The organism is Streptomyces sp. NPDC102406 (assembly GCF_044765725.1).
Classification (GTDB): domain Bacteria; phylum Actinomycetota; class Actinomycetes; order Streptomycetales; family Streptomycetaceae; genus Streptomyces.
In genome coordinates this window covers 115,344-226,085 of sequence record NZ_JBIWKP010000003.1, presented here as the reverse complement: position 1 = coordinate 226,085, position 110,742 = coordinate 115,344, and the positions used below count along the sequence as shown (strand labels likewise).

Below are 110,742 nucleotides of genomic sequence, written 5' to 3'. Positions count from 1 at the left end.
CCAGACCCCGGCCCCGGCCCCGGCCCCGGCCCCGAAAACACCGGACCACCCGCGCCCGCACCCACACCCGCACCCACCACGCCGCCCGCCTCACCGTTTCCGTCCGTCACGGCTTCAGGTCTACCACCGACGCCCCCTGCGCCGGCGCCGCCCGTCCGGCCGGGCCCGACTCGGCCACCGAGGCGAGGAGGCGGATGTGGCCGCGGGCGCACATCCGCGCGGCGAGGGCGACGAGTTCGGTGCTCTGGGCCGAGTCGAGCCCGCGGTCGAGGCCGTCCGCGAGGATGGTGAGGCTCTGGCACGCCTCGGGCACCTCCGCCGCCGGGTCGACCTCCAGGACGCGGGGCCCGGTGAGCAGGACCAGGGCGAGGGCCAGGTACCTCAACTCGCCGTCCGCCAGCCGGTCGAGGGGGGTGCTCGTGCCGTCGCCGCGATCGATGACGGCGCGTACGGCACCGTGCGATGTCTGCTCGGCGAGCACGTCCGCCACCGGTCCCGCGAGGCCCGCGCGGGCCGCCGCGACGAGGAGGGAGTGCCGGGTGCCGCACTCGGCGCGGGTGCGGCGCAGCACCGTCGCGAGGTTGTCGCAGCCGCCGGAGAGCCGGTCGGCGTGGACCCTGCCCGGCGCGCGCATCCGGGCCGGGGCCGGGTCGCAGGCGAACACCGAGCGCAGCCCGACCACGGTCTGCTCGGCGGCCGCCAGGACTCTGCGCTGGCCTTCGGTGCGACCGGCGACGCGCAGCGGGAGCAGCGCCGTGCCGAGGAGGTCGTCGGGGAGCGGGCCCCGGGTCACGGGTACCGACCCGGCGGTGTGCCAGGCGGCCTGGACGTCGCGGCGGCCGGGGTCGCGCAGCGCGGTCTCCAGGTAGGTGATGCCGGGTCCGGTCAGTCGTTCGCCGACGATGCGGAGTTCGGGTTCGGCCTGGACGGCGAGGTCGAGGCGGACGGGTCCCGCCGGTCCCTCCACCGTGCAGCCGATGCGGAAGCCGCGGCGGTGCTGGGCGTCCGGTCTGGAGCGCTCGGGGACGTAGCGCGGCGGGTCGGGGAAGACGTCCGCGAGGGCCGCTCCACCGCCGAGTCCGGCGAGCGCCTCCAGTGCGCGCAGCGCGCTGGACTTCCCGCTGCCGCTGGGGCCGGTCAGTACGGTGAAGGGGCCGAGGGGCACGGTGGTTCCGCGGTGGCGGCCGAAGGCGGAGAGCCGCAGTTCGGTCACGCGCGGGCGGTCCGGGGACACGCCGGTGGGCGGCGGGGGCGCGCCCCGGTGGAGCACGGTCATGCGGTGAACGTAGGCGGAGGGGTCCGCGCAGAACCGTTCATCCCCCCGGACCTTCCTACGATCGGGGGGAGTATGCCGTGCGGGCTTGCCGCCAGGCGCGCGTGGCGTCCCGTGCCGGTGTCCGCGTCAGGAGAGGGCTCCGGCCCCCGCGACCAGCCCCTGGACCTCGGTCCCGGGCGGTGCCAGGAGGAAGACGTTGCGGTCGACGCGGTGCATGCCGCAGCCGAGGCCGAGGACGACGCCGCTGCTGAAGTCGAGCACGCGCTTGGCCACTTCGCTCTCGGCGCCCGACAGGTCGAGCAGGACCGGGATGCCGGACATGACGGTCTCGGCGACCTCGCGCGCGTCGCCGAAGACATTGACCCGCAGGACGACGAAGCGGCGGCGCGGCTCCGTCTCGGGTTCGGGGATCGCCCGGTGGCCGACCGCCGAGGGCCATTCGTTGCGGCTGCGCAGCGGTACGACCTGGGCGAGCCCTTCCCACTGTTCGTCGGTGACGTCGTGGCCGTTCACTGCCCCCACCCCGTCCGGGCTCGCACTGTTGTCTGCACCGCTCAATTCTTACGCCATGTCACCCGTTCAGCCCAACACCGACACGGACCGGAGTCTCATGCCGTGAGGGCGACCGTCTCCACCGCGGGCGTCCGGACGGCGCGGCGGGCGGTGGCCAGTCCGGTGACCAGGGTGGCCGCCGCGGCCGTGGCCACCACCGCGATCCAGATGCCCGGGCCCTGGTCGGGCAGAAGGGAGTCGGTGCGTACGGCGGTGAAGGGGATGATGCCCGCGAGCGCCGCGAGTGTGCCGAAGAACACGCCGGTGACGGTCAGGAGGACGCCTTCCACGGTGACGGTCGTCAGCACTTGCGCGGGGGTCGCCCCGGCCAGCCGCTGCTGGCCGAACTCACGTACGCGGTAGGCCGTGGCGGCGTACAGGGAGTTGATCAGCATGACGCAGGCGAACACGACGATGATGCCGACCACGGTGAGGTTGAGCGTCTCCAGGTTCTTGTCCTCCACTGACCTGGTCAACCCCGATGCCTTGATCGCGTCGTTCTCGACGGCCTGCATGTACAGCGTCGCGGTGGCCATGCCGGTGAACAGGATCAACGGCATGAGGATGCCGGAGAGTTCGGGAGCGCGGCGGCGCAGCGTGCGAGCCGCCAGGTAGCCGCTCGCACCGGCCAGGGCGGTGAGGAGGGGTTCGGCGCGGCCCAGGACGGCGCGCAGCAGGGTCGTGGAGACGAGGGCGAAGCCGACGGAGAGCAGGATGGCGCCGTAGGCGGGGGCCGCCATCAGGGCCGCGTCGGTGGCTTTCATGGCGAAGGTGCCGCTCACGGCGAGCGCGCCGGTGAGCAGAGCCGCCCAGGACGCGAATGTCCGTGCCCGGCCCGCTTTCCGGCGCGGGCCCGCGGCGGCCTTCGCGGCGCGGCGCACCGCGAGGTAGGCGGCGCCGGCCGCCGCGAGGAGCGTGACGCCGACGCCGGACAGCAGGGCGATCGGGCCGAAGGAGTGGTCGACGGAGTCGGCGACCTGGCCGCCGTCCTTGAACACGTCGAGCAGGACGTGTCCCCCGAGCACGGCGGGGCCGATCGCGAGGAGGGCGCCCACGAGCGCGACGGCCATGGACTCACCGACGATCATGCGGGTGATCTGGGCGGGCGTGGCGCCCGTGGTGCGCAGGAGGCGGGTCTCCTCCGTGCGTTGACGCACGTTGACCGTCAAGGTCGAGGCGATCGCGAAGAAGACGAGGAGGGTGCCGTAGCCGCCGACCACGCTCGCCGCGGTGGTGAGCGTGTCCCTGCTGGCCTTGTCGACGCCGTGCGCGCCCGCCGTGTCGTGCAGGGAGTTGAACGTCATGACGACGGTCGCGCCGAGGAAGGCGGACAGGAGCGTCGCGAGGAAGCGGCCGGGGCGCTGTCGTACGGAGCGTGCCGCGAGTCCGAGCATCGTGCACATGGGTCAGGCTCCTGTCGTCGTCGGGGCGGAGTCCTCGTCGACGTCGTCGCCGAGGTGGGCGAGGCGTTCGGCGATCCGGTCGGCCGTCGGGGACGTCAACTGTCCGGCGAGCCGGCCGTCCGCGAGGAACCGCACGGTGTCGGCGTACGAGGCGGCCACCGGGTCGTGCGTCACCATCACCACGGTCCTGCCGTGCAGCCGCACCGTCTCCTGGAGCAGCCGCAGCACGTCGCGGGCGCCGCGGGTGTCGAGGGCGCCGGTGGGCTCGTCCGCGAAGATCACGGCGGGTTCGGTGACCAGGGCGCGGGCGATCGCGACGCGCTGGCGCTGGCCCCCGGAGAGCTGGTCGGGGGTGTGTCCGAGGCGGTCGCCGAGGCCGACGCCGGTGAGGATCCGCTCGGCCTTCGCCCGGTCCACGCGCCGCCCGGCGAGCCGCAGCGGCAGGACCGTGTTCTGGGCGACGGTGAGCGTGGGCAGCAGGTTGTACTGCTGGAAGACGAAGCCGATGCGGGTGCGGCGGAACCTGGTGAGCGCGGCCTCCCCGCGGGCCGGGCCCGGGCCGCCGGACATCTCCTCGCCCGCGACGACGACCAGGCCGTTGTCGGGGCGGTCGAGCCCGGCGGCGCAGTGCAGCAGCGTCGACTTGCCGGAGCCCGACGGCCCCATCACGGCCGTGAAGCTGCCGGTGGGCAGGGTGAGGGTGACGTCGTCGAGGGCCCGGACGAGTGTGCCGCCCGCCGGGCCCGCTCCCGGTGCGCCGTACGTCTTGGTGACCCTGACCAGGCGCAGCGCCTCGTCGCGCCCGTACGCGGAGCTCTGTGTCCGTCCGTGCCGATGGTGGTGTCGCATGTCGCCGATCCCCTCGTCCGGCGCCCGGTGCGCCTCTCCTACGACGCTAGGGACGACGGCCGCGCGGGACATTGGGCGTACGGCCCGGACCGGGGGTGTCGCCACGTACACCCTCCGCGTACGCGAAAGGCGCTACGCAGGGCCGCCGGAGCGGGCCAGCCAGCGGCCCGCGTGCCGCGTGACCTCGATGGGGCGGCCGAAGCAGGCCGTCATGCGCTCGGCCGTCAGGACCTCCTCGACCGGGCCGCGGGCGAGGACGCGGCCCTCGCGCAGGAGCAGCGCGTGGCTGATCGCCGGGGACAGCTCCTCCAAGTGGTGGGTGACGGTGACCGTGGCCAACTCCGGTCGATTCGCGGCCAGTTGGCGCATGGTGTCGATGAGGTCCTCGCGCGAGGGCAGGTCGAGCGCGTTGAACGGCTCGTCGAGCAGCAGCAGCGCCGGGTCGGCCATGAGGGCGCGGGCGATGAGGACGCGGGCGCGCTGGCCGCCCGAGCAGACGCCGTACGGGCGGTCGGCGAGCTCCTTGATCTGGAGTTCGGCGAGCAACTGGTGCGCGCGGTCGCGCACCTCGCTGTCGTAGGACTTCCAGAGCGGCTGGACCGTTCCGGTGTGGCCGGTCAGGACGACGGTGTGGCCGGGGAGGTCCTGCGGGACGCGCTGGGACGTGGAGACGTGGCCGATGTGGGCGCGCAGTTCGCGTACGTCGACGCGGCCGAGCCGGTGTCCGAGGACCTCGACGGTGCCGGTGGTGGGGAACGCGGTGGCGCCGACGAGGCGCAGGATGCTGGTCTTGCCCGCGCCGTTGGGTCCGAGCAGCGCCCAGTGCTCGCCGGGGCGGACGGTCCAGTCGATGCCGTCGAGGATGACCTGGCCCGTGGTGAGGCGGCGCATGCTCGCGCCGTCGAGGGCGGCGACGACGCGCGCGTCCCGTGCGCCGCCGACCTGCTCGTCCGTCCTGTCCATGGGGCCTCCCGCCGCGTCGCGTACCGGACGGAGAGTAGCTGTAGGCGGCATGTAACCGTGGTCGCGTCCGAGTCGTGGACGTGGCGTCCGGGGACCGGGCCGTGCCCGGCGAACGTAGGCTGACCGTCATGGACTTGAGTCGACAGCCCGTCGCCGACGCCCCGTTACCGGCCGCGGTGCCCGCGGCGCACCGCTGGAACGCGGTCGTATGGGTGCTGTGCGGTCTGGTGCCGCCCGCCATCGCGGTCTCGGACGCGGCGGACGGGACGAAGTACACGACGTACGTCCTGCTGGCGGCCCTCACGGTCGCCTACGCGGCCGTCGCGATGTTCCCGGAGAATCCGGTCCTGCGGCCGTCCGGTTATCTGACGGTGCTGACCGTCGGGGTCGGCGCCGTCGCGTACGTGATGGGCAGCGGCGCCGCCTTGTTCATCGTGTCGCTGCCGCACTTCTGGATCTACGCGTCCGGACCCGCCGCCGCCCTCTCCTTCAGCGGTGCCGCCGCCCTGCTGACCGCCCTGGGCGGAGTGCTCGGCCGCTCGGCGGGGTCCGAACTCCTCACCGGTAATGAGGGGTTCGTCGTCGCCGGGTACCTGGTGGGCGCGGGGGTCGGTCTCCTCGTGCACCGGATGAGCGAGCAGAGCGAGGCGCGCGCCCGGCGGCTGTCCGATCAACTCAACCACACGCAGGCCGCGTTGGCGGAGGCGCACCGGCGGCAGGGCGCGGCCGACGAGCGGGAGCGGCTGGCCCGCGAGATCCACGACACGCTCGCGCAGGGTTTCGCCTCCATCATCGTGCTGGCGGAGGCCGCCCGCGCGGGCCTCGCCTCCGAACCGGTGCGCGCCGCCCAGCAGTTGACGTCCATCGAGCGGACGGCGCGGGAGAACCTGGCGGAGGCGCGCGCCCTGGTCGGGGCGACGCCGCCGCCGGGCGGCGCGGTCCAGGGCGCGGTGTCGGCGATGCTGCGGCGCACCCTCGACCGGTTCACGCAGGACACCGGGATCGCGGTGGACGCGGAGCTCGCGGACGCCGACTGCGACCAGCAGACCCGGATCGCGCTGCTCCGCTGCACCCAGGAGAGCCTGGCCAACGTCCGTAAGCACGCGGAGGCCTCGACGGTGCACGTGGTGCTCGCCGACGGCCCGTACGGCATCGAGCTGGAGATCACCGACGACGGTCGGGGCTTCGATGTCGGCGCGGCCCGCGGCTTCGGCCTCGACGGGATGCGCAAGCGGCTCGCCGAGCTCGGTGGCGAGCTGACCGTGACCAGTTCGCTCGGCGACGGCACCCGCGTCCTCGCCTCCCTGCCCGCTTTCGCCCCCGGCCACGAGGAGTTCGTATGACCGTCCAGGACACGCCCCGACTGCGGGTCGTCGTGGTCGACGACCACACGGTGATGCGGGCCGGTGTCGTCGCGCTGCTCGCGCCGGAGCCCGGGATAGAGGTCGTCGGGGAGGCGGACGACGGCCGGGCGGGCGTGGCGCTCGTCGAGGAACTGACCCCCGACGTGGCCCTGTTGGACCTGCGGATGCCGGTCCTCGACGGTGTCGCGGCGACGCAGCGGATCGTCGCGGGCCCCAGCGGTACCCGGGTGCTGATCCTGACGACGTACGACACGGACACCGAGATCGAGCGGGCGGTGGAGGCCGGCGCGATCGGTTATCTCCTCAAGGACACCTCGCGCGAGCAGCTCGTCGACGCGATCCGGTCGGCGGCGCGCGGTGAGACGGTGCTGGCTCCGCGGGTCGCGCAGAAGCTCGTCGCGAAGATGCGGCGCCCGGTGCAGGCGGCACTCACCGCGCGCGAGGTGGACGTGCTGGAGGCGGTGGCCGACGGTCTGTCCAACGCCGACATCGGCAAGCGCCTGGTGATCGGTGAGGCGACCGTGAAGACGCATCTGCTGCGGGTCTTCGCGAAGCTCGACGTCAGCGACCGGACGCGGGCCGTCGTGGTGGCGATGGAGCGCGGACTGCTGGAGCGTTCCGGCCAGGACTGACGCCCGGCCAGAACGCTCCTCTCCCGACTACTTGCCCGCTGTCAACTCGCGCAGGGCGATGTTGAGTTCGAGGACGTTGACACCGGGCTCCCCCATGAAGCCGAGGACGCGGCCGTCCGTGTGGTCGGCGACGAGTTCGCGCACCCGGGCGACGGAGAGGTGGTTGCGCTCCGCGACGCGGTGGACCTGGAGGGCGGCGTAGGCCGGGGAGATGTGCGGGTCGAGGCCGGAGCCGGAGGAGGTGACGGCGTCGGCGGGCACGGCCGAGGGCTGCACCCGGTACGTCGCCGTGGAGTTGGCGGCGACGACGGAGGCCTTGGCCTCCTTCACCTGCCTGACCAGCTCCGGGTCGGCCCCGGAGAGGTTGGTGGCCCCGGACAGGATCAGCTTGTACCGCGTGTTGACGCTGTTGTTGCCCAGGCCGTTGGACGGGCGCGGCTGGAACCAGGTCAGGTCGGGCCTGCCGTCCTTGGTGAGGTACCTCTGCCCGATGAGGGACGAGCCGACGACCCGGCCCCCGGACGTGACCTCGGAGCCGTTCGCCTTGTCGTGGAAGAGGCCCTGGGCGACGCCGGTGACGGCGAGCGGGTAGAGCACGCCGCACAGGACGGTGAGGAGGGCCAGGGCGCGCAGGCCCGCCCAGAGCAGCCGGCCGGTGTTCGCTACGGAGTTGTTCATGAGGGTCAGCCGATCCCGGGGACGAGGGAGAGGAGTACGTCGATGACCTTGATGCCGACGAAGGGCGCGACGAGGCCGCCGAGACCGTAGATCCCGAGGTTGCGGCGGAGCATCCGGTCGGCGCTCACCGGCCGGTACCGGACGCCCTTGAGGGCGAGCGGGACGAGGGCGACGATGATCAGTGCGTTGAAGACGACCGCGGACAGGATCGCGGAGTCGGGGCTGGACAGGCGCATGATGTTGAGCTTGTCCAGGCCCGGGTAGACCGCCGCGAACAGCGCCGGGATGATCGCGAAGTACTTGGCGACGTCGTTGGCGATAGAGAACGTCGTCAACGCGCCGCGGGTGATGAGGAGTTGTTTGCCGATCTCGACGATCTCGATGAGCTTGGTCGGGTCCGAGTCGAGGTCGACCATGTTGCCGGCCTCCTTCGCGGCCGACGTGCCGGTGTTCATCGCGACGCCGACGTCCGCCTGGGCCAGGGCCGGCGCGTCGTTGGTGCCGTCGCCGGTCATCGCGACGAGCTTGCCGCCCGCCTGCTCCCGCCTGATGAGGGCCATCTTGTCCTCGGGCGTGGCCTCGGCGAGGAAGTCGTCGACGCCCGCCTCGTCCGCGATCGCCTTCGCCGTCAGCGGGTTGTCACCAGTGATCATGACGGTCCTGATGCCCATGCGGCGCAGCTCGTCGAACCGCTCCCGCATGCCGTCCTTGACGACGTCCTTGAGGTGGACGACGCCGAGCACGCGGGCGCCCTCGGCGTCCTCGACGGCCACGAGCAGCGGCGTACCGCCCGCCTCGGAGATCCGGTCCGTGAGCGGGCCGGCGTCCTCGGCGACCCGGCCGCCCCGCTCCTCGACCCAGGCGGCGACCGAACCGGCCGCGCCCTTGCGGACGCGGCGCCCGTCGATGTCGACGCCCGACATGCGGGTCTGGGCGGTGAACTCGATCCAGTGGGCACCGGCCGGCTCACCCTCGGGCAGCTCCCCGAGCCCGTACGCCTCCTTGGCGAGGAGCACCACCGAGCGGCCCTCGGGGGTCTCGTCGGCCAGCGAGGAGAGCCGTGCGGCGTCGGCGAGGTCGGCCTCGGGGACGCCCGCGACCGGGACGAACGCGGCGGCGCGGCGGTTGCCGTGGGTGATGGTGCCGGTCTTGTCGAGGAGCAGGGTGGAGACGTCACCCGCGGCTTCGACGGCGCGCCCGGACAGGGCGAGGACATTGCGCTGCACCAGCCGGTCCATGCCCGCGATGCCGATGGCCGACAGGAGCGCGCCGATGGTGGTGGGGATGAGGCAGACCAGGAGCGCGACCAGGACGACCATGTCGAGGTCCTTGCCCGCGTAGTGCGCGAACGGCGGCAGCGTGGCGACGGCCAGCAGGAAGACGACGGTCAGCGACGCGAGCAGGATGTTGAGCGCGATCTCGTTCGGTGTCTTCTGCCGGGCCGCGCCCTCGACCAGGTTGATCATGCGGTCGATGAACGTCTCGCCGGGCTTCGTCGTGATCTTGATGACGACGCGGTCGGAGAGCACCTTCGTCCCGCCGGTGACGGCCGAGCGGTCGCCGCCCGACTCGCGGATCACCGGCGCGGACTCACCGGTGATGGCGGACTCGTCGACGGAGGCCACGCCCTCGACGACGTCACCGTCGCCGGGGACGATGTCGCCCGCCTCGCAGACCACGAGATCGCCGATGCGCAGCTCCGTACCGGGGACCGGCTCCTCGCAGCCGTCCACGAGCCTGCGGGCCACGGTGTCGGTCTTGGCCTTGCGCAACGTGTCGGCCTGGGCCTTGCCGCGGCCCTCGGCGACGGCCTCGGCGAGATTGGCGAAGATCACGGTGAGCCAGAGCCAGGCGCTGATGGTCCAGCCGAACCAGTTGGACGGGTCGGTGAAGGAGAACACCGTCGTCAGGACCGAGCCGATCAGCACCACGAACATGACGGGGGACTTCACCATCACCCGCGGATCGAGCTTGCGGCAGGCGTCGGGGAGCGACCTGATCAGTTGCCGGGGGTCGAAGAGGCCCGCGCCGACCTTGCCGTCCCCGGACTCCCCGGCCGGCCGGCCGGTCGGAGCGGAGTGGTGCGGCGCCCGGGTGGGTGTGGCTGTGGACATGGTGTCCTCGGTGGTGTCGGTCGTTACGTTCATGAGGCGAGTCCCTCGGCGAGCGGTCCGAGCGCGAGCGCCGGGAAGTAGGTCAGTCCGGCGATGATCAGGACCGTGCCGACCAGGAGGCCGGTGAACAGCGGTTTCTCGGTGCGCAGGGTGCCCGCGGTGGCCGGGATCGGCCGCTGTTCGGCCAGCGAACCGGCGAGCGCGAGCACGAACACCATCGGCAGGAAGCGGCCGAGCAGCATGGCGAGGCCGATCGTGGTGTTGAACCAGTTCGTGTCGGCGCTCAGCCCGGCGAAGGCGGAACCGTTGTTGTTGGCGCCGGACGTGAACGCGTAGAGGATCTCGGAGAATCCGTGCGCGCCCCCGCCCAGCATGGAGTTCTTCGGGGTCGGCAGGGCCATGGAGACGGCCGTGAGGACGAGGACGAGGGCGGGGGTGATCAGGAGGTAGCAGGCGGCGAGCTTGATCTCGCGGGTGCCGATCTTCTTGCCCAGGTACTCGGGCGTGCGGCCCACCATCAGGCCGGCGATGAAGACCGCGATCACCGCCATGATCAGCATGCCGTAGAGGCCGGATCCGGTGCCGCCGGGCGCGATCTCGCCGAGCTGCATGCCGAGCATGGTGATGCCGCCGCCGAGGCCGGTGAAGGAGGAGTGGAAGGAGTTGACCGCGCCGGTCGAGGTGAGCGTCGTGGCGACCGCGAAGATCGAGGAACCGCCGACGCCGAAACGGTTCTCCTTGCCTTCCATGGCGCCGCCCGCGAGGTCGAACGCGGGGCCGTGCGGGGCGAACTCGGTCCACATCATCAGTGCGGTGAAGCCGACCCAGATCGCCGCCATCGTGGCGAGGATCGCGTAGCCCTGCCGCAGTGAGCCGACCATGCGGCCGAAGGTGCGGGTCAGCGAGAACGGGATGACCAGGATCAGGAAGACCTCGAAGAGGTTGCTGAGACCGTTCGGGTTCTCGAAGGGGTGGGCGGAGTTGGCGTTGAAGTAGCCGCCGCCGTTGGTGCCCAGTTCCTTGATGGCTTCCTGGGAGGCGACGGCGCCGCCGTTCCACTGCTGCGAGCCGCCCGTGAACTGGCCCACCGCGTGGATGCCGGAGAAGTTCTGGATGGCCCCGCAGGCGACGAGGACGAGCGCGCCGAGCACCGCGATCGGCAGCAGGACGCGGACGACGCCGCGCACGAGGTCGGCCCAGAAGTTGCCCAGTTCACCGGTGCGGGAGCGGGCGAAACCCCGGACGAGGGCGACGGCCACGGCCATCCCCACGGCCGCGGAGACGAAGTTCTGCACCGCGAGGCCGCCGGTCTGCACGACGTGGCCCATGGCCTGCTCGCCGTAGTACGACTGCCAGTTGGTGTTGGCGACGAACGACGCGGCCGTGTTGAAAGCCTGGTCCGGGTCGATCGACCGGAAGCCGAGCGAGCCGGGCAGCACCCCCTGGAGCCGTTGCAGCAGGTAGAGGAAGAGGACGGAGACGGCCGAGAAGGCGAGGACGCCCCGCAGGTACGCGGTCCAGCGCATCTGCGTGTTCGGGTCGGCGCCGATGCCCTTGTAGATCCACTTCTCCACCCGGAGGTGCTTCCCGGAGGAGTAGACCCGGGCCATGTGGTCGCCGAGGGGACGGTGGGCGAGCGCCAGCGCCGCGCCCAGGGCGAGGAACTGGAGCGCTGCGGCAAGTACGGGGCTCATCTCCGGCTCAGAACCTCTCCGGGTACAGGAGGGCGAGGACCAGATAGCCCAGCAGGGCGACGGCCACGACGAGGCCGACGACGTTTTCGGCGGTCACAGCTTGGTCACCCCCTTGGCGGCGAGGGCCACCAGGGCGAAAACCGCGATCGTGGTGACGACGAAGGCCACATCGGCCATCGTGAGCTCCCGGGTGAGGTGCGAGGAGGGACAGGGACGGAGATCCACGCGCCCGAATCGCCGAAACGTTCGGACGACTATCGGACGACTAGAGGAAACCCCCGGTCACGACCGCTTTCGCACCGCGTTGACGCCTCCCTTACGGAAGCGCCCACGCCCTTGACGCGTCTCTTACGTCGCTGCCCACGCCCGCGGCAGCGGCGACCTGTCCCCGACGGCCCGGGCGGCGTCGAGGACCAGGTCCCCGCGAACCGTCCGCCGATGAGCCGCACCCCGAGCGGCAGCCCCTCGTGCAGCGCGACCGGCACGGTGACGGCCGGGAAGCCGAGCACGGGCACGGCGGTCATCGGCCACATCGCGGGGAACAGCTCCGCGGAGCGCTTCGCCCCCGCGAGGTCGGCGTCCTGCTCGAAGGGCGGCTCGGCGCAGACCGGGGTGAGCAGCAGCCGCCCGGCGCCGAGAAGTCGCTGGAGCCGGGTGATCAGGGTGGCGCGCCGCCCCCAGCCGTTGATGTACGTCTCCAGGTCCGGGCGCTCGCCCCAGACGGTGGCCGCCATCGCGAAGTGCCCGGCGAGGGCGGTGCGGATCGCGTCGTCGCCGATCCGCTGCTACAGCGTGGGCTGACGGGGCCGACGGGGCCGATGGGGCCGACGGGCTGACGGGCTGACGGGTCCGACGGGCTGACAGGCCCGATGGATCCGACGGGTCCGACGGGTCCGACGGGCTGACAGGCTGACGGGTCCGATGGATCCGACGGGGCCGATGGATCCGATGGATCCGACGGGCTGACGGGTCCGACCGGTCCGACGGGTCCGACGGGTCCGACGGGCTGACAGGCTGACGGGTCCGACGGCTCCGATGGATCCGACGGGCTGACGGGCTGACGGGCCCGATGGGTCCGACGGGTCCGACGGGTCCGACCGGGTGCGATGGGTCCGACGGGTCCGACGGGTCCGACCGGGTGCGATGGGTCCGACGGGTCCGACGGGTGCGATGGATCCGACGGGCCCGATGGATCCGACGGGCCCGATGGGCTGGGCTGACGGGTCCGACGGGCTGACGGGTCCGATGGATCCGACGGTTCCGATGGGCTGGGCTGACGGGCCCGATGGGCTGACGGGTCCGATGGATCCGACGGGCTGACGGACCCTACGCGCCCACGTACTCCGCCAGATGCTCGCCGGTGAGCGTCTTGCGGTGGGCGACCAGGTCGGCGGGGGTGCCCTCGAAGACGACCTCGCCGCCGTCATGGCCCGCGCCCGGCCCCATGTCGATGATCCAGTCGGCGTGGGCCATGACGGCCTGGTGGTGCTCGACCACGATGACCGACTTGCCCCCGTCGACGAGCCGGTCCAGGAGGCCGAGCAGTTGCTCGACGTCGGCGAGGTGCAGCCCCGCCGTCGGCTCGTCGAGGACGTACACGCCGCCCTTCTCGCCCATGTGCGTGGCCAGCTTGAGGCGCTGGCGCTCGCCGCCGGAGAGCGTGGTGAGCGGCTGGCCGAGGGTGAGGTAGCCGAGCCCGACGTCGTTCAGCCGCTCCAGGATCTTGTGCGCGGCGGGCGTGCGCGCCTCGCCCGCGCCGAAGAACTCCCCGGCCTCGGCCACCGACATGGCGAGCACCTCGCTGATGTCGCGCCCGCCGAAGGTGTAGTCGAGGACGGAGGCGTCGAACCGCTTCCCGTCGCACTCCTCGCAGGTCGTGGAGACACCGGCCATCATCGCCAGGTCGGTGTAGACGACGCCGGCGCCCTTGCAGGTGGGGCAGGCGCCCTCGGAGTTGGCGCTGAACAGTGCGGGCTTCACACCGTTGGCCTTCGCGAACGCCTTGCGAATCGGTTCCAGGAGCCCGGTGTACGTCGCCGGATTGCTGCGCCGCGAGCCGCGGATCGCGCCCTGGTCGACGGAGACGACGTCCTCGCCCGCCGGGATCGACCCGTGCACGAGCGAGCTCTTGCCGGACCCGGCGACCCCGGTCACGACGGTCAGCACCCCGAGCGGCACGTCGACGTCGACGCCCCGGAGGTTGTGCGTCCTGGCGTCGCGGATCCTCAGGACGCCGGTCGGCTCGCGCACGGTGTCCTTGAGGGCGGCCCGGTCGTCGAAGTGCCGCCCGGTGACGGTGTCGGCGGCCCGCAGCCCCTCGACCGTGCCCTCGAAACAGACGCTGCCGCCGCCCGCGCCGGCGCCCGGCCCGAGGTCGACGACATGGTCGGCAATCGCGATCATCTCCGGCTTGTGCTCCACGACGAGCACCGTGTTGCCCTTGTCCCGCAAGCGCAGCAGCAGCTCGTTCATCCGCTGGATGTCATGCGGGTGCAGCCCGGTGGTCGGCTCGTCGAAGACGTACGTCGTGTCGGTGAGCGACGAGCCGAGGTGGCGGATCATCTTGACGCGCTGCGCCTCTCCACCGGAGAGGGTGCCGGCCGGCCGGTCGAGCGAGAGATAGCCGAGGCCGATCTCCACGAACGACTCCAGGGTCTGGCGCAGGCTCTCCAGGAGCGGGGCCACCGACGGCTCGTCGAGCCCCCGCACCCAGGCGGCCAGGTCCCGGATCTCCATGGCGCAGGCGTCGGCGATGCTGATACCGCCGATCTTCGACGACCGCGCCCCCTCGTTGAGCCGCGTGCCCGCGCAGTCGGGGCAGACGGTGAAGGTGACGGCCCGCTCGACGAAAGCGCGGATGTGCGGTTGCAACGAGTCGACGTCCTTGGAGAGCATCGACTTCTGGATCTTCGGGATCAGCCCCTCGTACGTCAGGTTGATGCCGTCGACCTTGATCTTGGTCGGCTCCTTGTGCAGCAGGTCGTGGAGCTGCCTCTTGGTGAACCGGTTGATCGGCTTGTCCGGCGGGAAGAAACCGCAGCCGGTGAAGATGCGGCCGTACCAGCCGTCCATGCTGTAGCCGGGGATGGTCAGCGCGCCCTCGTTCAGCGACTTGCTGTCGTCGTAGAGCGCGGTCAGGTCGATGTCGGTGACCGAGCCGCGCCCCTCGCAGCGCGGACACATACCGCCGGTGATGCTGAAGCTGCGCCGCTCCTTCACGTCCTGCCCGCCGCGCTTGACGGTCACCGCGCCCGCCCCGCTGATCGAGGCGACGTTGAAGGAGAACGCCTTGGGCGAGCCGATGTGCGGCTCGCCGAGGCGGCTGAAGAGGATCCGCAGCATCGCGTTGGCGTCGGTCGCCGTACCGACCGTGGAGCGCGGATCGGTGCCCAGCCGCTGCTGGTCGACGGTGATCACGGTCGTCAGGCCGTCGAGCACGTCGACCTCGGGCCGCGCGAGCGTCGGCATGAAGCCCTGCACGAACGCGCTGTACGTCTCGTTGATCAGTCGCTGCGACTCCGCCGCGATGGTGTGGAAGACCAGGGAGCTCTTGCCCGACCCGGAGACGCCCGTGAAGACCGTGAGGCGCCGCTTGGGCAGCTCCACGTTCACGTCCTTGAGGTTGTTCTCCCGCGCCCCGTACACCCGGATCAGATCGTGGCTGTCGGCGACGTGCCGCCCCGCCGGGGGTGTACCGGTCTTCCTGGCCTTGGTCATCACGTCTCCATACGTCGGGCGCCCGGCTGCGGTCAGCAGTATCTCCGGTGGGCGACGCGGCGTCCGCTCCTTTCTCCGGCCCCTACTTCTGCGGGTCGTGCCCCCAGTTCATGAGGGAGTACCGCCACCGCGTGTCCGTGACGTCGCCCGCGGGGCGCTGCTTCAGGTGGCGGTGCACGTAGCCGACGACCTTGCGCATGTGGGCGAGGTCGTCGTCGGTGAGATCGGCCTTCTTCTTCTCCAGGAGGGCGACGATGCGGCGGCCGGACGCGTGGCCCACGCTCTCGCCGTCGCCGTCCGACTGGCCGACGCTCTTGGAGTCGTCGGTGGCCAGCCACTTCTTCAGGGCGGCGGGCGTCATGTTGACGGCTTCGCCGAAGGCGTCGACGGTGTCCCGCCGGCGTGTGTCGCCGGTCTCGCCCGTGTCGTTCTTCGCGCTCATGAGCCGCTGTTCCTCTTGCGCAGGGCCTCCGGCTTGTGGACGGCGGCACGGCCGGACTTGTCGCTCGTGACCTCGTACTGCGGCTCGTCCTTCGAGGCGTCGACGGTGCGTCCCGCCGCCTCGGTACGCTCCGTGATCTTCTTCTTCACTTTTCCCGGGACGGTCTTCCCGTGGCTGCTCCAGGAGACCTTGTCACCCTTGCTGAGCTTCTTTCCCTTGGTCATGAGGCGCGCGCTCCTTCGATCGGCCCCCCGGACGGACGACGCTCCTCACTTTCCCGCCATTCGGGGACGCCCGCATTCCGACAGATCCCCGGCGACGGCGGGCCCGATCCTCCTCGACCAGCCAAAACCCTGTGGGGTTCACGGAGTTGACTCTCAAAGCTTGAACACAAATTACACACATCCCCTCTTCATACCGGCTCCGATGGTCTAGATTGACCGTGCTTCACATGTGGACACGGGGCGACAAATGATGATCTATAAGTCGGGTGTCACGGACGGCGCGCACGCGCGTTCCTGACACCGGGCGTGGGGGTGATCGATTCAAGAAGCCCGAGAGGGTGCCTTGGGTGTGGGGAGCACCCGGGGTGTCGACGGGCTTCCGTGCACCTCGTGAGCCGGGCAGGGCACAAGACCACTGCCGCCCGGTCGAGGTGATCACGTAGCGCTGCCACAGCCGGGACAGTCATGCGCGGGGGGCGGGGGCCTCCCGGGGGAGGAACAGTGCGGCGCGGGGGGCGGGGGCCTCCCGAACGGGTGCAACAGTGCGGGGGGCGGGGGTGCCTCCCGGGGGGAGGAACTGTGTGGAGCGAACACGTCGAGCCCGCCGGTGACCTGGGGGGGTCCGTGCAACAGGGCGAATTAGTCAGACCGTTGCCATCGACGCGCGGGCGTCTGGGGAACGGACCGATACGTCAGCCCGCGACCGACTGGGAACAGCGGTACCGTCGCACGGTCATCACCAGCGACACCGTGGCCACGGCCCTGGTCGTGGCCGGGATAGGCAACTTCTTCGGGGCCAGGGACGCCGCCAACTGGCACGAGAAATGGGGCATCCTCGCCTTCGGCACCGAACTGCTGGTGCTCGGGGCGCTCGCGGTGAGCCGGGCCTGGGCACCGGCCGTGCTCGGCCAGGGCGCCGAGGAGTTCCGGCGGTTCGGACGCTCCCTGTTCGCGGCGACCGTCGTCCTCGCGCTCGGCGGCATAGCCCTGACCTCGCGCAACATCAAACTCTGGATCTTCGTCGCGATCCCCGCGATCGCGCTCGTCACGATGACCGCGCGGTACGTCCTGCGCCTCTCGCTGCACAAGCAGCGCAAGGAAGGACGGTGCCTGCGCCCGGTGCTCGCCGCCGGGAGCCCGGAGACCGTGCGCGACCTGATCACCCGCACCCGAAAATTCCCGCACCTCGGCTGGCGCGTGGAGGCGGTGTGCACACCGGACGGGCTCGGGGTCGAGGGTGACCACCTGGACGGGGTTCCGGTCGTCGGTCCACTGGCGGACGTCGCGGGCCATGTCCGCCGCGACGGCTACCGGGTCGTCGCGGTCACCCCCGACCCGCACTGGTCACCCGACCGGCTCCAGCGGCTGGCCTGGAACCTGGAGGGCAGCGACGCCGAGATGGTCGTCGCCCCCGTGCTGATGGAGGTGGCCGGGCCGCGGCTGCACGTCGACGCGGTGCTCGGGATACCGCTGCTGCGGGTCAGCATGCCGGCCTTCACCGGGGGCCGCCGGGTGGTCAAGGGGATCGTCGACCGGCTGGGCGCGGCGGCGCTGCTGCTGCTGTTCGCGCCGCTGATGGTGCTGGTCGCCGTCCTCGTGATGGTGGACAGCAGGGGTGGGGCGGTGTACCGCCAGCGCAGGGTCGGCAAGGACGGCCACGAGTTCACCATCGTCAAGTTCCGCACCATGGTCACCGGCGCCCACCGGGCCCGTGCCGAGCTGGCCGACCTCAACGAGGGCGCGGGGGTGCTGTTCAAGCTCCGCCGGGACCCGCGGGTGACCCGGGTGGGCTCGGTGCTGCGCCGCTACTCCATCGACGAGCTGCCGCAGCTCTTCAACGTACTCACCGGGTCGATGTCGCTCGTCGGCCCGCGGCCTCCGCTGCCGGAGGAGTCCGCCGCGTACGGCCCGGACATCCGGCGGCGGCTGCTCGTCAAGCCCGGCCTCACCGGCCTGTGGCAGATCAGCGGACGCAGCGACCTGCCGTGGGACGAGGCGGTCCGCCTCGATCTGCGGTACGTCGAGGACTGGTCGCTCGCCCTGGACACAGTGATCTTGTGGAAGACGCTGCGCGCGGTCCTCCACGGGCAGGGCGCGTACTGATGCGCGGGGGTCGCCGACCGGCGAGCGCGCGGACCGCAGGCCGTGAGGGCCTGCCTGGGGGGAGGGACGAGTCATGAGGGTCAGCGTCTTCGGCCTCGGCTACGTGGGCTGCGTGTCAGCCGCGTGCCTGGCCGGCATGGGGCACGAGGTCATCGGGGTGGACGTCAACCAGGTCAAGGTGGACCTGGTCAACGACGGCAAGGCCCCGGTGGTCGAGGAACGGATCGGTGAGCTCATCGCCGAGGTCGTGGAGAGCGGGGCGCTGCGGGCCACCGCCGACGTCCGCGAGGCGATCATGGGCAGCGACGTGTCGCTGATCTGCGTGGGTACGCCGTCGGAGCCCAACGGCAGTCTGTGCACCACGTACCTGGAGCGGGTCACCGAGGAGATCGGCGCGGCGCTGGCCGAGCGTGGCGGGCGCCAGACCGTCGTCTACCGCAGCACCATGCTCCCCGGTACCTGCCTGAACCTGCTGGTGCCGATCCTGGAGAAGCACGTCGGCACCGCCGGGGTCGACTTCGGGGTCGCGGTCAACCCGGAGTTCCTGCGCGAGGGCACGAGTGTGCGGGACTTCTTCGACCCGCCCAAGACCGTCATCGGCGAACTCGACGCGGCCAGCGGCGACGCGGTCCTCGCGCTCTACGACGGTCTGCCCGGCGAGGTGTTCCGGGTGCCGGTGCCGACGGCCGAGGCGATCAAGTACGCGGACAACGCCTTCCACGGCCTCAAGATCGGCTTCGCCAACGAGCTGGGCGCGGTGTGCCAGGCGCTCGGGGTGGACTCGCACCAGGTGATGGACGTGTTCCTCGCCGACCGCAAGCTGAACATCAGCCCCGCCTACCTGCGGCCCGGCTTCGCCTTCGGCGGCTCCTGCCTGCCCAAGGACCTGCGCAGCCTGGTCTACGCGGCGCGGCGGGCCGACGTGTCGGTGCCGATCCTGTCGCATGTGCTGCCCTCCAACTCCGCGCATCTCCAGCGCGCGGTGGAACTGGTCGAGCGCACCGGCAAGCGCCGGGCGGGCCTGCTCGGTCTCTCCTTCAAGCCCGGCACCGACGACCTGCGCGAGAGCCCGCTGGTGGAGCTGGCGGAGAGACTTTTCGGCAAGGGCTACGACCTGAAGATCCACGACGCCAACGTGAGCCTGTCCCGGCTGCTCGGCGCCAACCGCGAATACATCGAGACCCGGCTCCCGCACCTGGCGCAACTGCTCGCGGACTCCGTCGAGGAAGTGCTGGACCACGCCGACGTGCTGCTTGTCGGCACCCGGGACCCGGCCGTGCTGGCGGCGCTGCCCCATGGCGACGACGGCCCGGTCCTCATCGACCTCGTCCATCTTCCCGACGCCGACGAGCGCCGGACCGAATCGGGGTACGTAGGCCTTGCTTGGTGACACATCGTTCGACGACACGACCGACGGCGCCCGCCCGGGCGGGCGCGCGCTGATCCTGGTGGAGAACCTGTCGGTGCCCTTCGACCGGCGGGTGTGGCAGGAGTGCACGACCCTGCGCGACGCCGGGTGGGAGGTGCACGTCATCTGCCCCCAGGGGACGAAGCGGGACACGGAGGCGGAGGCGGAGATCGACGGGGTGCGGATCCACCGCTACCCGTTGCGCGCCGCCACCGGCGGTCCCGCGGGCTACCTGCGGGAGTACGGATCGGCGCTGTGGCACACGGCCCGCCTTGCCCGCGAGGTCGGACCGGTCCACGTGGTCCACGCCTGCAACCCGCCCGACCTGCTGTTCCTTCCTGCGCTGCGGCTGAAGCGGCTCGGCGCGCGGTTCGTCTTCGACCAGCACGACCTGGTGCCCGAGCTGTACCTCTCCCGCTTCGACCGGGGCGAGGACCTGCTCTACCGCGCCGTGTGCGCCCTGGAACGGCTGACCTACCGGGCCGCGGACATCGTGCTGGCCACGAACGAGAGCTACCGGGACGTCGCGGTGCACCGTGGCGGCCGGCGGCCCGAGGACGTCTTCGTGGTACGCAGCGCGCCGCAGACGGACCGGTTCCAACCGGTCCCGGCCGAACCGGAGTTGAAGCGCGGCAAGCCGCATCTGCTGTGCTACCTCGGCGTCATGGGGCCGCAGGACGGTGTCGACTACGCCCTGCGGGCGCTGGCGAAACTGCGCGACGAACTCGGACGGACCGACTGGCACGCGGTGTTCGTCGGCTCCGGGGACGCCTTCGACGCGATGGTGGAGCTGTCGCGGGAGCTCGGCCTCTGCGACCAGGTCGAGTTCACCGGGCGCATACCCGACGCCGACCTGGTGCGCTACCTGTCCACCGCGGACGTCTGCCTCTCCCCCGACCCGCGCAACCCGCTCAACGACGTGTCGACCATGAACAAGGTCCTGGAGTACATGGCGATGGGCCGGCCGATCGTCTCCTTCGACCTCCGTGAGGCGCGGGTCTCCGCCGGTGAGGCCGCCGTCTACGCGCCCGCCAACGACGAGGCCGCGTTCGCGAAGCTCGTCGCGCTGCTCCTCGACGACCCGGAGAAGCGGGCCCGGATGGGCCGGATCGGCCAGGAGAGGGTCACCGGGGAACTGTCCTGGCGGAACTCGCAGGCATCGCTCCTCGCCGCTTACGCCGCCGCCTGCCGTGGCCGCACCCCGGTGATGCCGGGCGGGCCGGTCCGGGTACGGAGGAGGCAGCGCCGTTGAGCGACGACCCGGTACGCCTGGTCACGATCGGGCGGATCCTCCGCAGGCGCTGGCGGCTCCTCGCCGCCCTCGCCGTGGTGGGCGCGCTCCTGGGCTACGGCACCTCCCTGCTCTTCCCGCCGAACTACACGACCTCCACGTCCGTCCTTCTGGCGGGGCAGTGGGAGGAGCGCGAACTGCTCACCCAGGCGGAGGTCGCGGCGAGTTCGGCAGTGGTCGACCGTGCGGCGAACACGCTCGACTGGCCCGGGGTCAGCAACAGCGAGCTGCGCGAACACGTGACAGCGAAGATCGCGGACGGGAACATCATCAAGATCTCCGGTACGGCCGACACCCCGGAGGCCGCGCAGCGGCTCTCCGACGAGGTGGCACGGCAGTTCGTCACCTTCGCCGCGCGGATCGCGGGCGACACCTCCGACGCCGACGCGGCGACCGGTCCCGAGGCGCTGCGCAAGAAGGTCGCCGAGACCAACCGCCGCATCACCGAGCTGGCCGACTCGGCCGACCCGGGGCAGACCGTCGAGGGTGTCCAGGCCCGCACCGAGCTGGAGAAGCTGCGCACCGCGCTGCAAGAGGCCATGCGGAAGCTGGACGAGGCCGACCCGACGACCAACAAGGCCGGCATGGTCGTCATGGGGCCCGCGGCCCGGCCGACCGGTGAGGCACCGCCGACCAGGACGCAGCTCGTCGTCGCGGGGGCGCTGCTGTTCTTCCTCGTCGGAGTGGTCGGCCACCTCGCCGCCGCCCGCACGAACCGGCGGCTGCGCACCGAGGCGGAGATCACCGCCGCGCTGGGCTCGGCGCTGCTCGGCACCGTCGACGTCCCCGGTGACGGGCGTGTGCACGCGCCGGACGGTGGCGCGCGGGCCGGGGTGCGCCGGTTGCTCGGCGTCGACACGCGCTGGGACGTCCCCGCTCCGCGGGTCTCCGGCGACGAGGCCGGCACGCTGCTCCGCTACCGGCGCGTCTGCGCCCGTCTCCGGGACCGGCTGCCGGCGCCCCGGCGGCTGCTGCTCGTCGTGCCGGAGGGGGACGAGACCGCGCGCCTGGCCGCGGGGCAGCTCGTCGCCGAGGCCGGGCACGACCCGCTGCTGCGGCTTGTGGACGTCTCGGTGGCGCAGCCGCTGGTCCCGGACCGCGACACCGAGTCCGGCGCCCTGGTCGTGCTCAGCCCGGGCAGTTGGACCGCTGAGGAGCTGGGCGGCATCGCGCGGGCCTGCGCGGACGGCAGACACGAGGTCGTGGGCGTCGTCGTCGCCGGCCCGGTGCGGACCCGCCCGGCGCGGGCCGCCGGCCGTCCTTCGCAGCACGCCGTGCCCGCGATGGCGGCCGGGGGCGACTCGCGGGGAGGTACCGGGTGACGACGACCAAGACCACGGAGCCGTCGGGCGCCACCCCGCTCCTCGACCTCCAGTCGCTGGTGGTGGCGGTGCGCAGGCGCCGCCGCCTCTGGTCCGCCATGGCGCTGCTCGGGCTGCTGGCCGGCGCGGCGATGGCCGTCCTGATGCCGGCGCCGCCGTCCGCGGTGGCCAAGGTGCTGGTGGCCCACAAGGAGGACCAGCCGAACGACACCGGGACGCTGATCCGTACCGACGTCGAGCTGCTGGGGACCACGCGCATCGCCGACAAGGCGCTGCGGGCCCTCAAGTCCTCCGAGAAGCCGGAGGACTTCATGAAGGACTACCGGGGCACGGGCCTGACCAACAACCTGCTCCAGATCGATGTCACGGGGACCAGCGACGCCGACGCGGTGGCCCGGGCCCAGGCCCTGGCCGACGCGTTCGTCGCCGACCACGTCAAGCGGATGCGCGAGAGCGCGAAGACCGAGGCCAAGGCCCTGCTCGAACAGCGCGACCGTATGCAGGACGAGCTCGCCGAGGTCAACAAGGCGATCGGGGGCCGCTCGCCCGAGGCCGACCCGCAGTCGTCGGCGAGCACCGAGTCGCTCTTCGCCCGCCGGGCCGAACTCACCTCGCGCATCGCCGACTTCAACCAGCGTGCCGAGGACGCGCGCGTGGGCACGCCCCAGGTCATCGCCGGTACGCAGATCGTGGACGCCCCCCGCGCGATGGCACGCTCCCTGCCCAAGGCCGCCGCCACCCACGCGGTGATCGGGCTGGTCCTCGGGCTCGTCCTCGGGCTCGCGCTCGCCTCGGTCGGCGCGGTGGTGGCGGACCGCCCCGTGCTGCGCCGGGAGATCGCGGCGAACCTGGGCGCGTCGGTCATCGCGGAACTGCCCCTGCGCGGGGGCCGCCCGTGGCGGCGCGGACGTACCCGAAGGGCGCGCGAGCGGCTCACCACGACGCTAGCCAGGACCGTGCGCGGCTCCGCGGAACCGGTGTCGCTGCTGGAGCTGGGCTGCGCGCGCCTCACGAGCGCCATCGCCCTGGACGTCGCGCGGGCGCTGTCGGCGGAGGGGCCCGCGGTCGTCGTCGACGGTCTGCCCGGCTCGCAGCTCGCCGAGCGGCGCCCGCAGCCGGGCGATCCTGCCGTCGTCAGTGGCGACCTGCCCGGTTCACCGCAGGAGCGCCGGATCGGTGTCGGCTCCATCGCGCCGGGCACCGCCTGGACCGACCTGCACCACCTGGGCAGTCAGACCGTGCTCGTCGTGCGCGCCGGGCACAGCGGTGCCGCCTGGCTGCACACCGTGGCGCGGCAGCTCGCGGAGCAGGGCGTCGCGGTGATCGGTGTGGTGCTGGTCGACCCCGATCCGCGGGACCGGACCGACGGCACGCTGTGGGACGGGCTGCACACCGCGCTGCGCGGCCCTTTTGACCGGCCGACCGCCCGGCAGAACCAGAAGTCGCCCGGTCGGCGGCGGACGGAGCGGGCGCCGATGTGGGCCGCACGGGTCCCGGACAGCAACCAGGAGGCTCGGTAAGACATGTGTGGCATCGCAGGCACCTATCGATGGCCGGACGGCAAGATCGTGACCGACCGGCTCACCGACACCCTCGCCCATCGCGGTCCGGACGGCGCGGGCCGCTACAGCCACCCGCTCGGCGACGGTGACGTGCAGCTCGGGCACCGTCGGCTGGCCATCATCGACCTGTCGGAGACCGGCGCCCAGCCGATGGTCTCCGACGGGCTCGCCCTCACGTACAACGGCGAGCTGTACAACGCGCCCGAACTGCGCGCCGAGCTGGAGTCCGCCGGGGTGCGCTTTCGCGGTACCTCGGACAGCGAGGTGCTGCTGGAGGCCTGGCGGCGCTGGGGCACGGACTGTCTGCCGCGGCTGCGCGGCATGTTCGCGTTCGGCGTCTTCGACGAGCGCACCGGTGAACTGGTGCTTGTCCGGGACCAGTTGGGCATCAAGCCGCTGTTCCTGGTCCGGCGCGGGGGCGGCCTGGTGTTCGCCTCCGAGCTCAAGGCGCTCGCCACCGCGACCGGCGGGACCCTGGAGGTGGACCACGCGGCGCTGGTGGCCTCGCTCCTCTACTACTGGGTGCCGGACTCACGCTGCGCCTACCGCGAGGCGGAGAAGCTGCCGCCGGGGAGCTGGCTGCGGTGCCGGCCCGACGGCGCGGTGGAGCGCGGCCGGTTCTGGCATCTGCGGGACGTGGCCGCCGAGGGGCAGGAGCGGGCCCGGGCGGGCGACGTGCCGGACATCGCCGCCGCCGTCGAGGAGTCGACCCGGCGCCATCTGCTCTCCGACGTGCCCGTGGCGACGTTCCTGTCCGGCGGGCTCGACTCCAGCTATCTGACCGCGCTGGCCGCCCGCGACCGGCCCGGGATCTCCGCCTACACGATCGGGTTCCGCGCCGAGGACGCCAAGTTCGAGGCGATGCCGGATGATCTGCGCTATGCCCGGCAGGTGGCCGCGCGGTTCGGGGTCGACCTGCACGAGATCGAGATCGCCCCGAACGTGCTCGACCTGCTGCCGCAGATGACGTACCACCTGGACGAGCCGATCGGTGACCCCGCCGCGATCAACACGTTCCTGATCTGTTCGGCCGCCCGGGAGGCCGGGGTCAAGGTGATGCTGTCGGGGATGGGCGCCGACGAGTTGTTCGCGGGGTACCGCAAGCATCTGGCCAATCTGCTCGCGCTGCGCTACCAGCGCGTGCCGGGGCCCCTGCGGCGCGGTGTGTCCGCGGTCGTGGACCGGCTGCCGGTGGCGTCGGCCCGCCGGGGGTACCGGTCGGTGCGGTTCGCGAAGCGGTTCCTCTCCTTCGCGGACCTGCCGGAGGAGACCGCGTTCCGGCGCAGCTACACCATGTACGACCAGGGCGAACTGCTCGCCCTGATCGACCCGGACCTGGCGGGGACCGTCGACGACGTGCTGACGGAGCACGCGGACATCTACCAGGACAACGAGCTGGACGACTTCGTCAACCGCATGTGCCTGGGCGACTCCCGGATGTTCCTGCCGGGCCTGAACCTCGCCTACACGGACCGCTCCAGCATGGCCGCGTCGACCGAGGTGCGGGTGCCGTACGTGGACGTGGAGGTGGTCAGGGCGGCGTTCGCCGTGCCCGGCGACCGCAAGATCGCGGGGCGGCAGGGCAAGGCCGTCCTCAAGGAGGCGGCCACCTCGATCCTGCCCCGGGAGATCGTGTACCGGCCCAAGGGCCTGTTCAGCGCCCCGCTGCGGGCGTGGATGAGCCGGGACCTGGCCCCGCTGGTGCGCGAGGTGATCAACGACGGGGTGCTGGTCAACTCCGGGTTCCTGCGCCGCGACGCGCTGGCGCGGATGGTCGCCGAGGACGCCGCGGGACAGCGGGACTTCTCCAAGCATCTGTGGCATGTGCTGACGCTCGAGTACTGGTATCGCGGCGCGACCTCCGGCTCCGGCCGGAGCCGGGCGGCTTGACGGCATGGAAACAAGAGGAGCTCGGGTGCGACAGGTTGTGCAGAACTACAAGAGCGGCGAGTTGGCGCTGCTCGACGTCCCGGTGCCGGGATGCAAGCCGGGCGGTGTGCTGGTCCGCACCGCCTACTCGCTGATCTCCACCGGGACCGAGCTCATGAAGGTGTCCGAGGCGGGCATGTCGATGCTCGGCAAGGCCCGCTCCCGCCCGGACCAGGTGGCCAAGGTCATGCAGAGCGTGGCCACCAACGGGGTGCCCGCGACGTACCGCAAGGTGATGGGCAAGCTGGACTCCTACACGCCGCTGGGCTACTCGCTGTGCGGGGTGGTCGAGCAGGTCGGCGCCGGGATCGACGATGTGGCGGTCGGCGACGTCGTGGCCTGCGCGGGCAACGAGCACGCGCTGCACGCCGAGCTGAACTGGGTGCCGAAGAACCTCTACGCCCCGGTGCCCGACGGGCTCGCGCCGCGCCACGCGGCGTTCGGCACCGTCGGTTCGATCGCCATGCAGGGCGTCCGCCGGGGCGAACCCCAGCTCGGCGAGGTGGCGCTGGTCATCGGGCTCGGTCTGATCGGGCAGTTGGTGGCGCAGCTCCTCACCGCCTCGGGGGTGCGGGTCGTCGGGGCCGACCCCGACCCGGCGCGCTGCGAGCTCGCCGAGCGGCTGGGCGCGGCGGCCTGCGGCGATCCCGGCTCGGCGGCCGTGGAGGCGGCCGTCGCCGAACTGACCGGCGGGCACGGCGCGGACCAGGTGTACCTGGCCGCCGGCGGCGGCAGCAACCAGCCCGTCGAGCTGGCCGCCCACCTGGCCAGGGACCGCGGCCGGGTCGTCGACATCGGCAAGTGCCGCCTGGACCTGCCGTGGAACGCGTACTACGAGAAGGAGCTCGACGTCCGCTTCTCGCGCAGTTACGGCCCCGGGCGCTACGACCCGGAGTACGAGCTGGAGGGCCGTGACTACCCGATCGGCTACGTGCGCTGGACCGAGCGCCGCAATCTGGCGTGCTTCCTCGATCTGGTCGCCCGTGGCCGCGTCGACGTGGAGCCGCTGATCTCCCACATCGCCGACTTCGACAACGCCGTGGAGACGTACCAGCGGCTCAAGGACGGCGAACTGAAGGCCGTGGCCGTGCTGTTCGGCTATCCCGGCACCGACCGGCCGGCCGAGGCGCCGACCCCCGAGGTGGCCGTGCCCGCGGTGCGGCGCGGCAGCGCGGCGACCGCCCCGGCCCGGGCCGCCAAGGCGCCGGTGCGGCTGGCGTTCGTCGGCGCGGGCAACTACGCGTCGTCAATGCTGCTGCCGCACCTGGCGCAGCGCGACGGTGTCGAGTTGTCGACCGTCGTCACCACGACGGCGCTGTCCGCGGCCAACGCGCAGCGCAAGTTCGGCTTCGCCGAGGCGACCACCGATCTCGACGCCGTGCTCGGTGACAAGTCCATCGACGCGGTGTTCGTGGTCACCCGGCACAGCTCGCACGCCGACCTGACCCGCAAGGCACTGCTCGCGGGCAAGACGGTGTTCGTGGAGAAGCCCTTGGCGCTCACCGAGGACGAGCTGTCCGGGGTGCTCGCGGCGGTCGAGGAGTCCGGCAACGACCGGCTGCAAGTCGGCTTCAACCGCCGGTTCGCGCCGCTGCTGCACGAGGCCAGGCAGCGGTTCGGCGCCCGGACCGGTCCGGCGAGCCTGCGCTACCTGGTCAACGCGGGCCCGCTGGCGCACGGCAGTTGGTACACGCAGCAGGGCACCGAGGGTTCGCGGTTCGCCGGTGAGGGCGGGCACTTCGTCGACACGGCGAGCTGGCTGCTCGCGGCCGACCCGGTCTCGGTGTACGCGGTCACCACCGCCGGGAACGACGACCTCCAGCTCGTGTTGCGCTACCCGGACGGCTCGACCGCCACCATCAGTTACGTCACCACGGGCGCGACCGGGTTCCCCAAGGAGACGCTGGACCTGGTCGCGGACGGCAAGGTGCTGCGCCTCGACGACTTCGTCCGTGCCTCGGTCTACGGCCGCAAGCGGTGGGTCAGTTCGCGCCTGCCCAAGGCCAGGGACAAGGGCCAGAACGCCGAACTGGCGGCGTTCGTCAGGGCGGTGCGCACCGGTGGGCCGATGCCGATCCCGCTGGAGTCGCTGGTCGCGACCACGGCGGCCACCCTCGCCGTGCGGACCTCGCTGGCCGGCGGGGCGCCGGTGACGTTGGCGAGGACGCGATGAGCATGGGTCCGGGCTGGTACCTGCGCCGCCTGTCCCGGATGGAGCCGCGTGAGGTCGGCGGCCGGGTGGGGGACGCGGTGCGCAGGCGGCGGTGGCGCGCGGCGCCGCCCGACTGCCCGGCCGTGACGGATGCCCGGTTCACCGCGGTGCTGCCCGCCGGGGCGGTCGCCGCGGTGGCGCCGGACGCCGCGAAGCGTCTTGTCGCCGAGGCGGACCGGCTGATGGCCGGGCACGCCGAGTTCTTCGGGGTGGCCCGCGACGACCTGGCCGACCCGGACTGGTGGTACGACCCGAGGACCGGGCGCCGGGCGCCCTCGGGGTACGCCTTCGACGTGCCGTACCGCAGCGAGGACGCGGTCGGGGACATCAAGCAGATCTGGGAGCCGTCCCGGCACCAGTACCTGACCGTGCTCGCCGCCGCCTACGCGGTCACCGGGGACGAGCGGTACGCGGAGCGGGTGGCCGCGCATCTGCGGTCGTGGTGGTCGGCCAACCCGCCGCTGCTCGGCGTGCACTGGATCAGCGGCATCGAGCTGGGCATCCGGCTGCTGTCCTGGGTGTGGGTCCGCCGGCTGCTCGACGGCTGGCCGGGCGCGGCCGACCTGTTCGAGAACGATCCGGTGGCGCGGAACCAGATCTGGCACCATCAGCGCTGGCTGGCCGCCTTCCCCAGCCGGGGCTCGTCGGCGAACAACCACGTCATCGCCGAGACCGCGGGCCAGTTCGCCGCGGCCTGCGCGTTCGACTGGTTCCCGTCCTCGGCGCGCTGGCGGACCGACGCGCTGCGCTCCCTCGACCGGCACCTGCGGAGCAACACCTTCCTGTCGGGGCTCAACCGCGAGCTGGCCACCGAGTACCACGGGCTCGTCCTCGAACTCGGCCTGGCCGCGCTCGCCGAGGCGGACACCGCCGGTGTGCCGGTCCCGGCGACCCTGCGCCTGGTGCTGCTGCGGATGACCGACGCGCTGGCGGCCGTGGTGGACGACCGGCTGCGTCCGCCCCGCCAGGGCGACGCGGACGACGGGCACGGCCTGGTCCTGGACGGCGCGGGCACCGAACGCTGGGCCTCGCTCCTGGCCACCGGACAGGCCGTGTTCGGCCGGCTCGACTGGTGGCCCGAGGCGTCCGGCACCGATGTGCGCACCCCGCTGCTCGCCTCGCTGATCCGCCCGAACGCGAAGGACGGGGCGCCGTCGGGCGTGGCCCGCCCGGCGAGCCGGCCGGGGCACTTCGCCGACGCGGGCATGACCGTCCTGCGCGGCCCCGGCGGGATCTGGTGCCGCTGCGACGGCGGTCCGCACGGCTTCCTGTCGATCGCCGCGCACGCCCACGCGGACGCGCTGTCCGTGGAGGTCCGCCACGACGGGGTCGAGGTGCTCGCCGACCCGGGCACGTACTGCTACCACGGGCAGCCCGAGTGGCGGCGCTACTTCCGCTCGACGCTCGGCCACAACACCCTGGAGCTGGACGGCGAGGACCAGTCGGTCTCCGGCGGCCCCTTCCTGTGGACCCGGCACGCCCGCAGCCGCGTCCTGGCCGCGGGCCCGTGCGACGCCTCCGAGGACGGGGCGGCCCGCTGGAGCGGCGAACACGACGGCTACCAGGGTTCGGTGCACCGCCGCCGGGTGGAACTGGCGGCGGCGAGCCAGGAGTTGCGGGTGGTCGACGAGGTGAGCGGCCCGCGCCGCGACGTGCGACTCGCCTTCCACCTGGGCCCGGCGGTCGCGGCGGACCTGGTGGGCGACCGCGCCCTGCTCACCTGGATCAATGACGGAGAGGGGCGCTCCGCGGTGCTCGACCTGCCCGGGCAGCTCACCTGGCGGGCCCATCGCGGCGAGAGCGAGCCGCCGCTCGGCTGGTACTCCCCCGGCTTCGGGCGCAAGGAGCCCACCACCACGCTGATCGGCACCGGGTCCGTCGACGACGCGGCGGCGTTCACGACCGTACTCACATTCCGGGGTTAGGGGCTACGCGTGGGGATCAAGTGGCGGCACCGGGCGTTGCCGGTGGCACCGGTGGCGCTGGCCCTGCTGGCGGTGGCCGGCTGTGAGAGCGCGCCGGGCGGGGCGCCGGGCCCGGCCGCCGCGTCCTCCGCGTCCGCGTCCGTGGTCACGTCCGAGCGGGCGCGGGTCTGCGCCAGGCCCGCCCCGGGGCCGACGAAGGCACCGGCGGGCGCGGTGACGGTCGACCCCGGGGTCGTCGGTGACCTGGCCGCGAAGACCAAGAGCCACCCGCCGGGCACCACGTTCTGGCTCCGGCCGGGCACGCACCGGCTCGACCCGGACCGCTACGCCCAGGTGATCCCCAAGAAGGGCGACCGCTACGTCGGTGCGCCCGGCGCGGTGCTCGACGGCCGCAAGAAGAACCAGTACGCGTTCGGCGGCGGCGCCCACGACGTCACCATCCGCCATCTGACCGTGCAGCGGTTCGTCGCGCCGCACGACGAGGGTGTGGTCAACCATGACTCGGCCGACGGCTGGGTCATCGAGCACGCGACGATCCAGCACAACTCCGCCGCCGGGCTGATGGCCGGCGCCCGCCAGCAGGTACGCGCCAGTTGCCTGCGCGACAACGGGCAGTACGGCATGAACGCGTACAAGGGCGGGGGCGCTCTGCGCGGTCTGGTCGTCGAGGGCAACGAGATCGTCGGCAACAACACCGGCGACTGGGAGCGGCGGCGGGAGGGCTGCGGCTGCACCGGGGGCATCAAGTTCTGGGCGGTCGACGGCGCCGACGTGCGCGGCAACTGGGTGCACGACAACCGTGGCACCGGGCTGTGGGCCGACACCAACAACAACGACTTCCGCATCGAGAAGAACGTCATCGAGGACAACGACGGCGCCGCCCTGATCTACGAGACCAGCTACAACGCGGTCATCAGGAAGAACACGATCCGGCGGAACAACTGGGTCGAGGGCCGCAAGGCGGCGGACAGCGGCGACGACTTCCCGTTCGCCACCGTCTACCTCTCCGAGTCCGGCGGCGAACCACGGGTTCAGGCCCGTACGAGCAAGATCGAGGTCTACGGCAACGTCCTGGAGGACAACTGGTCCGGGATCACCCTGTGGGAGAACGCCGACCGGTTCTGCAACAGCCCGGCCAACACGTCGTCCGGTGACTGCACGCTGCTGGTGCCGAAGACCGACCGCTGCGCGGAACCGGCGATCGCCGAAGCGCCCCTCTACGCGGACTGCCGCTGGAAGACCCAGCGCGTGGACATCCACGACAACCGCTTCCTGCTGGACAAGGCCGTCCTCAGGTGCACGGAGAAGTGCGACCGCATGGCGCTCCTCGCCAACTACGGCACCTACCCGGACTGGTCGCCGTACCAGGGCGAGAAGGTGGCCGAGGCGGTCACGCACGAGCAGCACAACCGCTGGCACGACAACACCTACGTCGGCCCCTGGAAGTTCGTCGCCAAGGACCCGAGCACGGTGCTCGACGCCGGGCAGTGGCAGGGGGCGCCCTACCAGCAGGACGCGGGCAGCACCTTCCGCACCCGGGGAGGTGGCTGAGATGGGCGGGGACCTGCGCCCCGGCACCGGGGAGCGCCTTGCCCCCACGCCTGCGCCGGTCGGCGTCGTCTGGGGGCTGTTGATCCTCAACACGCTCGGCTCGGCCGGGGCGAAGACGGTCATCCCGCTGCCCCGCTCCCTGATCCAACTGGTCACGATGGGCTCGCTGGTCGTCGCGTTCACCCTGGCGCTCGCGATCAATCTGCGACTGCGCATCCGGCCCAGCGCGTTCGTGCTGCTGCTCACGCTGCTGCTCGTGCCGAGCCTGATCTCCAGCCTCCAACTGGAGTCCGGCCTCGGCGCGCTGTTCCGCTGTACCCGGCTGGCTCTGTTCGTCGCCACGCTGTGGCTGCTGACCCGCTGGTGGGACGGTGGCCTGACCTTCGTCCGGCACCACATCCGGATGTACTTCGCGGTGCTCGGGTCGGTCGCTGCGGGGGCGCTCGTCGCCCCGGGCGCGGCCATGCCCGAGCTGTACGGCGGGCGTCTGGTGGGCGCGCTGTGGCCGCTCACCCCGCCGCAGATCGGGCAGTACGCGGCGGTGATCATCGGGCTCACCGTGCTGCTCCTGCTCGACCACAGGACCGACCGGGTGAGCGCGGCGGTGATCATCGTGCCGTCGCTGATCCTGCTCGCGCTGACCCACACCCGTACGGCCACGCTCGGCATGCTCGCCGGGCTGGCGCTCGCGATCGGCTCGCTGGTGCTGACCAGCGCCGCGGCCCGCCGGTTCTTCACCTGGGCGGTGCTGATCGCCGTGGTGGCCGGGGTCGGGTTCGCCTCCGCGCTGCGGGCGTGGTTCCTGCGCGGGCAGAGTCAGGAGTACCTCACCAGCCTCACCGGCCGGGCCAAGGTCTGGGACGCCCTGCTGGCGGCGCCCCGGTCGGCCGCGGAGCAACTGTTCGGGGTGGGCCTGGGCGACAAGTCCTTCGGCGGGCTGCCGATCGACAACAGTTGGCTGGCCGTCTACCACGAGCAGGGCTGGGTCGGCGTCACGCTGGTGGCCGCGATCATCGTCGTCCTGGGCGGCGTCGCGCTGCTGAGGCCGCCGTCGCTCGCGAGGGCCGGTGCGATCTTCCTGATCAGCTACTGCGCGATCGCCTCGTACACCGAGGCCGGTCTCGGCGACGCCTCGCCGTACCTGCTGCATCTGGGCGTGGCCGCCTCGCTCCTCGCGGCGCCCGCCCCGGCCGCCTCCCTGGCGGCCCCCGTAGTCCCCCGGCGACGTGTCCCCCGCTGGGCCCGCAGGTCGGAGGTGATGTGAGCATGCACGTCCTCGTGGTGCACAACCACTACTCGTCGGGGCAGCCGAGCGGCGAGAACAAGGTCGTCGACCAGGAGGTGGAGCTGCTGCGCGCGGCCGGCCACCGGGTCGGGGTGTTCGAGCGGCGCAGCGACGACATCGCCGGCCGGTCCCTCCTGGGGAAGGCGGCCGTGCCGCTCCTGGTGCCGTGGAACCCGGCGGTCCGCTCGGAGCTGGCCGCGCGGCTGCGCGCCGAGCGGCCGGACGTGGTGCACGTCCACAACGTCTTCCCGCTCCTGTCCCCCGCGGTCCTGGCCGCGTGCGCCGACGCCGGTGTCCCGGCCGTCGCCACGCTGCACAACTACACGCAGGTCTGCCCGCCCGGCACGCTGCAACGGGACGGCCGGCCGTGCACGGAGTGCGTCGGCTCGTCGCCGCTGCCCGCCGTCCGGCACGGTTGCTACCGCGGCTCCCGGCTGGCGACGGTGCCGCTCGCGGTGAGTCTGGCGGCCAACCGGCGGCGCTGGTGGTCGGGCGTGGAGCGGTTCCTGTGCATCTCCTCGGCGCAGCGCGACGTCCTGGTGTCGGCGGGCATGCCTGCCGAACGACTCGCGGTGAAGCACAACTTCGTGCCGGATCCGGAGGTCCGCCGGACGGGCGACGGGGAGCATCTGCTCTATCTCGGGCGGCTCGCGGAGGCCAAGGGCGTACGGCTGCTGATGGCCGCGTGGGACGAGATCGCGGCGGGCGGCGGTGTCGGTGTGCCGCTCGTCATCGCCGGTACGGGGCCGCTGGAGCGGGAGGTCACCGCGTGGGCGGCGGGCCGGGACGACGTGCGCTACGCCGGTCTGTACGACCCGGCGGAGTGCCGCAAGGCCGTCGCGCGGGCCGTCGCCGTGGTGGCTCCCTCGACGTGGCTGGAGGCGTTCGGCCTGGTGGTCGTGGAGGCGATGGCGGCCGGGGTGCCGACCGTCGCCGCAGGGCACGGCGCCTTCGTCGAACTCGTCGAGGACGGGGTCACCGGGCTGCTGCACGCGCCGGGCGACGCGGGTTCGCTCGCGTCCGGCATCCGCCGGATCGCGGCAGGACCGGCCCGCAACCGGGAGATGGGGCAGGCGGCCCGGCACCGTTACGAGCAGGCGTTCAGCCCGGCCGTCGGCCTGGAGCGCCTGCTGGAGGAGTACCGGACCGCCATCGCGGGCCGGTCGGGCGGCGGGGAGAACCCGCCGCCGACAGGGAGGGAAACCATGGGGGGAAACGCATGACACGATGCCGACTCTGCGGCTCGACGGCGCTGGCGAGCGTCGTCGACCTGGGGGCGACCCCGCCGTGCGAGAGTTTTCTCGCGGCGGAGCAACTGGACGAGCCGGAGCCCGCGTACCCGCTGCATCTGCGGGTCTGCACCGACTGCTGGCTCGCGCAGATCCCTCCGCTGATCACGCCGGAGGAGACGTTCAAGGAGTACGCGTACTTCTCGTCGTACTCGACGTCCTGGGTGGAGCACGCGCGCACCTTCGTCGCCGACGCCGCGGCGCGCGTGGGTCTCGGCCCCGACTCCTTCGTGGTCGAGGTCGCGAGCAACGACGGGTACCTGCTGAAGCACGTGGTGGAGCGGGGGGTCCGCTGCCTGGGTGTCGAGCCGTCGGTGAACGTCGGCGCGGTGGCGCGGGAGGCGGGGGTGCCGACGCTCTCGGAGTTCCTGAGCCCCGAGACGGGCGCGGCCGTCCGCGCCGAGCACGGCCCGGCCGACCTGGTCGTGGCCAACAACGTGTACGCGCACATCCCCGATGTCGTCGGGTTCACCCAGGGGCTGCGCGCCCTGGTCGCGGACGACGGCTGGGTCTCCGTCGAGGTGCAGCACCTGCTGACCCTGATCGAGGAGAACCAGTACGACACGATCTACCACGAGCACTTCCAGTACTACACGGTCGCGTCCGCGATCCGGGCGCTCGCGAGCGGTGGACTGGCGCTCGTGGACGTCGAGTTGCTGCCCACGCACGGCGGCTCGATCCGGCTGTGGGCGCGCCCCGCCGAGGTGGCCGGCGAGCCGACGCGGCAGGTGGCCGACGTGCTGGCCAGGGAGAAGGCCGCCGGGCTCCAGGAGCTGTCCGGGTACACGGAGTTCTCCGGCCGGGTCGCCAAGGTCCGCCGGGACCTGCTGCGCTTCCTCGTCGAGGCGGCGGAGCGCGGGGAGACGGTCGTCGGCTACGGCGCCCCCGGCAAGGGCAATACCCTGCTCAACCACTGCGGTGTCCGGCCCGACCTGCTCGCGTACACGGTCGACCGCAACCCCTACAAGCACGGCAGGTTCACGCCGGGGACCCGGATCCCGATTCTGGAGCCCGAGCGGATAGCCGCCGACAAGCCGGACTACGTCCTCGTCCTGCCGTGGAACCTGCGGGCCGAGCTGGTCGAACAGCTCGCCTTCGTCCACGAATGGGGCGGCCGGCTGGTCTTCCCCATCCCGGAACTGAGCATCGTCGAGGACGTCGCGAAAGAGGGCACAGCATGAAGGTCGTACTGTTCTGCGGCGGTTACGGGATGCGGATGCGCAACGGCGCGGCCGACGACGTGCCCAAGCCCATGGCGATGGTCGGCCCCAGGCCGCTGATCTGGCACGTCATGCGCTACTACGCGCACTTCGGGCACACGGAGTTCATCCTGTGCCTCGGTTACGGCGCCCACCACATCAAGAACTTCTTCCTCACCTACGAGGAGACGACGTCCAACGACTTCGTCCTGCGCGGCGGACGGCCCGAGCTGTTGTCCACGGACATCTCGGACTGGACGATCACGTTCGCGCAGACCGGCATCGAGTCACCGATCGGGGAGCGGCTGCGCCGGGTGCGCCACCACCTGGACGGCGACGAGATGTTCCTCGCCAACTACGCCGACGTGCTCACCGACGCCCCGCTGCCGGAGATGATCGAGAAGTTCGCCCGGCGCGACGCCGGCGCGTCGATGATGGTGGTGCCGCCGCAGTCCTCGTTCCACTGCGTGGAGCTGGGCGAGGACAACCTGGTGGGGGGCATCACCGCGGTGAGCGAACTGCCGCTGTGGGAGAACGGCGGGTACTTCGTGCTCCGCCAGGAGGTCTTCGACCACATACCGGAGAACGGGGACCTGGTCGCCGACGGTTGTGGCGGGCTGGCCAAGCAGGGGCGCCTCGTGGCGCATCAGCACCGCGGTTTCTGGAAGCCGACCGACACCGTCAAGGAGCGGGCCGCGCTCGACGACGCCTACTCGCGGGGCGAGCGCCCGTGGGCCGTGTGGGAGCGGGGCCGCGCCGGGGTGGGCGCGTGATCCGGCTCGGCGCCGGCCGGCGTCTGGACCGGATCGTGGCGCTGGGCGCGCACTGCGACGACATCGCCATCGGCGCCGGTGGCACACTGCTGACGCTGTGTCAGGCGCGGCCGGGGCTCCGCGTCGACGCGCTGGTGCTCTCCGGCGGCGGCAGCGAGCGGGAGCAGGAGGAACAGGCCGCGCTGACCGCCTTCTGCCCCGGCGCCGATCTGCGCCTGACCGTGCTCAAGCTGCCGGACGGGCGGATGCCCGTGCACTGGGACGAGGCCAAGGCGGCGGTGGAGGAGCTGCGCGGGCGGACCGAGCCGGACCTGGTCCTCGCCCCGCGCACCGACGACGCGCACCAGGACCACCGGGAACTCGCGCGCCTGGTGCCCACCGCGTTCCGCGACCATCTCGTGCTGGGCTACGAGATCGTCAAGTGGGACGGCGATCTCGGCCGTATGGCGGCGTACCAGCCGCTGGCGCCGGAGACCGCCGAACAGAAGGTGCGGCTGTTGCAGGAGCACTACCCCTCGCAGCGGCACCGGCCCTGGTACGACCGGGAGGCGTTCCTCGGGCTCGCCCGCATCCGCGGTATCGAATGCCACGCGCGGTACGCCGAGGCGTTCGCCGTCACCAAACTCACTCTCGACCTGGGGGAATGAACCTTGCGCGTACTGCTGACCGGACACCAGGGCTACCTCGGCACCGTGATGGCCCCGGTCCTCGCCGCCGCCGGGCACGAGGTCGTCGGTCTTGATTCGGGCCTGTTCGCCGACTGCGTGCTCGGCGACCCGCCCGCCGACCCCCCGGGACACCGGGTGGACCTGCGGGACGTCACGGCCGAACACGTGGCGGGGGTGGACGCCGTGATCCACCTGGCCGCGCTCTCCAACGACCCGCTGGGGTCGCTGGCACCCGAGCTCACCTACGACATCAACCACCACGCGTCGGTGCGCCTCGCCCGGCTGGCCCGCGAGGCCGGGGTGCGGCGCTTCCTGTACGCGTCGACCTGCTCGGTCTACGGTGCCGCCGGCGGCTCCGAGCTGGTCGGGGAGGACGCCCCGCTGCGCCCGGTGACGCCCTACGCGGAGTCCAAGGTGCGGGTCGAGGACGACCTGCACGCGCTGGCCGACGACGACTTCACCCCGGTGTTCATGCGCAACGCCACCGCCTTCGGCTACTCGCCGCGGCTGCGCGCCGACATCGTGCTGAACAACCTGGTGGGCCACGCGCTCCTCTCCGGCGAGGTGCTCGTCCTGTCCGACGGCACCCCCTGGCGCCCGCTGGTGCACGCCGCCGACATCGCGCGGGCCTTCACGGCCGCGCTGACCGCGCCCCGCGAGGCGGTGCACGACCGGGCGTTCAACATCGGCAGCGAGGTCAACAACGTCACCGTCGCCGAGATCGCCGAGCAGGTCGCCGAGGCGGTGTCCGGCTCGCAGGTGAGGATCACCGGGGAGGCCGGTGCCGACCCGCGCTCCTACCGGGTGGACTTCGCCCGGTTCCGCGCCGCGATCCCCGGCTTCGACTGCGAGTGGACGGTGAAGCGGGGCGCGCTCGAACTCGTCGACGCCTACCGGAAGTTCGGGCTCACCAAGGAGAGCTTCGAGCAGCGCTTCACCCGCCTCGCGGTGCTGCGCGCGGCGACCGACGCCGGCACCGTCGACGACACCCTGCGGTGGCGCCGATGACCACGGTGGGCGAGGAGATGCACGCGCTGGTGGAGCGGTTGTACCCGCTGTGCCGGAGCATCACGGGCGACGGGGTGCGGGCCACCCTGGACATCGTCGGCGAGTACCTTCCGCTCCAGGTGCACGAGGTGCCGACGGGCACGCAGGTGCTCGACTGGACCGTGCCGCAGGAGTGGAACATCCGGGACGCCTACGTCGCCGACGCCTCGGGCCGGCGGGTCGTCGACTTCGCCGCGTCCAGCCTGCACGTGCTCGGCTACAGCGTGCCGGTGTCGGCGACCATGCCGCTCGACGAGCTGCGCCCGCACCTGCACACCCTGCCGGACCATCCGTCCTGGGTGCCGTACCGCACCAGCTACTACACCCCGGAGTGGGGCTTCTGCCTGGCGCAGGAGACGCTGGACGCGCTGCCGGACGGGGAGTACGAGGTGCGGATCGACTCCACCCTCGCCGACGGCCACCTCACCTACGCCGAGCACGTCGTCCCCGGACAGGTGCCCGACGAGGTGATCGTCTCCTGCCACGTCTGCCACCCGTCGCTGGCCAACGACAACCTGGCCGGCATCGCGGTGGCGACGTACCTGGCCAAGGCGCTGGCCCAGCGGACGCCCTGGTACACCTACCGGTTCATCTTCGCGCCCGGCACTGTCGGGGCGATCACCTGGCTGGCCCGCAACATCGAGCGGATCGAGCGGGTGCGGCACGGCCTCGTGCTGGCCTGCGCCGGTGACCGGGGGCAGTTGACGTACAAGCAGAGCCGGCGCGGGGACGCGGAGATCGACCGGGTGCTGCGGCACGTCCTGGAGACCTCCGAACGCCCGCACCGGATCACCGAGTTCACCCCGTACGGCTACGACGAGCGCCAGTACTGCTCGCCCGGGTTCGACCTCGGGGTGGGCTCGCTCAGCCGGACCCCGTACGCCGCCTATCCCGAGTACCACACCTCGGCGGACAACCCGGACTTCGTCTCCCCCGAGGCGATGGCGGACACCCTCGGCGTCTGCCGCGAGGCGTTCGCCGTCCTCGACCGAAACCGCCGCTACCTCAACCTCAGCCCCTACGGCGAACCGCAGCTCGGCAGACGGGGGTTGTACGACTCGCTGGGTGGCCGCAGCGACGCCAAGCAGGCCCAGATGGCCATGCTCTGGGTGCTCAGCCTCTCCGACGGCGAGCACAGTCTGCTCGACGTCACCGAGCGGTCCGGGCTGCCGTTCGAGGCCGTCGCCGCCGCGGCCGACGCCCTGCAAGGCGCCGGGCTGATCAAGGCATGACGCCGGTGACCGCCGAGGGGGAGAAGACGCGACCGGCCGGGTCCTCCGCCAAGCGGGCCCTGGTCGGCCGGCTGTCGTGGGGCCTGGCCGACCAGGCGGCCTCCAGCGTGAGCAACTTCGTGGTGGGCGTCTACGTGGCCCGCTCCCTCGGGGTGAGCGCGTTCGGCGTGTTCAGCCTGGCCTGGGTGACCTACGGCGTGGTGCTCAACGTCTCCCGCGGCCTCGCCACCGATCCGCTCGTCGTGCGCTTCAGCGGCGTACCGGAGGCGTCCTGGCGCGGCGCGGTGGCCCGGTCGGCCGGGACCGCGCTCGGCATCGGGACGGCCATCGGCGCACTCTGCCTGGTGGCCGGGCTCGCCCTCGGCGGGCAGGTGGGGCCCGCGTTCGCCTGCCTCGGCGTCATGCTGCCGGGGCTGTTGTTGCAGGACGCCTGGCGGTTCTCGTTCTTCGCCGCGGGGATCGGGCGGAAGGCGTTCCTCAACGATGTCGTGTGGGGCGTCGCGCTCGTCCCGGCCATGGTCGTGGCGGCCCGCGCGGGCACCGTGGCCGCCTTCGTGCTGGCCTGGGGTGCCTCCGCCACGGTCGCGGCCGGGTACGGCTACCTCCAGTCCGGCATCCTGCCCCGGCCGGAGCGGGCCCGCGCCTGGCTTCGCGAGCAGCGCGATCTCGGCTACCGGTACCTGGTCGAGAACGTCGCCCTCAGCGGCGCGAGCCAGCTCAGGGCGTACGGCCTCGGCGCGATCGTCGGCGTCGGCGCGGTCGGCGCGGTCCGGGGCGCCGAGCTCCTGCTCGGCCCGTTCCTCGCCGTGCTGATGGGGCTCTCCCTCGTCACCGTCCCGGAGGCGGCGCGGGTGCTGCGGCAGGCCCCGCACCGCCTCGCCAAGTTCTGTCTCGTGCTCGGCGGCGGGCAGGCCACCGCCGCGCTCCTGTGGGGCGGGGCGCTGCTGCTCATGCCGGACCGTTTCGGCGCGTTCGTGCTCGGCGACGTCTGGCACTCGTCCTCCCAGCTCATCCTGCCGGTCACCCTCGGCGTCGCGGGGGCCGGCCTCGGCACCGGCGCCGCGGCCGGGCTGCGCGCGCTCGGCGCGGCCCGGCACAGCCTGCGCTCCCAGCTCTTCGCCTCCGCCTGCTACGTCGGCGGCGGGCTCGGCGGGGCGGCCGTCGCCGGCACGGTCGGCTCGGCCTGGGGCGTCGCCGCCGCGACCGTCGGCGGCTCGGCCGTGTGGTGGCTGAACCTGCGGTCCGCCCTGCGCGAGCGCCCACACCAGACACTCCCCGAAGTGAGGACCACATGACCGCCCACCCCAGGCTGAGCATCGGCCTGCCCGTCCACAACGGCGAGGAGTACCTGGCCGAGTCGTTCGACGCCCTGCTCGGCCAGACCTACGAGGACTTCGAGCTGGTCGTCTCCGACAACGCCTCGACCGACGGGACCGAGGAGATCTGCCGCGCCTACGCCGCGCGGGACCCGCGGATCCGGTACATCCGGCTGAGCCGGAACATCGGCGCCGCGCCGAACCACAACTACGTGTTCACCCAGTGCCACGGCGCACTCTTCAAGTGGGCCTCGCACGACGACCTGTACGCCCGGGACCTGCTCCGGCGCTGCGTGGAGGCGCTGGACGAGATGCCGCAGGTGGTCCTCGCCCACGCCGACCAGGCGGTCATCGACGAGGACGGAAAGGTGAAGGTCCCCTACGCGTACACGCTCGCCACCGACTCGCCGCGCGCCCCCGAACGCTTCCGCAGCATGCTGTTCGAGCCGGGCGGCGACGACTTCTACGGCGTCATCAGGGCCGACGTGCTGCGCCGTGTGAAGCCGCACGACAGCTACCACCACGCGGACCGCACGTTCGTCGCCGAGATCGCCCTGCACGGGCCCTTCCACCAGGTGCCGGAGCTGCTGTACTTCCGTCGCGACCACCCCACCCGCGCCGAGCGCGCCAACCCGTCCAAGCGCTCCCGCTGCGTCAATCTGGACCCGCGCCGGGCCGGCCCGCTGCACCCGACGCCCCGGCTGCTCGCCGAGTACGTGTGGGGGTTCGCCTCGGCGATCCAGCGGGCACCGCTGTCCGCGGCCGACCGGCGTGCCTGCCACCGCCATCTGGCCGCGTGGCTGACCAGCCGGGTGCGGCCGGGCGCGGGCGAGCGGGTCGAGGACCGGGCGCCGGTCGACCCGGCCGAGTTCGACGTCTCCGTCGACGCCCTTGTCGCGGGCCGCGAGGGGCGGGCATGAGGACCGCTCCCCGCGTCGGCGTGTTCGGCCTGCTCGGCTCCGGCAACCTCGGCAACGACGGGTCGCTGGAGGCGGTGCTCGACTACCTGCGCGCCGCACACCCGGACGCGGCCGTGGACGCGCTGTGCGGCGGCCCCGAGGCGGTCAGCGCCCGCTACGGGATCCCCGCGACGCGGCTGCACTGGTACCGCGGGGAGTACCGGACCGCGTCGCGGGCCGGCGCGATCGCCGGGAAGGGGCTCGGCAAGCTCCTCGACGTGTTCCGCACCGCCGCCTGGGTGCGTCGCCACGACGCGGTGATCGTGCCGGGCATGGGCGTCCTGGAGGCCACCCTGCCGCTGCGGCCGTGGGGCTTCCCGTACTCGCTGTTCCTGCTCTGCGCGAGCGGGCGGCTGCTGCGCACCCCGGTCGCGCTGGTCAGCGTCGGCGCCGCCGCGATCCGTGACCGGCCGACCCGGGCCCTGGTGCGCCGCTCGGCGCGGCTCGCCGCGTACCGCTCGTACCGGGACGCCGCGTCGCGCGACGCGATGCGGGCGATGGGCGTGGACACCGCGCGCGACGAGGTCTACCCGGACCTCGCGTTCGCCCTGCCGACGCCGCGGCCGGACGGGCCCGCGGGTCCGCCGGGCCGGGTCTGCGTCGGCGTCATGGACTTCCACGGCTCCAACGACGACCGCGCCCGGGCCGGGGAGATCTATCAGCGCTACCTCGACGGGACGATCCGGTTCGTCCGGACCCTGGTCCAGGAGGGCAGGCCGGTGCGGCTGCTCACCGGCGACGCGTGCGACGCGCCGGTGGTCGGGGCGATCCTCGACGCGGTGAACTCGCCGCTGGTCACCGCCGCCGAGGCCGCCTCACTGACCGACCTGATGAAGGAGATGGCCGCCGCCGACAGCGCGGTGGCGGTCAGGTACCACAACCTGGTCTGCGCGCTGAAGGCCGGCACCCCGGTGCTCGCCGTCAGCTATGCGGCCAAGAGCGACGCTCTCATGGCCCGGATGGGCCTCGGCGCGTACTGCCACCCGGCGCGCGAGATCGACGCCGACCGGCTCCTGGAGCAGTTCCGGACGCTGGAGAAGCGGTCGGCCGAGCTGCGGCAGACCCTCACCGAGGCGAACCGGGACGCCGCCCGGGACCTGGAGCGCCAGTTCACCGCCCTGTCGGCGGCGCTGTTCCCGACGAGCGCCACCACCCACGCCCACGCACCGCGGGAGAACCGATGAAAGCCACCGAAGTCCCGGAGATCGCCGGGGCGTACCTGTTCGAACCGACGCCCCACTCCGACGAGCGCGGCTTCTTCAGCCGCACCTTCGACGCCGACGTGATCCTCTCGGTGGGCCTCGACCCGTGCGCCTTCGTCCAGGACAGCGTCTCCCGCTCCGCGAAAGGGGTGGTGCGCGGGCTGCACCTGCGCTCCGGAGCGGGCGAGGCGAAGCTGGTGCGCTGCTCGTACGGGCGGATCTTCGACGTCGTCGTGGACCTGCGGCCGGACTCGCCGACCTACCTGGGCCGGGGCTACTTCGACCTGTCCGACCGGACGCAGGCGACCCTCTACATCCCGGCGGGCTGCGCGCACGGCTTCCAGGCGCTGACCGAGACCGCCGACACCTCTTACCGGATCGACCGCCCGCACGATCCGGCCGAGGACGTGACGATCGCCTTCGACGACCCGGAGCTGGCCGTCCCCTGGCCGCTGCCCGCCGTGTCGGTGTCCCAGCGGGACCGGGAGGCGCCGAGCCTCGCCGAGGTCCTGAAGCAGGAAGAGAGCTGACGCAGCGTGGACCCCGAAGAGTTCTTCCTGCCCCGGTCGCGGGCGGCCAACGAGCGGCTGCACGCCCTGATCCCCGGCGGCGCGCACACCTACGCCAAGGGCGACGACCAGTACCCCGAGAACCTGGCCCCGGTCATCAGCCACGGTCGCGGCGCCCATGTCTGGGACATCGACGACAACCGTTACGTCGAGTACGGCTCGGGGCTGCGCTCGGTCAGCCTCGGCCACGCCCACCCGCGCGTGGTCGAGGCGGTCCGGCGCGAGATCGACCGCGGCGGCAACTTCGTCCGGCCGTCCATCGTGGAGGTCGAGGCGGCCGAGCGTTTCCTGGCCACCGTGCCGACCGCCGAGATGGTGAAGTTCGCGAAGAACGGCTCGGACGTCACCACCGCGGCGGTCCGCCTCGCCCGCGCCGCCACCGGGCGTCCTCGGGTGGCGATCTGCGGCGACCATCCGTTCTTCTCCGTCGACGACTGGTTCATCGGGACCACGCCGATGTCCGCGGGCATCCCGGCGGCGATCACCGATCTCACCGTGTCCTTCCCCTACGGCGACCTGGCCGCCACGGAGGACCTGCTCACCCGGTACCCGGACGAGATCGCCTGTCTGATCCTCGAACCCGCGGGCCACGTCGAGCCGCCGCCCGGCTACCTCGCGGGCCTGCGCGAACTGGCCGACCGGCACGGCTGCGTCCTGGTCTTCGACGAGATGATCACCGGTCTGCGCTGGTCCGAGGCGGGCGCCCAGGGCCTGTACGGCGTCACCCCCGACCTCTCCACCTTCGGCAAGGCGCTGGGCAACGGGTTCGCCGTCTCCGCGCTGGCCGGGCGCCGCGACCTGATGGAGCGGGGCGGGCTGCGGCACTCCGGCGACCGGGTGTTCCTGCTGTCCACGACGCACGGCGCGGAGACCCACGCGCTGGCCGCCGCCATGGCGGTCCAGGCCACCTATGTCGAGGAAGGCATCACCGCCCGGCTGCACGCGCTGGGCGAGCGGCTCGCGGCCGGTGTCCGCGAGGTCGCGGCCGGGATGGGCGTCGGCGACCACGTCGTGGTCCGGGGCCGGGCCAGCAACCTGGTCTTCGCCACCCTCGACGAGAACCGGCAGCCGTCCCAGGGGTATCGCACCCTGTTCCTGCGCCGGCTCCTCGCGGGCGGGGTGCTCGCCCCGTCGTTCGTGGTGAGCAGCGCGCTCAGCGACGCCGACATCGACCTCACCCTGGAGGCGGTGGCCCAGGCGTGCGCGGTGTACCGCAAGGCGCTGGACGCCGGTGATCCCACGCCGTGGATGGCCGGGCGCCCGGTGAAGCCGGTGTTCCGCCGCCTCGTGTAGGGGTGACCCGGCGTCAGCGGGCTTGTGGCGTACGGGGATCCGGGCGGGTTCCGGTTCTGCGGTCGGTCAGCCGGTCGACCAGCCACGCGGTCGCCGGGACCACCGCCAGCGCGGTGCACCAGCCGCCGACGGCGTCGGTCGGGTAGTGCGCGCCCAGGGCGACCTCCGCCCAGCCCATGGCGGCGCCCGCGGCCAGCGCCGCGGCGAGCACGAGTGCTGTGCCGGCCGTCCTGCCGAGGCCGCTCCTGCCGATCGCGACCAGCGCGGCCATGAGGGCGATCGCGGTGAGGAAGGCGGTGTGCCCGCTCGGGTAGGACAGGTTGCCCTCGCCGTGGATGGTGCGCCCCACCAGGTGCTTGAGCAGGGTCGCCGCCCCCACGGTCAGGGCGACACCGGCCACGACGAACACCGCCGCGCGGGGGCGCCGCAGCAGCAGGCAGCCCGTCACGGCGGCCACGACCAGCACGGCGGCGCCGACGGGCTCCCCCAGGAAGTCCGTGGCCAGGGCGGGGGCCCGCCACGGCGGCCCGACGCTGTCCGCCGTCGGCAGGACGACCCAGCGGTCCACCCGGCCCGGCTCGCCGTGACCGGCGTACAGGGCACCGAGTGCGACGACCACCAGCGTGGCGAGCGCCGCGGTCAGCCCGAGCCAGAGGCGCAGCGCCGGGGGCAGCAGGGGTGGTTCCGGCCGGGCGGGCGGGTGTTCCTCGGGCCCGCCCGGCCGGGCCGTGTCCGCGGTGACGGGAGGTAAGTCGTGGTGGCCGGTCATGCGTCAGCGCCTCCTGTTGCCTCGCCCCGCTCCGGGCCCTCGGCACCGTGAGGCGGTCGATGACCGCGCTCTCAAGGATGCCCGTTGTCGTCCGGCGGCGTGGCGTGATCGCCGGATGGGCGGACGACAACGGGCCGTCGCTCAGCTCCCCGTGGTGGGGGTGTGTTCCCGGAGCATGCGCAGCACCGCCTGTTCGACGGGGCCGTGGGTGGCGGGTGCGCCGTCGGTGCCCTCGTCGCCGAGGTGGGTCAGCGCTTCGGTGACCGTCACGCCCTCCTCGTACAGCTCGATGACCCGGGGGTTGATGTAGGAGGCGCGGCAGACCGCGGGGGTGTTGCCGAGGTATCCGGAGACCTCGCGGGCGGCCCGGGCGATGGCCCGGCGCCGGGCGGTCTCGCTGTCCGCGACGGACCGGGAGACGGCCAGGGCCACGGCGGCCAGGACGGTGGCGTGCCAGGTGCGGAAGTCCTTGGCGGTGATCTCCAGACCGGCGAGTTCCTTGAGGTAGGCGTTCACGTCGTCGCCGGTCACCGGGTGCCAGGAGCGCTGTTCCCAGTAGGCGAGGAGCCGGTCGTCGCCGCCTCGGCGCCGCATCATCGCGGTGAGGCTGCGGCAGGCGGCGGGGTCCGCGATGGTCTGGGCGATCTCCTTGCCGTGCTTGCCGGTGTAGGTGAACGCGACCGTCCCCGAGCGGCAGCGGCACTGTTCGCGCAGCAGGGTGGTGAGGCCGTAGCTGTTGTTCAGTTCGGTGTAGCGGTCGCTGCCGATCCGGAAGAAGCCGAGGTCGAGCAGGCGTACGGCGGTGGACAGGGCGCGTTGCCGGGTCAGTCCGCGGTCGTTCAGATGGCCCTCGACGGCCTCCCGTACCGCGGGCAGGGCCTCGGCGACGTCGAGCACGTGCTCGTGCTTGGCCAGCTCCTGCTCCGCGCGGAACTGCGGGTGGTACAGGTACTGGCGGCGGCCCGCGGCGTCGGTGCCGACGGCCTGGAGGTGCCCGTTGGCGCGGGTGCAGATCCACACGTCTCGCCAGGCGGGCGGGATGACCAGCTCGCGGATGCGCTCCAGTTGGGCCGGGTCGCGCAGCGGCTGCCCCTGGGCGTCGAGGTAGCGGAAGCCGCGTCCGTGGCGCAGGCGGCGGAAGCCGGGGTCAGTGGGACGACTGTGGTGAAGACGCATCCGACCTCCCGAAACGGGCCCGCTGAAGTCTGTCGTACCGATACCCGCCCCGGTGTCCCGTACGCCCCACGCGCCTCTGCCCCACCGTGCTCACGGGCGGGGGTTGACGCGCCGCCACGGGGGCTTGGCGTCGGTGCCCCTGCGTCCGGCGACGGAGGCGCAGCGGGGGCACAGCCGCTGGACGCGGTCCGCGGAGCCGCCCGACTCGGGAATGGCGTCCGTCCAGGGCACGTGCGGGAAGCGGGTGAGCCGGGACCGGCTGAGGGAGAGTCCGCAGACGGTCTCGTTGCGACCGCGTTCCCATGCGTGTGCCTCACCGGCGGGCAGCCGCTGCCGGCCCTCCTCCTCGTCGGTCCACTGGCCGGAGGCGGCGACCGCGTAGGTCGTGCGTGGTGCCATGGCGTGCCTCACCGGTTCCGGGTGGGGTTCAGGTCACGGATCGCGTGGAACTCGTTTCCCGGTCCCGTCCGTTCCGTTCCGGAGATGTCCCCCATGATCGCTGTTACCTTCCTTTTAGGTAGCTTTAGACCGAAATCATACTTTTCTGTCCACGATGTTCACCGCAGTCCGCTGGAGGCACGATGACCACCGAGCAGCCCGACGGGCAGACGTACGACGAGCGAGGGGCCGTGCCTCTCGCGGGCTACGCCGCCGTGGCGACGACGTTCGCGGCGGCGGCCGGGGCCTTCGTGGCCGTGGCCCGCAAGCGCGGGGTGACCCTGCCCGACCGGGTGCCGCCGTGGGACGTGGCGCTGCTGGGTGTGGCGACGTACAAGACGGCACGGCTGCTCTCCAAGGACAAGATCACCAGCTTCCTCCGGGCCCCGTTCTCCCGCAGGGTGGAGGACACGACGGCGGGTGAGGCCATGGACGAGCCGCGCGGCAGCGGGCTGCGACTGGCGGTGGGCGACCTGGTGACGTGCCCGTTCTGCGTGTCGGCGTGGACGGCGTCGGGCCTGGCGGGCGCCTACGTCCTGGCTCCCCGGGCGGCGCGGATGGCCGGGGCCACCCTGACCGCGATGGCCCTGTCCGACTGGTTGCAGTACGCCTGGACCTGGACGCAGGAGCACGCCGAGAAGTAGGAGCCGCCCCGAACGCCCCGCGGGCCGCGGCCCGCGGGGCGTTGGGTCTCTCAGCGGGTGACGACGTGCCGCTCGTCGGGGACGCAGTGCGTCATCGTCAGGCCGCTGACGTCGCGCGGCGGGTTCTCCCCCAGGCGGGCGAGGCGCGCGCGGTCCTCGTCGGTCAGGTCCTGGCCGGCCAGCGGCTCCAGGTGCGCGACATCCTTCGGGCCGATGCCGAGCCCCTCACCGACCTTGAGCCCCAGCTCGTTCTCCACGAGCAGGAAGTGCCAGACCATCCGCTCCTGGACCGCCCGGTCGCACTGCGAGAGCAGATCGATGAAGTTCTTGACGAGGTCGTCGCGCTCCCAGTGTTCCAGGAGGCAGTAGCGCTGCCCGGCCTGGAGGTAGTCGTTGGTGCGCGGGATGCGCTTGCGGGTGAGCCTGCCGCTGATCTCGGGGCCCACCTCGTCCGGGGTGGGGTACTGCGCCTCGCGCAGGCCGCCGGTGATGGACGGCTCGTAGTTGACGAGGGGGTTCTCGCCGCCCCCGTCGACGTGATAGGTCATCTGGCCGTCGCGCTGGTTGGTGCGCACCCGCGCGTTCTTGGCCTGGTTGACGGGGAGCTGGAGGTAGTTGGGGCCGACCCGGTAGCGCTGGGTGTCGCTGTAGGAGAAGGTCCGCCCGACCAGCATCTTGTCGTCGGAGAAGTCGAGGCCGTCGACGAGGACGCCGGTACCGAAGGAGATCTGCTCGTTCTCGGCGAAGTAGTTCTCCGGCATCCGGTCGAGGACCATCCGGCCGACCGGCTTCGGCGGGAACTCCTGCTCCGGCCAGACCTTCGTGTCGTCGAGCGGGTCGAAGTCCAGCTCGGGGTGGTCGTGGTCCTCCATGACCTGGACGAGCAGCTCCCACTCCGGGTACTCGCCGCGCCCGACCGCCTCGTACAGATCCTTGGTGGCGTGGCCGAGCCCCTCGGCCTGCACGTTGGCCGCGTCCTCCTCGGTCATCGAGCGCACACCCTGCTTGGGCATCCAGTGGTACTTCACGAGGAGGCTCTGCCCCTCCTCGTTCACCCACTTGTACGTGTTGACGCCGAAGCCCTGCATGTGGCGGTAGTCGGCGGGGATGCCGCGCGGGCTGAACAGGTTGATCAGCATGTGCATGGACTCGGGGGTCTGCGACATGAAGTCGAAGATGCGCCGCGGCTGCTGCTCGAAGGTCACCGGGTCCGGCTTGAGCGCGTGGATGACGTCGGGGAACTTGATCGCGTCCCGGATGAAGAAGACGGCCAGGTTGTTGCCGACGAGGTCCCAGTTGCCGTCCTCGGTGTAGAACTTCACCGCGAAGCCGCGCGGGTCGCGGGCGGCCTCGGAGGAGTCACGGCCGCCGATGACGGTGGAGAAGCGTACGGCGACGTCGGTGCGCTTGCCGCGCTCCTGGAACAGCTTGGCGCGGGTGAAGCGGGCGATCGGCTCGTCGCCGAAGGTGCCGTACGCCTCGAAGTAGCCGTAGGCCGTCACACCCCGAGCGTGGACGACACGCTCCGGGACACGTTCGCGGTCGAAGTGGCTGATCTTCTCCAGGAACTGGTAGTTCTCCAACGTCGCGGGGCCGCGGGCACCGACGGTGCGCTGGTTCTGGTTGTCGTGGACCGGGTGGCCCTGCCGGTTGGTGAGCGTCTCCCGGTCGTCGTCCGGGGCGGGGCCCTTGCTTGCTACGTCCGTCACCTTCGTCGACTCCTTCGACCCGTGTGTGCGTAAGCCTTCTCTTGCCTTTTGTTCCGTTTTACTCCGTGGGGTCCTCTTTACTCCGTGGGGTCCTCGTCCCCGTCCCCGTCGTCGTCGCCCTCGGCCTGCGACGGCGTCGTGCGCGGCGGCTCGGCGTACTCGCGCCCCCGTGCCTCCTCACCGCTCGTGTCGCGGTCGCCCTCGGCCTGGGACGGCGTGTTCTCACTCATGGGTCCTGCCTCCGTCACGTACTGGTTCGTGCTGCTCGCTCCTCATGGCCGTCTCCCGGCCGTGCCCCTCGCCGCGCCCGGTCACAGCAGCAGGACGAGCGCGTAGACGAGGAAGAACGCCGCGACCAGCACCACGAGGGCGATGATCACGGTCAGTGGGCCCTTCGCCCAGCCCTTCGGCGGGTTGTGCGTCTCCTGCGGTCCCGCCCCCGGCATGCTGCTCTCGGCCGGGGGCGTCTCCCCGGGCGGCACGCCCCCGCCCGGTTCCAGTCCTGTCGAGCTGCGGGGGTCCGGATCCGGGTCCGGAGGGTTGGAAGGGGTCATGCGTCCCAAGTTCCCACGACACGCCAGGACTCACCTCTCGTCCGGGCGCGATGTGTGAGCGCAGGGCACGGTTGAGGTGGGCTGCCGGGGAGACCCGCGGGTATCGGGGGCCCGGACGGCCCGGACCCGGGCCGGAACCATCGACGCGCGAGGAGGCTCCATGACCGTCCCCACCCCTTCCACCAACCGAGTGGCCGTCGTCACCGGCGCGGACTCCGGCATCGGCCGCGCCACGGCCGTCCGGCTCGCCGAGGCAGGCCTCGACATCGGCATCACCTGGCACAGCGACCGCGAAGGCGCCGAGCGGACGGCGCGAGAGGTGCGCGGCCACGGCCGCCGCGCGGCCGTCGCCCGGATGGACCTGACCCGGCTGCCCGATGCCGCGTCCGTCGTCGACGACCTCGCCGGGGAACTCGGCAGGATCGACGTCCTCGTCAACAACGCCGGTACGGGGACCTCGACGCCCTTCCTCGACCTGAAGCACGAGGACGTCACCCGCGTGCTCGACGTCGACCTCGTCGGCCCGTTCCTGTGCGGCCAGCACGCCGCGCGCCGCATGATCGGGCAGGGCGGGGGCGGTCGCATCGTCAACGTGACCTCGGTGCACGAGCACCAGCCCCGGGTGGGCGCCGCCCCGTACTGCGCCGCCAAGGGCGGCCTCGGACTGCTGACCCAGGTGATGGCCCTGGAGCTGGCGGAGCACGGCATCACCGTCAACTCCGTCGCGCCGGGCGAGATCGCCACCCCCATGACCGGGCAGGAGGACACGGACGTCCACGACGAGCGCCGCCCGGGCATCCCGCTGGGGCGGCCCGGTGACGCCCGGGAGATCGCCGCCGTCATCGCGTTCCTCGCGAGCCCCGACGCCTCGTACGTCACCGGCGCCTCCTACGTCGCCGACGGCGGCATGCTGCGGATGGGCCCGCAGGCCGGATCCCACCTGGGCAGCGACGAGTGGCGGCGCCCCTGACGCTCCGGGCGCACCGGGCACACGCGCGAAGAGGTGGCGCGTCCGCGCCTGCGGTATAAGGGAAATTCACGTACGGACACCGGCCCGTGTCGAAGCCGGCGGACCGGGTACCGGAGCTGCCTGGAGCAAAGGATCGTCGAAGACGTCCGGCCCGCACGCCCGGTGCGGCGACCGGTGTCCGGAAACGGAGCGACAGGTGACGCGGAACGCAGAGAACGCCACGGAAGACCGACCCGAGCCGGTGACGAAGCTGCGTCCCGCCGCCGGTCCCGCCGGGACGCACCCGCGGCACGACATCCCGGCCGAGGCCCTTCCGCCCGACCTCAACCAGGCCATCCTGGAGGCGGCCAAGCAGGTCGGTTCCGTCCTCAAGCGCAACGGTCACGCCTTCGCCCTCGCGGGCAGCGTCGCCGTCTACGCGCACGGCGGCACCGGCAACCTCCAGCACGACGCCGACTTCTGCATCAAGCCGGAGGACGCCGAAGCGGTCGCCGCGACCCTCGCGGAGGCGGGCCTGACGGTGTACGCGCCGCCCGAGGACTGGCTGCTGAAGGCCAAGTGCCTCGGCCAGGACATCGACCTCATCTTCCAGCTCGCCCACCAGCCGGTCACCGACGACCTCCTCGCCCGGGCCACGCCGCTGCCGGTCGACTCGGTGCGCATGCCGGTCCTCGCACCGACCGACCTGATGCGCTCGCTGCTCGCCGCCTTCTCGGAGCACCACTGCGACTTCGGCGCCGTCCTGCCCATCGCCCGGCAGCTCCGCGAGAAGGTCGACTGGCAGGCGCTGCGCCGCGAGTGCGGGGACGGGCCGATGCCGGCGGCCTTCCTCTTCCTGCTGGAGCGCCTGGGAGTCATCGCACCGCAGGACCACGGAGCACCGCGAGGAGGAGACCGATGAACGACCCCGCCAACGTGGAGTACCGCATCGCCCACCTGAAGGAGCGGCTCGCCGCGGAGGAAGTCGGCGAACTGGGCATCCGCGTGGAGCCCCGAGGCTCGTCCGTGACGGTCGTCGGGACCGTGCCCTCGGCCCACTGCCGCGAGGAGCTGGTGCGCATCACGCACGAGGAACTGGACGGCGTGACCGTCCACTTCGACATCGTGGTGGCCGAATCGGCGGCCCCCGACCACCCGGAGGAAGTGGCATGATCCGCGTCGCAGCCGTGGGGGACATCCACATGGGCGCCGACAGTCAGGGCGTGCTGAGGCCCGCCTTCGAGACGCTGCCCGACTGTGCCGACCTGCTCCTCCTCGCCGGGGACCTCACCCGCCACGGCACTCCGCAGGAGGCACGGGTGGTCGCCGAGGAGGTGGCCGACCTGCCGGTGCCGGTCGTCGCCGTCCTCGGCAACCACGACCACCACGACGAGAAGCCCGACGAGGTCACCGCCATCCTGCGCGAGGCGGGCGTGCGGGTGCTCGAAGGACAGGGCACCGTCGTCGAGATCGACGGGGCGCGCGTGGGCATCGCGGGCACGAAGGGGTTCGGAGGCGGCTTCGTCGGCCGCAGCGGCAGCGAGTTCGGCGAACACCTCATGAAGGAGTTCATCCGCTACACCCGGCGCTGCGCCGAGGGCCTGGGCACCTCCCTGCGGGAACTGGCCGAGGACGGCTGCGACACCCGCGTGGCCCTGACGCACTTCGCACCGGTGCCGGACACCCTGGCGGGTGAGCCGCTGGAGATCTACCCGTTCCTCGGCAGCTATCTGCTGGCGGAGGCGATCGACACGGCCGGCGCGGACCTGGCGGTGCACGGCCACGCCCACGCGGGCACCGAACACGGCATGACCAGCGGCGGCGTACCGGTCCGGAACGTCGCGCAGCCCGTCATCCGCAAGGCGTTCAACGTCTACCACCTCCAGGCCCGCGAGCGCGCGGGTCAGCCGACGTAACGGCGGGCGGTGGAGTGGCGGCGCGCCTCCTCCAGGGCGACGATCCGGGCCTCGATGTCGGCCGGGACGGGCCGCCGCTGCCGCAGCACCCAGGGGAGCCCCGCGACGGCCTCGGCGACGGCCCGCGCCGACGCCCTGTCGCGGGGCACGGTGCGCAACAGGTGACCCGTGCGGCGCAGGGCGGAGCGCCAGGGGCGGCGCAGCCACGTGAACCACAGGGTGTTGCGCACGCCGAGGACGCGGCGCTCGGTGCTGTCGCGGGCCGCCGATGCCGCGTGATGGATCGTCAACTCCGGTACGTAGCAGAGCCAGTGACCCCGCGTCAGCAGGTCGGTGGCCAGCAGCTCCTCCTCGCCGCCGAGCCACAGCCCCGGATGGAAGCCGCCGACGGCCCGGAAGTCGGCGGCGCGGATCACCGTGGCGGCGGCGAGGAACGAGCCGAGCGCGGGCCCCGGCAGCCAGTCGGGCCCCGCGAGCGGTGAGTCGCGCAACTCCGCGACCACCGGGTCCTCCTCGCCCGACGGTTCGACGACGATCCGGGCCGTGACCGCCGCCAGGTCCGGGTGCGCGTCGAGCAGGTCCGCGGCGTGCCGCAGCGAGCCCGGGTCCCACCAGGTGTCGTCGTCGCAGAACGCCACGTAGGGCGTGCGGACCCGGCGGACGGCGAGATTGCGTCCGACGGCGCCCAGATTCCGCCCGGGGAGCAGGAGTTCGACCTCGGGGAAGAGCCGGGCGACCGCCTCCGGGGTGCCGTCGCGGGAGCCGTTGTCGGTCACGATCACCGGGGGCCGCTCAGGCAGTTCCCGCAGCGTGCGCAGGGTGCGCAGCAGCTCGGGGCGCCGGTCCCTGGTGATCACGACGACGGTCGTACGGGGGTCGGGTCCCTGCTGGTCGGTCATCGGTACTGGTCCTGTGGGTCGGGTGCGGGGTCGGACGCCGGGGTCGTCGGGGGCCGGTCGAGCAAGCGGGCCGCGTGCTCGACCCGGGCGGGCAGGGGCGCGCGGCTCCGCAGCGCGGCGGGGAGCCGGGTCAGCACGCCGCTCAGGGCGAGGGCGGCGTCCCGTTCGCCGCGCACGGCTGCGGCGGCGAGCCGCCCGGTGCCGCGCAGGGCCACGGTCAGGGGGCGGCGGAGCCATGCGGTGAGCACGGCGTTGCGCTGCTGCGTCGTGGTGCGGCCCGGCCGGGTGCCGGTGTCGGGGTGGTGGTGGGCCGTCACCGAGGGCTCGTAGGTGACGCCCCAGCCGCGGGCCGCGAGGTCGTAGGCGAGGAGGGTCTCCTCGGCGCCGAAGAACAGCACTCGGTGGTAGCCGCCCGCGTCGAGGAAGGCCCGGCGCCTGGCGACCGCCGCGCACGCGAGGAACCCGAGGACGGGGCGTCCCGGCAGGTCGGCGGCGGGCGGCAGCGGCGAGTCGCCGAGCACCCGGTTCAGGGGGTCCTCGGCCGCGTCGGGGCCGACCAGGGTCCGGGCGGCCAGCAGACCGAGGCGGGGATGCGCGTCGAAGAGGTCGGCGGCCGTGTCCAGGGCGCCCGGCGCCCACCAGGAGTCGTCGTCGCTGAAGGCCACGTACGGCGTCGTGGCGTGCCGCACGGCCAGGTTGCGGCCGAGGGCGCCGGTGTTGCGCCCGGCCGCGACCACGCGGGCGCCGCCGTGGTGGGCGCGGGCCGCCTCGACCGTGGCGTCGGTGGAACCGTTGTCCACGACGACGACGGGCGGGCGTTCGGGCAGCGCCGCCAGTTCGTCCAGCGTGCGCAGCAGGCTCGCGCACCGGTTGCGGGTGATCACCGCGACCGTGGTGCGCGGGGCGGCCCCGCTCACGCGCCCTCCTTGAGGAGTTTCTGCACCGCGCGCAGCACGTCCTGGGCCGTCACCTCGCCGAGGCAGGGATGGCCGGGGACCGGGCAGTGGTGGGCGCGGGTGTCCGCGCAGGGGCTGGCCTGGTCGCCGAGGAGGACGGCGGGCACGCCGTAGGGTCCCCGGCGCGCCGCCGCCACGACCGGCGCGTACGGGGAGACGACCGGGGTGCCCGTCGCGGCGGCGAGGTGGGCGGGGCCGGTGTTGCCCGCGACGACGACATCGGCGGCGCGCAGCACCCCGGCCAGCGTCCGCAGGTCGGTGCGCCCGCCGAGATCGACGGCCGTGTCACCGCTGACCTCGCGGCACAGGGCGCTCTCGCCGGGCCCGCCGGTGACGACGACGCGGTGGCCGGCGTCGGCGAGCAGGGCGACCGTCTCGGTGGCGCGGGCGGCTCCCCAGCAGCGGGCCGGCGCGCCCGCGCCCGGGTGCAGCACCACGTAGGGGCCGTTGCCGGTGAGGCCGGTGGTGTCGGGGGCGGACAGGACGCGCGGCCGGCCGTCGTCCCCGGTCCGCGGCCCGAACCCGAGGGCGGCGGCCAGGTCGAGCCCCGCCTCGACGTCGTGCCGGTCCGGCAGCCGCGGGTGGCTCACGTCGACGAGGGTGCCGGGGTGGTCGATGCCTTCGGCCGCGATGCGCGGCACGTGGGCCATGCGCAGCAGGAGCGCGACGGGCAGCGGGCCCGGCGGAGAGGTGGGCAGGACGAGCGCGACGTCGTACGCGGCGTCGCGCAGGCGACGCAGGAGGCCGTCGATGTCCGCGTCGTCCACCGTCGGCGGGCGGCTCCCCTCCCACGGCGCGTCCCATACGAGGATGTCGTCGACGCCGGGCAGCAGGGCGGCGGCGGCCTCGCCGCGCGGGCCGCACATCAGCGTCACGTGGTCGGCCCCCGCGGCGACCGCGCGGACCGCGGGACCGGCGAGGACCACCCCGGTCATGCCGTCCAGGCACACGACGAGCGCCTTCACGAAGCGTTCTCCCTCCGGTCGAGGAAAGAGGCGATGGTGCGCTTGAGCCCGTGCTCCCAGGAGACCTTGGGCGTCCAGCCGTACAGCTCGTGGGCGAAGCCGGTCTCGGGCCGGGGCCCGGGGTCCTCTGCACCTGTCCCGGTGAACTCCAGGCGTGCGTGGGAGCCGGTCAGTTCGATCACGTGGCGGGCTATCCGCTCGACGGTCGCCCCGGGGTCGCCGCCGATGTCGACGGGCCGTACGGAGCGGCTGGCGGCGACCCGGAGGATGCCGTCGACCGTGTCGTCGACGTAGCACAGCGAGGGGGTCGCGCTGCCGTCCCCGGGGACGGTCACCGGCCCCCCGTCCAGGGCCTGCCGGACGAGGGCGGGGATCAGCCCGGCGCCGTCGGTCGGGCCCATCCGCGGGCCGTAGGCGGGGAAGACGCGCACGATGCCCGCGTCGGCCTCCTCGGCGGCCGCGTGGGCGGCGGTCAGCATCTCGGGGAGACGGCCGGGCTCGACGGCTTCCGGGAGGTTTCCGGGGTCGGTGTGGAGCGGGTCCCCGTACAGGTGGCAGGCGGAGGCGAGCAGGAAGCGCGCGCCGTCCCGCTCGGCGACGGCCAGGGCGGTGCGGGTGCCCGCGGCGGCGGTGTCGAGTCCGTGCGGGGCGCGGTGCGGGGAGACGGCGGCACCCTGGCACGTGAGGTGCAGGACGAGGTCGTAGCGCCCGGGAAGGGTGTCGGCGCGACCGGGTCCCGCGAGGTCGCGCTCCAGGAACCGGAATCCGGGGCTGTCCACCAGGTGCGCGATGTCGCGGGGCGAGCCGGTCGACGGGTCGTCCACGCAGTCGACCTCGACGCCCGCGTCGAGCAGCCGCTCGCACAGATGCGAGCCGAGGAATCCGGTGCCGGCCGTCACCAGGGCCCGTCCCCACGGGGGCGGGGCGACCGGGGCCATGGAGAACATCGGCGTCGTCATGGACACAACCTTCCTGCCGCCGGTGAGAGTGGAGGTCGCACGCTCAGGGCCAGGACGGTTCCCGGCGCGGGACGACGACCAGCTCGGGCACGACGCTGCCCGCCGGGACCGACAGCGCGTACAGCACGGTGTCGGCGACGATGTCGGGGCTCTGCAACATGCTCACGTCGGCGTCCGGGAAGCGCTCCATGATGAACGGGGTCTCCATCCCGCCCGCGATGACGCCGGTCACCCCGATGCCGACGCAGTCGCGCTGCGCCTCCTGGAACAGCGTGTGGGTGAAGGCGCGCAGGCCCGACTTGCCCGCCGCGTACGGTCCCGCCTCGGTCCAGGTGCGGTTCGCCGCGGTGGACAGGATGTTCACGATGTGGCCGCCGCCGCGGGCGATCATGCGCCGGTAGGTCTCCAGGCACAGGTACATGGGCCCGAGCAGATTGGTCGTGATCACCCGGGTCACCTCGTCGGCGCTCAGGTGCTCGATCGGCTTGGAGACGTCCACGGCCGCGTTGTTGACCAGGATGTCGACCGGTCGCGCCGTCTCCTCCAGGTCTCGGAAGACCGCGGCGACCGCGGCGGGGTCGCGTACGTCCATTGCCACGAACCGGGCGTCGCCGCCCCCGGCGTTCAGCTCGTCGCACAGGTGCCGGGCCAGGTCCTCGCGGACGTCGGCGACGAGGACGGCCGCCCCCGCCCCGGACAGCCGCCTGGCGATCGAGGCACCGAGACCCCGCGCCGCGCCGGTGACCAGCGCCTGCTTGCCGTGGAGGTCGACCCGCGCTCCCTCGCCCATGCCTGTGTGCCCTTCCTCGCGCCGTCCGCCCGCGGTGCACCGTCCGCGACCGCTTCGCTTCCCACTGTGACGCGGAACGCCGCGCGCGGCATGTCGGGCCGGGCCCGCGCGGGACGTTCCGAGGCTGTGGCGCCGGTCACGGCGCGGCACGGCGGAGCCGCGCCCGAAGGGCCGGTGCGGGGGCGTGTGAGCAAGCACACCAGGAGCGGCGAAAGCCTTGTGCGGCAAGCGAGTTGGGGCAGGGCAGGGCCCGTTGCGCGGAAGCGCTCGCAGGGCCCGGTGAACGGGTCTGCCACCATGGTCGTCGCCGTACTCCGGAACGTCTGCCGCCACGCCATGGCGTGCCCTGCGAGACGCCTCCCGGCCGCGCGGCGCACCTGACAGATCCGGTGGAGCGACCGCGGCAGTGCGGCCCGTGTCCTGATTCTCCGCCGATTCCTCCACCTGAGTCCTCGCGGACTCGTCTCCCGAGTACTCCTGTGTCCTTCTCCCTGTTCTCGCGCGCCCCTTCCGCGCCGCCCCGCGTCTCCGCGCCCCGGTCACCCTGGCGCTCCCTGAAGTACCGCAGCATGCGCTGGTGGTCGGTGGCCAACTTCGTGTCCAACGCCGGTACGTGGATGCAACTGACCGTGCAGAACCTGCTGGTCCTGCAGATCACCGGGTCCGCCGCCGCGACCGGCCTGTCCATGTCCGTGCAGGCGGCGCCCGCGCTGCTCATGAGCCTGGCGGGCGGCGCCGCCGTGGACCGGCTGCCCCGCAAGCTCACCGCCGCGGTCAGCCAGTCCCTGCTGGGCGCGATCGCCTTCACGACGGCCGCCCTCGTGGCGACCGGGCGGCTCGACCTGACCGTCCTCATGGTGCTCGCCGCCGTCACCGGCGTCGTTGCCACGGTCGACGGGCCCGCGTGCGCCCTGCTCGGCAACGACCTCGTACCGCCGGAGGACGTGCCCTCGGCGATCGGCGTGGGCTCCCTCGTGCACAGCGCGGGCCGCCTCGCCGGTGCCGCGCTCGGCGGGATCACCGTCGGCTTCCTCGGCACGGCCGCCGCGTACGCCGCCAACGGGGTGTCCTTCCTCTTCGTCGCCTCGGTCATCCCCTTCCTGCGTCCCGCGTACGGGGCGGTGCGCGGGGCCGCCGCCGCGATGCGGCCCGCCCCCTCCGCGACGGAACCGGTCGGCCAGGACATGACCGTGCGCCAGGGCCTGGTCTTCTTCCTGCGGCGGCCCCGCCTCGTGGCGCTCGCGGGCGTCACCGGCATCAGCGCGATCTTCGGCCGCAACTACAGCCTGACCCTGGCCGTGCTCGTCACAGGCCCGCTCGCCGGGGGCGCCGGTTCGTTCGGCACGGTCTCCACCGTCCTCGCCGTCGGCGGCATCCTCGGCGCGGTGCTCGGCGCACGGCTGCGCCGGCCGTCGGTGCGGCTCGTGGGCACGCTCGCCGCCGCGGGCGGACTGCTCCAGGCGGTGGCGGGTCTCTCCCCGTCGTTCGCCGTCCTGCTCGTCCTGGTACTGCCGATGGCCGTCGTGGAGACCGTCTCGGACACCGCGGGCACGACCGTCCTCCAGACCGACCCGCCCGCGCATCTGCGGGGCCGCGTCCTCGGCGTCTGGGGAAGCGTCAGCACGGCCTGGGGCCTGGCGGGACCGCCCGCGCTCGGCCTCCTCATGGAGTGGGCCGGCGCCCGCGGCGCCCTGGTCTCCGGTGGCCTGATCGTCGCCGCCTCGATCGGGGCGGGCCACCTGCTGCGCAGGCGCCGGGTCACCGCGCCGGTCGTCCTGCGCACGGAGGGACACGACGCCGCGGCGCAGCCCGCGCTGGGCACGGCCGCCTGAGAGCCTTCACCCGCGCGTCGCCGCCGCGCCGCGCAGCGGCTCCCGCTCGGGCAGTTCGCGTACGGCGTCGATGACCTCCGTGGGCGTGACGCGCAGGAGGCGTTCGTCCGGCCGGTCGCCGTGGGCGTCGCCCGGGCGGGGCGGGTCGTCGGGGTCGGGGTGCCACAGGACGCGGTGGCGCGGGTCGGGCGGCGGGCCCCACAGGCGGGGCGCGACCGGGCCGAACAGGACGACCGATGGGGTGCCGAGCGCCGTCGCGAGATGGGCGAGCCCGGTGTCGCCGACGATCACGCACCGGGCCCCCGCCACGAGGGCCGCCAGCCGGTCGAAGGGCACGTCCGCCGCGCCGCCGACCACGGCGGACCCCGGCAGCCCCGCCCGCGCCGCCACGGCCCGCGCGATCTCCTCCTCCCCCGCCCCCGCCGTCACCACGACGTCGTGCCCGCGCGTCCGCAGCGCCCTGGCCACGGCCGCGAACCGCTCCGGCGGCCAACGGCGGGCGGCGGCGTCGGCGCCGGGGTGCACGACCACCGCGCCGGGCGCCGGGGAGGGCGTCGCGGGCGGCGGGACGTCCAGGGCCTCGGGGTCCGCATCGACGCCGTACCAGGACAGCAGACGGCACCACCGTTCCCGCTCGTGCTCGTCGTCCCGCCACACCGGCCCCTCGATGTCGGGCGTACCGGGATGGGCGTACGCGAACAGGCGCCCGGGGCGCAGCCGTTGCAGCAGCAGGTGGCTGGGCGGCCCGTTGCCGTGCAGGTCCACGGCGAGGTCGGGCGGCGGCCCCGTCCAGGACAGCTCGGCGGGGACCTCGCGGCCGGTGGCCGACGTGGGCAGCAGCCTGTCCACGAGGCCGGTCGCCGCGGCGGGCGCGGCCAGCCGACCGGGGGCCGCGAGCACGATCTCGTGACCGGGCCACCGGCGGCGCAGGGCACGCAGCGCCGGTACGACGGTCAGCAGGTCCCCGAGCCCCAGCGCCCGCAGCACCAGGACGCGGGGGCGGTCCTGCGGCCTGCCGTCGCCGCCGGTCGCGGCCTGCGGGTGGCGCCTCACGGCGCGGACGGCCGCGGGGGGAGGGCGGCGGCCGCGGCACGGCGGGCCAGCAGGGTGGTGGAGCGGCCGTCGAGGTACGGCAGGACGACCGCCTGCCCGCCCCACGCCCGCAGGGTCCGCGCCTCGGGCAGGTCCTGGACCGAGTAGTCGCCGCCCTTCACCCACACGTCCGGCCGCAGTCGGGCGAGCAGCTTCTGCGGTGTGTCCTCCTCGAACACGGCGACGGCGTCGACGCTGCCGAGCGCCTCCAGGACACGGACGCGGTCCGCCTCCTTGTTGAGGGGCCGCCCGGGGCCCTTGCGGCGGGCCAGTGACGCGTCGGAGTTGAGGCACACGATCAGGCAGTCGCCGATGCGCCGGGCGCTCTCCAGGAGCCCGACGTGGCCCGCGTGCAGGAGGTCGAAGCAGCCGCCGGTGGCGACCACCGTGCCGCCGCGCGCCCGCACCCGCTCGGCGAGGGCGAACGCGTCGGTGACGGGTGCCTCGTCGGCGCGGGGCGCGGGCGCCGTCCGCCACAGGTCCGGGTTGCCCGCGCCGCCCGCCGACACGAACGCGGCGGCCTCGGCGACGGCCCGCTGGAGCGCCTCCTCCGGGAGCGCGCCGTCCGCGAGGGCCGCGGCCGTCGTGGCGGCGAAGCAGTCCCCGGCGCCGCAGGGGTCGCCGGTGGCGCGGTAGGGCGACGGCACGAGCATCGGCGTACCGGCGCCCGGCCGGGTCAGCAGGACGCCGCGCTCGCCGAGGGTGACGGCGACACCGGCCGCCTGCCAGCGGTCGGCCAGTTCGGTGCCGCGCGCGGCGTAGGCGCCCAGCGTCTCGTCGCCCCCGGGGCACAGGGCGCGGCTCTCCGCCGCGTTGGGGGTGACGAGCCGCGCGCCGGGCACGGGCTCGTCGCCCTTGGGGTGCGGGTCCCAGACCAGCGGGGTGCGCGGGGTGACCGCGGCCAGGTGCGCGCGTACGGCGCTCGCCGTGCCGCGGCCGTAGTCGGCGACGAGCACGGCGTGGGCCTCGGCGAGGGCGTCGCGCACCGCGGCGTCGGGCTCGCCGGGGGTGCCGCCGCCGCGGTCGATGCGCACCAGCGGCCGGCCCGCCGCGAGGACGCGGGTCTTCACCGGCAGGGTGCCGTTCAACGGCAGCTCCACGAGCCGGACGCGGCCCTTCAGCGCCCGGCGCACGGCTTCGCTCGCGGTGTCGTCGCCGAGCGCGGTGACCAGAACGACCTCGCGTCCGCCGCGGGCCGCGAGGGCGGCGGCGAGGCCCGCGCCGCCGGGGTGGCGGCGGTCGTCGGTGACGTCGACGACAGGGGCGGGGGCGTCCGGGGAGAGGCGGGTGGCGACGCCCTCGATGTCCTCGTCGAGCAGGACGTCCCCGACGACGACGAGCGGCTTCGGGCCGGTCACGACAGGGTCCCGGGGACGGGGACCGCTCGGGGCGCGGTCCGGCCGACGGTCGCCGCGACGGGCCGCGGTTCGGCGACGGCCGCGTCGAAGGCCTCGCACAGCAGATGGACGGCGACGAGGTGCGCCTCCTGCACGGTGGCCGTGGTGTCGCCGTCGATGTACAGGGCCTCGTCGGCGGCCTCGCCGAGCGGGTTGGGGCCCGGTCCGGTGAGCGCCCAGACGCGCAGCCCGGCGGTCCGGCCCGCCACCGCCGCGGTGATCAGGTTGGCGCTGCGCCCGGAGGTGGACAGCAGGAGCAGCACGTCGCCCGGCCTGCCGTGCGCGGAGACCTGGCGCGCGAACACGTGATCGAAGCCGTAGTCGTTGCCGATCGCGGTCATGCTGGACGTCTCCGCGTGCAGGGAGATCGCCGAGTACGCCGGGCGCTCGTGGCGGTAGCGGCCCACCAGTTCGGCGGTCAGGTGCTGCGCCTGCGCGGCGCTGCCGCCGTTGCCCGCGGCGAGGAGACGGCTGCCCGCGGGCAGCGCGGCGGCGAGCCGGCCGCCCCACTCCGCGATCCGGCCCAGGTTCTCCCTGCGCAGCCGGCCGAGGGCCCGCTCCAGTGACCGGCAGTGCGTGTGGGCGGCGTCGAGTGCGGGGGATTCGTTCATGTCGATCGGGCATGCCGCGCCGCTGAGGACGTCGACGGGCCCGCACCTCCTTCGGGGGTCGATGAGGTCGGATGCTGGGGGCGGGCCGCCCCCGGGGGTCCCGGTGCGTGCCTCACACCGCTCCGACCCCGGTCGCGACGGGCAGGGCGTCGAGGACCGCGCAGTACGCCTCCTCGGTGGCGGCGGCGACGCGGTCCCAGCCGAAGCGCCGCAGGGTCCTGCGGCGGCCCGCCTCCCCGCTCGCCTCCCGCATCGCCGGGTCGGCGAGGAGTTCGGCGACGGCGCGGGCGAGCGCCTCGGGGTCGCGGGGCGGGACCAGCCGGCCGGTCGCGGGGTCGGCGACCGTGTCGAGCTGTCCGCCGACCGCGCTGGCGACGACCGGCCTGCCGCACGCCATGGCCTCCAGCGGCACGATGCCGAACGGCTCGTAGTCCGCGGGACACACCACCACGTCGGCCGCGCGCAGCAGCGGCGGCACCTCGGCGCTCGGCACGCCGCCCGTGAAGCGGACCCGGTCGGCGACGCCCGCCCGGCGGGCGAGTGCGCGCAGGCGGCGCACCTCCGGATCGTGTGCGAGCCGGTCGGCCGGGGGCCCGCCGACCACGACGAGTTCCGTCTCGGGGAGCTGGGCGAGCGCCGCGACGGACACCGCCGCGCCCTTGCGCGGCACGAGCCGGCCCAGTTGGAGCATCTGGTGGCGTTGGCCGCCGCGCTCGGCGACCGGTCCGCGCGGTGTGAACAGCTCGGTGTCGACGCCGCACGGCACGATGCCGACCTTGGCGGCGGGAATGCCCATCCGGCCCAGTTCGGCGACCTCGTCCCGGCAGGTGGCGATGACCCGGTCGCAGCCGAGCCCCACCTCCGTCTCCAGGGCGATCCGCCGGGGCGGGCTGGGGTCGGCGAGCTGCTGGTGGCGTCGCTTCACCGTGCCGAGCGCGTGGTACGTGTGCAGCAGCGGAAGCCCGAGCCTGCGGGCGGCCTGCAAGGAGGCGAGGCCCGACATCCAGAAGTGCGAGTGCACCACGTCGGGCGGCCTGCCGCGCCAGACGCGGGTCAGGTGGCGGCCGAACTCGTCCATGTACGGCAGCAGTTCGTCCTTGGGTATCTGCTCGGGCGGTCCCGCGGGCACGTGATGGACCCGTACGCCCTCGCGCAGCGCCGTCTCCTCGGGGAGGTCGCGGGCGTCGCGGCGGGTGTAGACGGTGACCCGGTGACCGCGGTCGGCGAGGGCACCGGCGAGGCTGGCGACGTGCACGTTCTGGCCGCCCGCGTCGACGCCGCCGAGCGCGGCGAGCGGACTCGCGTGCTCCGAGACGAGCGCGATGGACAGCGCTCCCGCGGTGGGCGCCGCGCCGAACGTGCCGGAGCCGAGGGGGCCGAGGGAGGGGGTCATGAGCACGCCTCCGTCATCACGCGCTCCCAGTCACCGAGGAAGCGCTTGAGTCCGTACCGGTCGAGAGCCGCCTGCCGGGCGCGGGCGCCGTCCTCGGCCGCCGCCTCCGGTTCCTCCAGGTAGCGGCGGGCGGCCTCGGCCAGCACCTCGGGGCGGGTCGACAGGGTGCCCGTGCCGGGCGGGATCGCCTCCACCGCCTCCGTGGTGGCGAGCGCCACGACCGGCATGCCCAGGTGCATGGCTTCGAGGAGGGAGAGGCCGAGCGAGGTCCAGCGCACCGGATGCAGGTAGAGGCGGCGCTCGGCGAGGGCCGCGTGCAGCTCGCTCTGCGGCAGGTCGGCGGTGCGGCACCGCTCCTCGGACAGGTTCAGGTGCGCGGCGAGCCCTTCGGTGCGCATGCCGAAGACGTCGAGGGGGGCTGCCTCGCTGAGGGCGGGCAGCAGGTCGGTTCCGGTGTGACGGCCGCGCCGCACCGGTTCGTTGACGACGACCGCGGCGCGGGCGATCCGCCCGGTGTACTGGTGCCCGGGGTCGACGATGCCGTGCTCGATCACCTCGGTACGGGTCGAGCCGCAGTCCCAGAAGAGCCGGTTGAAGTGGGTGACGTGCACCAGCGTCAGGTCGTCGCGGTCGGCGCAGGGGTGCCGGGTGTCGGGCACGTCGCCGTCGGGCGCGTTGTGCTCCAGGTACACGGCGGGCACGTCCCGTCCGGGGCGCCGGCCGCCGAGCCAGCGTTCGGCGAGCTCCAGCTCGTGCGGCCGCTGGAGGAGGACGAGGTCGACCTCGGCGTCCCGCAGCTCCTCGGGCGTGACCTCGCGGACCGACGCGGGCCAGGAGAACGTGCGGGCCCGTCCGAGGCCGTCCGGGTCGCGGCCCGGTGTGACGGGAACGAGGTAGGTGTGCGGACCTTGGACGAACGCGGTCGTCCAGGAGCCGTGTACGTGCCACAACAGGATGTTCATACGGTCGCTCCTCGTTCCGTTGTCCGGCTGGGGGTGCCGTCGGCGAGCACCGCCACGGCCTCCAGCACCTCGGTGTCACCGACCCCGTCGAGGCAGGGGTGGCCCGGCAGGGGGCAGTGCCGCGCGCGGCTGTCCGCGCACGGCGCGCGCTGGTCGCCGAGCAGGACGTGCCGGACGCCGTAGGGGCCCCAGCGCTCGGCGGGCACCACCGGCGCGAAGAGGCAGGCGACGGGGGTGCCGACGGCGGCGGCGAGGTGACCGGGCCCGGTGTTGCCGACCACCGCCACCCGCGCCCCGGCGAGGACGCCCGCGAGGTGGCGCAGATCGGTGGCGCCGCCGAGGTCGAGGGCGTGGCGCCCGGCGACCCTCGCGGTCAGCTCCCGCTCCCTGGGCCCGCCGGTGACCACGACCCGGTGGCCTTCGGCGGCGAGCGCCGCCGCGGCGCGGGCGGCCCGGTCGGGGCTCCAGGCGCGGGCGGGGACGGCGGCGCCCGGGTGCAGCACCACGTACGGTCCGGGGCCGGTGAGCGCGGTGGTGTCGGGGGGTGTGCGCACGCGCAGGGCGCCGTCGTCGCCTGCGGGCAGCGCGTATCCGGCGGCGTGGGCGAGGTCGAGGGCGGCCGTCGCCTCGTGGCGGTGGGGCCGTCGGTGGTGGCGCAGGTCGAGGAGGGCGCCGGGGTAGTCCTCGCTGTCGGCCGCGGTCCAGCCGACCCCGGCCAGCTTCAGGAGGAGGGCGGCGGGCAGCGGGCTCTGGTGGTAGGAGACGAGGACGAGCGCCCGGTCGAAGCGGCCCGCCGCGACCGCGTCGACGACCTGCCGGGTCGCCGCGCGCGAGACCGGCGCCGGTTCCAGCCCCACCCAGGGGGCGTCGTGGACCAGGACGTCGTCGACGCCGGGCAGCAGCCGCCCCGCGTCGGCGCCCTGCGGTCCGCACAGCAGGGCGGTGTACGAGGATCCGGCGGCGACGGCGCGCACGGCGGGCCCCGCGAGCAGCACGTCGCCCGCGCTGTCCAGCCGCACGACGAGCGTGCGCGGAAGGTGCCGGGTTCCGGTCGTTGCGGTCATCGCCGCTCCTCCCCCGCTGCCGGGGCCCCGGAGGAGGCCATGGCGGCGCCCCGGCCCGGCAGGGTCAGAGCGAGCCGGACCGCGGCGAGCAGGTCGGGGGCGACGGTGTCGGCGGCCTCGATCTCCTCGGCGCGGGTGACGGGGGTGGGGACCAGTACGCCGCGGGCTCCGGCGGCGCGGGCCGCCGCCACGTCGGCGCCGATGTCGCCGATGACGACGGCGCGCCCGGCCGGGACGCCGAGCCGCTCGCACGCGGCGAGCACCAGGCCCGGCTCCGGTTTGCGGCAGCCGCATCCCTCGTCCGGGCCGTGTGGGCAGACCGCCCAGACGTCGAACGGGCCGAGGAGCGCGTCGACGCGCCGCCGCACCGCGTCGACCTGCGCGCGGGTCAGCAGCCCGCGCGCGACCCCGGACTGGTTGCTGACGACGCCGACCGGGATGCCGGCCGCCCGGACGGCCTCGACGGCGCCGCGCGCGGTGGGCATGAGCCGCACCCGCTCCGGGTCGCCGTTGTAGGGGACGTCCTCGACGAGCGTCCCGTCCCGGTCGAAGAGGACGGCGGCGGGCAGCCCGGCGGCCACCCGGCGCATGCCGCCCGGGCCGTCCCCGTCGGACAGCCAGGGCCCTTCCGTGCTGGGACGTCGCGTCATCGGCGCACCCGTTCCTCGGGCACCGGCCGGGGTGTCGCCACCGGCTCGGGGCGGGGCCCCGGCTCGTTCGGGGCGGACGGTGTCACGTCGCGGTGCAGGAGGCGGCCTCGTAGCCAGTGCCAGGTGGCCGCGGGCGGGATGAGCACGCTGGTCAGGGCCATCGCCGTCACTTCGTCGCGGTTCCGGGGGCCCGGCAGGATCCTGGCGAGCGCGAACTCGGCGGTGCCCGCCAGCCATACGGCGGCGCAGGCCGTGGCGGCGGCGGGCCTGCGCGCCGCCGCGCACAGCAGGGCCGCCGTGGCCGCTCCCGTCAGGGCCAGATGGCGCGGCAGCCGCCCGCGCGGCGCGGCGGCCCGGCGCCACCAGTCGGGGCCGTGCAGCCGCGTCATGAGCACGTCGTCCGCGTTGCCCGCCTGGAGGCGGACCGAGATCCAGCGGCTCGCGGGGCGGACCGGATGCGTCGTGGCGCGGGTTCCCTCGGCCACCGTCCAGCCGGCGTCGATCACCCGCAGCGCGAGGTCCGCGTCCTCCCTGAAGGCGCGCCGGAACCGCTCGTCGAAGCCGCCGACCTCCTCCAGCACCGTCCGGCGGTACGCCATGTCGGCGGTGATCCACCGGGCGGTGGCGAGTCCCGCCGTGTTGCGCTCCCAGTCGGTGGGGCGCCGGTCGGCGGGGAGCGGCACGTCGATGCGGGCCGTGACCGCCCCTTCGCGGGAGGTCGCCGCCGCCAGGTCGAGCGCCAGATCGTCGCACCAGGTGGGCCCGGGCACCACGTCGTCGTCGAGGAAGACGATCCACGGGACGGGCCCGGCCGCCCGCCATCCCGTGTTGCGCGCGGCGGCGGGTCCGCGCCCACCGCCGCTCACCACGGTGGTCAGGGCGCGCAGCGGTTCGGGGACCGTGAGCGGGGCCGTGTCCCGCCCGCTCCCGCGGTCGTCGACGAGGACCATCCGGTCCGGTTTCGGTCCGGCCGCCTCGGCGAGGGCGCGCAGGGTGGCGTGCAGACTGGGCCGCCCGAGGGTGGGGATCACCACGGCGTACGTGCCCTCGCCACCGGCGCCGGAGTCGGTGTCCGGACCATGAGCGCGGCTGTGCTCGGTCATCAGGCGCCCTCCGTCCCGGCGCCTTGGAAGAGGTTCTGGCGCCGGATCGCGTACGGGCCGATGGCCAGCAGGTCGACCGGCGAGGAACCGAAGCACTCCAGGGCGTCGCGCGGGTCGTCGACCATGGGCCGGCCGGCCGTGTTCAGGCTGGTGTTGACGACCACCGGCAACCCGGTGAGCTGCTCGAACCGCTCCAGCATCCGGGCCACGAGCGGCTCGCGTTCCTGGTCCACGGTCTGGATGCGGGCCGTGCCGTCGACGTGCACGACGGCCGGGATGCGGTCCCGCCAGGACTCCGCCACGTCGTGCACGAAGAGCATGTACGGGCTGGGCATCGGCCCGTCGAAGATCTCGGGGGCACGGTCGGCGAGCACCATCGGCGCGACGGGCCTGAACTGTTCGCGGCCCTTGACGTCGTTGAGCCGCTCCAGGTTGCCCGCGTGGCCGGGGTGGGCCATGAGCGAGCGGTGTCCGAGGGCCCGGGGGCCGTACTCGGACCGGCCCTGGAACCAGGCGACGATCCGGTTGTCCGCGAGGGCCCGCGCCACCGTTTCGGCGATGTCCGGCGGCCGCTCGAAGGAGACGGCCGCGGTCTTCAGCCAGGCGCCGAGTTCCGCGTCCGACCAGTCGCGGCCCAGGTCGGCGCCGGTCATGGGCTCCGTCTTGATGCCCTCTCCCGCGGTCAGGAGCAGCGCGCCGCCGAGGGCCGTACCGGCGTCGCCCGCGGCGGGCTGCACCCACACCTTCGAGAAGGGGCCCTCGCGGGCGATGCGGGAGTTGGCCACGCAGTTCAGGGCGACGCCACCGGCGAGCGTGAGGACATTGTGGTGGGTCTTGCCGTGCAGCCACCGCGCCAGGTCGAGCAGGGTCTCCTCCAGGACGGCCTGGGCGCTGGCGGCCACGTCCGCGTGGTCCTGGGTCCACGGCTCGTCCGCGCCGCGGGGCGGGCACAGTTCGTGCCACGGCACCGCGCTGGCCCGGAACCCTCCGTCGCCCGTCGGGTACACGTGGCGGCGCAGCTCGGACAGCATGCGCGGGGTGCCGTGGGAGGCGAGCGCCATCACCTTGAACTCGTCGGAGGAGCGCAGGAACCCGAGGTGGTCGGTCAGCTCCTCGTAGACCAGGCCGAGGGAGTGCGGCAGGTCCTGCGCGTACAGCGGTTCCAGCTTGTCGCGGACGCGGCGCGCGGCGAGGTGGGAGGCGCGCTCGCCCCTGCCGTCGAGGACGAGCACGGAGGAGTCCTCCGCGTCGGGCGCGGCGAAGGCGCTGGAGGCGGCGTGCGCCATGTGGTGCGGTACGAAGCGGACGATGCCGGGGTCGAGTCCCGGCAGCGCCGCCTTGAGGAAGTTCGGGGCCTCGCGCGCGTACGTCTGGCGGAGGTGGTCCCAGGGGTCGTCCAGGCCCATGGACTCGGCGGGCCGCGCGAGCTCGGGATCGTAGGAGTACGCGACGGCGTCCAGGTCCTCGGGCCGCAGCCCGGCCCGGCTCAGGCACCAGGCGGCGGCCTTCTCGGGCAGTTCCCAGGCGGAGAACGGCAGGGGGCGCTTGCCGTGCTTGCGCCGGGAGAACCGCTCCTCCTCCGCGGCGGCGACGGTCCGGCCGTCGATGACGAGGGCGGCGGCGGGGTCGTGGAACAGTGCGTTGATTCCGAGGATGCGCATGAGGTATCCGGGGCTCCCTAGGCAGGACGGGGCACGTCGTGGGTTCGGGGTGGGGGCGGGCCTGGGGCTCTCGCCGCCGCCGGTCAGTGAGCTGCCGTGCGGTCTTCCGTACGGGTCCCGGCGCGGCTCTCCGTGGTGCGGAACCAGTCGATCGTGCGCCGCAGACCCTCCTCCGCGCCGACCTTCGGCTCCCAGCCGAGTTTGTCGCCGGCCAGGGTGATGTCGGGGCAGCGGACCGCCGGGTCGTCCGTGGGCCGGTCGATGAAGCGGATCTCCGAGGACGAACCGGTGAGGTCGATGACCAACCGCGCCAGTTCGAGCATGGTCAGCTCGGAGGGGTTGCCGATGTTGACGGGGCCGCGCATGCCGTGGGCGGCCGCCGCGAGGATGCCGCGCACGGTGTCGTCGACGTAGCACAGCGAGCGGGTCTGGCGGCCGTCGCCGGTGACGGTCAGCGGCTCCCCCGCCAGCGCCTGCCGGATGAAGGTGGGCACCGCCCGCCCGTCGTGGCCGCGCATCCGGGGACCGTAGGTGTTGAACAGCCGCACGATGCCGGTGTCGGTGCCCTCGGCCTCGGCGTGCGCCGTGGTGAAGGCCTCGCCGAAGCGTTTGGCCTCGTCGTAGACGCTGCGGGGTCCCACCGGGTTCACGTGCCCCCAGTACCGCTCGTCCTGGGGATTCTGCTGCGGGTCGCCGTAGACCTCGGACGTCGACGCGAGCAGGAAGCGGGCGCCGCTGCGATGCGCGAGCCGCAGCGCGTTGCGCGTGCCCAGGCTGCCGGTCTCCAGGGTGTGCAGGGGCAGGCGCAGATAGTCGGCGGGGGACGCCGGGGACGCGAAGTGCAGCACCAGGTCGGGGTCGCGGTCGACGGTGAGGCCCTCGGCCACGTTCGCCCGTATCAGCGTGAATCCGGGCCGGTCGAGCAGTGGCTCCACGTTCTCCGGGCGTCCCGTGCTGAAGTCGTCCACGCAGGTGACCGCTGTTCCCGCGGCCAGCAGGGCGGTACACAGGTGCGAGCCGACGAACCCGCCGCCGCCGGTGACGACGGCGTGCTCCCAGTTCCGTGACTGTTCCGTGGTCATGCAGATCTCCTCCGTACGCCGGCGTGTCGCTCGCTCAGCCTCTGTCACACGGACAGAAGCGGCTCGGTGGCGTACTGCGACCGGGTGACTCACCGAGCGTGACCCTTTTCGCGCGCGTCACTGCTTTTCCGCGCAACCGCACGGCGTACGGGAAGACGGACGGCCCGCTTCACCGCACCACTGGGGGTGCGACCGAAGCGGGCCGGTCAGTCCGTCTTTCTCTTCAGTATTTCGGAGGCCGAGACCTAAGCCGATTGCCTTCATTCGGCCGACGGCTCTCGCGGCTTGTCGCGTCAGTTGCCGAGGCCACCGCTGCCGAAGCTGCTCCCGTTGTCCTTGCGGTGGTCAGCGGGGTCCTGCGACGGGCTCGGATGCGTACTCGATTGGCCGTAGCCACCCTTGAGCTCGTGCGGCAGGAGACGGCCGCCGTCCTGCGGCACCTCGTCCGGCTCGCGATATTCCTGCACCTCGCCCACGGGCCCGCCCTCGGGCAGCTTCGGCTGCTCCTCGGGCCTCGGCCGGCGCGACTCACGGTTCTGGACGCGGCGCCCCAGAATAAAGGCGCCGATCAGGACCAGGACGACCACGATGCCCGCAATCCACATAAGCAAAGCCGTAGTCGACGACACAGCGAGTTCCCACTCCATCTTTTCCATAGCTGCGTTATACCCGCCCTGTCCGCAAATTAGCTCACGCTTACGCCTGCTTGTTCAGCAGCGAATGGCGCAGGGAATGGTGACAGAAAGGGGGAGAACCCCGAAGGCCGTTCGCGACCGCGGTGTCAGTCCTTGCCGCGGCCCGACAGGGCGTCCCGGATGCGGTCCACCATGCCGGCGCCGGGGGCCAGCAGCTTGTTGCCGGGCGGGGTGTCCGGGGCGGACGGGTGCGGGCGGGTCGGGGCCGTCTTCTTGGCCCGGCGCACCTTGTCGCCCAGCTTCATCAGTTCGTCCTCGGACGCCGCCGCCCGCAGCCGGGGGAAGAGGTTGTCCTCCTCGTCGCGGACATGCGAGCGGATCTCGGTCATCAGCTCGCCGATGAGCCGGTCGAACTCCGGGTCCCCGGCGCCGGCACCCTCCAGCGCCTTCATGGTCCGCTCGGCCGCGGCGTGGTCCTCGATCTCCTGGTCGGCGACCTTGTCACCGTCCGGCAGGAGATCGCGCACGGCCGGGTAGAGGTATGCCTCCTCGGCCACCGAGTGCCGCACCAGTTCGATCACGGCCTGGTCGGCGTACTTCTTGCGCTGTTCGTCACCCGAGGGCAGGGCGTCGATCTTCCCGAACAGCTCCTCGACCTCCCTGTGATCGGTCTCCAGTTCCGCGATGACATCTCCGCCGTGACCCACGGGGTGCTCCTCTCCTCTGCGCCGATCGCGCTGCCCCGACCGTGTATCCGTGGCTCCGCGCGCGCAAACCGGAACGGGCGTTCGGCGCAGCGGGAGGCCCGCGAACCCGCCGGAGGGATCCGGCCTACTGATCGCCGGTGAACTTCGGGTCCTTCGTCTGGTCGTAGATCTGCTTGCCCGACGCGTCGTAGGCGTGGACGTACGGGCTCGGGCCCATGTAGCGCGGCCCGGCGGGGGACTTCGGGGTCAGGGCCGCCCCGTAGACGAACGCGCCGTCCGCCATGCGAGCCGGGTACTCCTTCGGGTCGTCGCCGTAGCTGATGGTGATTTTGTCGACGCCGGACGCGTAGTGCCCGGCGCCCAGCGCGACATACCTGCCGTCGCCGGCGGGTTCGAGCATCGAGTCGAAGTACGCGATGACGTGACCGGTGCCCCACAGGCGGTCGTTGATGAAGGTGGGCGGGGAGTCCTGGCTGGTGCCCTTGTCGCCCTTCGACTGGCACTGCACGTACTGTCCCGCGGAGTCGACGGCGACGACCACGCCGTCATGGTCCGCCGAGGCGATGGGGGTACGGGCCGCGAGCACGGCGCGGTACTGCGAGGCGCCGGACCCCAGGCAGGAGGAGAGGATGGCGGGGACGGTCCCGGCGTCGATCGGGGTCGTCGTGGCGTCGTCGAGGGTGAAGTCGGTCTCGGGCGACGCCCCGCGGGCCGAGGAGGGCGCCGTACCGCTCCCTTGCGACGCGCTCGGACTCGGTGCCGCAGTGGAGTGCGCCGGGCCTGCGCCACGGTGCCCCGGCCCGGCGGCGCTCGGTCCGGCCTCCCCCGTGCCGCCGAGGACGACCACGGCCGCGACGCTCACCGCCGTCACCGAGGTGGCGACCCCGAGAGGCACGCCCCATCTGCGTCGCAGCGAAGCCTCGTTGTCCTGTGCGCCGATCTTCATCAGTAGTTCCTCTCGGGTCCGCCGCTGGTTCGGCAGATCACGATCGGAAGGAGCCGCCGGGATGCCCTGCGGGTCATTCATCGTGCGACCTCCTTCGCGTTGACGGGATGTCCGGAACTGAACGGCGCCGGAACGGCGGCCCCACCGAGATCGGCCCCGAGCCTTCGCCGGGCCCGGCTCAGCCGGGACTTCACGGTGCCGACCGCTATCTTCAGCACGGTCGCGGCCGACTGCTGATCGAGGCCCGACCAGACGCAGAGCTCGACCACCTCGCGCTCGTGCCGCGGCAGCCGGGCCAGCGCCCGGTGGATCTCCGACATACGACGCTCGTCGTCGACCAGACCTGCGACGCGGTCCGCGTGGTCGCCCACCGACTCGTCCTGCGACATGAGCCGGTGCAGCAGGGCCTCGGCCCGTCTCAGCCGCCGCCTGGTGTTCGACAACTGGCCGTTGGCGATGCCGAGCAGCCACGGCAGCGCCGAGTCGCGGTCCAGCACCGTCTCCGCGCGCCGTCGCCAGGCGTGCAGGAACACGGCCGAGGTCAGGTCCTCGGCCTCGGCCCAGTCGGCCGTCCGCCGGAACAGATGGTTGTAGACGGCCTTCCCGTGCCGGTCGAAGATCCGCCCGAACGCCTCACGGTCGCCGTCGACAGCCCTCTCCCACAGCTCCCGGTCGGATGCCCCGCCGCCCGGTACGGCAGAACCAACGTCGTTCAGTTCCATGCCCCGTCCGTGTCCGGCACCCGGCCGAAGGTTCCCGCGGCGCCCCGTCCGTTGCACGGGACGGGCGCTGCCCGGGTCACGCGGTCGGCCGACGGCGGTCCGACGACTCGGGGAGCGGTACTCGTGCGCGGGCCGCCCGCCGGTCCAGGGCGGCCTCGACATGGGGGCAGTTCGTGCGGACGACGTCGAGGAAGGCGCCCAACACCGGGGAGCGGTCCCGGTCGGCGAAGGACAGGACCAGGTCGGGCAGCGCCGTCCTCGGGGCCACCTCGCAGAAACTGATCCCCGGACGCGGCGCCTCCCGCATGCGCGAGGGCCCGAGGCCGACGCCGATCCCGCAGGCGGCCAGGCCCATGATCGTGTGCACGTCCCTGGCCACGGTGGCGTCCTCCAGCGCCGCGGCGTCCTCGCCCAGCAAGAGACGCAGCCCGGCGGCGACGGCCGGCTCGTCCTCCCCGGCCGCCACGATCAGCGGCTGCCGTCGCAACTGATCCACGCTGACCGACGCCTGGCCCGCGTAGGGGTGCCGGCCGCCGACCACGGCGATCAGATGGTCGTGCCCGACCGGCACGGACACCAGTTGCTCGGCCCCCGCGCCCCGCGGCGCCCCGAGGGTGACGGCCACGTCCAGCTCCCCGGCGACGAGAGCGGCGGCGCCGCGGCCGGACGCCATCTCGTGCAGCTCCAGCCGTACGTCGGGCCGCTCGCGGCCGAACTGGCCCAGGACGTCCGGGAGCGGGTCGATCAGCGCGGAGGCGACGAACCCGAGCCGCAGCCGACCCGTCTCACCCCGTACCGCCCGGCCGGCGTCGACCGTGGCCGCCGCCATCTCCTCCAGCGCCCGCCGCGCCCGGGCGAGGAACGCCTCACCCGCGGCGGTCGGGAAGACGCCCTGCCGGGTCCGGTCGAACAGCCGGGCCCCCGCCTCCCGCTCCAGATCGGCGATCTGCTTGGACAACGGCGGCTGCGCGATGCCCAGCGAACGGGCCGCCCGGCCGAAGTGTCCGCGCTCGGCGAGGGCGAGCGCGTACCGCAGATGCCGGGCTTCCATGCCGCTCCGTCCATACACGAGAAGTATGGCCGCCCAGCCTGCCATATCTTCACCTGGATCGATCGTCCGCGCCCGACTGGGATGGAGACATGACTCCCCCGCACGCCGCGCAAAGCACGGACACCCGCACGGACACCCATCTCCTGCTCCCTCTCCCTCTCCCCGACACCGTTTTCGTACTGGTCCACGGGGCGTGGCACGGCTCGTGGCAGTGGGCGGCGACGCAACGGGCGCTCGCCGGCCTCGGTGCGGCGAGCGTCGCCGTCGACCTGCCCGGGCACGGCTTCGGCGCTCCTCTGCCCAGCGGCTACCTGCTGCCCGGCCGCCCCGGTCTGCCGACCGAGAGATCACAGCTCGCCGACCTGACGATGGACGACTGCGCCGACGCCGTACTGGACACACTGCGCCGGGTCCGCCGCTACGGCCGCGTCGTACTCGTCGCGCACAGCGCCGGTGGCGGCCCCGCGTCCCTGGCCGCGGAACGCGCGCCCCACCTGGTCGACCGCCTCGTCTACGTCTCCGCGTTCGTCCCCGCCGCCCGCCCCCGCTTCTCCGACTACCTGAGCGCTCCGGAGAACTCCACCGCGCGAGGGCAGGACCTCCCCCTCGGGGACCCCGGGGCCTTGGGCGCCGTACGGATCAACCCGCTCTCGCCGGACCCCGCCTACGTCGAGGAGCTGTGGCAGACCCACTACCACGACACACCCGCCGACCGCTTCGACCGCTGGCGCTCCGCACTGAGCCCCGATCTGCCGCTGTCCGTCCCGACGACGCCGCTCACCCTGACCGCGGCGCGTTGGGGCCGTGTCCCCCGTACGTTCCTGCGCTGCGCGGACGACCGGGCCCTACCGATCGCCACCCAGAACCTGATGATCACGGAGGCCGACCGGGCTCAGCCGCACGAACCGTTCACCGTCCACACCCTGCCCGGCAGCCACACCCCGTTCGCCGCCCGCCCGGAGGAACTGGCCGAGGCGCTGGTCCGGTGAGCAGCCGACGCTTTCGCCGAGGTGCCCGGGCCGGGCCACTCAGCGCGACTCCTCGCCCTGAGCGACCTCGACCTGGTGGTGGAAGGTGAGCGAGCCGACTGTTCCAGCGGTGACGGAGAGGACCGCGCAGCAGGCGAGCAGGACGGCGATCCACCGCGTGCCGCGTCGCGGGCGCGAGACGGGGCCGAGGAGGGCGGCGACCCGTTGCGGGACGGGGCCGACGGTGGCCGCGGGGGCGAAGTCCGGGCGGGCTGAGGCCGCCGCGGGTTCCGCGTGTTCCGCGTGTTCGGCCAGGGCGGCGCGGGCGATGGCCCGGGCGGTCAGGCGCCGGTCACCGGTGGCCCGGGCGGCGGATGCGTCGGCGGGCCGTTCGACGGCGAGGCGGATGGCGGTGCGGGCGGCGTCCCTGGTTGTGGGCGCGTTCGTGGTCGAAAAGGGCGTCGCGTTCGGCGGCGTCGAGGCTGCGCGGCATCGCGGTGGTGACGACGATCCGGTGCCGCACCTGCTCCTGCCGGTACTGGCGTACGGGCTGCTGCAGAAGACGGCCGCGCACCGGGTGGTGCGCTCGCAGGTTCGGCCCGCATCCTGCGCGTCGCCCGGCAGGGCGGAAAGAAACGGTCGACCCGGCCATGAACATCCGGCGCTCTTCCGAAATGCCGCACTCCGGGGAACCAATGTCTGTGTTCGCGAAGTGAGAGTTTAACGATCCGAGTAGGAAGGGTTTTTAGCACAACGAGGAGATCGGAATCAGTTCACGCCCACCGGACGCCACGGCGTGCTACTGTCGTTTCAGTTGCAGTTGTGGTTCCCGAAAACTTCAAGTGCTCCTGGCCGCACACTGCGGTGGGGGCGCTTTTGTATGACCGGTCATTTCCGGGCGGGGTAATCATCGCGGCGACACGGCGTCCGCACCGTGCGGATGCCGATGTACTGCCCCAAAGGAGATTGACATGACTACTGGCACCGTGAAGTGGTTCAACGCGGAAAAGGGTTTCGGCTTCATCGAGCAGGAGGGTGGCGGCGCTGACGTGTTCGCCCACTACTCGAACATCGCCGCCCAGGGCTTCCGCGAGCTGCTCGAGGGCCAGAAGGTGAACTTCGACATCGCGCAGGGCCAGAAGGGCCCGACGGCCGAGAACATCGTTCCCGCCTGACGCTGACGCGCACTTTGTAGCTGGGGCCCGCATCCTTCGGGGTGCGGGCCCCAGCTACATGCATTTCCCGCAGTGATTCCACCTGCGGGCGACTCGGATAACATCCGCTCATTATGTGCAGTCGACGCTCGGGGTGATACACCCCCTTCGCGTCACTCATTTTCAGCGCCTGCGCCCGTACGGATCACCGTCGGCCAGATCCGCTTTCGCTTTTACTATCGGTCCATTTCTTGTGATTCTCTGCGCCGTTCATCGCCGGAAGAATTCCTTGATATGCGCCGCATCGAGGAAGGTTCCGCATGAACCGCACACGTACGAACGACCGATTCGCCCCCACCCGTAAGGGCGGCAGCCGCTTCGGAGCAACGCCCCCGCGCCGATCCGGTGGGTACAGCCGTCGGCCCGCCGCCGTGCAGGGTGAGTTCGCTCTCCCCAAGACGATCACCCCGGCGCTGCCCGCCGTCGAGGGCTTCGCCGATCTCGACATGCCCGAGCAACTGCTGGCCGAACTCGGCAGGCAGGGCGTGACGGCACCGTTCCCGATCCAGGGGGCGACGCTGCCGAACTCCCTTGCGGGCCGTGATGTCCTGGGCCGTGGGCGCACCGGTTCCGGCAAGACCCTCGCCTTCGGCCTCGCCCTGCTCGCCCGTACCGCCGGGCAGCGCGCGGAGCCCCGTCAGCCGCTGGGGCTGATCCTGGTCCCGACCCGCGAGCTCGCGCAGCAGGTGACGGACGCGCTCACCCCGTACGCCCGCTCCGTGCGGCTGCGGCTGGCCACGGTCGTGGGCGGGATGTCCATCGGCCGCCAGGTCGCCGCGCTGCGCGGCGGTGCCGAGGTCGTCGTGGCGACCCCGGGCCGGCTCAAGGACCTCATCGACCGGGGCGACTGCCGGTTGAACCAGGTGGGCATCACCGTCCTCGACGAGGCCGACCAGATGGCCGACATGGGCTTCATGCCCCAGGTCACCGCGCTCCTGGACCAGGTACGCCCCGAGGGGCAGCGGATGCTCTTCTCGGCGACCCTGGACCGCAACGTGGACCTGCTGGTGCGCCGCTACCTGAGCGACCCGGTCGTCCACTCCGTCGACCCCTCGGCCGGTGCCGTCACCACGATGGAACACCACGTGCTGCACGTCCACGGCGCAGACAAGCACACCGCCACGACCGAGATCGCCGCGCGCGACGGCCGCGTGATCATGTTCCTGGACACGAAACACGCCGTCGACCGGCTCACCCAGGACCTTCTCAACAGCGGGGTGCGGGCCGCCGCGCTGCACGGCGGGAAGTCGCAGCCGCAGCGCACGCGCACCCTCGCGCAGTTCAAGACGGGGCACGTCACCGTGCTCGTCGCCACGAACGTCGCCGCGCGCGGCATCCACGTCGACAACCTCGATCTCGTCGTCAACGTGGACCCGCCGACCGACCACAAGGACTACCTGCACCGGGGTGGCCGCACCGCGCGTGCCGGCGAGTCCGGCAGCGTCGTCACGCTGGTCACCCCGAACCAGCGCCGCAGCATGACCCGCCTCATGTCGGACGCCGGCATCAGCCCGCAGGTCACGCAGGTCCACTCCGGCGAGGAGGCGCTGAGCCGGATCACCGGCGCCCAGACCCCGTCCGGCATCCCCGTCGTCATCACCGCACCGGCGGCCGAGCGCCCCAAGCGCGGCGCCTCGCGCGGCCGTCGCCGCCCCGCTTCGGCGGCGCGACGTGCCTCCGGGCCGCAGCGGTTTGCTGTCGACGCGGCGGCCTAGAACGTGCGAAAGTCCCGCCTGCCCGGCGGCGTCTGACCGACTCACGGCTGTCCGTGACAACTCCGCGTACACGGATCGGATCCACCTGCGCGACCTCGGCGACGGCAGCCTCGCCCTCGCCCACTGAGCCGGTTCATCACGCTCTCCTCCTCTTCCTGTGAGGTCTCATGCGCTGCGTCATCGCCCGCTTCCCCTTCGACCTGACCAAGAGCGGGGTGCTGGAAACGATGAAGGACGTCAAGCCCGAGCCGGTCACCGGTGCGTCCGTGATCATCGGACGCCGCCACTACCCCGTCAAACAGGTCGGGCAGGTCATCACCCGCCAGGACCGCCGTGATTTCAGCGCGGGCGAAGTCCTGCGGGCCATGGCCCAGCTCGGCTTCACCTGCCGGACGCTTCCTGCGGCCGGGCCCGCGCCCGCGCTCAGCGTCAGCCCGCTCCAGCGAGCTTCCGTCATGCTGGGCGCCCCCGTGCCCGCCTGATCGACGGCACGGGCGCGAGCCGCACCGAAACAGCAAGGAGGCCCGACCGGCACACGCCGGTCGGGCCTTTCGGCGTACAGGTCGGTCCGCGGATGTCGGCCGCCTGGGAGACCAGGGCCGGGTTCTCGCAGATGCGCCATGCCGTATGTGGCAAAAGCATTGGCTGCCCGGGGGGTTGACGCCTCGTCAGGAATGTGGGCTCGTCGGCGTCGGCGTGCCGCGCAGCCCCAGGGTTAGCACGGTCGAGGAGACATCGTCCTTGAGCAGTCCGGTCGCGGCCCACACGTCGCGGCGTCAGGACGGCGGCGACCTCGTCGACGCGGGAGAGCTGAGCGATGGCTATGCCGGGGGCCTGGGGGGAGCAGGCCCAGGCACTCGGCGCGCGAGTCGTCGTCGACTCCGGCACATACCTCGTCGAGGGTGACCAGGCAAGGAGCGTGGGGGCCGCAGCTCGCGGCCGGGAAGTGGTCACGTACACGGGCACGGTCAACTACCGCCACACCACGGGCTATGCGGACAGCATCACCATGTCGCCCTACATCGAGGACGGACCCTTGTTCAGCAACATAGTGGTGGAGAACAGCCCGGATCGGCAGACGACATGGTGAGGCTCCGGCAGTTGGAGGCCGCGCTTCCTGCGATGACGCGGTGGCGGGCGCCCGAGGGGCGCACTGTGGACTGGACTGCCCTGGAGACGCGCCTGGGGACGGCACTGCCCTCAGACTTCCGTGCGCTGGCGGAGGGGTACCCGGCGCTCGTCATCGGCGACTTCCTCATCGTGTCCCTTCCGGCGCCCGGCGCCTAGGCGCCATGGGCGTCCGAACGCCTGGAGGACGAGATCCTCCAGGACTGGTACGAAATGGAGGACATGGCGGATTACGTCCCCTATCCCCGGCCCGGCGGTCTGATCTCCTGGGGGGAGTCCAATTGCGGTGATGTCTTCTACTGGAGGACGAGCCCAGCAGATCCGGACGCGTGGCCGGTGGTCGTCCGCACGGACAACGCGGACTGGATCGAGTTCCCCGTCGGCGTCGTCGAGTTCCTGGCCGGCGTGTACGAGCACACGATCGACGTACCGGGCATGCCAGGGAGCTTCCCCGGTGACAGTCCGCAGGTGCTGGGCCTGAGCGACAGCGTCGACCGACTCTGACAGTCGCCCCGGATGCGCGTGGACAGCGGGCGCCCCCAGGGTTCCTGGGGGCGCCCGTCATGTGTGAGCTTGCGCTGGTCGAGGTGGTTCTGGAAGGCAGCCGGCCAGCGCGGCGTTTGTGCCTCCGCGCTGGGCGGTAGTCCGCTGAGGCGTGTGCTTTCCACGGCGACGGCCGTCAGGACGTGCTGGATGGCGCCCTCGACTTCGGAGCGGGCCGCGAAGCCGCACGTCGGCCTGGCGGCGGGAGCGTGCGCCTTGCCTTCTTGGTGAACGGAGGAAGACAGCTCGAACGACCGCCCTACGCCACAACCCGCAGGTCAGGCGCCCTTGCCCACAGGCTCCAAGATCGCCACGCACTCCACATGATGCGTCATCGGAAACAGATCGAATGCCCGAAGCGTCCGCACCCGGTACCCGCCCTCCCGGAAGTACGCGATATCCCGCGCCAGCGCCGCCGGGTCGCAGGCCACGTACGCGATCTTGCGGGCGCCCAGCGTCGTGATGTGGGCGACCGTCTTCTTGCCCGCGCCCGCGCGCGGCGGGTCCAGGACGATGAGGTCGGCCTCGGTGATGCCGGTGCGGGGCAGGGTCACGTCGACCTTGCCCTGTTCGATGCGGACCCGGTCGAACGCGGCGAGGTTGTGCCGGGCGTCCTCGACCGCGCGCTTGCCGGACTCGATGCCGAGGACCGCGCCCTTCTCGCCGACGCGGTCCGCGAGGGCTCCGGCGAACAGGCCGACGCCGCAGTACAGGTCGAGCGCCGTGTCGCCCTTGCGCGGGAGCAGGCCCTGCATCACGGCGCGCATCAGGGTCTCCGCCGCCTGCGGGTGGACCTGCCAGAAGCCGCCGTTGCCGACCCTGTACGTACGGTCGTCGGCACGCTCGCGCACGAAGGCGCGGCCGTGCACGCGGTGCACGCCGCCGTCCTTCTCGCCGACCCGCATCACGGAGACCGGCTTGTCCAGCTCGACGAGGGGCAGTCGCGCGCCGGGCTTCGGTTCCAGGATGACCATGCGGTCCTGGGAGCCGGTCGCCGCGATCGCGTCGACGGACGCCATGCCGGTCCAGTCCCGCTGCTCGATGCCCAGTTCGGAGACGCCCTCGGCGGCGATCATGCAGTGCTCGATCGGCTCGACCTCGTGCGAGCGGTGGCGGCGCAGGCCCGCGTGGCCGTCCTCGGTGACCGCGTACTGGACGCGCGTACGCCAGGAGGGGACCTCGCCCGCGGGCACCTTGTCGCCCTCGGCGGGGACGACCGTGCCGTCCCAGCCGGCCTCCTCGGGCGTCAGGCCCGCGAGGCGCCGCAACTGCTCGGCGATGACCTCGCCCTTGAGGCGGCGCTGCGCGCCCGGCTTCGCGTGCTGCCAGTCGCAGCCGCCGCAGCGGCCGGGGCCGGAGTACGGGCAGGGCGCCTCGACGCGGTCCTTGGACGCGTCCAGCACCTTCACCGCGTCCGCCCGCAGGAAACGGTCGCCCTCCTCGCCGGCCGTCACCCGCGCCACGACCCGCTCGCCGGGCAGCGTGTGCCGTACGAAGAGGACCTGGCCCTCGGCCGTGCGCGCGATGCAGTGGCCGCCGTGCGCGACGGGGCCGATCTCGACCTCGTACTCCTCCCCCACCAGTGACTGCTTCGGTTCTGCCTGCATGGCGGGGGCTCCAGTACGTAAGGGGAAACACGACCGCATGCGAGCGGCCGGACAACAGCCCACCAGTCTACGTGGCTGTCGCCCGGCCGCTCACCACGGTCGAGGAGGCGAGGATCACCGCGACTACTTGGCGCTCGGCTCCTTCGGGCGCTTCTCCACCGGGCCCCGGCGGACGGCGCCCGGCGCGTTCCACTCGGAGCGCCTGCGGGCCCGCTTCTTGGCGACCTCGGAGGATTCGAGCTGGTAAGGGACGGACGTCACCATGATCCCCGGGGTGAACAGCAGCCGCCCCTTCAGCCTGAGCGCGCTCTGGTTGTGCAGCAGTTGCTCGTACCAGTGGCCGACCACGTATTCGGGGATGATCACGCTGACGGCGTCGCGCGGCGACTCGCGGCGCAGGCTCTTGACGTACTCGATGATCGGCCGGGTGATCTCGCGGTAGGGCGAGTCGAGGACCTTCAGGGGGACGTCGATGCCTCGCCGCTCCCACTCGTCGCGCAGCGCCTTCGTCTCGGCGGGGTCGACGTTGACGCTCAGCGCTTCGAGCGTGTCCGAGCGCATCAGCCGGGCGTAGGCGAGGGCCCGCAGGGTGGGGCGGTGGATCTTCGAGACGAGCACGATGGAGTGGACGCGGGAGGGGCGGACGCTGTCGTCGGAGGGCGTGTCCGGTGCGGCGATCTCCTCGGCGACCCGGTCGTAGTGCTTACGGATCGCGGTCATGGTCGCGTAGAAGATGCACATGCCGAGCAGCGCGACCCAGGCGCCGTGGGTGAACTTCGTGACGAGGACGACGACCAGGACGAGGCCGGTGAAGAAGGCGCCGAAGGCGTTGATCGCGCGGGAGCGGATCATGTGGCGGCGCTTGTCGGCGTTCTTCTCCGAGCGCAGGTGCCGGTTCCAGTGCCGGACCATGCCGGTCTGGCTGAGCGTGAAGGAGACGAAGACGCCGACGATGTAGAGCTGGATCAGGCGGGTCGAGTCGGCTCCGTAGATGACGACCAGGAGCATGGCCGCGCCGGCGAGCAGCACGATGCCGTTGGAGAACGCGAGGCGGTCGCCGCGGGTGTGGAGCTGGCGCGGCAGGTAGCGGTCCTGGGCGAGGATCGAGCCGAGCAGCGGGAAGCCGTTGTACGCGGTGTTGGCGGCGAGGAAGAGGACGAGGGCCGTGGCCGCCGCCAGGATGACGAACAGGAAGCTGCCCTTGCCGAAGACGGCCTCGGCCACCTGGGAGATCACCGGGTTCTGGACGTAGTCGGAGCCGACCGCGACGCCGTTGTGGATCAGATCGGTCGCCGGGTGCTCGGCCATCCGCACCTTGGTGACCATGGCGAGCGCGATGATGCCGCAGAACATGGTGACGGCGAGGGCGCCCATCAGGGCGAGCGTGGACGCCGCGTTCTTCGACTTGGGCTTGCGGAACGCCGGTACGCCGTTGGAGATCGCCTCGACGCCGGTGAGCGCCGCACAGCCGGAGGAGAAGGCGCGCAGGAGCAGGAAGACCAGCGCGAAGCCCGCGAGGCCCTGGTGCTCGGCCTTGATGTGGAAGTCGGAGGTGGGCGCCCGCATGGAGTCGTCGAGGACGATGCCGCGGAAGGCGCCCCAGGCGATCATGATGAAGACGCCGGCGACGAAGACGTACGTCGGGATGGCGAAGAGTTTCCCGGACTCCTTCACACCGCGCAGGTTCATCAGCGTCAGCAGGACGATGACGACGCAGGCGCAGAGCACCTTGTGTTCGACGACGAAGGGGACCGCGGAGCCGAGGTTCTCGATGCCGGAGGCGATGGAGACGGCGACGGTCAGGACGTAGTCGACGAGCAGGGCGCTGGCGACGGTGAGCCCGGCTTTCGGGCCGAGGTTGGTGTTGGCCACCTCGTAGTCGCCGCCGCCGCTCGGGTAGGCGTGCACGTTCTGCCGGTAGGAGGCGACGACCGTGAACATCAGCACGACGACCGCGACCGCGATCCATGGGCTGAAGTGGTAGGCCGACACGCCCGCGATGGAGAGGACCAGCAGGACCTCGCCCGGCGCGTACGCCACGGAGGACAGCGGGTCGGAGGCGAAAACGGGGAGTGCGATGCGCTTCGGCAGGAGCGTTTCTCCCAGCCGGTCACTGCGCAGTGCGCGCCCGATCAAGATCCGTTTGGGCACGTCGGTCAGTTTGGACACGCAGAGGATCGTAAGCGTTCGAAAGGGGGGCCGCCCACCCACCACCCCGAATCGGCGAACGGCCCGCCGGAAGTGGGGCGAGCGGTGATGATCCAGGAGCTGACGCGAAGGCGGACTTCGCCCGCATTGCCGATACGGTGGTCCCGAGCGCGAGCCGCCGCAACCGGCGTCGTGCCCGAGATCGAGCCGCCCCGGGTGGACCGAGCCGCGAGAGAGAGACATGAGCAGGACGTTTACGCAGGTCAATGGGTCTATGAGGAGTGCGGGGTAGTCCGTGCATATCGTGATCATGGGCTGTGGCCGAGTAGGGTCCCAACTCGCCCAGACCCTGGAACAGCAGGGCCACACGGTCGCCGTGGTCGACCAGGACCCGACGGCCTTCCGGCGCCTCGGCTCCGGCTTCGGCGGCCGGCGCGTCACGGGTGTCGGCTTCGACCAGGACACCCTGCGCGAGGCCGGTATCGAGGAGGCGGGCGCCTTCGCCGCCGTCTCCAGCGGTGACAACTCGAACATCATCGCCGCCCGGGTGGCCCGCGAAATGTTCGGCATCGAGAACGTGGCGGCGCGGATCTACGACCCCCGCCGCGCCGAGGTCTACCAGCGTCTGGGCATCCCGACGGTCGCCACCGTGCGCTGGACCGCCGACCAGATGCTGCGCCGGCTGTTGCCGTCCGGCGCTGAGCCTCTGTGGCGCGACCCCACCGGCGGTGTGCAGCTCGCCGAGGTGCACGCGTCGGAGTCCTGGGTGGGCCACAAGATCAGCCGTCTCCAGGAGGAGACGGGGGTGCGCGTGGCGTTTCTCACCCGGCTCGGCGAGGCGATCCTGCCGACGTCGCAGACGGTGCTCCAGGAGGGCGATCTCGTGCATGTGATGATGCGCACGGACGAGGTCGAGAAGGTCGAGGCGGCGTTCGCCGAAGGCCCCGAGGAAGGCGGTCACTGATGAGGGTCGCCATTGCCGGAGCCGGAGCGGTCGGCCGTTCGATCGCGGCCGAGCTCCTGGAGAACGGTCACGAGGTCCTCCTCGTCGACAAGGCGCCGACGGCCATCTCCGTCGAGCGCGTCCCGCAGGCGGAGTGGCTGCTCGCCGACGCCTGCGAGATCACGTCCCTGGACGAGGCGGCGCTCCAGCGCTGCAACGTGGTCATCGCGGCCACCGGTGACGACAAGGTCAACCTCGTCGTCTCCCTGCTCGCGAAGACCGAGTACGGGGTCCCGCGGGTCGTCGCCCGCGTCAACAACCCGAAGAACGAGTGGCTGTTCAACGAGTCGTGGGGCGTCGACGTCGCCGTCTCCACCCCGCGCCTCATGTCGGCCCTGGTCGAGGAGGCGGTGAGCGTCGGCGACCTGGTCCGTCTGCTCCGCTTCAGCCACGGTGACGCGAACCTGGTCGAGCTGACGCTGCCGCCCGAGTCGGCCCTCGCCGGTACGCGCGTGGGCGACGTGCAGTGGCCGCAGGACACGTCCCTGGTCACGATCATCCGCGGCACCCGTGTGCTGGCCCCCAGCCAGGAGGACTCCCTGGAGGCGGGCGACGAGCTGCTGTTCGTCGCGGCCCAGGCGCGCGAGGAGCAGTTGGAGGACCTGTTGTCGGTCCGCCGCGAGGACGCGTAGGGACACGTAGGGACACATACGGACACAGATCGACACGAAGAAGGGCCCCGTCGAGCTCGGCTCGGCGGGGCCCTTCTCGCTCTCGCCTCAGGGGCGCGGGGAACGGTCCTCGGCGGAGGCGGCCGCGGCCTTCTCGGCGGCCTCCGCGGCCTCCATCTCGGCGAACACGTCGATGGGCGCGGGCGCCTTCGCCAGGAAGACCCAGGTCAGCCACACCGCCAGCAGGAACGGCGGGATCTTCAGCGCGATGAGCACCCAGCCGAACTGCGTCGTGTCCCCCCACCAGTACAGCGGGAACAGCACGGCGCACTTGGCGAGGAGGATCAGGCCCCAGGCCCAACTCGCCTTGGCGTACGCCTTCTTGCGGCCGGGGTTACGCGTGCGCCACGACAGGTTCTCCTTGAACACCGGTCCGAGGATGAGCCCGATCAGGGGCACGCCGCACAGCGTGGTCACGATGTACGCGAGGGCGAGCCCCAGCGTGTAGAGCATGCCCGGCAGATAGAAGTCCTTGGCGTTGCCGGTCATCATCGCGAAGACGACGCCGAAGGCGACACCGAAGACGCCGCTGAAGGCGTGCTTGACGGTGTCCTTCATGACCAGGCGCACCACGACCAGGACCACGGACACCGCGAGGGCCGCGATGGCCGACATGTGCAGGTCCTTGTTGATCGTGAAGATGGTCACGAAGAGGAGGCCGGGCACGACGGTCTCCACCATGCCCCGCACGCCGCCGAAGGCTTCGAAGAGCGCGGCCTCGGTCACCGCCTTCGAAGCGGCGGTGTCCTGGTCGACTCCTGGTTCGCGGTCGGTCGGCTTGTCGAGGGACGTCACCGGCTACTCCCGTCCGAGCGGTCTGAGTTCGTACTTCGGGTTGAAGAGCACCCTACGGCCCCGGCTCATCGAGACCCGCCCCGATGCGATCAACTTCCGGCCGGGTTCGATTCCCACGATCGAGCGCCGGCCGAGCCACACCACGTCGAGGGCGGCGGAACCGTCGAACAACTCCGCCTCCAGGGCCGGGACTCCGGCGCGTGGTCGCAAGGTCACCGTGCGCAACGTACCAGTCACCGTCACTATCTGGCGGTCGTGGCAGTCACCGATCCGTGTACAGCCCGTGGTCGCCGAATCCTCGCGCAGCTCCTCCGACTCCAGGTCCTCCTGGGAGGTGGACAGTCGATCGAGCATGCGCCGGAATCGGCCCGCCGGCTTCTCGGACGCCCTGTCGGAACGAGGAACATCACTCATACACGAAGCGTACCCGGGGCCGATGTCACGGTCGTACTCGCTGGTGTACCCCGTTTTTCCCGCTCCTACTTCTCGAACCGGTATCCCATCCCGGGCTCGGTGACGAAATGCCGCGGGTGCGAGGGATCGGCCTCCAGTTTGCGGCGCAACTGGGCCATGTACACGCGCAGGTAGTTGGTCTCCGTGCCGTACGAGGGCCCCCACACCTCCTGGAGCAACTGCTTCTGGCTGACCAGGCGCCCCGTGTTGCGCACGAGCACTTCGAGGAGGTGCCACTCGGTGGGCGTGAGCCGTACGTCACGGCCGTTCCGGTGGACCTTCTTGGCGGCCATGTCGACGGTGAAGTCGTCGGTCTCGACGATCCCCTCGTCCTCGGTGCCGCCTGCGGGCTCGGCGCGGCGCACGGCCGCCCGCAGCCGCGCGAGGAGTTCGTCCATGCCGAAGGGCTTCGTGACGTAGTCGTCGGCCCCCGCGTCGAGCGCCTCGACCTTCTCGTCCGAGGAGTGGCGCGCGGACAGGACGAGGATGGGTACGCGGGTCCAGCCGCGCAGCCCCTTGATCACCTCGACGCCGTCCATGTCGGGCAGGCCGAGGTCGAGGACGACCACGTCGGGGTGGCGGGCGGCGGCGAGCTGGAGCGCGCCTGCGCCGTCGGACGCGGCGTCCACCTCGTACTTGCGCGCCTTCAGGTTGATGACGAGGGCGCGAACGATCTGCGGTTCGTCGTCGACCACGAGCACCCGGGTCATGCGTGCCTGCCTCTCTGCGGTACTGCGTTGTCCGATGTCGCTGCTGTTGCCGGTGCTGCCGGTGCTGCCGGGTGGGCCGCCCGCAGGGTGAGCACCATCGTGAGCCCGCCTCCGGGGGTGTCCTCGGCGTCGAGTGTGCCGCCCATGGCCTCGGCGAAGCCGCGGGCCACGGCGAGGCCGAGCCCGACGCCCGCGCCGCGCGGAGCGTCACCGTAGCGCTGGAACGGGGCGAAGATACGCTCCTTGGCCTCGTCCGGTACGCCGGGCCCGCTGTCCACCACGCGCAGTTCGACCCGCTCGCCGAGCGCGCTGGCGGAGACCAGGACGGGTTCGCCGGGCGGACTGTACTTGACGGCGTTCTCGACGATGTTCGCGACGGCCCGCTCCAGCAGCCCCTTGTCGACACTGACCATGGGCAGGGACTCCGGGATGTCGAGGTCGACGCTGAGCTCCGGGTCCGGTACCCCGCCGAGCGCCATCGGCACCACCTCGTCGAGGTCGATCTCCCGGATCAGCGGGGTGACGGTGCCGGTCTGGAGGCGGGACATGTCGAGCAGGTTCCCGACGAGGTGGTCGAGCCGGTCGGCGCCCGCCTCGATCCCGGCCAGCAGCTCGGCCCGGTCCTCGGGCGACCAGTCGACGTCCTCGGAGCGCAGGGAGGAGACGGCGGCCTTGATGCCGGCCAGCGGGGTGCGCAGGTCGTGGCTGACGGCGGCGAGCAGGGCGGTGCGGATGCGGTTGCCCTCGGCGAGGGTGCGGGCCTGCTCGGCCTCGGACTGGAGCCGGCGCCGGTCCACGACGACGGCGGCCTGCGCGGCGAACGCGGCCAGGACCCGGCGGTCCTCCGCGGGCAGGACGCGCCCGGACAGGGCGAGTGCCATGTGGTCGCCCACGGGGACATCGACGTCGGCGTCCTCGGGGCGGTCGTCGGGGCGCGGTCCGACGCTGCCCGCGCAGGTCCACGGCGCGGTGTCGCTCTCCCGCTCCAGGAGCGCGACGGACTCCATCGCGAACGTCTCCCGTACGCGTTCGAGCAGCGCCTCCAGGCTGGTGTCGCCGCGCAGCACGCTGCCCGCGAGGAAGGAGAGGATCTCGGACTCGGCGCGCAGCCGGGCGGCCTGATGGGTGCGGCGGGCGGCCAGGTCGACGACCGAGGCGACCGAGACGGCGACGCTCACGAAGATCACGATGGCGACGATGTTCTTCGGGTCGGCGACCGTGAACAGGTGCAGGGGCGGGGTGAAGAAGTAGTTCAGGAGCAGCGAGCCGAACGCCGCCGCCGCCAGTGCCGGGAGCAGGCCGCCGACCAGCGCCGCGGCCACCGTCAGCGACAGGAACAGCAGCATGTCGTTGGCGAGGCCGAGGTCGGTGTGGACGTGGGTCAGGAGGAGCGCGAGCAGCGCGGGTCCGCCGACGCCGACGAGCCAGCCGCCCAGGATGCGGGAGCGGCCGAGCCGGGCCCCGCGCGCGACGGGCAGGCCGCGGCCCTTGGCGGCCTCCTCGTGCGTGACGATGTGGACGTCGAGGTCGGGCCCCGACTCGCGGGCGACGGTGGCGCCGACGCCGGGCCCGAAGACGTACTGCCAGGTCTTGCGGCGGGAGGAGCCGAGGACGATCTGGGTGGCGTTGACGCCGCGGGCGAACTCCAGGAGCGCCGAGGGGATGTCGTCGCCGATGACGTGGTGGAAGGTGCCGCCCAGGTCCTCGACGAGGGTGCGCTGGACGGCCAGTTCCTTGGGGGAGGCGGCGGTCAGTCCGTCGCTGCGGGCGATGTAGACGGCCAGGACCTCGCCGCCGGCGCCCTTCTCGGCGAGCCGCGCCGCGCGCCTGATGAGCGTACGGCCCTCGGGTCCGCCGGTGAGGCCGACGGCGATGCGTTCGCGGGCCTGCCAGGTGGAGCGGATGTTGTGCTCGCCGCGGTACTGCTGTAGGTAGGCGTCGGCGCGGTCGGCGACCCATAGGAGGGCCAGTTCGCGCAGGGCGGTGAGGTTGCCGGGGCGGAAGTAGTTGGAGAGGGCCGCGTCGACCTTGTCCGACTTGTAGATGTTGCCGTGGGCCATGCGGCGGCGCAGCGCCTGGGGCGACATGTCGACCAGCTCGATCTGGTCCGCGCGGCGCACGACCTCGTCGGGCACCGTCTCCCGCTGGCGTACGCCGGTGATCGCCTCGACGACGTCGCCCAGCGATTCGAGGTGCTGGATGTTGACGGTCGAGACGACGTCGATGCCCGCGGCGAGCAGTTCCTCGACGTCCTGCCAGCGTTTGGCGTTGCGGGAGCCCGGCACGTTGGTGTGGGCCAGTTCGTCGACGAGGGCGACGGTCGGGGCGCGGCCGAGGACCGCGTCGACGTCCATCTCCTCGAAGGCGGTACCGCGGTACTCGATCGTCCGGCGCGGGACCTGCTCCAGGCCGTGCAGCATGACCTCGGTCCGTGGCCGCTTGTGGTGCTCGACGAACGCGACGACGCAGTCGGTGCCGCGGCCGGTGCGGCGGTGCGCCTCGGAGAGCATGGCGTACGTCTTGCCGACACCCGGTGCGGAACCGAGATAGATCCGAAGCTTGCCGCGTCCCATGGCCCTGACCTTACGTTCAGGAAGTCCGGCAAAGGGGACGGATGCCTGGTGGGCGGGTGTCTTTGACGCAACCCTGATGTGGCTCGGGGCCGGTCAGCGCTCGATGATCTCGCCGTCGCCGAGTTCCAGGACCCGGTCGGCGAGGCCGAGCAGTGCCGGGTCGTGCGTGGCCACGAGCGCGGTGACGCGTTCGCTGCGCACCACGGCCCGCAGCAGCTCCATCACGGCGAGGCCGGTCTCGGCGTCGAGCTGCCCGGTCGGTTCGTCGGCGATGAGCAGGGCCGGCTTGTTGGCGAGGGCGCGGGCGATGGCGACGCGCTGCTGCTGGCCGCCGGAGAGTTCGCCGGGCCGCTGTTTGGCGTGCCCCTCCAGGCCGACGAGGCCGAGGAGCAGTTCGACGCGCTCCTCGCGCGTGCGCACCGGCGTCTTCCGCAGCCGCATCGGGACGCCGATGTTCTCGGCGGCGGTGAGGATGGGGATGAGTCCGAAGGACTGGAAGACGAAGCCGACGCGGTCGCGGCGCAGCTCCAGGAGTCCGTCCTCGTCGAGGTCCGCGAGGGCGAGTCCGTCGACCTCGATCCGGCCCCGGTCCGGCTGGTCGAGGCCGCCGACGAGGTTGAGCAAGGTCGTCTTGCCGGAGCCCGAGCGTCCTTTGAGGGCGACGAGTTCGCCGCGCCGCACCTCGAAGGAGACCCCGCGCAGGGCGTGCACGGCGGCGGCGCCGGTCCCGTAGGAGCGGTGCAGGTCCCGCACGAGGACCATCGGTCCGCGGTCGTCCTGGTCGAGGACGGCGGCCCCGGCCCCGGTGCTCTCGGTCATGCGCCGTGCTCCCCCGTACGTATGTTCCCGGCCGGGCGTCAGTATGGACACGTGACGCCCGGCCGGGCAATGGCCGGAGCCCGGGGGTCAGCTCGGGTTCTCGGCGTGGGTCAGGGTCTCCCAGGCGACGAACAGGTTGTTGGAGCCGGCCGGTCGCTGCTGCTCGGTCAGCTTCTGGGTGTTGGTCATGGCGGTGCCGAGGCGGGTGTGCAGGGCGTTGTAGCCGACCTCGGTGACCGGGCCGAGCCCGCGATCGACGCTGCCGCCGCACAGCCAGCTCGGCGGCGCCTCACCGAGTTCGTACCTGGCCTGGAAGCCCAGCGCCTGGCGCAGCCGCTCGCCGACGTCGGTGCCGTACAGGTCCTGGCCCTGGATGCGGCTGGTCTCGGCGATGTGGGAGATCGCGGAGATGCCGTAACCGGTGTGCGTGAAGTCGCGGCAGGTCTCCTGCGTCAGGCCCGTCACGAAGGTCGACTGGCCCTGCCAGTAGTTGACGATCTTGGCCGTGGTGTCCAGGTTCTGGCTCGGCACGGTCTTGGGCAGGGCGCCGTCCGAGGCCAGATAGACGTAGGCGGCGGTACGTGTCCTGAACTTCGCCATCGCCTTGTCGTACGACGCCTTGTCCTCCAGGAAGACGGAGATGCCGACGGCGGCCTCCATCATCGACAGCTCCCAGTTGCCGTTGGAGTTGGAGCCGTTGATGACCTTGGGCAGGTAGACGTCGCGCAGCATGGTCCGGAAGCGGCCCTCGTTGGCCCAGCCGCCGGTGTAGGTGTACTTGATGATCTCGGCGGCCCTGGGCCAGGTGGAGCCGGCCCAGCCGGTCTGGAGGGGGCCGTTGCTGTTGGTGTGCTCCTTGATCGTGCCCGACCAGGCGTCCATGAGCGCGATCGACTTCTTGGCGTACCGCTCGTCGCGCGTGAGGTACCAGGCGAGGGCGTCGGTGTAGGCGGCTATCGCGTCCTCGCGCTCGTCCGTGCAGCCGTAGTTGGGGTTGGAGTACGAGCCGCACTCGACGGTGGCGCGGGGCTTGGGCGTGCGGTTCAGATCGGCGTACCTGCTCGCGATCATCTGGTCGAAGGCGCTTTTCCAGGGCTGCGCACCGGCGTCGACCTTGGCCTTGGCGAAGTCGAGCTGGCCCTTGGAGACGGTGACTCCGGGGTGGGCGAACGTGGCGGGCGCGGCTTCGGCGCTGCCCGCGCCGGGCCAGGCGACGACGCCGGCGATGAGCGCCGTGACGGCGGTGGCGAGGGTGGCAAGCAGGGCGGGACGCGTTCTTCTCTGACGAGCCTGCATGGTGGGGGCCATCCGTTCTCGTATGTGAACGTTAAGCGCCGATGTGAACCACAGCGCTGGCCGGTGACCCTAGGTACGGACCAGGCTTCCGTCAAGTAGTGAGGGAAGAAAGGCAGTTGGGGGCGATCGTCGGTGCACGACAAAGGCCGGGGCCGCGCACCCTCGCGGATGCGCGGCCCCGGCCTCGTGGACGAACCGTACGGGTCAGCGGACCTCGGTGATCTCCGGACCGCGGGCCAACTGCCCCATGCCGCCGGAGAAGCGCGAGCCCTCCGCGGAGTCCTGGCCGGGACCCTCGGCGACCATCTGCGCGTCGTCCGGGAGCTTCAGGACGATCGGGTCGCGCGGAGCCATCGGACCGTCGCCGCGGACCACGACCGTGTCCCGGAAGATCTGTTCGAGGAGCCCGGCGGCCTGCGGCTGCACCGCGCCCTGGCCCGAGATCACACCGCGCAGGAACCAGCGCGGGCCGTCCACACCGATGAACCGCACCACCTGGAAACCGCCCGTGCCGTCCGGCAACTGCACCGGTACCTGCGCCCGCAGCTCCCAGCCGAGCGGACCCTCGACCTCGTCGATCACGCCACCCTGCTGGGTGATGCCCGTGGCGATCTCCTCGCGGACCTCGCCCCAGATGCCCTCCTTCTTGGGGGCGGCGAAAGCCTGGAGCTGGACCGCGCTGTCCTGGAGGACGACGGTGGCCGCGACGATCGCGTCACCCGCGACCTCGACCCGCAGCTCCATGCCCTCCACACCGGGGACGAAGAGACCACCCAGGTCGACGCGGCCCTCGCCCGGCTCGCGGACCTCGGAGGAGTCCCAGGGCCCGTCAGGGCGCGGCTCGGGTTCGAGCCGGACGCGCTCCGGCTTCCCCTCGGCGTCCGTGTCGGCACTGTCGACACCGTCGACCTGCTCGGCCTCGCCCGCCGCGTCCACTGCGTCTTCAGCGGAGCTGTTCTTCTTGCGACGTCCGAACACGTCACTGTCCTTCCCGGTCGGATACGACCGAAGCGTATCGATTCCCACCCTTTTGACCGTCCGCGCCCACGGAGGCATGGCCACCCGTGGACCCGAAGCCCCCCTCGGCCCGCGCGGAGTCGGGAAGCTGGGCCACCTCGTGGAAGCGCACCCTCTCGACCTGCTGGACGACCAGTTGGGCAATCCGGTCGAAACGCTCGAACCGCACGCTCTCGCGCGGGTCGAGATTCACCACGATCACCTTGATCTCCCCACGGTACCCGGCATCCACCGTCCCTGGGGCATTCACCAGAGCGACACCGCAGCGCGCGGCGAGACCGGATCGCGGGTGCACGAAGGCCGCGTACCCCTCGGGCAGCGCGACAGACACCCCGGTGGGCAGGACGACGCGCTCGCCGGGGGCGAGGTCGCACGCCTCGGTGGTCCGCAGATCGGCGCCCGCGTCGCCCGGGTGCTCGTACGCGGGCAGCGGTACAGCGGGGTCGACGCGCCGGATGAGCACGTCCAACGGCTGGGTCACGGGTTCACCTCGAAGGCACGGGCACGCCGGAGCTGGTCCGGGTCGCTCATGGCCGCCTGGATCTCCTGCGGACGGCCGTTGTCGATGAAGTGGTCGACCTTGACCTCGACGAAGAGGGCGTCGGCGCGGACGGCGACGGGCCCGTCGGGCCCACCGATCCGGCCGGTGGCGGTCGAGTAGATCTTGCGTCCGGCGACGGCGGTGACCTCGGCGGACAGGTGCAGCACGGTGTCCACGGGGACGGGACGCACGAAGTCCGTCTCGAGGCGGCCGGTCACGGCGATGACGCGCAGCAGCCAGTTCAGCGAACCGAGCGTCTCGTCGAGCGCGGTGGCCAGGATGCCGCCGTGCGCGAGCCCGGGCGCGCCCTGGTGCGCGGAGCGCACGGTGAACTCGGCGGTGACGCTCACGCCGTCACCGGCCCGCGCCTCCAGGTGCAGTCCGTGCGGCTGCTCGCCGCCGCAGCCGAAACAGTGTCCGTAGTGCGCGCCGAGAAGCTCTCCGGGGGCGGGAGCGTCGGGGTGCCGCACCGGTGCTATGGCGTCGGCGGGGGGCGTCAGAGCTGCTGAAGTACCACTCACAGGCGCAGACCTTACCCGCGCGTCCTGCGGCCGCACGCATCGTGCCAAGCTTGGCTCCATGGAGCTCTCGACGCAGCCTTACGAAGAACGTCTCACCGCACCCCGTTCGTGGTGGCTCGTCACCTTTCTGGTCGGGGTCGCCTGCGGCCTCACCCTGCTGCCCTTCGGCACGCTCCCGCTGCTCGGCGGATTCGTCGGCGGGCTGCTCGTGGGCTCCGTGATCACCAGCCAGTACGGCGCCATCAGGATCCGCGTCGTGGCCGGTTCACTGGTCGCGGGCGACGCGAAGATCCCGCTGTCGGCCCTGGGCGCCGTCGAGATCCTGGACGCGGAGGAGGCGCGCGCCTGGCGCACGTACAAGGCCGACCCGCGCGCCTTCATGCTCCTGCGCAGCTACGTGCCCACGGCGGTCCGCGCGGAGATCACCGACCCGACGGACCCGACGCCGTACGTCTACCTGTCGACGCGCGAGCCGGAGGCTCTGGCGAAGGCGCTGGGGGCCTGACTCAGCCGTCGGTGCGCTCGGTGCCGTCGGTCCTGGTGTCGTCGGCGCCTTCGAGTTCCAGGGCGTCCTTGGGCGTGGCCAGGGGTGGCAGCTCGGGCAGCGCGTCCCACGGCACGTGGAAGCGCCGCAGGTCCTTGCGTACCCGCTCGGCCAGCTTCCTGGTGTCCCTGCGGTTCATGGCGGCGCCGACCGCCGCGCCGACCAGGAACGGCATGAGCGTCGGAAGGTTGCGCACCATCCGCTTCATGATCTGCTGGCGCAGCTCGCGCTTCATCTGGCCGCCGAGCGCAGCGTCTATGGTCGACGGCTTCGCGACGCTGATCCCGCGCTCCTGCGACCAGGAGGTCAGATAGGCGCTGCTGCGGTCCTTGAGGTTGCCCGCGGGCCTGACCCCGTAGACCTCGTGCAGCTCGGCGATCAGCTTGAGCTCGATCGCCGCGACGCCCGTGATCTCCGCGGCCAGCTCGGTCGGCATCGCCGGCGGCACGGGCAGCATCGCCGCCGCGCCGACTCCGGCGCCCACCGTGGACGTGGCGGCCGCCGCGCCGGCGACCAGCTTGTCCGCGAGCTGTTCGGGCCCGAGGCCGGGAAACTGTCTGCGCAGGGTCGCGAGGTCCCGCACGGGCACCCGCGGCGCGTTCTCGATGATGCGGTCGGCGAGGTAGCCGATGGCGGCTCTCGCGGCGCCTCCGCCCTTGATCATTCCTGCTCTCGCGACGCTGCCGCTCTTGCGGACGCCGTCCTTCATGACGGTCACGCGGCGCCTGGTGCGGCGGGCCTCGATGCCCGCCTCGACCGCGTCGGCGTCGTGTGGTTCCACGACACCGTCCGCCATCGGACCGCCCGTCACTTCGCGCTCGTGCGCCGCTTCGAGCGAGGCGTCTTCACTGGTGGAAGAGCCCCGCCCGTCGTCGTCACGCACGGCCTCTGACGGGCCTTGAGCCGTGTCCTGTCGCCATACTCGGACACGGCGCTTCCAGGGCGGGGTCGAGCTACTCATGCCCGACCCGGCCTCAGTCGCAGTCGCGGCAGATCGGCTGGCCGTTCTTCTCCCGCGCGAGCTGGCTGCGGTGGTGCACCAGGAAGCAGCTCATGCAGGTGAACTCGTCCTGCTGCTTGGGCAGGACACGGACGGCCAGCTCCTCGTTCGAGAGGTCGGCGCCCGGGAGCTCCAGGCCCTCGGCCGCTTCGAACTCGTCCACGTCGACGTTGGACGCCGACTTGTCGTTCCTCCGGGACTTCAGCTCTTCGATGCTGTCCTCGTTGAGGTCGTCATCGGTCTTACGTGGGGTGTCGTAATCCGTTGCCATGTCGCGCTCTCCCCCTCTGGGTGTATGCGGTGTCTCAGCGCACGTAACGCATGAGAGGCCGGACTTGTGCCCGACCTGAGGCGGAGATTTTGCCTCACATCAAGGTCTGTTACTCAATCGACACCCAACCGGACCCCTCCGGAGCGATCAGCTTGGGTGGCGAACGGGACCGTACACGGTCCGAATTCGCACCGCACGGGCGCCACCCCGTGTACTTCCCGTGATCAAGGTGCCCGAAAACTCGGATTTTCCGGCTTTCAGGCGGCTTTTACGATCACGGAGAGTAGATGACCGGAATTTCGCCCTTGTGATCGATCACACACGGACTTCCCGGGCGCAGGTCCCGAAAATTCCGCTAAAAGCGAACTCCTCCAGCGCGTCGGCGGAAGCATGTCAGATCCCTCCGCGTATCGCACCTTGAACGGGTCTAGATCGGCAGGGTGACCCGCATCACCAGCCCACCCCCCTCACGGGGCACGGCGGTGATCCGGCCACCGTGGGCGCGCGCCACCGACCGGGCGATGGACAGGCCGAGGCCCACGCCCTTGTCGCTGCCGGTGCGTTCGGTGCGCAGCCGCCGGAACGGCTCGAAGAGGTTGTCGATCTCGTACGCGGGGACCACCGGGCCCGTGTTGGCGACCAGCAGGACGGCCTGGCCGTGCTGTGCCTCGGTGTCGACCTCGACCCAGCCGCCCTCCGGGACGTTGTACCGGATCGCGTTCTGCACGAGGTTCAGCGCGATGCGCTCCAGCAGGACGCCATTGCCCTGGACGACGGCCTCCTTGCGCTCGCCGCGGATCTCCACGCCCTTCTCGTCCGCCTCGGACCTGGCCTGATCGAGCGCCTGGGCGGCGACCTCCGCGAGGTCCACCGGCTTGCGCTCCACGATCTGGTTGTCGCTCCGGGCGAGCAGCAGCAGGCCCTCCACGAGCTGCTCGCTGCGCTCGTTGGTGGCGAGCAGCGTCTTGCCCAGTTGTTGCAGCTCCACCGGGGCGGCCGGGTCCGAGAGGTGGACCTCGAGGAGCGTGCGGTTGATGGCGAGCGGGGTGCGCAGCTCGTGCGACGCGTTGCCGACGAAGCGCTGCTGCGCCGTGAACGCCCGCTCCAGGCGGTCCAGCATCTCGTCGAAGGTGTCCGACAGCTCCTTGAGCTCGTCGTCGGGACCGTCGAGCTCGATACGGCGCGACAGGTCCGAACCGGCCACGCGGCGCGCGGTGCGCGTGATGCGGCCGAGCGGGGACAGGACGCGCCCCGCCATCGCGTAGCCGAAGGCGAACGCGATGATCGCGAGGCCGAGGAGCGCCATCAGGGAGCGGCTGAGCAGGACGTCCAGGGCGTGCTGGCGCTGCTGGTTGACGCAGTCGTTCAGGGCGTCGTTCAACTGGGCGTCGGTGGGACTGGCCGGGAACGTGCAGACGTTGCTGACGAGCTGCCGGTTGATGATCTTGAACGGCAGGTCGCTGCCCACGTTGAGCGCCTGCGCCGCGAGCATGTAGATGATCGAGAGCAGCAGGATGCCCGCGATGAGGAACATGCCGCCGTACAGCAGCGTGAGCCGTATGCGGATGGTGGGGCGGAGCCAGGGGAAGGGGGGCTCGACCTTCGCGCCCGGCTTCCAGGTCGGTTTCGGTGGCGCGGCGGGGGGCGCTGGTGCGGCGGCCATGGAGGGATCAGATCCGGTAACCGGAGCCGGGCACCGTGACGATGACGGCCGGTTCGCCGAGCTTGCGGCGCAGGGTCATGACGGTCACGCGCACGACGTTGGTGAACGGGTCCGTGTTCTCGTCCCAGGCCTTCTCCAGGAGCTGTTCGGCGGAGACGACGGCGCCCTCGCTGCGCAGCAGTACTTCCAGGACGGCGAACTCCTTGGGCGCGAGCTGGATCTCCTTGCCGTCGCGGAACACCTCCCGCCGGTTCGGGTCGAGCTTGATGCCGGCGCGCTCCAGGACGGGCGGCAGCGGCACGCTCGTACGGCGTCCGAGGGCGCGGACACGGGCCGTCAGCTCGCTGAACGCGAAGGGCTTGGGGAGGTAGTCGTCGGCGCCCAGCTCCAGGCCCTCCACGCGGTCGCTGACGTCGCCGGAGGCGGTCAGCATCAGGATGCGGGTGGGCATGCCCAGCTCGACGACCTTGCGGGCGACGTCGTCGCCGTGCACGAGCGGGAGGTCGCGGTCGAGGACGACCACGTCGTAGTCGTTGACGCCGATGCGCTCCAGGGCTGCCGCACCGTCGTACACGACGTCGACGGCCATGGCCTCCCGGCGCAGTCCGGTGGCCACCGCATCGGCGAGCAATTGCTCGTCCTCGACGACGAGTACGCGCACGTCGCTGTCCTTCCTCTGGCCACCCACGGGCAGGTTCGAGCGCACGCGGGCAGGTCCGTTCATGGGGTGTGAGCCTCCATCCTGCCCCTTTCGGCCATAAACCGGCTGTAAGGCGGCGGGACGAAGGGGGAATGCCGGTTTTTCTCGGGGGGTTGAGGTTTCCGTGGAGGGGAGCAGGGGGAGGACGGGTTTACACCCGCGATCACGCTTTGTATGTGGCGTGCCACGAGCCGTTCGCCGTACGGCGAGTCGAGACGTGATCGCCCCTTCCACAGGGCACACCCCCGTGCCACCGACCCACGACCCAGGACGAGGGGGCGCAACCATGGACGCATTCACCGCAGGACTGCTCCAGCGCATAAAGGCGGCCGAGTCCGACCTGACGCTGGCCCGCGAGACCGGCGACGACTTCCTTGCCGAGGTCGAGCAGGGCGAGCTCGACGACCTGCACCGTCTCGCCGCCGAGCACGGCGTGGAGATTCACGCCGCGAGCGTCTGACCGACACGTTCCACAGCACAGGGAAGGGCCCCGGCGCCTGGTTCGATCCAGGCGGGCGCCGGGGCCCTTCGCTGTGCGCGGGCGCGGTGGAGGCCGGTCAGTCGTGCCAGGCGCCGAGCTCTTCGAGCCGGTCCCGCAGCGACTCGAACAGGCCGGGCGGCGCGGCGATCGTCAGCTCGGGTGACACCGGCCGGCCGGGGCGACCGCCGGTCAGGGCGCCCGCCTCGCGCGCGATGAGGTCACCGGCGGCGTAGTCCCAGGGGTTGAGGCCGCGCTCGTAGTACGCGTCCAGGCGGCCGAGGGCCACGTCGCACAGGTCGATCGCGGCCGAGCCGCCACGCCGGATGTCACGCACCCGGGGCACCAGTTCCCGTACGACATCGGCCTGACGGGCCCGGCGCGCTTCCAGGTAGCCGAAGCCGGTGCCGACCAGGGCCTGCGCGAAGGGGGGTGCCACGCGCGCGTGGGCGCGCCGGTCGTTCACGTACGCGCCTTCTCCCAGGACGGCGCGGTAGGTCTCGCCGCGCATCGGCGCCGCGACGACGCCGACGACCGTCTCGCCGTCCTTGCGGGCAGCGATGGAGACGGACCAATCGGGGCGCCCGTACAGGTAGTTGACGGTTCCGTCGATCGGGTCGATCACCCACTCGACGCCGCTGGAGCCCTCGCTGGAGGCGCCCTCCTCACCGAGCACGCCGTCGTCGGGGCGGCGCTCGGCCAGGAAGTCCGTGATGAGCTTCTCGGAGGCGATGTCCATCTCGGTGACCACGTCGACGGCGCTGGTCTTGGTGGCGGCGACGCCGAGGTCGGCGGGGCGGCCGTCGCGCAGGAAGGCGCCGGCACGGGCCGCCGCCTCCAGGGCGACGTCGAGCAGCTCGGCCTTGAGGGTCCGGTGGTTCTCGGGGGCGCTGGGGTCGGTCACGTCGGCATCCTCACGCGTACGGGCTGTCGGCGCCCGCGGCGGCGGGCTTGGGGGCACGGGCCGGGCAGCAGCCCACCGGGCAGAGGTCGTGACTGGCGCCGAGCGCGCCCAGGGCGCAAGGCGTGACGTTCCTGCCGCTCTCCGTCGCGGCGCGCTCCAGGACCAGGTCCCGGACGGCGGCGGCGAAGCGCGGGTCGGCGCCGACGGTCGCCGAGCGGCGCACCGGGAGGCCGAGCTCCGCGGCCTTGGCCGTGGCCTCGGTGTCGAGGTCGTACAGGACCTCCATGTGGTCCGAGACGAACCCGATGGGGGCCATGACGACGGCCGGCACTCCGGCGCCGTGCCGCTCCTCCAGATGGTCGCAGATGTCGGGCTCCAGCCACGGGATGTGCGGGGCGCCGGAGCGCGACTGGTAGACGAGCTGCCAGGGGTGGTCGACGCCGGTCTCCTCGCGCACGGCGTCGGCGATCTGCCGGGCCACGTCGAGGTGCTGCCGCACGTACGCGCCGCCGTCGCCGTGGCTCTCCACCGGGCCTGAGGTATCGGCCGCCGTGGTCGGGATGGAGTGCGTGCTGAACGCGATGTGGGCGCCGTCCCGCACCTCGTCGGGGAGGTCGGCGAGGGACTTCAGGACGCCCTCGACCATGGGCCTCACGAAGCCGGGGTGGTTGAAGTAGTGCCGCAACTTGTCGATCTTCGGCAGCTCCAGGCCCTCGGCCTCCAGGGCGGCCAGCGACTCCGCGAGGTTCTCGCGGTACTGGCGGCAACCCGAGTACGAGGCGTACGCGCTGGTGGTGAGGGTCAGGATGCGGCGGTGGCCGTCGGCGACCATCTCGCGCAGGGTGTCGGTCAGATACGGCGCCCAGTTCCTGTTGCCCCAGTAGACCGGCAGGTCCAGGCCGTGCTCGGCGAAGTCCTTGCGCAGGGCGTCGAGCAGGGCCCGGTTCTGGTCGTTGATGGGGCTGACCCCGCCGAACAGGAAGTAGTGCTGCCCCACTTCCTTGAGCCGCTCCTTGGGGATGCCGCGGCCCCGCGTCACGTTCTCCAGGAACGGGACGACGTCGTCGGGGCCCTCCGGGCCGCCGAACGAGAGCAGCAGCAAGGCGTCGTAGGGGCGGGCATCGAGGCTGGCAGCGTGCGCGTCTGGCATGTCTTCGATCCTGCCACCCCCCACTGACAGGCGGAAAACCGCCATGCCGCCCGGACCGTGACACGCGTAAGCTGTATCAACCACAGTTACGCCTTACCCCTTACGCCCTGCCGCCCCGCCCGCCCCGTTCCTCTCGCTCTTCCCGCCTTCTCAGCCGGAGTTCCGTTGCCCAGCCCGTACCGCGCCATATTCGCCCTGCCCGGCACCAAGAGCTTCTCGCTGGCCGGGTTCCTGGGCCGGATGCCCCTGTCGATGATGGGCATCGGGATCGTCACGATGATCTCGCAGCTCACGGGGCGTTACGGGCTCGCGGGCGCCCTCACGGCGACGGTGGCTCTGTCCGCCGCGGCGATCGGGCCGCAGATCTCGCGCATGGTCGACCGGTACGGTCAGCGTCGCGTGCTGCGCCCGGCCACCCTGGTCTCGCTCGTCGCGGTCGCCGCGATGCTGCTGTGCGCGAAGTACGAGGCCGCGGACTGGACGCTCTTCGTGTGCGCCGCGTTCATCGGCTGCGTGCCCAGCGTCGGTTCGATGATCCGCGCGCGGTGGGCGGTGCTGTACCAGGACACCCCGCGACAGTTGCACACGGCGTACTCCTTCGAGTCCGTGATCGACGAGGTCTGCTTCATTTTCGGACCGATCATCTCGATCGGCCTGTCCACGGCCTGGTTCCCCGAGGCCGGGCCCCTCCTCGCGGGGTGTTTCCTCGCGGCCGGTGTCTTCTGGCTGACCGCGCAGCGTGCCACCGAGCCGGTGCCGCACCCCCGGGAGCAGGACGGCGGCGGATCGGCGCTCCGCGCGCGTGGGTTGCAGGTTCTGGTGGTCACGTTCGTGGCGACGGGCGCGATCTTCGGGGCGGTCGACGTGGTGACGGTGGCCTTCGCGGAGGACCAGGGGCACAAGTCCCTGGCCAGTGTGGTGCTCGCGGTGTACGCGGCCGGTTCCTGTGTGGCGGGCGCCGTCTTCGGCCTGCTGCACTTCAAGGGGGCACCCGCGCGCAGGTGGCTGGTGGGGGTCGTCGCGATGGCCGTGAGTATGATCCCCCTCCAACTGGTCGGGAACCTGGCGTTTCTGGCCGTGGCGCTCTTCGTTGCGGGCCTGTCCATCGCACCGACGATGATCACGACGATGGCCCTCGTCGAGCAGCACGTACCACGCGCGAAACTGACCGAGGGCATGACCTGGGTGAGCACCGGACTCGCGGTCGGTGTCGCGCTCGGCTCCTCCGCGGCCGGCTGGGTGATCGACGCCGCCGGCGCGAAGGCCGGGTACGGGGTGCCGGGAGTCTCCGGCGCCGTCGCGGTCGTGGTCGGGTTCCTCGGCTACCGCCGGCTGCAGCAGCCGGTTCCGCGGCGGGGAGGGACTACCGATGAGCACGGCGCAGACGGGCAGCTCGAGGAGCGGCGCAGCGTGGCGTAACTGGGCGGGCAACGTCACCGCGCGTCCCGCGCGGGAGGTGACACCCGCCTCCGTGGACGAGCTGACCGCCGCCGTGCGCGGGGCGGCGCGGGACGGCCTGAAGGTGAAGGCCGTCGGCACGGGGCACTCCTTCACGGCGACCGCGGCCACCGACGGCGTGTTGATACGCCCTCACCTGTTGACCGGCATCCGCGACATCGACCGGGTCAACGGGACGGTCACGGTCGAGGCCGGCACCCCGCTCAAGCGCCTCAACATCGCCCTGGCCCGCGAAGGACTGTCGCTCACGAACATGGGCGACATCATGGAGCAGACCGTCTCCGGGGCCACCAGCACCGGCACCCACGGCACGGGCCGCGACTCCGCGTCCATCGCCGCGCAGATCAAGGGCCTCGAACTGGTGACGGCGAGCGGCGAACTCCTCACCTGCTCCGAGAAGGAGAACCCGGAGGTCTTCGCGGCCGCCCGGATCGGTCTGGGCGCCCTCGGCGTCATCACCGCCCTCACCTTCGCGGTGGAGCCGATCTTCCTGCTCACCGCGCGGGAGGAGCCCATGAGCTTCGACAGGGTCACGGCCGACTTCGACGCGCTGCACGCCGAGAACGAGCACTTCGAGTTCTACTGGTTCCCGCACACCGGCAACTGCAACACCAAGCGCAACAACCGCAGCGCCGGTCCTGAGGCGCCGGTGTCGCGGATCCGTGGCCTCCTTGAGGACGAGGTCCTCTCCAACGGCCTCTTCCAGGCGGTCAATTCGCTCGGCCGCGCAGTGCCCGCCACGATCCCGACGATCGCCAGGATCTCCAGCAGGGCACTGTCCGCGCGGACCTACACCGACATCCCCTACAAGGTGTTCACCTCTCCGCGCCGGGTTCGCTTCGTGGAGATGGAGTACGCCGTTCCGCGCGCGGCCCTGGTGGAGACATTGCGCGAACTGAAGTCCATGGTGGACCGCTCGCGGTTGCGCGTCAGCTTCCCCGTAGAGGTCCGCACCGCCCCCGCCGACGACATCGCGCTGTCCACGGCGTCGGGCCGCGACAGCGCCTACATCGCGGTCCACATGTACAAGGGCACCCCGTACCAGCGGTACTTCACGGCCGCAGAGCGGATCTTCACCGCTCATGAGGGCCGCCCGCACTGGGGCAAGATGCACACGCGCGACGCGGAGTACCTCCGTCAGGCCTACCCGCGCTTCGGCGAGTTCACGGAGCTGCGCGACCGCCTGGATCCGGACCGCCTCTTCGGCAACGCCTATCTGCGGCGGGTCCTCGGCGACTGAGCCGCGCCCTACTGGGCCGGGCTCTGCCGGCCGGAGTCGGTGCCGGGCCCGGTGTCCGGGTCCGAGCCCGTGCTCTGCGACGGGGTCGGCGTGGGCGTCGGGGTCGGGGTCACCTTGCCGCCGCCGGAATCGGAACCGCTGTCCGAGCCGTTGTCCGAGCCGCTGTCCGTGCCCGGGTCGGAGTCGGTGCCGGATCCGGTCTGCGAGCCGCGGCTGTCGCTGGGCGTGGGGCTGGGCGTCGTGGCGCCGCCCGTGGACGAGTCGTCGCCGTTGCGCCGCGAGCCGTCGTCCGGGTCCGTGCTGCCGCCGTCAGAGGGCTGCGAGGTGCTCGGGGTGGGTTCGCTGTCGCCGGAGGACCGGTGGCCGCTGAAGGCGTCCCTGAACGTGGTGCTGCCGCTGTCGCCGCTGAAGCTGTGGCCGGCCACGATCTCGTAGGTCGTGATGCCGCCCATGGTGACGCCGAAGACGACCGCGGCGGCGATCAGCGGCCGCTTCCAGCTCCTGACGCGGGACCTGTGCACGGTCCCCACGGTGAACTCCTCGCCGTACCCAATCTGGTGCGGCAGCTCCGTCGCGGGGCGCAGCGCGCGCGTGGGCTCGTCGATCGCGCCGCCCTTGAGGAGCTGCGTCCGCTCCGGATCGGCCGTGCCCAGCACCCTGGTCTCCGCGGAGGTGTCGGGGAGGAGGTCGGCGACCGCGCCGGTGTCGAGCCACTGGGTCCTGTCGTCGTCGGCCGCGCTCTGCGGCAGCACGGTCGTCTCCTCGGCGTCCGCCGCCGGTGAGGTGCCCCACGTCGTGGTCGTCGGCAGGGCGGCGGTGGCGGGACGCGCGGCGGGCGGCAGGGCGCCGGTGGCCATGGCCTCGGTGGCGTCCATGGAGGCGTCCGAGCGGAAGGTGCGCGGTACGGGGCGCCCCTGCGAGGTGACCGGTACGCGCCGCCCCTTGGGCTTCGTCTGCACCGCGACGTCACGTATCTGCTCGCCGGTGCGGCTGAAGAAGTGCTGGAAGACGGTGCCGCCGCAGGTGGCGAGCGCGCTGACCACGCCCGCGCCCAGGATCGTCCCGTAGACGCCGAAGCTGGAGGCGAGTTTCGCGGCCACGACGGCGGCGACCGCACTGCCCGCCACCTGAGGCACGCTCAGATCCACCCGCTTCTTCTTTCCCTCGGGCTCGCTCCGCTCGCCCTGAGGCCGCTCGTCGCGCGGGTGCTCGTCGTGGGAGTTGTCCGGCTTCACGCCCATCTTCTGCCCTTACCTACCTTTCTCGCTTTCTCGACATATCCGCCTATTCACAGCGAAGTTCCCGAGGCTACGCGAACTTCCTGTGCCGTACGAGAAAGGGACGTAGGAGCGTAGCGAGTAGTTCCGCTTCTGGAGATTCCGTGAAGCACGACACGCATATCCGACGTGAATCGGGCACACGATCAAGATGCCCTCCACCCAACTCCCGCCCGCCGCGAGAATTTCAGCGGCGAGCCGATCCACGCGCGTGGTCCGAATGGAGTACTGTTGCGAGCCCTGGGTCCGGTCTCCTGCCAGGGTGTCCGGGGCCTTCCAGGACCGCCGGAAGGGGGCTCGTTGCACAGGGTGACGACTTCGGTCACTTAGCGTTGCGAACAGGTAACCGTGCCATAACGGCGCTCTCGGGTCGTCGCCCGACACGCCGGGCAACTCGGCAAGGTTGTGGCAGGCTGCACCCGGGCAGGCCACACTCGACTAGCGGAAGCAGCGACGCACGTGACGTCGGCAGGCACCACCCGGGAGGTCCCCATGCCCGAACTGCGTGTCGTGGCCGTCTCTAACGACGGCACACGGCTGGTGCTGAAGGCTGCGGACAGCACGGAGTACACGCTTCCGATCGATGAGCGCCTCCGGGCCGCCGTGCGCGGCGATCGTCCGCGCCTCGGCCAGATCGAGATCGAGGTGGAGAGCCACCTCCGCCCACGCGACATCCAGGCCCGTATACGGGCAGGCGCGTCCGCCGAGGAGGTCGCCCAGTTCGCGGGTATCCCGGTCGACCGTGTACGTCGCTTCGAGGGCCCCGTGCTCGCGGAGCGCGCCTTCATGGCCGAGCGGGCCAGGAAGACCCCCGTGCGCCGTCCCGGCGAGAACACCGGCCCCCAGCTCGGTGAGGCGGTGCAGGAGCGGTTGCTGCTGCGCGGCGCCGACAAGGAGACCGTCCAATGGGACTCCTGGCGCCGGGACGACGGCACCTGGGAAGTCCTGCTCGTCTACCGCGTCGCGGGCGAGCCGCACTCCGCGAGCTGGACGTACGACCCGCCCCGCAGGCTCGTGCAGGCCGTGGACGACGAGGCGCGCTCGCTGATCGGCGAGTCCGACGACATCGGTGCGCCCGAGCCCACCTTCCCGTTCGTCCCGCGCATCGCACGCCTGCCCAGGGACCGTCCGCTGGACCGCGCCCTGGACCGGCAGTTGGAGCGCCCGACGCCGCCGCCCGAGCCGCCCACCGAGGAGAACCTGCCGGCGATCGCCTCCTCCTCGGAGCGCGACTCGCTGACCAGCCTCCTGGAGGCCGTGCCCAGCTACCGCGGCGACCTCGTGCTGCCCGACCGTCCGACGACGGTGCCCGAGCCGCCGCAGGAAGAGCCCGAGCCGCCCGCCGCCGCCGAGCTCGAGGAGCCCGCGGCGCCCGCCGCGTCCGCCGGCGCCGGATCCGCCTACGCGGACGTGCTGATGCCGCGCAGCGTCGCGGGTCACCGGGACCGGCTCACCGGCACCACGGACCGTCAGGCCGAGGCCGACGGGGTGCGTCCCGGGCGCCGGGCAGCGGTGCCGAGCTGGGACGAGATCGTCTTCGGCACACGCCGCAAGAAGCAGGACTAGTCCCGCCTGTACGTGAGGGGCCCGCGCCGACCGGTCGGCGCGGGCCCCTCACGTACGGGGAACGACTACTGCGGGTCCGGGCCCGTCGCCACCGGGCGCGACTCGTCCGCCGACCACTCCGACCAGGAGCCGACGTACAACTGCGCGTCGATGCCCGCCAACGCGAGCGCCAGGACCTCGTGGGCGCCCGAGACGCCCGAGCCGCAGTAGACGCCGACCTGGCCCGGGGCGCCGGTCGCGCCGAGAGCCTTGAAGCGGTCGGCGAGTTCGGCCGCGGGGCGGAAGCGGCCGTCCGCCGTGACGTTCTCCGTCGTCGGTGCCGACACGGCGCCCGGGATGTGGCCGCCGACGCGGTCGATGGGCTCCACGTCGCCGCGATAGCGCTCCGCGGCGCGGGCGTCCAGAAGGAGGCCGGAACGGGCGAGAGCGGCGGCGGACGGCGCGTCGAGAAGGCCGGTGGCACCCGGTGCAGGAACGAAGGTGCCGGGCTCCGGCGACGGGATCTCGGACTCCAAGGGGCCGTCCCACGCGGGGAGGCCCCCGTCGAGGACCCGCACGGACGGATGCCCCGTCCAACGCAGCAGCCACCAGGCGCGGGCCGCGGCCCAGCCCTGCCCGCCGTCGTAGACCACGATCTCGCGGTCGGCCGAGACACCGGCCGCGCGCATCGCGGCGCCGAAGTCGGCCAACTCGGGCAACGGGTGCCGACCACCACCCTCACCGGCGTGACCAGCGAGCTCCGTGTCGAGGTCCACGAACACCGCGCCCGGGAGATGGCCCGAGGCGTACGCGGCGCGGCCGTCGAACGCGGGCTCCCCCGCGGCCTTCGCGGTGCTGAGCTGCCAGCGGATGTCGAGCAACACGGGCGGGTTCTCCCCCGCCAGCTCGCTCGCGAGTTCAGATGCGGTGATGATGGCATTCATGAGGGCCATCCTTGCTCATGGTCTGGCCCGGGCGGCGCGGTTCGGATAGCGTGCTCGATCGACTACCGAGCGTCAAACGGTCGGACACGGCCGGGTCGTGGCGCGGAAACGTCTCAGAAACGCCGTTTCGGGCATGCTCTGTGCAGAGCCCGAAGGATTCGGCGCGGCCAGGGAGCGCCGCACGGCACGGAGTGCCACCATCAGCACGGGCGTGCTGCGACACGTGGGATCCCGATCACGGGCCCTGAGGTCCGTTCCGAGGAGAGAGTGACGATGACCGAGGCAGCAGCCAAGCGCGCACCGGGGACACCCTGCTGGGTGAGTCTGATGGTGCACGACATGGCCGCGACCCAGGAGTTCTACGGGGCACTGTTCGGCTGGGAGTTCAAGCCGGGGCCGCAACAGCTCGGCCCGTACGCGCGGGCCCTCCTCGACGGCAGGGAGGTGGCCGGGATCGGCCGGCTGCCGACCGACCGGCACCTGCCGATCGCCTGGACGCCCTACCTGGCCTCGGACGATGTGGACGTGACGGCCGCGACGGTGCGCCAGTGCGGCGGCACCGTCGGCGTCGGCCCGCTGGACGCCGGCGAGGCGGGCCGGATGGCCATCGGCTCCGACCCCCTCGGCGCGGTGTTCGGCATCTGGCAGGCGTCGGCGCATCTGGGCATGGCGGTGACCGGCGTTCCGGGCGCGGTGGCGTGGAACGAGCTGGTGACGCAGGAGACGTCGAGCGTCTCGAAGTTCTACCAGTCGGTGTTCGGCTACACCGAAGAGGCCGTCGTCTCCGCCGACTTCGACTGCGTGACGATGCTCCTCGACGGCCGTCCGGTGGCCTCGGTACAGGGCGTCGGGCACGCGCTGCCGCACGACCGGGGGCCGCACTGGATGACGTACTTCGAGGTCACGGACGTCGACGAGGCGGTGGAGCGGGTCGCCGACCTGGGTGGTCACGCCGTCACGCCCGCACGCGACGGCACGCTGGGGCGGGTGGCGACGGTGGCGGACCACGAGGGGGCGCGGTTCGCCTTGGTCGCGTCCGCGGGGTGAGGGGCGCCTCGCCGCACTCGGCTCAGACGACCGGAAGCACGTCGGGTGACAGCGCCGCCGCGTGTGCCGTAGCGCTGGTCATCCGCTTGCGGTGGTGCCGTCTGCACAACACCTCGTAGCCGATCTCATCCTCGGCGTGGTTGACGTCGCCGACGACGACCTGCGCGCCCTCGACGACCATCTCGCCGTTGATGGTGCGGGCGTTGTGCGTGGCGCGCGCACCGCACCAGCACAAGGCCTCGACCTGCAGGACCTCGACGCGGTCGGCGAGTTCGACCAGGCGCTGCGAGCCGGGGAACAGCTTGGAGCGGAAGTCGGTGGTGATGCCGAAGGCGAAGACGTCCAGGCCGAGGTCGTCGACGACGCGCGCGAGCTGGTCGATCTGGCCGGGCGCCAGGAACTGCGCCTCGTCCGCGATCACGTAGTCCACCCTGCCGCCCTGGGAGAGCCGGTCGACGACGTACGCGTACACGTCCAGGTCGTCGGCGACCTCAACGGCGTCGGTGACCAGGCCCAGACGCGAGGAGAGCTTGCCGACGCCTGCCCGGTCGTCGCGGGTGAAGATCATCCCCTGGAGTCCGCGGGCCGACCTGTTGTGCTCGATCTGAAGAGCCAGGGTGCTCTTTCCGCAGTCCATGGTTCCGGAGAAGAACACCAGCTCGGGCATGGCAGGTCGGGCACCTTTCGCGTGACGGGGGGTGAGAGGGCGAGGCTCAGGAGCGTACTTCGAGGAGCGGTACGAGCTGTTCCGCCGGGGTCATGGAGCCGTGGTTGCCGACCATCCGCGACTCCTTCGGCTCGGTCCGCGAGGCGATGATGAGCACGTCGTCGTGGGCGGCGGCGACGACGTCCCCGATCCGGTCGTAGACGCGCTCGTCGATCCGGGGCCCGAACCAGCCCGCGTCGATCGCCTCGTCACGGCTCGCGATCCAGAACTGCTCGCCGAGGACCTCGCGCCACACAGCCAGGACGTCTCCTTGCGCGCCGGGCACGGCGTACACATGGCGCGCGCGGCCCTCGCCGCCCAACAGGGCGACGCCCGCGCGCAGTTCCCAGTCCTCGTCGAAGTCGATACGGGACTGCTCGTCGAAGGGGATGTCGAGCATGCCGTGGTCGGCGGTCACGTACAGGGCGCTGCGCGGCGGGAGCTGCTCGGCGAGGCGCTGGGCTAGCCGGTCCACGTAACCGAGCTGGTCGCGCCAGGGGTCGGAGTCCACGCCGAAGCGGTGTCCCTTGCCGTCGACCTCGCTGTAGTACGTGTACACCAGCGACCGGTCACCGGCGGCCAACTGCGCGGCGGCCAGGTCCATGCGGTCCTCGCCCGAGAGGCGGCCGTGGAAGGTGCCGCCGCTGAGGGCGATCTTGGTGAGGGGCGTCGACTGGAACGCGGGCGCGGAGACCTGTGCCGTGTGGACCCCGGCCTCATGGGCGCGCTGGAAGATCGTCGGGTACGGCTGCCAGGCTCGCGGGTCGGTCCACGGCGTCCAGCGGAGCTGGTTCATCAGCTCGCCGGTGGCCGAGTCGCGCACCGTGTACCCCGGCAGGCCGTGGGCGCCCGGCGGCAGGCCCGTGCCGACCGAGGCGAGGGAGGTGGCGGTGGTGGCCGGGTAGCCCGCGGTGATCGGGCGCCCTGTGCCGCCGCGCGAGGAGGCTATGAGCGAGCTCAGGAAGGGTGCCTCGTCGGGGTGGGCCTTGAGCTGCTCCCAGCCGAGGCCGTCGATGAGGAAGACGCAGGCGCGGTCGACGGGCGCGAGCTCGGGGATCGCGGCGTCGCAGCCGGGGACGCCCAGGTGGGCGCCGAGCGTGGGCAGCAGGTCGGCGAGCGACCCGGTGCCGTACGCCGGGACGGGGGCGGAGCCGAGCGGCAGCGGCTCCACGTCGTCCCAGGCGGGAGGGGGTACGGGCGTGGAGCGCCCACCGTCACGGGCCGGGGTGGGTGAGGGGTGGGGCATCAGCGTCCCGCGTCCGCGGTGGCCTCGGAGAGGGCCTGGGCGAAAGCGAGGGCCTGCCGTACGGTCTCGGGTCCGTCGCCCGCCTCGCTCACGCGCAGGCTCAGGTCGTCCGCGGTGGAACTGCCCGTGTAGCCGTGGTCCGCCTCGCAGTTGGGGTCGCCGCAGGCGGCGGGCTCCAGGTCGATGCGGGAGACAGCGCCCCAGCCGATGGTGAGCACGACCTCGCGGGGCAGCGTGCCCGGGACGTACTTCTCCGGATTGGCGACGACGCGGCTGAGCACGACCGACGAGATCCGGTCGAGCTTCACGGACTCCGTGGACGTCGTCGCGTACGGCGTCGGGGAGGTGGTGTCGGCCGCCTGCTCGTCGGTGTGGCTGACGATGAAGCGGGTGTCGGTCAGGACCAGGACGGTGACATGGCGACGGACCTCGTTCGCGTCGAACGTGGTCTCCTGGTGCACGAGGTACGACGCGATGGGCTCGCCGCCGACCGCGGCCTCCACCGCCTCGGCCACGAGGGCCGGGTAGTAGCCGCTGCGCTCGATCGCCGCTCGCAGCCCTTGGGTCGTCGTACTGGTCTTGGCCATGGGGTCCATCCTAAGGCCGGGAAGAGGCTGCCGTTGCGCCTGTGGATAACTCTCCGTGAGGGCATTTCCCGGGCGGGGTCAGTACGCGACGGGCAGGGTCCGCGGACCGAGATCGTCGCGGGCGGGCGGTGGCGCGAGCCGGACGGCGGCGCCGAGCACGGACAGTCCGTGCTGGGCGACGACGACCGGTTCGAGGGCGACGCCGACCACCTCGGGATGGTCGTCGACGAGGCGGGACACGCGCTGGAGCAGCTCCTCGAGGGCGGGGGTGTCGACGGGGGCGGCGCCGCGCCAGCCGAACAGGATCGGCGCCGTCTTGATGGAGCGGACGATCGCGCGGGCGTCCTGGTCGGTGACCGGGACCAGGCGGTGCGCGGTGTCGCCGAGCAGTTCGGAGGCGGCTCCGGCGAGGCCGAAGGAGAGCACCGCTCCGGCCGCCGGGTCGAGGACGGCCCGCACCACGGTGTCCACACCGCGCGGCGCCATCGACTGCACGACGGGGCGCAGTTCGGCCGGACCGCCGAGTTGGTCGGTCAGCTCCTCGTAGGCGCGCCGCAGGTCGGTCTCGTCGGCGAGGTCCAGGCG

Annotated in this window: 108 protein-coding genes and 1 pseudogene (1 of these 109 cut by a window edge); 44 read left to right on the top strand and 65 right to left on the bottom strand. The window is 72.4% G+C overall.

The window, feature by feature from the left end:
• Window positions 1-106: 106 nt before the first annotated feature.
• From ACIRF8_RS14640 to ACIRF8_RS14620, 5 genes are all read right to left on the bottom strand, one after another.
• Window positions 107-1,276: an ATP-binding protein gene (locus ACIRF8_RS14640; RefSeq protein ID WP_404214638.1), complete on the bottom strand. Its 1,170-nt coding sequence runs from the start codon at window positions 1,274-1,276 to the stop codon at window positions 107-109.
• A gap of 126 nt (window positions 1,277-1,402) precedes the next feature.
• A complete protein-coding gene (locus ACIRF8_RS14635; RefSeq protein ID WP_404214636.1) occupies window positions 1,403-1,789 on the bottom strand; it encodes a cell division protein SepF in 387 nt (128 codons plus the stop codon).
• Window positions 1,790-1,884: 95 nt separating this feature from the next.
• Complete coding sequence (locus tag ACIRF8_RS14630; protein WP_404215898.1) at window positions 1,885-3,222, bottom strand: FtsX-like permease family protein; 1,338 nt, start codon at window positions 3,220-3,222, stop codon at window positions 1,885-1,887.
• A 12-nt stretch (window positions 3,223-3,234) separates the two neighbouring features.
• The gene (locus tag ACIRF8_RS14625; protein WP_404214634.1) at window positions 3,235-4,080 is read right to left on the bottom strand and encodes an ABC transporter ATP-binding protein; all 846 of its coding nucleotides are present in this window, start codon (window positions 4,078-4,080) and stop codon (window positions 3,235-3,237) included.
• A gap of 132 nt (window positions 4,081-4,212) precedes the next feature.
• Window positions 4,213-5,043: an ABC transporter ATP-binding protein gene (locus ACIRF8_RS14620; RefSeq protein ID WP_404214632.1), complete on the bottom strand. Its 831-nt coding sequence runs from the start codon at window positions 5,041-5,043 to the stop codon at window positions 4,213-4,215.
• A gap of 128 nt (window positions 5,044-5,171) precedes the next feature.
• Here ACIRF8_RS14620 and ACIRF8_RS14615 point away from each other — a divergent pair, with 128 nt between their 5' ends.
• Both ACIRF8_RS14615 and ACIRF8_RS14610 read left to right on the top strand, forming a co-directional pair.
• Entirely contained in the window at window positions 5,172-6,386 is a 1,215-nt protein-coding gene (locus ACIRF8_RS14615; RefSeq protein ID WP_404214630.1) for a sensor histidine kinase, read from the top strand.
• Window positions 6,383-7,039, top strand: coding sequence for a response regulator (locus tag ACIRF8_RS14610; RefSeq protein WP_404214628.1), 657 nt, complete (start codon window positions 6,383-6,385; stop codon window positions 7,037-7,039). Before ACIRF8_RS14615 ends, ACIRF8_RS14610 begins: the two co-directional genes overlap by 4 nt.
• A 27-nt stretch (window positions 7,040-7,066) precedes the next feature.
• Here ACIRF8_RS14610 and ACIRF8_RS14605 read toward each other — a convergent pair whose 3' ends face one another.
• The 9 genes from ACIRF8_RS14605 to ACIRF8_RS14565 form a co-directional block, all read right to left on the bottom strand.
• Entirely contained in the window at window positions 7,067-7,717 is a 651-nt protein-coding gene (locus ACIRF8_RS14605) for a potassium-transporting ATPase subunit C (RefSeq protein WP_404214626.1), read from the bottom strand.
• 5 nt (window positions 7,718-7,722) lie between these two features.
• Window positions 7,723-9,831: a potassium-transporting ATPase subunit KdpB gene (kdpB, locus tag ACIRF8_RS14600; RefSeq protein WP_404215896.1), complete on the bottom strand. Its 2,109-nt coding sequence runs from the start codon at window positions 9,829-9,831 to the stop codon at window positions 7,723-7,725.
• 29 nt (window positions 9,832-9,860) lie between these two features.
• Window positions 9,861-11,525 (bottom strand): potassium-transporting ATPase subunit KdpA, encoded by a 1,665-nt coding sequence (gene kdpA / locus ACIRF8_RS14595; protein WP_404214624.1) that lies wholly within the window; start codon window positions 11,523-11,525, stop codon window positions 9,861-9,863.
• 7 nt (window positions 11,526-11,532) lie between these two features.
• Window positions 11,533-11,622, bottom strand: coding sequence for a K(+)-transporting ATPase subunit F (kdpF, locus tag ACIRF8_RS14590; RefSeq protein WP_037777601.1), 90 nt, complete (start codon window positions 11,620-11,622; stop codon window positions 11,533-11,535).
• Complete coding sequence (locus ACIRF8_RS14585; protein WP_404214621.1) at window positions 11,619-11,750, bottom strand: hypothetical protein; 132 nt, start codon at window positions 11,748-11,750, stop codon at window positions 11,619-11,621. The genes kdpF and ACIRF8_RS14585 overlap by 4 nt, the downstream gene beginning before the upstream one ends.
• Before the next feature lie 29 nt (window positions 11,751-11,779).
• On the bottom strand, window positions 11,780-12,259 hold the full coding sequence (locus ACIRF8_RS14580; RefSeq protein ID WP_404214619.1) for a hypothetical protein: 480 nt from the start codon (window positions 12,257-12,259) through the stop codon (window positions 11,780-11,782).
• 592 nt (window positions 12,260-12,851) lie between these two features.
• Window positions 12,852-15,242 (bottom strand): ATP-binding cassette domain-containing protein, encoded by a 2,391-nt coding sequence (locus ACIRF8_RS14575; protein ID WP_404214617.1) that lies wholly within the window; start codon window positions 15,240-15,242, stop codon window positions 12,852-12,854.
• An 82-nt stretch (window positions 15,243-15,324) separates the two neighbouring features.
• The gene (locus ACIRF8_RS14570) at window positions 15,325-15,684 is read right to left on the bottom strand and encodes a DUF3140 domain-containing protein (RefSeq protein ID WP_404214615.1); all 360 of its coding nucleotides are present in this window, start codon (window positions 15,682-15,684) and stop codon (window positions 15,325-15,327) included.
• A complete protein-coding gene (locus ACIRF8_RS14565) occupies window positions 15,681-15,908 on the bottom strand; it encodes a DUF2945 domain-containing protein (protein ID WP_404214613.1) in 228 nt (75 codons plus the stop codon). Before ACIRF8_RS14565 ends, ACIRF8_RS14570 begins: the two co-directional genes overlap by 4 nt.
• A 624-nt stretch (window positions 15,909-16,532) precedes the next feature.
• Between ACIRF8_RS14565 and ACIRF8_RS14560 the strand changes: the two genes are divergently transcribed.
• The 21 genes from ACIRF8_RS14560 (at window position 16,533) to ACIRF8_RS14460 (ending at window position 44,043) form a co-directional block, all read left to right on the top strand.
• Window positions 16,533-18,011 (top strand): sugar transferase, encoded by a 1,479-nt coding sequence (locus ACIRF8_RS14560; protein WP_404215894.1) that lies wholly within the window; start codon window positions 16,533-16,535, stop codon window positions 18,009-18,011.
• 73 nt (window positions 18,012-18,084) lie between these two features.
• Complete coding sequence (locus ACIRF8_RS14555; RefSeq protein WP_404214611.1) at window positions 18,085-19,401, top strand: nucleotide sugar dehydrogenase; 1,317 nt, start codon at window positions 18,085-18,087, stop codon at window positions 19,399-19,401.
• Window positions 19,391-20,671 (top strand): glycosyltransferase family 4 protein, encoded by a 1,281-nt coding sequence (locus tag ACIRF8_RS14550; protein WP_404214609.1) that lies wholly within the window; start codon window positions 19,391-19,393, stop codon window positions 20,669-20,671. The genes ACIRF8_RS14555 and ACIRF8_RS14550 overlap by 11 nt, the downstream gene beginning before the upstream one ends.
• Window positions 20,668-22,032 (top strand): Wzz/FepE/Etk N-terminal domain-containing protein, encoded by a 1,365-nt coding sequence (locus tag ACIRF8_RS14545; protein WP_404214606.1) that lies wholly within the window; start codon window positions 20,668-20,670, stop codon window positions 22,030-22,032. The genes ACIRF8_RS14550 and ACIRF8_RS14545 overlap by 4 nt, the downstream gene beginning before the upstream one ends.
• On the top strand, window positions 22,029-23,552 hold the full coding sequence (locus tag ACIRF8_RS14540; RefSeq protein ID WP_404214604.1) for a Wzz/FepE/Etk N-terminal domain-containing protein: 1,524 nt from the start codon (window positions 22,029-22,031) through the stop codon (window positions 23,550-23,552). Before ACIRF8_RS14545 ends, ACIRF8_RS14540 begins: the two co-directional genes overlap by 4 nt.
• A gap of 3 nt (window positions 23,553-23,555) precedes the next feature.
• Window positions 23,556-25,484, top strand: coding sequence for an asparagine synthase (glutamine-hydrolyzing) (gene asnB / locus ACIRF8_RS14535; RefSeq protein WP_404214602.1), 1,929 nt, complete (start codon window positions 23,556-23,558; stop codon window positions 25,482-25,484).
• 25 nt (window positions 25,485-25,509) lie between these two features.
• Window positions 25,510-27,696 carry a bi-domain-containing oxidoreductase gene (locus ACIRF8_RS14530; RefSeq protein ID WP_404214600.1) on the top strand — a complete coding sequence of 729 codons (2,187 nt, stop codon included), beginning with the start codon at window positions 25,510-25,512 and terminating at the stop codon, window positions 27,694-27,696.
• The gene (locus ACIRF8_RS14525) at window positions 27,693-29,660 is read left to right on the top strand and encodes an alginate lyase family protein (protein ID WP_404214598.1); all 1,968 of its coding nucleotides are present in this window, start codon (window positions 27,693-27,695) and stop codon (window positions 29,658-29,660) included. Before ACIRF8_RS14530 ends, ACIRF8_RS14525 begins: the two co-directional genes overlap by 4 nt.
• A 9-nt stretch (window positions 29,661-29,669) precedes the next feature.
• Window positions 29,670-31,211: a right-handed parallel beta-helix repeat-containing protein gene (locus ACIRF8_RS14520; RefSeq protein ID WP_404214596.1), complete on the top strand. Its 1,542-nt coding sequence runs from the start codon at window positions 29,670-29,672 to the stop codon at window positions 31,209-31,211.
• 1 nt (window position 31,212) lies between these two features.
• Entirely contained in the window at window positions 31,213-32,475 is a 1,263-nt protein-coding gene (locus ACIRF8_RS14515) for an O-antigen ligase domain-containing protein (protein WP_404214594.1), read from the top strand.
• A gap of 2 nt (window positions 32,476-32,477) precedes the next feature.
• Window positions 32,478-33,719 (top strand): glycosyltransferase, encoded by a 1,242-nt coding sequence (locus ACIRF8_RS14510; protein ID WP_404214593.1) that lies wholly within the window; start codon window positions 32,478-32,480, stop codon window positions 33,717-33,719.
• Window positions 33,716-34,966 carry a class I SAM-dependent methyltransferase gene (locus ACIRF8_RS14505; protein ID WP_404214591.1) on the top strand — a complete coding sequence of 417 codons (1,251 nt, stop codon included), beginning with the start codon at window positions 33,716-33,718 and terminating at the stop codon, window positions 34,964-34,966. The genes ACIRF8_RS14510 and ACIRF8_RS14505 overlap by 4 nt, the downstream gene beginning before the upstream one ends.
• Window positions 34,963-35,757, top strand: coding sequence for a glucose-1-phosphate cytidylyltransferase (locus ACIRF8_RS14500; RefSeq protein WP_404214589.1), 795 nt, complete (start codon window positions 34,963-34,965; stop codon window positions 35,755-35,757). Before ACIRF8_RS14505 ends, ACIRF8_RS14500 begins: the two co-directional genes overlap by 4 nt.
• Window positions 35,754-36,404 carry a PIG-L deacetylase family protein gene (locus ACIRF8_RS14495; RefSeq protein ID WP_404214587.1) on the top strand — a complete coding sequence of 217 codons (651 nt, stop codon included), beginning with the start codon at window positions 35,754-35,756 and terminating at the stop codon, window positions 36,402-36,404. The genes ACIRF8_RS14500 and ACIRF8_RS14495 overlap by 4 nt, the downstream gene beginning before the upstream one ends.
• Before the next feature lie 3 nt (window positions 36,405-36,407).
• Window positions 36,408-37,433 (top strand): NAD-dependent epimerase/dehydratase family protein, encoded by a 1,026-nt coding sequence (locus ACIRF8_RS14490; protein WP_404214585.1) that lies wholly within the window; start codon window positions 36,408-36,410, stop codon window positions 37,431-37,433.
• Complete coding sequence (locus ACIRF8_RS14485) at window positions 37,430-38,704, top strand: DUF4910 domain-containing protein (RefSeq protein ID WP_404214584.1); 1,275 nt, start codon at window positions 37,430-37,432, stop codon at window positions 38,702-38,704. The genes ACIRF8_RS14490 and ACIRF8_RS14485 overlap by 4 nt, the downstream gene beginning before the upstream one ends.
• Window positions 38,701-39,999 (top strand): hypothetical protein, encoded by a 1,299-nt coding sequence (locus ACIRF8_RS14480; protein ID WP_404214582.1) that lies wholly within the window; start codon window positions 38,701-38,703, stop codon window positions 39,997-39,999. The genes ACIRF8_RS14485 and ACIRF8_RS14480 overlap by 4 nt, the downstream gene beginning before the upstream one ends.
• Window positions 39,996-40,940, top strand: a complete 945-nt coding sequence (locus tag ACIRF8_RS14475; protein WP_404214580.1) for a glycosyltransferase family 2 protein — start codon at window positions 39,996-39,998, stop codon at window positions 40,938-40,940. The genes ACIRF8_RS14480 and ACIRF8_RS14475 overlap by 4 nt, the downstream gene beginning before the upstream one ends.
• Window positions 40,937-42,163 (top strand): polysaccharide pyruvyl transferase family protein, encoded by a 1,227-nt coding sequence (locus ACIRF8_RS14470; RefSeq protein WP_404214578.1) that lies wholly within the window; start codon window positions 40,937-40,939, stop codon window positions 42,161-42,163. The genes ACIRF8_RS14475 and ACIRF8_RS14470 overlap by 4 nt, the downstream gene beginning before the upstream one ends.
• A complete protein-coding gene (locus tag ACIRF8_RS14465; protein ID WP_404214576.1) occupies window positions 42,160-42,711 on the top strand; it encodes a dTDP-4-dehydrorhamnose 3,5-epimerase family protein in 552 nt (183 codons plus the stop codon). The genes ACIRF8_RS14470 and ACIRF8_RS14465 overlap by 4 nt, the downstream gene beginning before the upstream one ends.
• Before the next feature lie 6 nt (window positions 42,712-42,717).
• The gene (locus ACIRF8_RS14460) at window positions 42,718-44,043 is read left to right on the top strand and encodes a glutamate-1-semialdehyde 2,1-aminomutase (RefSeq protein ID WP_404214574.1); all 1,326 of its coding nucleotides are present in this window, start codon (window positions 42,718-42,720) and stop codon (window positions 44,041-44,043) included.
• Window positions 44,044-44,056: 13 nt separating this feature from the next.
• Here the strand turns inward: ACIRF8_RS14460 and ACIRF8_RS14455 are convergent, their stop codons facing one another.
• The 3 genes from ACIRF8_RS14455 to ACIRF8_RS14445 all read right to left on the bottom strand — a co-directional run bounded on the left by ACIRF8_RS14455 (window position 44,057) and on the right by ACIRF8_RS14445 (window position 46,387).
• Window positions 44,057-44,812 carry a phosphatase PAP2 family protein gene (locus tag ACIRF8_RS14455; RefSeq protein WP_404214572.1) on the bottom strand — a complete coding sequence of 252 codons (756 nt, stop codon included), beginning with the start codon at window positions 44,810-44,812 and terminating at the stop codon, window positions 44,057-44,059.
• Between the two features lie 141 nt (window positions 44,813-44,953).
• Window positions 44,954-45,988, bottom strand: coding sequence for a DNA topoisomerase IB (locus ACIRF8_RS14450; RefSeq protein ID WP_404214570.1), 1,035 nt, complete (start codon window positions 45,986-45,988; stop codon window positions 44,954-44,956).
• Window positions 45,989-46,078: 90 nt separating this feature from the next.
• Window positions 46,079-46,387 (bottom strand): hypothetical protein, encoded by a 309-nt coding sequence (locus tag ACIRF8_RS14445; RefSeq protein ID WP_404214568.1) that lies wholly within the window; start codon window positions 46,385-46,387, stop codon window positions 46,079-46,081.
• Window positions 46,388-46,569: 182 nt separating this feature from the next.
• Between ACIRF8_RS14445 and ACIRF8_RS14440 the strand changes: the two genes are divergently transcribed.
• On the top strand, window positions 46,570-47,070 hold the full coding sequence (locus ACIRF8_RS14440; RefSeq protein ID WP_404214567.1) for a DUF1360 domain-containing protein: 501 nt from the start codon (window positions 46,570-46,572) through the stop codon (window positions 47,068-47,070).
• Between the two features lie 50 nt (window positions 47,071-47,120).
• Here the strand turns inward: ACIRF8_RS14440 and ACIRF8_RS14435 are convergent, their stop codons facing one another.
• The 3 genes from ACIRF8_RS14435 to ACIRF8_RS14425 form a co-directional block, all read right to left on the bottom strand.
• Window positions 47,121-48,779 carry a catalase gene (locus ACIRF8_RS14435; RefSeq protein ID WP_404214565.1) on the bottom strand — a complete coding sequence of 553 codons (1,659 nt, stop codon included), beginning with the start codon at window positions 48,777-48,779 and terminating at the stop codon, window positions 47,121-47,123.
• A 77-nt stretch (window positions 48,780-48,856) separates the two neighbouring features.
• A complete protein-coding gene (locus ACIRF8_RS14430) occupies window positions 48,857-49,009 on the bottom strand; it encodes a hypothetical protein (protein ID WP_404214563.1) in 153 nt (50 codons plus the stop codon).
• Window positions 49,010-49,090: 81 nt separating this feature from the next.
• Window positions 49,091-49,333: a DUF6480 family protein gene (locus ACIRF8_RS14425; RefSeq protein ID WP_404214561.1), complete on the bottom strand. Its 243-nt coding sequence runs from the start codon at window positions 49,331-49,333 to the stop codon at window positions 49,091-49,093.
• A gap of 160 nt (window positions 49,334-49,493) precedes the next feature.
• Between ACIRF8_RS14425 and ACIRF8_RS14420 the strand changes: the two genes are divergently transcribed.
• The 4 genes from ACIRF8_RS14420 to ACIRF8_RS14405 all read left to right on the top strand — a co-directional run bounded on the left by ACIRF8_RS14420 (window position 49,494) and on the right by ACIRF8_RS14405 (window position 52,198).
• Window positions 49,494-50,303, top strand: coding sequence for an SDR family oxidoreductase (locus ACIRF8_RS14420; RefSeq protein ID WP_404214560.1), 810 nt, complete (start codon window positions 49,494-49,496; stop codon window positions 50,301-50,303).
• 196 nt (window positions 50,304-50,499) lie between these two features.
• Window positions 50,500-51,204, top strand: coding sequence for a nucleotidyltransferase family protein (locus ACIRF8_RS14415; protein WP_404214558.1), 705 nt, complete (start codon window positions 50,500-50,502; stop codon window positions 51,202-51,204).
• The gene (locus tag ACIRF8_RS14410) at window positions 51,201-51,455 is read left to right on the top strand and encodes a BON domain-containing protein (RefSeq protein ID WP_404214556.1); all 255 of its coding nucleotides are present in this window, start codon (window positions 51,201-51,203) and stop codon (window positions 51,453-51,455) included. The genes ACIRF8_RS14415 and ACIRF8_RS14410 overlap by 4 nt, the downstream gene beginning before the upstream one ends.
• Window positions 51,452-52,198, top strand: a complete 747-nt coding sequence (locus tag ACIRF8_RS14405; RefSeq protein WP_404214554.1) for a metallophosphoesterase — start codon at window positions 51,452-51,454, stop codon at window positions 52,196-52,198. The genes ACIRF8_RS14410 and ACIRF8_RS14405 overlap by 4 nt, the downstream gene beginning before the upstream one ends.
• Here the strand turns inward: ACIRF8_RS14405 and ACIRF8_RS14400 are convergent.
• Genes ACIRF8_RS14400 through ACIRF8_RS14380 form a run of 5 tightly spaced genes read right to left on the bottom strand, consistent with a single transcriptional unit; the run spans window position 52,186 to window position 56,767 of the window.
• Window positions 52,186-53,097, bottom strand: a complete 912-nt coding sequence (locus ACIRF8_RS14400; protein ID WP_404214552.1) for a glycosyltransferase family 2 protein — start codon at window positions 53,095-53,097, stop codon at window positions 52,186-52,188. The genes ACIRF8_RS14405 and ACIRF8_RS14400 overlap by 13 nt on opposite strands.
• Complete coding sequence (locus ACIRF8_RS14395; RefSeq protein WP_404214550.1) at window positions 53,094-54,014, bottom strand: glycosyltransferase family 2 protein; 921 nt, start codon at window positions 54,012-54,014, stop codon at window positions 53,094-53,096. Before ACIRF8_RS14395 ends, ACIRF8_RS14400 begins: the two co-directional genes overlap by 4 nt.
• Entirely contained in the window at window positions 54,011-55,018 is a 1,008-nt protein-coding gene (locus tag ACIRF8_RS14390; protein WP_404214549.1) for a glycosyltransferase family 9 protein, read from the bottom strand. Before ACIRF8_RS14390 ends, ACIRF8_RS14395 begins: the two co-directional genes overlap by 4 nt.
• Entirely contained in the window at window positions 55,015-55,977 is a 963-nt protein-coding gene (locus ACIRF8_RS14385; protein ID WP_404214547.1) for an NAD-dependent epimerase/dehydratase family protein, read from the bottom strand. Before ACIRF8_RS14385 ends, ACIRF8_RS14390 begins: the two co-directional genes overlap by 4 nt.
• 43 nt (window positions 55,978-56,020) lie before the next feature.
• On the bottom strand, window positions 56,021-56,767 hold the full coding sequence (locus tag ACIRF8_RS14380) for an SDR family oxidoreductase (RefSeq protein WP_404214545.1): 747 nt from the start codon (window positions 56,765-56,767) through the stop codon (window positions 56,021-56,023).
• Between the two features lie 569 nt (window positions 56,768-57,336).
• Between ACIRF8_RS14380 and ACIRF8_RS14375 the strand changes: the two genes are divergently transcribed.
• Window positions 57,337-58,599 (top strand): MFS transporter, encoded by a 1,263-nt coding sequence (locus ACIRF8_RS14375; protein ID WP_404215892.1) that lies wholly within the window; start codon window positions 57,337-57,339, stop codon window positions 58,597-58,599.
• A gap of 6 nt (window positions 58,600-58,605) precedes the next feature.
• Here ACIRF8_RS14375 and ACIRF8_RS14370 read toward each other — a convergent pair whose 3' ends face one another.
• From ACIRF8_RS14370 to ACIRF8_RS14300, 15 genes are all read right to left on the bottom strand, one after another.
• Window positions 58,606-59,652, bottom strand: a complete 1,047-nt coding sequence (locus tag ACIRF8_RS14370; protein WP_404214543.1) for a glycosyltransferase family 9 protein — start codon at window positions 59,650-59,652, stop codon at window positions 58,606-58,608.
• Window positions 59,649-61,049 carry a D-glycero-beta-D-manno-heptose 1-phosphate adenylyltransferase gene (rfaE2, locus tag ACIRF8_RS14365; RefSeq protein ID WP_404214541.1) on the bottom strand — a complete coding sequence of 467 codons (1,401 nt, stop codon included), beginning with the start codon at window positions 61,047-61,049 and terminating at the stop codon, window positions 59,649-59,651. The genes ACIRF8_RS14370 and rfaE2 overlap by 4 nt, the downstream gene beginning before the upstream one ends.
• The gene (locus ACIRF8_RS14360) at window positions 61,046-61,699 is read right to left on the bottom strand and encodes an SIS domain-containing protein (RefSeq protein ID WP_404214539.1); all 654 of its coding nucleotides are present in this window, start codon (window positions 61,697-61,699) and stop codon (window positions 61,046-61,048) included. The genes rfaE2 and ACIRF8_RS14360 overlap by 4 nt, the downstream gene beginning before the upstream one ends.
• Before the next feature lie 112 nt (window positions 61,700-61,811).
• A complete protein-coding gene (locus ACIRF8_RS14355) occupies window positions 61,812-63,092 on the bottom strand; it encodes a glycosyltransferase (protein WP_404214537.1) in 1,281 nt (426 codons plus the stop codon).
• On the bottom strand, window positions 63,089-64,054 hold the full coding sequence (locus ACIRF8_RS14350; protein ID WP_404214535.1) for a glycosyltransferase: 966 nt from the start codon (window positions 64,052-64,054) through the stop codon (window positions 63,089-63,091). The genes ACIRF8_RS14355 and ACIRF8_RS14350 overlap by 4 nt, the downstream gene beginning before the upstream one ends.
• Window positions 64,051-65,118, bottom strand: a complete 1,068-nt coding sequence (locus ACIRF8_RS14345) for a glycosyltransferase family 9 protein (protein ID WP_404214533.1) — start codon at window positions 65,116-65,118, stop codon at window positions 64,051-64,053. Before ACIRF8_RS14345 ends, ACIRF8_RS14350 begins: the two co-directional genes overlap by 4 nt.
• Entirely contained in the window at window positions 65,115-65,768 is a 654-nt protein-coding gene (locus tag ACIRF8_RS14340) for a D-glycero-alpha-D-manno-heptose-1,7-bisphosphate 7-phosphatase (RefSeq protein WP_404214531.1), read from the bottom strand. The genes ACIRF8_RS14345 and ACIRF8_RS14340 overlap by 4 nt, the downstream gene beginning before the upstream one ends.
• Window positions 65,765-66,871 (bottom strand): glycosyltransferase family 2 protein, encoded by a 1,107-nt coding sequence (locus ACIRF8_RS14335; RefSeq protein WP_404214529.1) that lies wholly within the window; start codon window positions 66,869-66,871, stop codon window positions 65,765-65,767. Before ACIRF8_RS14335 ends, ACIRF8_RS14340 begins: the two co-directional genes overlap by 4 nt.
• The gene (locus ACIRF8_RS14330; protein ID WP_404214527.1) at window positions 66,871-68,532 is read right to left on the bottom strand and encodes a carbamoyltransferase; all 1,662 of its coding nucleotides are present in this window, start codon (window positions 68,530-68,532) and stop codon (window positions 66,871-66,873) included. Before ACIRF8_RS14330 ends, ACIRF8_RS14335 begins: the two co-directional genes overlap by 1 nt.
• 83 nt (window positions 68,533-68,615) lie before the next feature.
• Window positions 68,616-69,614 (bottom strand): NAD-dependent epimerase/dehydratase family protein, encoded by a 999-nt coding sequence (locus ACIRF8_RS14325; protein WP_404214525.1) that lies wholly within the window; start codon window positions 69,612-69,614, stop codon window positions 68,616-68,618.
• A 293-nt stretch (window positions 69,615-69,907) separates the two neighbouring features.
• The gene (locus tag ACIRF8_RS14320; protein ID WP_404214523.1) at window positions 69,908-70,270 is read right to left on the bottom strand and encodes a DUF6479 family protein; all 363 of its coding nucleotides are present in this window, start codon (window positions 70,268-70,270) and stop codon (window positions 69,908-69,910) included.
• Window positions 70,271-70,395: 125 nt separating this feature from the next.
• Window positions 70,396-70,956: a hemerythrin domain-containing protein gene (locus tag ACIRF8_RS14315; RefSeq protein ID WP_404214521.1), complete on the bottom strand. Its 561-nt coding sequence runs from the start codon at window positions 70,954-70,956 to the stop codon at window positions 70,396-70,398.
• Window positions 70,957-71,080: 124 nt separating this feature from the next.
• Window positions 71,081-71,983: a hypothetical protein gene (locus ACIRF8_RS14310; RefSeq protein ID WP_404214519.1), complete on the bottom strand. Its 903-nt coding sequence runs from the start codon at window positions 71,981-71,983 to the stop codon at window positions 71,081-71,083.
• Entirely contained in the window at window positions 71,980-72,624 is a 645-nt protein-coding gene (locus ACIRF8_RS14305) for an RNA polymerase sigma factor (protein ID WP_404214517.1), read from the bottom strand. Before ACIRF8_RS14305 ends, ACIRF8_RS14310 begins: the two co-directional genes overlap by 4 nt.
• A gap of 76 nt (window positions 72,625-72,700) precedes the next feature.
• On the bottom strand, window positions 72,701-73,675 hold the full coding sequence (locus ACIRF8_RS14300) for a LysR family transcriptional regulator (RefSeq protein WP_404214515.1): 975 nt from the start codon (window positions 73,673-73,675) through the stop codon (window positions 72,701-72,703).
• An 89-nt stretch (window positions 73,676-73,764) separates the two neighbouring features.
• On the opposite strand from ACIRF8_RS14300, the gene ACIRF8_RS14295 reads away from it, so the two are divergent.
• A complete protein-coding gene (locus ACIRF8_RS14295) occupies window positions 73,765-74,664 on the top strand; it encodes an alpha/beta hydrolase (RefSeq protein ID WP_404214513.1) in 900 nt (299 codons plus the stop codon).
• A gap of 39 nt (window positions 74,665-74,703) precedes the next feature.
• Here the strand turns inward: ACIRF8_RS14295 and ACIRF8_RS14290 are convergent.
• Window positions 74,704-75,160, bottom strand: a pseudogene (locus ACIRF8_RS14290) (M56 family peptidase); the annotation flags it as partial.
• Window positions 75,161-75,614: 454 nt separating this feature from the next.
• Between ACIRF8_RS14290 and ACIRF8_RS14285 the strand changes: the two are divergent.
• From ACIRF8_RS14285 to ACIRF8_RS14275, 3 genes are all read left to right on the top strand, one after another.
• The gene (locus ACIRF8_RS14285; protein ID WP_145491649.1) at window positions 75,615-75,818 is read left to right on the top strand and encodes a cold-shock protein; all 204 of its coding nucleotides are present in this window, start codon (window positions 75,615-75,617) and stop codon (window positions 75,816-75,818) included.
• A 299-nt stretch (window positions 75,819-76,117) separates the two neighbouring features.
• The gene (locus ACIRF8_RS14280; RefSeq protein ID WP_404214511.1) at window positions 76,118-77,572 is read left to right on the top strand and encodes a DEAD/DEAH box helicase; all 1,455 of its coding nucleotides are present in this window, start codon (window positions 76,118-76,120) and stop codon (window positions 77,570-77,572) included.
• A gap of 167 nt (window positions 77,573-77,739) precedes the next feature.
• Complete coding sequence (locus tag ACIRF8_RS14275; RefSeq protein WP_404214509.1) at window positions 77,740-78,054, top strand: SCO5918 family protein; 315 nt, start codon at window positions 77,740-77,742, stop codon at window positions 78,052-78,054.
• Window positions 78,055-78,240: 186 nt separating this feature from the next.
• On the opposite strand, the gene ACIRF8_RS14270 is transcribed toward ACIRF8_RS14275, so the two are convergent.
• The gene (locus ACIRF8_RS14270) at window positions 78,241-78,339 is read right to left on the bottom strand and encodes a hypothetical protein (RefSeq protein ID WP_404214507.1); all 99 of its coding nucleotides are present in this window, start codon (window positions 78,337-78,339) and stop codon (window positions 78,241-78,243) included.
• 50 nt (window positions 78,340-78,389) lie between these two features.
• On the opposite strand from ACIRF8_RS14270, the gene ACIRF8_RS14265 reads away from it, so the two are divergent.
• From ACIRF8_RS14265 to ACIRF8_RS14255, 3 genes are all read left to right on the top strand, one after another.
• The gene (locus ACIRF8_RS14265; protein WP_404214505.1) at window positions 78,390-78,662 is read left to right on the top strand and encodes a hypothetical protein; all 273 of its coding nucleotides are present in this window, start codon (window positions 78,390-78,392) and stop codon (window positions 78,660-78,662) included.
• Window positions 78,663-78,727: 65 nt separating this feature from the next.
• A complete protein-coding gene (locus tag ACIRF8_RS14260) occupies window positions 78,728-78,859 on the top strand; it encodes a hypothetical protein (RefSeq protein WP_404214503.1) in 132 nt (43 codons plus the stop codon).
• Between the two features lie 63 nt (window positions 78,860-78,922).
• A complete protein-coding gene (locus ACIRF8_RS14255) occupies window positions 78,923-79,204 on the top strand; it encodes a hypothetical protein (protein ID WP_404214501.1) in 282 nt (93 codons plus the stop codon).
• 317 nt (window positions 79,205-79,521) lie between these two features.
• On the opposite strand, the gene ACIRF8_RS14250 is transcribed toward ACIRF8_RS14255, so the two are convergent.
• Window positions 79,522-80,850 carry a class I SAM-dependent RNA methyltransferase gene (locus ACIRF8_RS14250; protein ID WP_404214499.1) on the bottom strand — a complete coding sequence of 443 codons (1,329 nt, stop codon included), beginning with the start codon at window positions 80,848-80,850 and terminating at the stop codon, window positions 79,522-79,524.
• Between the two features lie 123 nt (window positions 80,851-80,973).
• Window positions 80,974-83,019 (bottom strand): APC family permease, encoded by a 2,046-nt coding sequence (locus ACIRF8_RS14245; protein ID WP_404214497.1) that lies wholly within the window; start codon window positions 83,017-83,019, stop codon window positions 80,974-80,976.
• Between the two features lie 274 nt (window positions 83,020-83,293).
• Here ACIRF8_RS14245 and ACIRF8_RS14240 point away from each other — a divergent pair, with 274 nt between their 5' ends.
• The gene (locus ACIRF8_RS14240; protein ID WP_404214495.1) at window positions 83,294-83,962 is read left to right on the top strand and encodes a potassium channel family protein; all 669 of its coding nucleotides are present in this window, start codon (window positions 83,294-83,296) and stop codon (window positions 83,960-83,962) included.
• Window positions 83,962-84,633: a potassium channel family protein gene (locus ACIRF8_RS14235; protein WP_404214493.1), complete on the top strand. Its 672-nt coding sequence runs from the start codon at window positions 83,962-83,964 to the stop codon at window positions 84,631-84,633. Before ACIRF8_RS14240 ends, ACIRF8_RS14235 begins: the two co-directional genes overlap by 1 nt.
• A gap of 87 nt (window positions 84,634-84,720) precedes the next feature.
• Here the strand turns inward: ACIRF8_RS14235 and ACIRF8_RS14230 are convergent, their stop codons facing one another.
• The 9 genes from ACIRF8_RS14230 to ACIRF8_RS14190 all read right to left on the bottom strand — a co-directional run bounded on the left by ACIRF8_RS14230 (window position 84,721) and on the right by ACIRF8_RS14190 (window position 93,397).
• Window positions 84,721-85,467: a DUF3159 domain-containing protein gene (locus ACIRF8_RS14230; RefSeq protein WP_404214491.1), complete on the bottom strand. Its 747-nt coding sequence runs from the start codon at window positions 85,465-85,467 to the stop codon at window positions 84,721-84,723.
• 3 nt (window positions 85,468-85,470) lie between these two features.
• The gene (locus ACIRF8_RS14225) at window positions 85,471-85,881 is read right to left on the bottom strand and encodes an OB-fold nucleic acid binding domain-containing protein (protein WP_404214489.1); all 411 of its coding nucleotides are present in this window, start codon (window positions 85,879-85,881) and stop codon (window positions 85,471-85,473) included.
• 65 nt (window positions 85,882-85,946) lie between these two features.
• Window positions 85,947-86,630 carry a response regulator gene (locus ACIRF8_RS14220; protein ID WP_404214487.1) on the bottom strand — a complete coding sequence of 228 codons (684 nt, stop codon included), beginning with the start codon at window positions 86,628-86,630 and terminating at the stop codon, window positions 85,947-85,949.
• Window positions 86,627-89,203, bottom strand: a complete 2,577-nt coding sequence (locus tag ACIRF8_RS14215) for an ATP-binding protein (protein WP_404214485.1) — start codon at window positions 89,201-89,203, stop codon at window positions 86,627-86,629. The genes ACIRF8_RS14220 and ACIRF8_RS14215 overlap by 4 nt, the downstream gene beginning before the upstream one ends.
• A gap of 93 nt (window positions 89,204-89,296) precedes the next feature.
• Window positions 89,297-90,022, bottom strand: a complete 726-nt coding sequence (locus ACIRF8_RS14210) for an ABC transporter ATP-binding protein (RefSeq protein WP_404214483.1) — start codon at window positions 90,020-90,022, stop codon at window positions 89,297-89,299.
• 87 nt (window positions 90,023-90,109) lie between these two features.
• Window positions 90,110-91,330 carry an alginate lyase family protein gene (locus ACIRF8_RS14205; RefSeq protein ID WP_404214481.1) on the bottom strand — a complete coding sequence of 407 codons (1,221 nt, stop codon included), beginning with the start codon at window positions 91,328-91,330 and terminating at the stop codon, window positions 90,110-90,112.
• 192 nt (window positions 91,331-91,522) lie between these two features.
• Window positions 91,523-92,296 carry a DUF3710 domain-containing protein gene (locus ACIRF8_RS14200; protein WP_404214479.1) on the bottom strand — a complete coding sequence of 258 codons (774 nt, stop codon included), beginning with the start codon at window positions 92,294-92,296 and terminating at the stop codon, window positions 91,523-91,525.
• Between the two features lies 1 nt (window position 92,297).
• On the bottom strand, window positions 92,298-92,816 hold the full coding sequence (gene dut, locus ACIRF8_RS14195; RefSeq protein ID WP_404214477.1) for a dUTP diphosphatase: 519 nt from the start codon (window positions 92,814-92,816) through the stop codon (window positions 92,298-92,300).
• Window positions 92,813-93,397 carry a PaaI family thioesterase gene (locus ACIRF8_RS14190; protein WP_404214476.1) on the bottom strand — a complete coding sequence of 195 codons (585 nt, stop codon included), beginning with the start codon at window positions 93,395-93,397 and terminating at the stop codon, window positions 92,813-92,815. Before ACIRF8_RS14190 ends, dut begins: the two co-directional genes overlap by 4 nt.
• A gap of 58 nt (window positions 93,398-93,455) precedes the next feature.
• Here ACIRF8_RS14190 and ACIRF8_RS14185 point away from each other — a divergent pair, with 58 nt between their 5' ends.
• A complete protein-coding gene (locus ACIRF8_RS14185; RefSeq protein WP_404214474.1) occupies window positions 93,456-93,902 on the top strand; it encodes a DUF3093 domain-containing protein in 447 nt (148 codons plus the stop codon).
• Between the two features lies 1 nt (window position 93,903).
• Here the strand turns inward: ACIRF8_RS14185 and ACIRF8_RS14180 are convergent, their stop codons facing one another.
• The 4 genes from ACIRF8_RS14180 to ACIRF8_RS14165 form a co-directional block, all read right to left on the bottom strand.
• Entirely contained in the window at window positions 93,904-94,902 is a 999-nt protein-coding gene (locus ACIRF8_RS14180) for a hypothetical protein (RefSeq protein WP_404214473.1), read from the bottom strand.
• Between the two features lie 13 nt (window positions 94,903-94,915).
• Window positions 94,916-95,212, bottom strand: coding sequence for a DUF4193 domain-containing protein (locus ACIRF8_RS14175; RefSeq protein ID WP_018535993.1), 297 nt, complete (start codon window positions 95,210-95,212; stop codon window positions 94,916-94,918).
• Between the two features lie 427 nt (window positions 95,213-95,639).
• A complete protein-coding gene (locus tag ACIRF8_RS14170) occupies window positions 95,640-96,875 on the bottom strand; it encodes a sensor histidine kinase (protein WP_404214471.1) in 1,236 nt (411 codons plus the stop codon).
• Between the two features lie 7 nt (window positions 96,876-96,882).
• Window positions 96,883-97,536, bottom strand: coding sequence for a response regulator transcription factor (locus tag ACIRF8_RS14165; RefSeq protein ID WP_404215890.1), 654 nt, complete (start codon window positions 97,534-97,536; stop codon window positions 96,883-96,885).
• Window positions 97,537-97,861: 325 nt separating this feature from the next.
• Between ACIRF8_RS14165 and ACIRF8_RS14160 the strand changes: the two genes are divergently transcribed.
• The gene (locus tag ACIRF8_RS14160) at window positions 97,862-98,035 is read left to right on the top strand and encodes a hypothetical protein (RefSeq protein ID WP_404214469.1); all 174 of its coding nucleotides are present in this window, start codon (window positions 97,862-97,864) and stop codon (window positions 98,033-98,035) included.
• 97 nt (window positions 98,036-98,132) lie between these two features.
• Here the strand turns inward: ACIRF8_RS14160 and ACIRF8_RS14155 are convergent, their stop codons facing one another.
• A complete protein-coding gene (locus ACIRF8_RS14155) occupies window positions 98,133-98,957 on the bottom strand; it encodes an inositol monophosphatase family protein (RefSeq protein WP_404214467.1) in 825 nt (274 codons plus the stop codon).
• 10 nt (window positions 98,958-98,967) lie between these two features.
• Entirely contained in the window at window positions 98,968-100,107 is a 1,140-nt protein-coding gene (locus ACIRF8_RS14150) for a ferrochelatase (RefSeq protein ID WP_404214465.1), read from the bottom strand.
• Window positions 100,108-100,272: 165 nt separating this feature from the next.
• On the opposite strand from ACIRF8_RS14150, the gene ACIRF8_RS14145 reads away from it, so the two are divergent.
• Window positions 100,273-101,526, top strand: coding sequence for an MFS transporter (locus ACIRF8_RS14145; protein WP_404214463.1), 1,254 nt, complete (start codon window positions 100,273-100,275; stop codon window positions 101,524-101,526).
• Window positions 101,477-102,805: a D-arabinono-1,4-lactone oxidase gene (locus ACIRF8_RS14140; RefSeq protein WP_404214461.1), complete on the top strand. Its 1,329-nt coding sequence runs from the start codon at window positions 101,477-101,479 to the stop codon at window positions 102,803-102,805. The genes ACIRF8_RS14145 and ACIRF8_RS14140 overlap by 50 nt, the downstream gene beginning before the upstream one ends.
• Window positions 102,806-102,813: 8 nt before the next feature.
• On the opposite strand, the gene ACIRF8_RS14135 is transcribed toward ACIRF8_RS14140, so the two are convergent.
• Window positions 102,814-104,046 carry a hypothetical protein gene (locus tag ACIRF8_RS14135; protein WP_404214459.1) on the bottom strand — a complete coding sequence of 411 codons (1,233 nt, stop codon included), beginning with the start codon at window positions 104,044-104,046 and terminating at the stop codon, window positions 102,814-102,816.
• A gap of 528 nt (window positions 104,047-104,574) precedes the next feature.
• On the opposite strand from ACIRF8_RS14135, the gene sepH reads away from it, so the two are divergent.
• Window positions 104,575-105,648 carry a septation protein SepH gene (gene sepH, locus ACIRF8_RS14130; RefSeq protein ID WP_404214457.1) on the top strand — a complete coding sequence of 358 codons (1,074 nt, stop codon included), beginning with the start codon at window positions 104,575-104,577 and terminating at the stop codon, window positions 105,646-105,648.
• Between the two features lie 65 nt (window positions 105,649-105,713).
• Here the strand turns inward: sepH and ACIRF8_RS14125 are convergent, their stop codons facing one another.
• Window positions 105,714-106,571 carry a sulfurtransferase gene (locus tag ACIRF8_RS14125; RefSeq protein WP_404214455.1) on the bottom strand — a complete coding sequence of 286 codons (858 nt, stop codon included), beginning with the start codon at window positions 106,569-106,571 and terminating at the stop codon, window positions 105,714-105,716.
• A 273-nt stretch (window positions 106,572-106,844) separates the two neighbouring features.
• Between ACIRF8_RS14125 and ACIRF8_RS14120 the strand changes: the two genes are divergently transcribed.
• Window positions 106,845-107,618 carry a VOC family protein gene (locus tag ACIRF8_RS14120; RefSeq protein ID WP_404214453.1) on the top strand — a complete coding sequence of 258 codons (774 nt, stop codon included), beginning with the start codon at window positions 106,845-106,847 and terminating at the stop codon, window positions 107,616-107,618.
• A 22-nt stretch (window positions 107,619-107,640) separates the two neighbouring features.
• Here the strand turns inward: ACIRF8_RS14120 and ACIRF8_RS14115 are convergent, their stop codons facing one another.
• The 4 genes from ACIRF8_RS14115 to ACIRF8_RS14100 form a co-directional block, all read right to left on the bottom strand.
• Window positions 107,641-108,285: a thymidine kinase gene (locus tag ACIRF8_RS14115; protein ID WP_404214451.1), complete on the bottom strand. Its 645-nt coding sequence runs from the start codon at window positions 108,283-108,285 to the stop codon at window positions 107,641-107,643.
• Between the two features lie 46 nt (window positions 108,286-108,331).
• A complete protein-coding gene (locus ACIRF8_RS14110) occupies window positions 108,332-109,570 on the bottom strand; it encodes an alkaline phosphatase family protein (RefSeq protein ID WP_404214449.1) in 1,239 nt (412 codons plus the stop codon).
• Window positions 109,570-110,157, bottom strand: coding sequence for a DUF5998 family protein (locus tag ACIRF8_RS14105; protein WP_404214447.1), 588 nt, complete (start codon window positions 110,155-110,157; stop codon window positions 109,570-109,572). Before ACIRF8_RS14105 ends, ACIRF8_RS14110 begins: the two co-directional genes overlap by 1 nt.
• Before the next feature lie 78 nt (window positions 110,158-110,235).
• On the bottom strand, window positions 110,236-110,742 hold the final stretch of the coding sequence (locus ACIRF8_RS14100; protein WP_404214445.1) for a GNAT family N-acetyltransferase. It continues 2,331 nt past the right edge of the window; the window shows 507 of its 2,838 coding nt (coding positions 2,332-2,838); its start codon lies off the right edge, out of view; its stop codon occupies window positions 110,236-110,238.

What these genes read in the sequence shown, in the direction of transcription:
- ACIRF8_RS14640 (WP_404214638.1), bottom strand. Translation starts at nt 1,276, where the DNA reads ATGACCGTGCTCCACCGGGGCGCGCCCCCGCCGCCCACCGGCGTGTCC.
- ACIRF8_RS14630 (WP_404215898.1), bottom strand. Translation starts at nt 3,222, where the DNA reads ATGCTCGGACTCGCGGCACGCTCCGTACGACAGCGCCCCGGCCGCTTC.
- ACIRF8_RS14625 (WP_404214634.1), bottom strand. Translation starts at nt 4,080, where the DNA reads ATGCGACACCACCATCGGCACGGACGGACACAGAGCTCCGCGTACGGG.
- ACIRF8_RS14620 (WP_404214632.1), bottom strand. Translation starts at nt 5,043, where the DNA reads ATGGACAGGACGGACGAGCAGGTCGGCGGCGCACGGGACGCGCGCGTC.
- ACIRF8_RS14615 (WP_404214630.1), top strand. Translation starts at nt 5,172, where the DNA reads ATGGACTTGAGTCGACAGCCCGTCGCCGACGCCCCGTTACCGGCCGCG.
- ACIRF8_RS14610 (WP_404214628.1), top strand. Translation starts at nt 6,383, where the DNA reads ATGACCGTCCAGGACACGCCCCGACTGCGGGTCGTCGTGGTCGACGAC.
- ACIRF8_RS14605 (WP_404214626.1), bottom strand. Translation starts at nt 7,717, where the DNA reads ATGAACAACTCCGTAGCGAACACCGGCCGGCTGCTCTGGGCGGGCCTG.
- kdpB (WP_404215896.1), bottom strand. Translation starts at nt 9,831, where the DNA reads ATGTCCACAGCCACACCCACCCGGGCGCCGCACCACTCCGCTCCGACC.
- kdpA (WP_404214624.1), bottom strand. Translation starts at nt 11,525, where the DNA reads ATGAGCCCCGTACTTGCCGCAGCGCTCCAGTTCCTCGCCCTGGGCGCG.
- ACIRF8_RS14580 (WP_404214619.1), bottom strand. Translation starts at nt 12,259, where the DNA reads ATGGCGGCCACCGTCTGGGGCGAGCGCCCGGACCTGGAGACGTACATC.
- ACIRF8_RS14575 (WP_404214617.1), bottom strand. Translation starts at nt 15,242, where the DNA reads ATGACCAAGGCCAGGAAGACCGGTACACCCCCGGCGGGGCGGCACGTC.
- ACIRF8_RS14570 (WP_404214615.1), bottom strand. Translation starts at nt 15,684, where the DNA reads ATGAGCGCGAAGAACGACACGGGCGAGACCGGCGACACACGCCGGCGG.
- ACIRF8_RS14565 (WP_404214613.1), bottom strand. Translation starts at nt 15,908, where the DNA reads ATGACCAAGGGAAAGAAGCTCAGCAAGGGTGACAAGGTCTCCTGGAGC.
- ACIRF8_RS14555 (WP_404214611.1), top strand. Translation starts at nt 18,085, where the DNA reads ATGAGGGTCAGCGTCTTCGGCCTCGGCTACGTGGGCTGCGTGTCAGCC.
- asnB (WP_404214602.1), top strand. Translation starts at nt 23,556, where the DNA reads ATGTGTGGCATCGCAGGCACCTATCGATGGCCGGACGGCAAGATCGTG.
- ACIRF8_RS14525 (WP_404214598.1), top strand. Translation starts at nt 27,693, where the DNA reads ATGAGCATGGGTCCGGGCTGGTACCTGCGCCGCCTGTCCCGGATGGAG.
- ACIRF8_RS14515 (WP_404214594.1), top strand. Translation starts at nt 31,213, where the DNA reads ATGGGCGGGGACCTGCGCCCCGGCACCGGGGAGCGCCTTGCCCCCACG.
- ACIRF8_RS14510 (WP_404214593.1), top strand. Translation starts at nt 32,478, where the DNA reads ATGCACGTCCTCGTGGTGCACAACCACTACTCGTCGGGGCAGCCGAGC.
- ACIRF8_RS14505 (WP_404214591.1), top strand. Translation starts at nt 33,716, where the DNA reads ATGACACGATGCCGACTCTGCGGCTCGACGGCGCTGGCGAGCGTCGTC.
- ACIRF8_RS14500 (WP_404214589.1), top strand. Translation starts at nt 34,963, where the DNA reads ATGAAGGTCGTACTGTTCTGCGGCGGTTACGGGATGCGGATGCGCAAC.
- ACIRF8_RS14485 (WP_404214584.1), top strand. Translation starts at nt 37,430, where the DNA reads ATGACCACGGTGGGCGAGGAGATGCACGCGCTGGTGGAGCGGTTGTAC.
- ACIRF8_RS14480 (WP_404214582.1), top strand. Translation starts at nt 38,701, where the DNA reads ATGACGCCGGTGACCGCCGAGGGGGAGAAGACGCGACCGGCCGGGTCC.
- ACIRF8_RS14475 (WP_404214580.1), top strand. Translation starts at nt 39,996, where the DNA reads ATGACCGCCCACCCCAGGCTGAGCATCGGCCTGCCCGTCCACAACGGC.
- ACIRF8_RS14470 (WP_404214578.1), top strand. Translation starts at nt 40,937, where the DNA reads ATGAGGACCGCTCCCCGCGTCGGCGTGTTCGGCCTGCTCGGCTCCGGC.
- ACIRF8_RS14465 (WP_404214576.1), top strand. Translation starts at nt 42,160, where the DNA reads ATGAAAGCCACCGAAGTCCCGGAGATCGCCGGGGCGTACCTGTTCGAA.
- ACIRF8_RS14455 (WP_404214572.1), bottom strand. Translation starts at nt 44,812, where the DNA reads ATGACCGGCCACCACGACTTACCTCCCGTCACCGCGGACACGGCCCGG.
- ACIRF8_RS14450 (WP_404214570.1), bottom strand. Translation starts at nt 45,988, where the DNA reads ATGCGTCTTCACCACAGTCGTCCCACTGACCCCGGCTTCCGCCGCCTG.
- ACIRF8_RS14445 (WP_404214568.1), bottom strand. Translation starts at nt 46,387, where the DNA reads ATGGCACCACGCACGACCTACGCGGTCGCCGCCTCCGGCCAGTGGACC.
- ACIRF8_RS14440 (WP_404214567.1), top strand. Translation starts at nt 46,570, where the DNA reads ATGACCACCGAGCAGCCCGACGGGCAGACGTACGACGAGCGAGGGGCC.
- ACIRF8_RS14430 (WP_404214563.1), bottom strand. Translation starts at nt 49,009, where the DNA reads ATGAGTGAGAACACGCCGTCCCAGGCCGAGGGCGACCGCGACACGAGC.
- ACIRF8_RS14425 (WP_404214561.1), bottom strand. Translation starts at nt 49,333, where the DNA reads ATGACCCCTTCCAACCCTCCGGACCCGGATCCGGACCCCCGCAGCTCG.
- ACIRF8_RS14420 (WP_404214560.1), top strand. Translation starts at nt 49,494, where the DNA reads ATGACCGTCCCCACCCCTTCCACCAACCGAGTGGCCGTCGTCACCGGC.
- ACIRF8_RS14410 (WP_404214556.1), top strand. Translation starts at nt 51,201, where the DNA reads ATGAACGACCCCGCCAACGTGGAGTACCGCATCGCCCACCTGAAGGAG.
- ACIRF8_RS14405 (WP_404214554.1), top strand. Translation starts at nt 51,452, where the DNA reads ATGATCCGCGTCGCAGCCGTGGGGGACATCCACATGGGCGCCGACAGT.
- ACIRF8_RS14400 (WP_404214552.1), bottom strand. Translation starts at nt 53,097, where the DNA reads ATGACCGACCAGCAGGGACCCGACCCCCGTACGACCGTCGTCGTGATC.
- ACIRF8_RS14385 (WP_404214547.1), bottom strand. Translation starts at nt 55,977, where the DNA reads ATGACGACGCCGATGTTCTCCATGGCCCCGGTCGCCCCGCCCCCGTGG.
- ACIRF8_RS14380 (WP_404214545.1), bottom strand. Translation starts at nt 56,767, where the DNA reads ATGGGCGAGGGAGCGCGGGTCGACCTCCACGGCAAGCAGGCGCTGGTC.
- ACIRF8_RS14375 (WP_404215892.1), top strand. Translation starts at nt 57,337, where the DNA reads ATGCGCTGGTGGTCGGTGGCCAACTTCGTGTCCAACGCCGGTACGTGG.
- ACIRF8_RS14360 (WP_404214539.1), bottom strand. Translation starts at nt 61,699, where the DNA reads ATGAACGAATCCCCCGCACTCGACGCCGCCCACACGCACTGCCGGTCA.
- ACIRF8_RS14355 (WP_404214537.1), bottom strand. Translation starts at nt 63,092, where the DNA reads ATGACCCCCTCCCTCGGCCCCCTCGGCTCCGGCACGTTCGGCGCGGCG.
- ACIRF8_RS14350 (WP_404214535.1), bottom strand. Translation starts at nt 64,054, where the DNA reads ATGAACATCCTGTTGTGGCACGTACACGGCTCCTGGACGACCGCGTTC.
- ACIRF8_RS14345 (WP_404214533.1), bottom strand. Translation starts at nt 65,118, where the DNA reads ATGACCGCAACGACCGGAACCCGGCACCTTCCGCGCACGCTCGTCGTG.
- ACIRF8_RS14340 (WP_404214531.1), bottom strand. Translation starts at nt 65,768, where the DNA reads ATGACGCGACGTCCCAGCACGGAAGGGCCCTGGCTGTCCGACGGGGAC.
- ACIRF8_RS14335 (WP_404214529.1), bottom strand. Translation starts at nt 66,871, where the DNA reads ATGACCGAGCACAGCCGCGCTCATGGTCCGGACACCGACTCCGGCGCC.
- ACIRF8_RS14330 (WP_404214527.1), bottom strand. Translation starts at nt 68,532, where the DNA reads ATGCGCATCCTCGGAATCAACGCACTGTTCCACGACCCCGCCGCCGCC.
- ACIRF8_RS14325 (WP_404214525.1), bottom strand. Translation starts at nt 69,614, where the DNA reads ATGACCACGGAACAGTCACGGAACTGGGAGCACGCCGTCGTCACCGGC.
- ACIRF8_RS14320 (WP_404214523.1), bottom strand. Translation starts at nt 70,270, where the DNA reads ATGGAAAAGATGGAGTGGGAACTCGCTGTGTCGTCGACTACGGCTTTG.
- ACIRF8_RS14310 (WP_404214519.1), bottom strand. Translation starts at nt 71,983, where the DNA reads ATGAATGACCCGCAGGGCATCCCGGCGGCTCCTTCCGATCGTGATCTG.
- ACIRF8_RS14305 (WP_404214517.1), bottom strand. Translation starts at nt 72,624, where the DNA reads ATGGAACTGAACGACGTTGGTTCTGCCGTACCGGGCGGCGGGGCATCC.
- ACIRF8_RS14300 (WP_404214515.1), bottom strand. Translation starts at nt 73,675, where the DNA reads ATGGAAGCCCGGCATCTGCGGTACGCGCTCGCCCTCGCCGAGCGCGGA.
- ACIRF8_RS14295 (WP_404214513.1), top strand. Translation starts at nt 73,765, where the DNA reads ATGACTCCCCCGCACGCCGCGCAAAGCACGGACACCCGCACGGACACC.
- ACIRF8_RS14285 (WP_145491649.1), top strand. Translation starts at nt 75,615, where the DNA reads ATGACTACTGGCACCGTGAAGTGGTTCAACGCGGAAAAGGGTTTCGGC.
- ACIRF8_RS14280 (WP_404214511.1), top strand. Translation starts at nt 76,118, where the DNA reads ATGAACCGCACACGTACGAACGACCGATTCGCCCCCACCCGTAAGGGC.
- ACIRF8_RS14275 (WP_404214509.1), top strand. Translation starts at nt 77,740, where the DNA reads ATGCGCTGCGTCATCGCCCGCTTCCCCTTCGACCTGACCAAGAGCGGG.
- ACIRF8_RS14265 (WP_404214505.1), top strand. Translation starts at nt 78,390, where the DNA reads ATGGCTATGCCGGGGGCCTGGGGGGAGCAGGCCCAGGCACTCGGCGCG.
- ACIRF8_RS14255 (WP_404214501.1), top strand. Translation starts at nt 78,923, where the DNA reads ATGGCGGATTACGTCCCCTATCCCCGGCCCGGCGGTCTGATCTCCTGG.
- ACIRF8_RS14250 (WP_404214499.1), bottom strand. Translation starts at nt 80,850, where the DNA reads ATGCAGGCAGAACCGAAGCAGTCACTGGTGGGGGAGGAGTACGAGGTC.
- ACIRF8_RS14235 (WP_404214493.1), top strand. Translation starts at nt 83,962, where the DNA reads ATGAGGGTCGCCATTGCCGGAGCCGGAGCGGTCGGCCGTTCGATCGCG.
- ACIRF8_RS14225 (WP_404214489.1), bottom strand. Translation starts at nt 85,881, where the DNA reads ATGAGTGATGTTCCTCGTTCCGACAGGGCGTCCGAGAAGCCGGCGGGC.
- ACIRF8_RS14220 (WP_404214487.1), bottom strand. Translation starts at nt 86,630, where the DNA reads ATGACCCGGGTGCTCGTGGTCGACGACGAACCGCAGATCGTTCGCGCC.
- ACIRF8_RS14215 (WP_404214485.1), bottom strand. Translation starts at nt 89,203, where the DNA reads ATGGGACGCGGCAAGCTTCGGATCTATCTCGGTTCCGCACCGGGTGTC.
- ACIRF8_RS14210 (WP_404214483.1), bottom strand. Translation starts at nt 90,022, where the DNA reads ATGACCGAGAGCACCGGGGCCGGGGCCGCCGTCCTCGACCAGGACGAC.
- ACIRF8_RS14205 (WP_404214481.1), bottom strand. Translation starts at nt 91,330, where the DNA reads ATGGCCCCCACCATGCAGGCTCGTCAGAGAAGAACGCGTCCCGCCCTG.
- ACIRF8_RS14185 (WP_404214474.1), top strand. Translation starts at nt 93,456, where the DNA reads ATGGAGCTCTCGACGCAGCCTTACGAAGAACGTCTCACCGCACCCCGT.
- ACIRF8_RS14180 (WP_404214473.1), bottom strand. Translation starts at nt 94,902, where the DNA reads ATGAGTAGCTCGACCCCGCCCTGGAAGCGCCGTGTCCGAGTATGGCGA.
- ACIRF8_RS14175 (WP_018535993.1), bottom strand. Translation starts at nt 95,212, where the DNA reads ATGGCAACGGATTACGACACCCCACGTAAGACCGATGACGACCTCAAC.
- ACIRF8_RS14170 (WP_404214471.1), bottom strand. Translation starts at nt 96,875, where the DNA reads ATGGCCGCCGCACCAGCGCCCCCCGCCGCGCCACCGAAACCGACCTGG.
- ACIRF8_RS14160 (WP_404214469.1), top strand. Translation starts at nt 97,862, where the DNA reads ATGGACGCATTCACCGCAGGACTGCTCCAGCGCATAAAGGCGGCCGAG.
- ACIRF8_RS14150 (WP_404214465.1), bottom strand. Translation starts at nt 100,107, where the DNA reads ATGCCAGACGCGCACGCTGCCAGCCTCGATGCCCGCCCCTACGACGCC.
- ACIRF8_RS14140 (WP_404214461.1), top strand. Translation starts at nt 101,477, where the DNA reads ATGAGCACGGCGCAGACGGGCAGCTCGAGGAGCGGCGCAGCGTGGCGT.
- ACIRF8_RS14135 (WP_404214459.1), bottom strand. Translation starts at nt 104,046, where the DNA reads ATGGGCGTGAAGCCGGACAACTCCCACGACGAGCACCCGCGCGACGAG.
- sepH (WP_404214457.1), top strand. Translation starts at nt 104,575, where the DNA reads ATGCCCGAACTGCGTGTCGTGGCCGTCTCTAACGACGGCACACGGCTG.
- ACIRF8_RS14125 (WP_404214455.1), bottom strand. Translation starts at nt 106,571, where the DNA reads ATGAATGCCATCATCACCGCATCTGAACTCGCGAGCGAGCTGGCGGGG.
- ACIRF8_RS14120 (WP_404214453.1), top strand. Translation starts at nt 106,845, where the DNA reads ATGACCGAGGCAGCAGCCAAGCGCGCACCGGGGACACCCTGCTGGGTG.
- ACIRF8_RS14115 (WP_404214451.1), bottom strand. Translation starts at nt 108,285, where the DNA reads ATGCCCGAGCTGGTGTTCTTCTCCGGAACCATGGACTGCGGAAAGAGC.
- ACIRF8_RS14110 (WP_404214449.1), bottom strand. Translation starts at nt 109,570, where the DNA reads ATGCCCCACCCCTCACCCACCCCGGCCCGTGACGGTGGGCGCTCCACG.
- ACIRF8_RS14105 (WP_404214447.1), bottom strand. Translation starts at nt 110,157, where the DNA reads ATGGCCAAGACCAGTACGACGACCCAAGGGCTGCGAGCGGCGATCGAG.